The organism is Falsiroseomonas ponticola (assembly GCF_016805305.1).
Taxonomy (GTDB): domain Bacteria; phylum Pseudomonadota; class Alphaproteobacteria; order Acetobacterales; family Acetobacteraceae; genus Falsiroseomonas; species Falsiroseomonas ponticola.
On the sequence record NZ_JAERQN010000007.1, the window covers coordinates 114,384 to 227,455 of the forward strand.

Genomic DNA, 113,072 nt, shown 5'->3' on the forward strand with positions numbered 1-113,072 from the left:
GTGGATCGCGCCCCGGGCGGTTTCAAGGGGCCCGCGCGACGGCCGGCGATGGGTTCCGGCCCCCGGTCCCCCGCCCTGGACGGGGCAAGGAGCGGGGCAAGGAAGCGTGAACCCCTGGCGGCCTAGGATGCGCGGTCCGTGGTCCGGGAGCCTGCATGCGCGCGATCATCAGGGGGCGCCGGCCGGCGGGCTGGCTGATGGCGCTGGCCGTGCCGTGCATCGGCCTGGCGGGCGGGCCCGCGCGCGCGCAATGCTCGGGGCAGGTGAGTTCCACCGCCGCCGGGGCCACCATCACCCAGGCCGGCTGCATCAGCACCAGCGCCGCCGATACCAGCGGCATCCTGTCCAGCGGCGCCGGGACCACCATCATCAATGCCGGCACCATCGACACCACCGGGCAGAACAGCCCCGGCATCCAGTCCAGCGGCGACAACGCCGCCATCACCAATACCGGCACCATCACCACGCTCGGCCGGTCCGGCCATGGGGTGCGGTCCGACGGGGCGGATGCCGTCATCGTCAATCGCGGCACCATCGTCACCAGGGGGCAGAACGGGCCCGCGCTGCGGTCCGGCGGCGCGCGCGCGACGCTGACCAATGCGGGCGTCATCGCCACCTCCGGCATCGGGGCGCATGGCATCCGGTCCGAGGCCGATGGCGACACCATCACCAATAGCGGGACGATGACCGTCTCCGGCAACGGGGTGCGGGCCTTCAACGCGCAGGCGACCATCCGCAACAGCGGCACCATCGTGGTGACGGAGGCGCAGTATCGCGGCGTCTGGGCGAGCGGCGCGGGCAATGTCATCGAGAATACCGGCAGCATCACCACCGCCGGCGGGCTGGGCCACGGGATCTGGCTGGAGGGTGCCGGCGGGTCGATCCTCAATGCGGGGTCCATCCTGGCGCAGGGGGCGGATGCGGCGGGGCTCTACGTCTCCGGCAGCGGGACGGGCGTGGTGAATCGCGGCTCGGTCGTGGCGGGCGCGCAGGGGATCCTGGTGGAGGCGCCGGGGGTGACGATCCTCAACCTGGGCAGCATCGCGCCCGGCGCCGGGCGGGCGGGGATCGAGGTGCGGGGCGCGGGCGGCGTGGTGGCGCTGACCAATGCGCAGGGCGGGGCGACGCCGCTCAGCTATTCGGGCGCGCTGCCGGCGGCCTACCGCGTGGTGGTGCGGTCGGTATCCGATTTCGGGCGGCTTTCCGCCAGCAACGCCACCGGCAGCATGGCCTTCGGCGTGGAGGAGGGGTCGGCCCTGTCGGTCGCGCGCTATCGCGACGTGCTGACGGGCGTGCCGGCCGCGGCGCTGGCCAATGAGGAGACGCGCTTCGAGGCCGGCCGCCATGCCTGGATGCTGACGGCGGGCGCCACGGCGGATAGCTGGGACCTGCTGGCCTGGCTGCGCGGGCCGGATGCGGCGAATACGCGCGCCGCGCTGCAAGCCAGCGCCGGGGCGGTGCGGGGCGTGCTGGCGCAGCGCGCCGCCGTCACCATCGATGCGCTGGAGCTGGATTGCGCGGCCTTCGACCAGTCCGGCGCCTGCGTCTCGGTCGGCCTGCGCGGCACGCCGGGCGGGGCGGGAGAGGGCGCGGCGCTGGTCACGGCGGCCTTCCGCCTGGCGCCGGACTGGCGCCTCGGCGCCGTGCTGGACCAGCCCTTCGCCGCCGGCAGCCAGGGGGGCGTCACGCCGCGCAACACCGCGCCGATGGTGGGCGCCTTCCTGGTGCACCAGCGGAGCGCGGAGGCGGTGGGGCTGACGCTGCGCGCCGCGGTGGCCTACCGCCAGGGGGAGCTGCGCATCACCCGCCCGCAACTGCCGGAGACCGAGCCGGGCACCGGCCGGGCGCGGGCGAGTTCCATCGCCTTCGGGCTGGAGGCCGCCTATGGCCTGCCGGTGGCGGAGGGCTGGATCGCGCAGCCGCATCTCGGCCTGCGGCACAGCGACAGCCGCCGGCAGGGCTATGCGGAGGGAGCGGCGGAGAACGTCGAATACCCGATCCGCCATGCCGCCTTCGGCCTGCGCGCGACGACGGCGACGGCGGGGCTGCGGCTGCGGGGCGCGGTCTCCCCCCGCCTGTCGGTCATGGCCGGGGCGGGGGCGGAGTATGATCTGCGCGCGGAGGCGGATCGCGCGGAGGGCGGGAGCGACATCGCGGGGCTGGAGAGCTACTCGGTCGATCCCGGGCGGCACGGGAACCGGCTGCGCGCCGTGGGGTCGGCGGGGCTGCGCCATGCCGTGGCGGCGAACCAGGCGGTGATGGCGCAGCTGTCGCTGCGCCAGCCGATGGCCGGCAACGACGCGGCGGCGAGCGTGACCCTGCGCTACGCCATCGGCTTCTGAGGCAGCCGCGCTTGCCAGGCGCCGGGGCGCGCGGGGATGCTGCGGGGCATGACCCGCACCGATCCCGATGGGCGCCCCCGCTGCCGCTGGGCCGCCACCGACCCGATGATGGCGGCATACCACGACACGGAATGGGGCGTGCCGGTGCGCGATTCCCGCGCGCTGTGGGAGACGCTGATGCTGGAGGGCTTCCAGGCGGGCCTGTCCTGGCAGGTGATCCTGCGCAAGCGCGACGCCTTCCGCGCCGGCTTCGCGGGCTTCGATCCCGTCCGCGTCGCCGCCTTCGGTGAGGCCGATGTGCTGCGCCTGCTGGCGGATCCGGGCATCGTGCGGTCCCGCGCCAAGATCGAGGCGACGATCGCGGGCGCGCGCATCTTCAACGCCATGGCCGCACAGGGCGAGGATTTTTCCCGGTGGTTCTGGTCCTTCACGGGCGGTGCGACGGTGAAGGGCGATGGCGTCTCCGCCGTGACGCCGCTGGCGGAGACGGTGTCGAAGGCGCTGAAGAAGCGCGGCTTCAAATTCGTCGGCCCCACCATCGTGCATGCCTGGATGCAGGCGGTGGGGATGGTGGATGACCATCAGCCGCATTGCTTCCGCCACCGCAGCGGCTGAAGCTGGCGCCATGCGCGCCATCCTCGCCTGCCTGATGCTGCTGGCCGCCCTGCCCGCCAGGGGGCAGGAGGTGCTGGGCCTCGCACCCGGGCATACGCTGCGGCTGCATGCCGCCGCGCGGGCGGAGGCGCCGGTGTCCCGCGCCTATGCCGTCTCGCTGGCGGCGGGGGATTGGCTCGCGGTCACGGCGCCGGCGGCGCAGGTGATGGGGGCGGCGACGGAGCCGGCGATCGAGGTCTTGGGCCCCGGCGGCGCGGCCGCGCAGGATTACGGGCGGGTGGTGGTGCGCGCGGCGGTGGCCGGGACCTGGCGCGTGGTGGTGCGGGATTTCCACGCCCTCTCGCTTTCCCGCTACCCCGCCGGGCATCCGGTGGTGGATCCGGGGATCGCGCCAGCCGCGGTGCGGGTGGATGGCAGGGGGCTGGGGGCGGTGCCCGCCATCGCGGTCGAGCCCCTCGTGCCGCGCTATGACGATGCGCCCCCGCCCTCCGGCTGGCCGGCGCGGCTGGCGGTGAAGCTGGGGGAGGATTTCGCCATCCACCTCTATCGCCGGGATGCGATGCGGCAGATGGAGCTGTGGCCGCCGGACCCGGTGCCGGTGGTGGCGGCGCTGCTGCGCGGCACGGCGCCGGTCGAGGCGCGGACAGACCTGCCGCTGTTCCCCATCGGCAATTTCGCCGTCGCCTTCGCGGCGCAGGCGGAGCGGCGGCTCGGGCCCTGCATGGATTGGGTGCGCTACCTGGCCTTCCACACGCAGGAAAGCGTCTGGCCCTTCGAGCGGCTGGCCTATGTGGCGCTGGGGCTGAGCCGGGACGGGCGGGTCTTCGCCACCGCGCTGGGGGAGACGCGGCCCATCCCCGCCCCGGGCGAGCCGGCCGAGGCGCGGGAGGGGACCAACCCGGCCTATGAGGCCGCGCTGCGCCGGCGCATCGCCACCGACCCGGCGGCGCTGGACCCGCCCCTCGCCACGCTGGATGCGGTGCTGGCGAGCCTCGTCATCCCCTGCGCGGCGCCGTGACGGTCCTGGTCATCGGCGGGCATGGGCTGGTCGGCGGCGCCGTGGTGGCGGCGCTGCTGGCGGCGGGGCATGCGGTGGCGGGGGCCGGGCGCGGGGTGGCGGGGGCGGCGCGGCGGCAGCCCGCGGTGCGGTGGCACCGGATCGACATGGCCGATCCGGCGGCGGATTGGGCGCCGGCGCTGGCGGGCGCGACGGCGGTGGTGAATTGCGCGGGGGCGCTGCAGGACGGGCCGGCGGACCGGCTGGCGGGGGTGCATGCGGCGGGCCTGGCCCGGCTGGCCGCGGCCTGCGCGGCGGCGGGGGTGCGGCGCTTCATCCATGTCTCCGCCGCCGGGGTGGCGGAAAGCCCCGGCGCCTTCGGCGCCACGAAGCGGGAGGGCGAGGCGCTGCTGGCGCGGTCCGGGCTGGACTGGCTGGTGCTGCGGCCCGGCCTGGTGCTGGCGCCCGTCGCCTATGGCGGCTCCGCGCTGCTCCGCGCCCTGGCGGCCTTCCCGCTGGTGGTGCCGGCGCTGCATGCCGGGCGCGTGGTGCAGGTGGTGGGGGCGGATGATGTGGCGGCGGCGGTGGTCGCCGGGCTGGCGCCGGGCGCGCCTTCGGGTGTCGCCATCGACCTGGTGGCGCCGGAGCCCACGACGCTGGCGCAGATCCTGGGCGGGCTCAGGGGATGGCTCGGCCTGGCGCCGGCGCCGGTGGTGGCGGTGCCGGGCTTCGTCGCCGCCGCCGCCGCGCGCGTGGCGGATGGGCTCGCCTGGCTCGGCTGGCGGAGCCCGATGCGATCCACCTCCCTCGCGCAGCTCGGGGCGGGGGTGCGGGGCGATGGGGCGGCGGCGGTGGCGCTGCTGGGACGCCCGGTGCGCGGGCTGGCGGCCTGGCTTTCCGCCCATCCGGCGGGGGCGCAGGAGGCCTGGTTCGCGCGGCTCTACCTGCTGAAGCCGGCGGTGATCGGGGTGCTGGCGCTGTTCTGGCTGGTCTCCGGCGCCATCGGCGTGGCGCGGCTGGCGGAGGCGGCGGCGGTGCTGGAACAGGCGGGCTTCGCGCCGGGGCTGGCGCGGGCGGCGGTGCTGGGGGGCAGCGTCGCCGACATCGCGCTCGGCCTGCTGGCGCTGCACCGGCGCGGCGCGCGGATCGCGCTGTGGGGGATGGTGGCGGTGACGGCGGGCTACCTGGCGGGGGCGACGCTGTGGCGGCCGGACCTGTGGCTGGATCCGCTGGGCGTGCTGGTGAAGACGGTGCCGGCGGCGATGCTGGCGGTGGCGGCGATGGCGCTGCTGGAGGACCGGTGAGCCTGTTCCTGGCGGTGAAGGCGCTGCATGTGATCGGCGCCGCGGTGCTGCTGGGCACGGGTGCCGGGATCGCCTTCTTCATGCTGATGGCGCATCGCAGCGGCGATGCGCGGATCGTCGCCCATACCGCGGGCGTGGTCGTGGTGGCGGATACGATCTTCACCGCGACGGCGGTGGTGGCCCAGCCCGCCACGGGCCTGGCGCTGGCCTGGATGGGCGGGCATTCGCTGCTCGATCCCTGGCTGGTCGCGAGCATCGCGCTCTACGTCCTGACCGGCCTGTTCTGGCTGCCGGTGGTCTGGATGCAATGGCGCATGCGCAACCTGGCGCGGGATGCCGTGGCGGCGGGCACGGCGCTGCCGCCGGCCTATCACCGCCTGTTCCGCGCCTGGTTCGCCTGCGGCTTCCCGGCCTTCGCGGCGGTGCTGGGAATCATCGCGCTGATGGTGGCAAAACCCGCCTGGTGAAGGAGGGACGGATGCCCGACCAGGAAGCGCCCGGGGCCAGCGTCTGGGCCCTCTACCAGCGGCCGCCGCTCAGTGACCATGTCCGGCTGCGCGTGCCGGTGGGCGGTGGCGCGCGGCTGATGGAGATCGCGCAGCCGCCCGGCGACTACGGCACGCCCGGCGCCGGGGAGCTGGTGCTGGTGCAGCCGCAGATCCCGGGCATCCGGCTGCGCAAGGTCTGGGGGGAGGCGCGGTTCGAGGGCACGGCGCCGCAGCATTCGCTGTGGCTGGTGGCGCCCGGCGTCGCCACCGCGCTCAGCATCCGCACGCGCCACGTCATCCGCACCCTGTCCATCCCGCGGGACGGGCTGGCGGAAGGCTTCGCGCCGGGCCGCCTGGCCGCGGGGCCCTTCGCCAGCCCCGTGGCGCATCACCTGCTGCGCGCGCTGTGGCATGCGGCGGAGGCGCCGGAGGGCGGGCGGCTGCGGACGGATGGCGCGGTGGCGATGCTGGTGGGGGAACTGGCGCGGCTGGCCGGCACGCCGCTGCCCGCGGGGCCGAGCGGCCTGGCCCCCTGGCAGCTGCGGGCGGTGACGGAGGCGATCGCGGCGCATCCCGGCCCGGGGCTCTCGCTGGCCGAGCTCGCGGCGCTGGCGCGGCTGTCGCCCTTCCATTTCGCGCGCGCCTTCCGCCGCAGCCTCGGCGTCTCCCCCCACCAGTACCAGAAGCGGCTGCGGGTGGAGCGGGCGGCGGCGATGCTGGCGGCGGGCCGGGCCTCGGTGCTCGAGGTGGCGCTGGCCGTGGGGTATGAGAGCGGGCAGGCCCTGGCGCGCGCCTTCCGGCAGGAGATGGGCGTGGGGCCGGCGGCCTGGCGGCGCGACCGCCAGGGCTGAGAGACCGTTTGAGAATGCTGGCGGCTGAGGGTTCGCGAGGGATTTTTCGTGCTGGGCAGGCGCCGGGCGCAGCCGATGCTGGTTGCATCGGCAAGTCCGGCGACGCACAGCAGGCGTGCCTCCGGCACGACCCCAGCGCGGAAAAGCCCAGCGAAACCGACCCGCCGGTGTTCTCAAACGGGCTCTGAGGCCGCAGGATCGGTGCGGGCGCCGCAGGATCGGTGACGCCGGCCGGGCGGGGGCGGCGCAAAGCGATGCCGTCCTTGCCTGGGAGCCACCGCATGCCCGCCCTGACCCCGCCGCCGCGCCTCGATGCCTCCAACGCCGTCTTCATCCCGATCGACTACATGCATGGGCTGATGAATGCCTGCCGGTCGATCGACACCGGGCTGCTGCGCAACAACGCCATCGCGCTGGCCAAGGTGGCGCGGCTGTTCGGCCTGCCGACCTTCGGCACCGGCGACCGGTCCGGCCGCACCTACCTGGGCGCGGAGATGACGGAGATCGAGGCCATCATCCCCGGCATGACCTTCATCAACCGGTCGAGCGTCGGGGCCTGGGAAGCGCCGGGCTTCGCCGAGGCGGTGCGCGCCACGGGGCGGCGGCAGCTCATCATGGCCGGGATCACGACGGAGCAATGCGTGACCTTCACCGCGCAATCGGCGCTGGCGGAGGGGTTCCAGGTGCATGTGGTGCTGGATGCCTCGGCATCCCTCGACCCGCGGTCGGAGATGGCGGCGGTGGCGCGGCTGGCGGCCATGGGCGCCACCGTCACCACCTGGTCGCCGCTGGCGGCCGAGCTGCTGGGCGATTTCGCGCGGCCGGAAGCGGGCGGGCTGATCCGCATCTATTCGGAGCACCATGGCGCGCTGCGGATGGTGGAGGATGCCTTCGCCGTGGCGACATCTGCGGCGCGGAGTGCGCTCGGCCAGGGGGACAACGCGGCGCGGGAGGGGGCCTACAAGGGGTAGTTCCGGCGCCGCGCGCGGCACCCTATCACCGCGCCGCAACGCCGCCTATGACCGCGCGGCAACGCGCGAGGGGCGGCATGGCGACGATCCACGGGATCAGGAACTGCGACACGATGAAGAAGGCCCGCGCCTGGCTGGAGGCGGCGGGAATCGAGCACCGCTTCCGCGACTACAAGGCGGAGCCGCCGCGGCGGGCGGAGCTGGAGGCCTGGGCCGCGACTCTGGGGTGGGAGGCGCTGCTGAACCGCGCCGGCACCACCTTCCGCAAGCTGCCGGAGGCGGAGCGGGAGGGAATCGACGAGGCGCGGGCCTTCGCGCTGATGCTGGCGCAGCCTTCCGTCATCAAGCGGCCGGTGCTGGAAGCGGGCGGCCGCGTGCTGGTGGGCTTCAAGGCGGAGGAATGGGCGAAGGCGCTGGGATAGGCCGCGTCACGCCAGGTAGAGGCGGCCCGCGATCTCGCCCGTGGGCGTGCCATCCGGCACGGCGGCGCGGCGGCCGGGGATGGCGGCGGGCGGCAGGTCCGCCGCCAGCGTCGCGACCAGGTCCCGCCGCACCAGCGGCGCGTTGCGGTACCATTGGTGGCCGATCCAGTTCACCTCCGCTTCCGTCTGCGGGATGGGTGCGCTGCCGGGCAGGGTGCCGCCGCCGGAGGCCAGGACCTGCATGGAATAGTCCACGATGCCGATGCCCGGCGGCAGTTGCGCCGGCCGGCGCGGCCCGCTGGCGCCGAGGCGCGGGACGCCGTTCATCAGGCGCGAGATCGCCCAGAGCACGCCGTCATCGCGGTTGACGCCGATGGTGACGTGGCGGGCGAGGTCCGCGATGGGCCGCAACCCGCCCTGGCTGTCGTCGCTGCCATCGCCCGGCAGGTCCAGCACGTCGCATTCATCGTCGCCGGCCAGCAGCAGCGCCTGGGCGAAGACGGGCAGGGGCAGGGAGGGCAGCAGCGGCGCGATGGCCTGCATGCCGTGCCGCGTGACGCGCACGCCCATGGAATGCGCGACATAGCCGATGCGCAGCCCCTGCCGCGGCGCGCCCGCGATGGTGGCGACCAGCTTGGCCAGGGCATGGCCGGAACGGCCGGCGGCGATGCGGTCCGCCGCATAGCCATCGCCGCTGCCGGCGCCATGGCTGGGCCAGGTGAAGGCCAGCGGCAGCAGGGGACCGGTGCCGCCTTCCTCCAGCCATAGCGCCAGCTTGGCCGTGCGGGTCAGGGCCTCGGTGAAGTCGTGGTTGAAGCCATGCACGAAGAGCAGCGGCATCGCCCCGGTGCGCCGCGCGATGGCCAGCCACTTGTCCACCGTCGCCGCCAGCGCGGTGTCGGGATCCTCCGCCAGTTGCAGCGAGCCCGCGAGCAGCCGGCCTTCCGGCACCGGATCGGCTTCCGCCGCGCAGGTCGCGACGCCGAGCGCGAGCGTATCGGGCGGGTCGCAGCAATCGATCCCGAAGGCGCCCTGCACCGGCTTGCGGTTGGTGGCGAAGAAGACCTGGCGTTGCGGCATGGCATCGTTCCGCGTCTTGGCGGAGGCAGGCTAGGGCGAAGTGGGCGGCCGACGGAAGGGGCTTGCCCGGGCGCGGGCGTGGCGCGGCCTTGCCGGCCGCCGATGCCCGCGCCGGTAGAAAGGGCGCATACGGCTCTTGCCGATGGCGCAAGGCCCAATGACACTGTGTTGTTCGTCGGAGCCGTCCGGCGCACCACGACAGGTCTCTTGGGAGAGCTTCACGAATGAACCTTGCGAAGATGGGCGCCGCGATCGGCGCCGCGATGTTGGGTGCGCTGACCGTCGCGCCGGCCCTGGCGCAGCCCGCGGCCAGCGCCGACACGGTGGCCGCGATCCGCGCGCGCGGGCAGCTCGTCTGCTCCCACGCGCCGTCCACCGTCGGCTTCTCGCTGCCGGACAGCCAGGGCGTGTGGCGCGGCATCGACGTGGATTACTGCCGCGCCGTCGCGGCCGCGATCCTGGGCGATGGCAGCCGCATCCGCGTGGTCCCCTCCTCCACCCAGCAGCGCTTCACCATGCTGCAATCCGGCGAGATCGACCTGCTGGTGCGCAGCACCACCTGGACGCTGGCGCGGGAAGCCTCGCTCGGCTTCGAATTCGCCGCCATCAACGTCTATGACGGCCAGGGCTTCATGGTGCACCGCGACAGCGGCGTGACCTCCGCCCGCCAGCTGGATGGCGCGACGGTCTGCGTGCAGCCCGGCACGACGACCGAGCTGAACATGGCGGACTTCTTCCGCGCCAACCGCCTGCGCTTCACGCCGGTGGTGATCGAGAGCATCGAGGAGATCCGCAACGCCTTCATCTCCCGCCGCTGCGACGCCTATACCAACGACGCGTCCTCCCTCGCCTCCTTCGCCGCGAGCCAGGGGGCGAATGCGAACCGCTACCTGCTGCTGCCGGAGATCATCAGCAAGGAGCCGCTGGGCCCGGTGGTCCGCAAGGGCGACTGGCGCTTCTTCGACATCGTGCGCTGGACCCATTTCGCGCTGGTGACGGCGGAGGAGTTCGGCATCACCCAGGCGAATGTGGATACCTTCCTGACCAGCAACAACCCGGACATCCAGCGCTTCGTGGGCCGCACCGGCGACCTGGGCCGCATGCTGGGGCTGGAGAACGACTGGGCGGTGAAGATCATCCGCGCGGTGGGCAACTACGGCGAGATCTGGGAGCGCAACATGACGCCGATCGGCTTCCCGCGCGGCATCAACAACCTCTGGACCCGCGGTGGGCTGCAATACGCGCCGCCGATGCGCTGAGCATCGCGCCACGGGCCATGGCTTTCCGGGGGCGGCGGGCGACCGCCGCCCCCTTCTTCGTTTAGGGACAACAGGCATGAAACGCTTCCTCGCCGGCGCCGTCGCGCTGCTGGCTTCCGCCCTTCCGGCGCTGGCGCAGGCGCCGGCGGCGCCCGCCGATACCGTCGCCGCCATCCGCGCCCGCGGGCAGCTGGCCTGCGGCGTCACGCCGAACACCATCGGCTTCGCGACGCCCGACGGCCGCGGCGTGTTCCGGGGCCTCGATGCCGATTACTGCCGCGCCGTCGCCGCCGCGCTGCTGGGCGATCCGGAAAAGGTGCGCTTCGTGCCGCTTTCCGCGCAGCAGCGCTTCACGGCGCTGCAGGCGGGCGAGATCGACCTGCTGGTGCGCGCCACCACCTGGACCCTGTCGCGGGAGGCGCAGCTCGGCCTGGTCTTCGCCGGCGTCAACTACTACGACGGCAACGGCTTCATGGTGCGCCGCAGCCTCGGCGTCACTTCCGCCACGCAGCTCGATGGCGCGAGCGTCTGCCTGCAATCCGGATCGACGACGGAGCTGAACGTCGCCGACTATTTCCGCGCCAACCGCATGCGGCTGCAGCCCGTGCTGTTCGACAACATCGAGGAGATCCGCTCCTCCTTCGTCGCGGGGCGCTGCGATGCCTATTCGTCGGATACCTCGACGCTCGCGGCCTTCCGCGCGGGGCAGGGGGCGCAGGCCGGTGACTACGTGCTGCTGCCGGAGGTGATCAGCAAGGAACCGCTTGGGCCGCTGGTGCGGAAGGGCGATTTCCGCTGGTTCGACATCGTCCGCTGGACCCATTTCGCGCTGGTGACGGCGGAGGAGATGGGCATCACCCAGGCCAATGTGGACAGCTTCCTGACCAGCACCAACCCGGATGTGCAGCGCTTCACGGGCCGCACCGGCGACCTTGGCCGGATGCTGGGGCTGGAGAATGACTGGGCGGTGCGCGTGGTGCGCAGCGTCGGCAATTTCGGGGAGATGTGGGAGCGCCACATCACGCCGCTCGGCTCCCCGCGGGGCATCAACAACCTCTGGACGCGTGGCGGGCTGCAATACGCGCCGCCGATGCGGTGAGGTGACCGCGCCTGGCCCTTCCCGGCGCGGGCCGGGAAGGGCCATGATCGGCGGATGATCCGCCATGTCCGCACGCCGGTCCTCGACATCGCCTATGAGGAAAGCGGCCCGCCGGATGGCCCGCCCGTCGTGCTGCTGCACGGCTTTCCCTATGCGCCGCGCGCCTATGACGCGGTGGTGGCCAGGCTGGTGGCGGCGGGGCGGCGCTGCCTGGTGCCCTATCTCCGCGGCTATGGGCCGACGCGCTTCCTCTCCGCGGCGACGCCGCGATCCGGGCAGCAGGCCGCGCTGGGGCAGGATCTGCTGCAGTTCCTCGATGCGCTGCGGATCGGGCGGGCGGTGCTGGGTGCCTATGACTGGGGCGGGCGGGCGGCCTGCATCGTCGCCGCGCTGTGGCCCGGACGCGTGGCCGGGCTGGTGACCTGCACGGGCTACAACATCCAGGACATCGCGGGCGCCGCGCGGCCTGCCCCGGCGGAGCAGGAGCATCGCTGGTGGTACCAGTACTATTTCCACACGGAGCGCGGGCGGGCGGGGCTGGAGGCGGACCGGCGCGGGATCACGCGGCTGCTGTGGCGGCTGTGGTCGCCCGACTGGGCCTTCGATGACGCGACCTTCGAGGCCAGCGCGCAGGCCTTCGACAACCCGGATTTCGTCGCCGTCGTGATCCAGTCCTACCGCCACCGCTTCGGCTATGCGCCGGGCGATCCGGCGCTGGAGGGGCTGGAGGCGGCGCTGGCGGCCAGGCCGGCGATCACGGTGCCGAGCCTCAACCTGCATGGCGGCAGCGACGGCGTCGGCCCGCCGGCGGGATCGGAAGGCCATCATCGACACTTCACCGGCGGCTATGAGCGCCGCGTGCTCCCGCGCATCGGCCACAACCTGCCGCAGGAGGCGCCGGAGGCCTTCGCGACGGCGGTGCTGGACCTGCCGGCGGGCTGAGGCTTCGCAGCGCGGCGCGGGTCGTGTTCCATGCGGGGACAACATCCCAAGGCCGCGCCGCATGCCCGACCCCGCGATCCTCGACCGTCTCCGCGCCGCCGTGGAGGCGGGGTTCGGGAAGGAGGTGGCGTTCCTGCAGGACCTCGTGCGCTTCCCCTCGCTGCGGGGGGCGGAGGCGCCGCTGCAGGACTGGATGCACCGGGAACTCGCGGCGCGCGGCTATGCGATGGACCGCTTCACCCTGGCGGATGTGCCGCTGGCCGGGCACCCCAAGGCGGCGCCGATGGTGGATGCGGACCCCGCGCGCAGCGTGCAGATGGTGGCCGCGCATCGCGCCGCGAACCCCACCGGGCGCAGCCTGATCCTGCAGGGGCATATCGACGTGGTGCCCGAAGGCCCGCACGCCATGTGGACCCACCCGCCCTATGCGGCGGTGATCCGCGATGGCTGGCTCTATGGGCGGGGCGCGCATGACATGAAGGCCGGGGTCGCCGCCATGGTCTTCGCCATGGATGCGATCCGCGCGGCGGGGCTGGAGCCGGCGGCGGATGTCTATCTCCAGACCGTGACGGAGGAGGAGAGCACCGGCAATGGCGCGCTGGCGACGCTGCTGCGGGGCTACCGGGCGGAGGCCGCGCTGATCCCGGAGCCCACGGGCCATGCCATCACCCGCAGCCAGACGGGCACGATCTGGTTCCGGCTGCGCGTCCGCGGCGTGCCGGTGCATGTGATGGTGGCGCAGGACGGCACCAACGCCATCATGTCCGCCTATGCGCTGATCAACGCGCTCTACGCCCATACCAGGGCGCTGAACGAGGCCGGGCGGAACGATCCCTGGTATGGCGCGACGGATCCCATCAAGTTCAACCCCGGCATCATCCGGGGCGGGGACTGGGCGTCATCGACGCCATCCTGGTGCGAGGTGGATTGCCGCATCGGCCTGCTGCCGGGGACGACGCCGGAGGAGGCGATGGCGGGGGTGGAGGCGGTGGTGAAGGCGGCCGCGAAGGGCGATGCCTTCCTGGCCAACAACCCGCCCGAGATCACCTTCCACGGCTTCCAGACCGACCCCTATGTGCTGGAGCCGGGGTCGGAGGCCGAGGCGGTGCTGGCGGCCGCGCACCAGGCGGTGCATGGCGGCGCCATGCCGGAACGGCGCAGCACCGCCGTCAACGACACGCGCTACTACGGGCTCTACATGGGGGTCCCGGGCCTCTGCTACGGGCCGAGGGGGGAGGGGGCGCATGGCTTCGACGAGCGCACCTCGCTCGATGACCTCAAGACCTGCACGCTGACCATCGCGGCCTTCATCGCGGATTGGTGCGGGGTGCGGTGATGGGCAAGCACCGGGTCTTCCTGGCGGCGCCGGCCGGCGCGGATCGCGCGGCCTTCCGGGCGGAGGTGCGGGCGGGGCTGGCGCCCGGGCTGCTGGCGGCGGTGCCGCAGCTTGCCGCGCTTTCCGCCTGCCTGGTGGATGCGACGCCCGCCGTGCCGCCCTGGCAGCGGCCCGGGGAGGCGCCGGCGCCGGCGGAGCCCGCCTTCGACGCGGTGATCGATGCCTGGGGGGAGGATGCGGCGCTGGAGGCGGCGCTGGCCTGGCTGGCGCCGCGCGTGGCGGGGCTGCCCCGGACCTCCATCCGCGTGGCGGAGACGGTGGAGAAGGACGGGCTGGCGCGGCCGGCCGGCCGCCGGGCGCCGGGGGTGAAGTTCCTGGCGCTGATGTGCTTCCACGACGACCTGCCGCCGGCGGCGGCGCGGCGGCTCTGGACGCATCACGCTTCGCTCGCGCTGCGCGTCCATATCGGCATGGGGCGCTATGTGCGGGACTGGGTGGAGGCGATCGGGCCGGAGGCATTGCCGGTGCCGCGCTTCGGCGGCGTGGCGGAGCTTCACTTCCCCTCGGCCGAGGTGATGGCGGCGCAGTGGTTCGACAGCGAGGCAGGGCGCCAGGCCATCATCCATGATGTCGGGCATTTCCTGGCGCGGGCGACCAGGCTCTACACCACGGAGCATGTGCTGAAGGCGGCGTAGCCGCCCCCAGCCGGCCCTCTCCCCGCCTTGGGGGGAGAGGGCCTGGCGATCAGGGCGCCTTGTGGATCGGGTCCACCCAGAGGACCTGTTCCGGCTTCTCCACCGGCTCGATCTCCAGGTTCACCACCACGGCCTCGTTGTCGCTGCGCACCAGGACGCATTCCAGCGTCTCATCCGTGCTGGCGTTGATCTCCTGGTGGGGGACGTAGGGGGGGACGAAGATGAAGTCGCCGGGGCCGGCCTCCGCCACGAATTCCAGCTTCTCCCCCCAGCGCATGCGGGCGCGGCCCTTCACCACATAGATGACGGATTCGAGGGCGCCGTGGTGATGCGCGCCGGTCTTGGCATTGGCGTGGATGTGGACGGTGCCGGCCCAGATCTTCTGGGCGCCGACGCGCGCCAGGTTGATGGCGGCGGCGCGGTTCATGCCGGGGGTCTGGGCGGTGTTCGCGTCCAGGCTGTCGCCGGGGATGACGCGGACGCCGGTGTTCTTCCAGCCATCGGGGGGCGTGTGGTGGTGCGGTTCGTCGTGGTGGTGATGCGGGATGCCATCATGCGGCATGGCGGGGTCCTTGTTCCTCGATGGGGCACTCTGGCGCCCGGCCGGGCGGGGCGCCAGAGCGGAGGACGGTCCGGCTGGCCGCGGGGCCGCGCGGGCGAATCCCTGCCACGCCGGGGCGGCGGGGGAGGAGCGATGCGCTGCCGCGCCGTCGGCGCGACTCAGTCCGCCCGCGCGCCGGAGGCGCGGACGAGGGGCACCCAGAGGTCGATCTCCGATTTCAGGAAATCGGCGAAGCGGTCGGGGGTCCAGCCGCGCATGGCGGGGGTGCCCATCTCCTCGAAGCGCTGGGCGATGGCGGGGTCGGCCAGCGCCTGGTCGATGGCGGCGGCCATGCGGTTGACGATCGGCCGCGGCGTGCCGCCGGGGGCATAGATGCCGTACCAGGAATAGGCCTTGAACTCGCCGAGCCCGATCTCCCGCGCCGTCGGCACGTCGGGCGCGGCGGGGCTGCGTTCCTCGGTCGCCACGAACATCATCCGCGCCGTGCCTTCGCGGTGGAAGGGGGCGAGCAGGCTCGGGATATCCGTGGTGAAGGCGATCTCCCCCTGCTGCAGCGCCAGGAAGGTCTGGCCGGGGTTGCGGTAGGTGACGTGTTCCGCCGTCGCGCCGATGCGGGCGAGGAAGGAGGAGGAGCAGATATGGCCGGAGGTGCCGGCCCCCGCGCTGCCATAGCTGAAGCGGCCGGGATTGGCGCGGAGCAGGGCGATGAAGTCCTGCGCGTTGGTGACGCCGAGCCTGGCGGAGGCGGCGATGGCGAGCGGCACGAAGACGGTCGGCGCGACGGAGGCGAGGTCCCGCAGCGGGTCATAGGGCAGGCGGGCATAGAGGCCGAGGGCGAGGGCGGTGTTGGAGACGGTGGCGAGGAGGAAGGTCTCCCCGTTCGGGGGCTGCTTGGCGACATAGTCCGCGCCGACCGTGCCGCCGGCGCCGACGCGGTTCTCGATCACCACGGGCTGGCCGAGGATCTCCGCCAGGCGCGGCGCCAGCAGGCGGGTGGTGATGTCCGTGCCGCCGCCGGTGCCGAAGGCGACGACGATGCGGATGGGGCGCGTGGGCCAGGGGGCCTGCGCCAGCGCCGGGTGGGCGAGGGGGGCGGCGAGGGGCAGGAGGAGGGCGGCGCGGCGGCGGAGCAGGGGCATGGGGCGATCCTTCGGGCACCCCGATCAAAGCGCGCCTGCCGCCGCGGCGCCTAGTGCCCATCGCGCCGCGCGGGCGCGCCCGGGGGGTATTCAGGCGGGGGTATTCAGGCGGGGGGCGGGGGCAGGACCGGCAGGAGGGAGGCGTGCGGTTCCAGCATCAGCACATCCTGCCGCAGCAGGCAGACGCGGTCCCGCGCCGCGAGCCGCGTGGTGCCATCCGCGCCGCGGCGGGTGACGTAGCGCCAGGCGGTGAGGCTGCCTTCCGCCGCGATGCGCCCGGCCAGGCGATCGGCTTCCGGCCCCGTGCCGCTGGCGGCGATGTCCTGGCGGGAGAGGCCGATCAGCAGGTCGCCGCGCATGGTGACGACGCGGAACAGGGAAGGGCTGTTGCTGGCGGAGCGGGCGCGGGCGGCGGAGACGCGGGAGGCCGCGGAGGTGAAGAGAAGCCCCAGGGCGAGGCCCTGGAGCATGGAGATCGTGTCGATTCGCGCGGGCATGGCCGGCGACTCCGGATGGATGGCGGGGGCATTCTGCCCTTGATCCGTGGCCGAACCGTGTCGCGGCTGTTTCGTCTGTTTCGCCAGCCGCGCGGGGTTCGCCGGGGGCATCATGCGCCCGCCGGCCTTGCCCGGTGAATAACAAATCGCGGGCCGCGCCCTATTCGCGGATGTTCAGGCTGCGCACCAGCGGCGCCCAGGTGGCGTTCTCCTCCCGCACATAGGCGGCGAAGCGGTCGGGGTTCCAGCCGGTCATGGCCGGCGTGCCCATCTCCTCGAACCGCCGCTGGATGGTGGCGTCGGAGAGCACCGTCTCCAGCGCCTGGGCCATGCGGTCCACGATGGGGCGGGCCAGGCCGGCGGGGCCGAAGATGCCGTACCAGGAATAGGCCTTGTAGTCGGGCATGCCGGCTTCCCGCGCCGTCGGCACATCCGGCACCAGGCTGCTGCGCTCATCGGTCGCCATGAAGACGATGCGGGCGGTGCCGGCATCGTGGAAGGGCTTCAGCAGGCTGGCGATGTCGCAGCAATAGTGGATCTCCCCCGATTGCAGCGCGGTGAAGACCTGGCCGCCGCCGCGATAGGGGACGTGGATCGCCTGCGTTCCCGTCTTGATGGCGAAGGTGGCGGCGGCGATGTGGCCGGAGGAGCCGACGCCCGAGCTGCCATATTGGTAGTGGCCCGGCCGCGCCTTCATCAGCGCGACGAAGTCCTGGGCGGTGCGCGCCGTGACGCCGCGCTGCGTGATGGCAAGGCCGATGGGCACGAAGACGGTGGGGGCGACCGGCGTCAGGTCCCGGATCGGGTCGAAGGGCATCGGCGTGGGCAGGCCGGGGGCCAGGCCGATGGGGGAGAGGGTGGCGAGGACGAAGACCTCCCCGTTCGGGGGCTGCTTGGCGACATAGTCGGTGCCGACCACGCCGCCGGCGCCGGCGCGGTTCTCGATCACCACGGGCTGGCCCAGCACCTCCTGCAGCCGGGGGGCGATGATGCGGGTGGTGACGTCCGACCCGCCGCCGCCGCCGAAGGGCACCACGATCCGCACCGGGCGCTGCGGCCAGGCGCCGGGGGCGGTGCCCTGGCCGATGGCGGGGGTGGCGAGGAGGGCGGCCGGGGCGGCGAGGAGGGTCCGGCGGCGGAAGGGCGAGGTCATGGGGGCGGCATCCCTATATCTTGTGGTGGGCATGATGGGGCGGGCGGGCGGAATCGCGAAGGGGCGGGCGGGGGGAAAGCGCGGCGGGGCTGTGGATTGCGTGGACACCGGGGATGCCTTGGAATCCCACGCGAATGGGGGTGGAGCCGCGGCGCGGCAGGGCGTAATTTGCTTTCCGTCAATGAACGAAACGGGAACTTCGGCGCGCCTGTAGGGACCACAAAAAAATTGCAACAGGTGAACTGCGGGGCGCATGTGGTGTTTGGGTGAGTGTGGCAACACTACATCTTGTTGGACTGAGCCCGTCGGGGGCATTCTCCGCGCCACGGGGGAGTCGCTCCACCACTGCGGAGCAATTTCGGGGGGTTGGTCGTGTTTGATGCAGTTCAGCTTGAAGGCCATGGCCAGGTTCGGATCGATCGGTCGCGCGATGCGCTGCTGACGGATTTCGGCAAGGCGACGCTTGATGACCGGTACCTGCTGCCGGGTGAGTCCTACCAGGACTTGTTTGCCCGGGTGGCATCCGCCTACGGGGATGACGCTGCCCATGCGCAGCGGATCTATGACTACATCAGCCGGCTGTGGTTCATGCCGGCGACGCCGGTGCTGTCCAATGGCGGCACCACGCGGGGGCTGCCGATCTCCTGCTTCCTGAACGAGGCCTCGGACAGCCTGGACGGCATCGTCGGCCTCTGGAACGAGAATGTCTGGCTGGCGGCCAAGGGCGGCGGCATCGGGTCCTACTGGGGCAACCTGCGGGGCATCGGCGAGAAGGTCGGCCGGAACGGCAAGACCTCCGGCGTCATTCCCTTCATCCGGGTGATGGACAGCCTGACGCTGGCGATCAGCCAGGGCAGCCTGCGCCGCGGATCGGCCGCCTGCTACCTGCCGGTGAACCATCCGGAGATCGAGGAATTCCTCGAGATGCGGCGGCCGACCGGCGGCGACCCGAACCGCAAGGCGCTGAACCTGCACCACGGCGTGCTGCTCTCCGACGCCTTCATGCGCGCGGTGGAGAATGACGAGGAATGGGCGCTGGTGTCCCCGAAGGACGGGGCGCTGATGCGCAAGGTCTCCGCCCGCGCCATCTGGATCCGCATCCTGACGGCGCGGATCGAGACGGGCGAGCCCTACATCATCTATTCCGACCACGTGAACCGCGCGCGGCCGGAGCACCACAAGCTCTCCGGCCTGGAGGTGAAGACTTCCAACCTCTGCTCCGAGATCACGCTGCCGACGGGCATCGACCAGCACGGGATGGAGCGCACCGCGGTGTGCTGCCTGTCGTCCCTGAACTGCGAGACCTGGTTCGAGTGGAAGGATTCTCCTCGGTTTATCCCGGACGTTATGAGGTTCCTGGATAACGTCCTGCAGAGCTTCATCGATACCGCGCCGGACAGCATGGCGCGGGCGCGCTATTCCGCGATGCGGGAGCGGTCGGTCGGCCTCGGCGTCATGGGCTTCCACAGCTTCCTGCAGGCGATGAACGTGCCCTTCGAGAGCGCGATCGCGAAGGTGTGGAACAAGCGGATGTTCAAGCACATCCGCGAGCAGGCCGATTTCGCGAGCCGCATGCTGGCGGAGGAGCGCGGACCCTGCCCGGATGCCGCGGAATACGGCTTCATGGAGCGCTTCTCCAACAAGATCGCGATCGCGCCGACGGCGTCGATCTCGATCATCTGCGGCGGCGCCTCCCCGGGCATCGAGCCGATCGCGGCCAATGTCTACAACCACAAGACGCTGTCCGGGTCCTACATCGTCCGCAACCCGCACCTGAAGAAGGTGCTGGCCAAGCACGGGCGTGACGACGAGGAGACCTGGACGAGCATCACCGTCACCAAGGGCAGCGTGCAGCACCTGGACTTCCTGACGGAGCAGGAGAAGCTGACCTTCCGCACGGCCTTCGAGCTCGACCAGCGCTGGGTGGTGGAACATGCCGCCGACCGCACGCCCTATATCTGCCAGTCGCAGTCGGTGAACCTGTTCCTGCCCGCCAACGTGCACAAGCGGGACCTGCACCAGATCCACATGATGGCGTGGAAGAAGGGCGTGAAGTCGCTCTACTACTGCCGCAGCCTGTCCATCCAGCGCGCCGATACGATCAGCGCGAAGGTGGTGGGCCAGGGCGATGTCATGGCCGCGCATAATGACGGCGCGGCGGTGCCGCTGCCGCTGGTGGCGCGGCGGCTGGATGCCGAGCCGAAGGCCAATGGCAACGACTACGAGGAATGCCTGGCATGCCAGTGACGCTGCCCGTCATCGACCTCGACATGCTGCCGAGCGAGCCGGCGGGACTGCGCGCGCGCAAGCGCGCGCTGGAGCGTGACCTCGACCGCATGCTGGAACTGCGCGGGCCGGTGACGGAGGTGCGGCGGCTTGTCGCCGACCTCGACCGCGTCGCGGCGGAACTGGCGCGAAGCCTGCGGGACGGTTCTTCACAACGCGCGTCTGACCACCACCTCGCCAACTGACATTATCGCAGACGAGAGCATCATCATGCCCGACGATTCCATCCCGCGCGACGAGCTGCCGATCCGCTTCGACCTGATGACGGCGAACCCCGTCTACAAGCCGTTCCGCTACCCCTGGGCCTATGAGGCGTGGCTGCAGCAGCAGCGCATCCACTGGCTGCCGGAGGAAGTGCCGCTCGCGGATGATGTGAAGGACTGGCAGAAGAACCTGACGGCCACGGAGCGGAACCTGCTGACGCAGATCTTCCGCTTCTTCACCCAGGCCGATGTCGAGGTGAACAACTGCTACATGAAGCAGTACAGCCAGGTCTTCAAGCCGACCGAAGTGCTGATGATGATGTCGGCCTTCTCGAACACCGAGACGATCCACATCGCCGCCTACTCCCACCTCCTCGACACCATCGGGATGCCGGAGATCGAGTACACGGCCTTCCTCAAGTACAAGGAGATGAAGGACAAGTACGACTACATGCATTCCTTCTCGGTCGAGAACAAGACCGAGATCGCGAAGACGCTCGCCGCCTTCGGCGCCTTCACGGAGGGGCTGCAGCTCTTCGCCTCCTTCGCCATCCTCATGAATTTTCCTCGATTCAACAAGATGAAAGGGATGGGGCAGATCGTCAGCTGGTCGGTGCGGGATGAAACCCTTCATTGCCTCAGCGTGATCCGTCTGTTCCGCACCTTCGTGCAGGAGAATCCGGAGATCTGGACGGAGGAGCTGAAGCGCGACCTCTACCTCATCTGCTCCACCATCGTGGACCATGAGGACGCCTTCATCGACCTGGCCTTCGAACTCGGCGGCGTGCAGGGCCTCGATGCCGCGCAGACCAAGCAGTACATCCGCTTCATCGCGGATCGCCGCCTGCAGCAGCTCGGCCTCAACCCGCTCTACAACGTCGAGAAGAACCCGCTGCCTTGGCTCGACGAGATGCTGAACGCGATCGAGCACACGAACTTCTTCGAGAACCGCGCGACCGAATACTCCCGCGCCAGCACCGAGGGTTCGTGGGAGGAGGCCTTCGGCGACGCGACCTTCACCAGCGCCCAGCCGGAAGGCGAGATCGAGCTGGCCAGCCGGCACTGAACACGGAGACGGCGCCCCGCGGGACGGGGCGCCGTTCGGTGGTACCGGACGCCCGCGGCGGCAGCGCCGCGGGCGTTGTCGTGTTCAGTTCTCGGTCGCGTCGGGGTGGCGCAGCAGCCACAGGCGTTCATGCGCCGCGACCAGGCTTTCCATGTTCTTGCGGCGGTTCACGTCCGGGGAGACGGGACGGCGCGTCAGCATCATCTCCAGGATACGCAGGAGTTCTTCCGCCACCTCGAAATCGCCCTGGTCGCAGGCATGGTGGAAGGCGATCAGGATCTTGTCGGAAAGCCGGCGCGTGTGACGCGGTGGGCCAGAGGGCGCGCGCCCCGCATCGCGGCCGGACGGATCCCGTTCCTCGTCAGACATGCAGCATGCAGCTCCCAGTACGGCGCCAGGGTCCCGGCGCGCGGCGCACACAATAGCTTGGGTTGAGGCGCGCCGGAACCCTCCGCTTCAGGCGGGTGGGTTCAGCGCCCGGCGCTGCGCAGATGCGCGCGGATCGACTGCGCCATCGCCTCGGGCGCGGTTTCCGGCCGGAAGAGCGTGCGAACACGGCCATCCGGGCCCACGAGGTAGATGAAGGAGGAGTGGTCCATCAGGTACTGGCTCATCTCCGGCCTGTTCACCTTTGCGTAGAATACACGATACGCGCGGGCGGCGGCGGCCACCTGCTCCGCCGAACCGGTCAGGCCGACCATGCGCGGATGGAAGCGGGAGACGTAGTCGGCCATCGCCGGTACCGTGTCACGCTCCGGATCGATGGAGATGAATACCGGCGTGACGCGCCGCTCCTGCTCCCCCAGCAGGTCCATGGCATTGGCCATGATGCCGAGTTCGGTCGGGCAGACATCCGGGCAATAGGTGAAGCCGAAATAGACCAGCATGAAGCCGCCGGCGAAATCCGCCTGCGTCACGGCGCGGCCTTCATGGTTCACCAGGCTGAACGGCCCGCCCAGCGCGATGCCCTGCGGCAGCTGCACGCCCCCGGCGGCCGGCGCCGGCATGTCCTGCCCGAAGATGGAGGCGATGCGGCGGAGGAAGGCATCGGCGACGGTGTCGTCATCCCCCTTGCCGAGCCAGGCCGAGGCCCAGAGCCCCCCCAGCATGAGAAGCAGGACGAGGGCTGCGATGCGAATGGCGGCGAGCATGATGGCGGTGACATAGGCGCCCGGCGCGGTCGCGTCCACCGGACGCGAGGCCGCGGATGGGCTACAGACGGCGCAGCGGCAGGAGGCGGCGGCGGTGCGGGCAGGGGAACATCAGGTCGTCGTCATCGGCGCCGGCGGGCATGCTCGGCCCGTGGTGGAGGCGCTGCTCCTGCTCGGCCACCGGATCGCGGGGCTGGTGGATGACGCGCCGGACCGCCCGCCGGTGCTGGGCCAGCCCGTGATCGGCGGGCTGGACCGGCTGGCCGCGCTGCGCGCCGCGGGGATCGGCAGCGCCGTGATCGCGATCGGCGACAATGCCGCGCGGCTGCAGCTCGGCGACCAGGCGCGGGGCTTCGGCTTCGTGCTGCCGACCCTGGTGCATCCGGGGGCCCTCGTCTCCCCCCATGCCAGCCTGGCGGAAGGCGCGCAGGTCTTCGCCCGCGCGGTGGTGGGGCCGGAAGCGCGGATCGGGCGGCTCTGCCTGGTGAACACCGGGGCCATCGTGGAACACGAATGCACCGTGGACGAAGGCACCCACATCGCGCCCGGCGCGGTCCTCTGCGGGCTGGTGCGGGTGGGCGCGCGCTGCCTGGTCGGCGCGGGGTCCACCACCATCGCGGGCCGCCGGATCGGACCGGGCGCGCTGATCGCGGCCGGGGCGACCGTGACGGCGGATGTGGCGGCGGGGGCGCGCGTGGGGGGGGTGCCGGCGCGGGAGATGTAGCGCGGGCGGCCACCGCCCCTAAATCCCGATCCCCGCCCCCTCCCTCAGCACCGCCTCCGCCATCCCATCCCCGTCCTGCAGCGCCAGCCCCGGCAGCACCCGCGCCGGCCCGCGGCCGTGGCGGCGGCCGGCGAGGAGGATGCGCCGGGCCGCCTGGCCGGGGCGGGGCCAGAGGGGGAGGAGGGTGTGGCTGCCGCACCGCGCCGCCGTCAGCGCCGCCATGCCGTCCGCCAGGCGCGCGGCGGGGAGGATGAGGGTGAGGCTGCCGAGGCGGGCCAGGCGCCAGGCCAGCAGGGTGGTCCAGGCGGCGAGCGGCGTGGCCTCCGCATGGGTGGCGTTGGCGCGCAGCGCCTCCGGCGGGCGGGTGCCGGCGGGCCAGTAGGGCGGGTTGGCGAAGGCGTGGGCGCAGGCGGGCAGGGCGGCGCGCAGCGCCGGGTCGGCCACGTCGCCCTCCAGCACCGTCACCTGGTGGGCGTGGCCGTTCAGGGCGGCGTTCTCCCGCGCCAGCGCGGCCAGGGCGGGGTCGCGTTCGATGGCGAGGACCTGGAGGCCCGGGATGCGGGCGAGCAGGCAGAGGAAGACGGCGCCGGTGCCGCAGCCCGCTTCCAGCACGGCCTGGCCGGGCTTCGCGGGGATGCTGGCGGCGAGCAGCACGGCGTCATGCCCCGCGCGCAGGCCGCGTTCGGGCTGGCGCAGGCGGACGCGGCCGCCGAGGAGCGTGTCCTCCGTGATCATCGCCAGCCCTCGGTTTCCTGCGCCTCGCGCAGGATGCGGCGGGCCTGGGCTTCCTGGTCCTCCGGCACGGCGAGGCGGCGCGGGAAGGCGCCGATGTTGCCTTCGAGGGCGCCGATATGGCCATCCAGCACCACGGGGTCGCAGCCGCCATCGCGCAGCAGGGCGATGAGGAAGGAGAGCCGCACGGGATCGGTGGTGGCGAGCAGGACACGCATCGAACCGCCTTCCGGGCTGCCTCCTTGCCGGTATGGGGGGGCGTGGCTAAGTTGCGCGGCACCCTATCGAGGTCAAGATCGCGTGGATTTGTCCGTCGCGCCGAGCACTACCGCAGCTTCGGACATCGTCCGTGGAGAGGATGCGCTTGCGGCGCTGACCGCGCTGGTGCGGGACGACCTGGAAGCCTGCAACCGCCTGATCGTGGAGCGGATGCAGAGCCCCGTCGCGCTGATCCCGCAGCTGGCCGCGCATATCGTGGCGGCGGGCGGCAAGCGGCTGCGGCCGCTGCTGACGCTGGCGGCGGCGAAGCTGGCGGGATATCGCGACGGGCAGCGGCACGTGGCGCTGGCGGCCTGCGTGGAGTTCATCCACACCGCGACGCTGCTGCATGACGACGTGGTGGATGAAAGCGCGCTACGCCGCGGCCAGGCCAGCGCCAATGCGCTGTTCGGCAACAAGCCCAGCGTGCTGGTCGGCGATTTCCTGTTTGCCCGCGCCTTCCAGGTGATGGTGGAGGATGGGTCGCTGGAGGTGCTGCGCATCCTGTCCGAGGCATCGGCCACGATCGCCGAGGGCGAGGTGCTGCAGCTGATCACGCAGAACGACACCGCGACCACGGAAGCGCAGTACCTGGCGGTGATCGAGGGCAAGACGGCGGCGCTGTTCGCGGCGGCGACGGAGGTGGGCGCGATCGTCGCCGCCTGCACGCCCGCGCAGCAGCAGGGGCTGCGCGCCTATGGCCACAACCTCGGCGTGGCGTTCCAGCTGATCGACGACGCGCTGGACTACAGCGCGAAGCAGGAGGCGCTGGGCAAGACGGTCGGCGACGATTTCCGCGAGGGCAAGATCACGCTGCCCGTGCTGCTGGCCTTCCAGCGCGGCGACGAGGCGGAGCGCGCCTTCTGGCGGCGGACGCTGGAGGAGCGGGAGCAGGCGGATGAGGACCTGGCGCGGGCGATCGCGCTGATGGAGAAGCACGCCGCCTTCGCCGACACCGTCGGCCGCGCGCGCGACTACGGCAATGCGGCGCTGGAGGCGCTGGCGGTGTTCCCGGATGGCGTGGAGCGCCGGGCGCTGGAGGGCATCGTGGAGTTCTGCATCTCCCGCGCGCGGTAGGACGCCGGGGGCGGGGTTCTGGCGCTGGTCAGGCCCGCTTCAGCCAACCCTCTCCATTCTGTATGGGGAGGGGGGTTTTCGGGGCGATGGAGTGCGATCGCCCGAGGCGTCATCGCCGAAGGGCGTGAATCGCACGACAAGACAAAAGGCTAGGGTATGTCAGGCGCTTCTGCCCGCGCCTGACCTACCCTAGCGGCAGGCGGAGAGGGTCCAGAAGCCGGGGCGCAGCGATTCGCGGGATGCCGCGGGCGTGCCGGGGATCTGGCCGTACCACAGCGCCTGGCCGATGCCGGGCAGGAACAGGTGGCGCGGCGCGGGCATGCCGCTGCGGGGCGGGCTTTCCAGCAGGGAGAGATCCGCCCTGACGCCGTGGAAGGCCATCAGCGGCATGGCGTCGTCCTCCACCTCCAGGTCGCGCGTGCCCTCGGCCGTGGGCGGGGCGATGGGCAGGACGTATTGCGTGCCGTAGCCCTGGGACTGGGTGAAGCGGAACCAGTAGTCGCGCAAGGAGGCGGCGGAGCGGAGCCGCAGCACCAGGTCCGATTCGGCGCCGGGGGGCGGGCCTTCCCGCCGCAATTCGGCGGTGAACTCGCCCTCTCCGCCGAAGCGGTAGGTGGCGCGCTCCGCCGGGCAGGCCGGGGGCTCCGGCTGCTGGGCGCGGGCGACGGCATCCAGCGTGACGGCGGCCAGGACCAGGGCGCGTTCCCGCACGCGGAAATCCAGCATCGCGCGGCCGCCGCGCGGGCAGCAATTCCCATCCTCCTCCCGCCACAGGGCGGAGCGGGCGGACAGCGTCTCCGCATCGTAGTCCACGCCCTGCATGATGGTCAGGCCGGCGGGCAGGCGGGCGGGCAGGCTTGCCCACCAGCTTTCCGATTCGATCTCCACCCAGCCCTGCGGGGTCTGCCGGTAGAAGAGGTCGGCATTGCCGTTGCCGGAGCCGCCGGTCCGGCCCTCCGCATGCAGCATCGGCCCGTCATCCGTCTCCACCAGGCGGGGGGGCGCGAAGCTCACGCCCTCGAAGGACCAGCCGAGCAGGCGCCAGCCGCCGCGGGCTTCCGCCATCAGCACGATGCCGGCGCGCAGCCCGTCGCTGTCGGTGAAGCCGTGCTGGATCTGCCAGAGGATGCGGGTGTTGCGGTCCTCGCTGGCGACGAGGCCGGCGGCGCCGACGCGGCAGTTGCGGAGCGCGCTGCCGAGGCAGGTCCGCTCCAGCGCCGCGGGGCGGGCGAAGACGGGGTTGGGCGGGCAGTCGCGGCGCCCATCGGGGCAGCGCTGGACCTCCAGCCGCCGGATGGAGCGGTCCTGGCGGACGAGGTCGTCCAGCTGGCTGGTGCGTTCGCGGTATTCGTCCAGCAGCTCCTCCCGCGTGAAGGGGCGGGGCGGCGTGGCCTGGGTCTCGCCCGCTTCGAGGCGGCGCTGGAAGGCCTCCGCCCGGACCGCGAGGGTGGCCGGGCGCCCGGTGGTGGTGGAGGCGGCACGCTCCGCGGCCCGCAGCCGGGCATCGGCGGCGCGCAGCGCGGCATCGCCGCAGATGGTGGCCTGGAGAGGGCCGGCCGGCGCGGTGCAGGCCGGCGGCCGTTGCTGGGCCTCCGCCGACAGGGCGAGCAGGAGCAGGAGCGTGGCGGCGGCCAGGCGGCGCATGGGCGGGGTTTCCCGGGGCGGATGCCGCAGCTTGCAACGGGTGGATGCGCGGGCGGAAGGGTCTGCCCGGCGACGGCGCCACCCCCGCCGGGGATGGCGCCGCGGCGATCAGACGCCGGCGAGCGCCGTCTGCTGGTCCGTCTGGCCGCGCATGGCCCAGCCGGTGGTGCGGTTCTCGATCGCCACCGCCGCGACATACATCGCGACACCCATCACCGCCGTGACCATCAGGCCGGCGAAGACCAGCGGCACGTCGAAGCGGGAGGAGGCGAGGATCATCAGGTGGCCGATGCCTTTGTTGGCGGCCACCGTCTCCGCGATGATCGATCCCACGAAGGCCACCGTGATGGCGATCTTCAGGGAGGCGAAGAAGTAGGGCATGGCGCGCGGCAGGCCGACCTTGCGGATGATGTCGGTGGGCTTGGCGCCGAGTGCGCGCAGCACGTCCCGCAGCTCCGGCTCCACCGTCGCGATGCCGGTCGCGACGTTCACGACGATGGGGAAGAAGCTGATCAGGAAGGCGGTGATCACGGCGGGCACGGTGCCGATGCCGAACCAGATCACCAGGATCGGCACCACCGCCACCTTGGGGACGGAGTTGAAGCCGATCAGCAGCGGGTAGAGGCCGTGGTAGAGCAGGGTCGAGCTGCCGATGGCGATGCCGAGCAGCAGGCCGAAGACGATGGCCAGGCCGAAGCCGATCAGCGTCGTCATCAGCGTCTGCCAGGAATTGTCCAGCAGCGGCTTCCACCACTTGATCATGCTGGCGGCGATGTCGGTCGGCGCGGGCAGCACGAATTGCTGCACCTGGAAGGCCTTCACGGCGACTTCCCAGATGACGAACATGCCGATGATGACCAGCCAGGGCAGCCAGGCCTGCAGCCGCTTGCGGCGGCGCGCGGCGGCGGCCAGGGCTTCGAGGCGCTTCAGCGCCTCCGGCGACATGGAGCCGTCGGCGACCTTCGCGTCAGTGGCCACTGGTGACCTCCTCGCCCTTGCGGGCGGCGCTGATGTGTTCCCGCAGGTCATGCACGAGGGACACGAATTCGGGCAGGTAGGTGGTGTCGAGGTTGCGCGGCCGCGGCAGGTCCACCTGGCGTTCCGCGATGATGCGGCCGGGGCGCGACGACATGACCAGCACGCGGTCGGCCAGGAAGGCGGCTTCGCGCAGGTCGTGCGTCACCAGGATCACGGTCGGGCGGCGGGCGATCCAGACATCCTGCAGGACGGACCAGAGGTCCTCCCGCGTGAAGATGTCGAGCGCGGCGAAGGGCTCGTCCAGCATCAGCAGCGCGGGTTCGTGGATCAGCGCGCGGCAGAGGCTGGCGCGCTGCTGCATGCCGCCGGAGAGCTGGTGCGGGAACTTCTTGTCGAAGCCGCCGAGGCCGACGAGCTTCAGCAGGTCCTGGGCGCGGGCCTCATACATCGCGCGCTGGCTGCGGAGCTGGCGGCGGTGCGGTTCCACGACCTCCAGCGGCAGCATCACGTTGTCGATGATGTTGCGCCAGGGCAGCAGGGTCGGGTTCTGGAAGGCCATGCCGGCAATGCTGAGGGGGCCATCGACCTCCTGCCCCGCGACCACGACATTGCCGGCGGTGGCGGGCCAGAGGCCGGTGACGAGGCGCATCAGCGTGGACTTGCCGCAGCCGGAGGGGCCGACGACCGCGATGAACTCGCCCTTCGCGACCTCCAGCGTCGCGTTCTGGAGCGCCAGCGTGCCCTCCACGCCGCCGTAGCGCATGGCGACGCCACTGATCTCGACGAACGGTCGTTCCATTGAACCCCCCGGCCAGGCGCCCCCTGGATCGGGCGCGTGCAGGGTCGTGTGTGCGACAGGGGGGGAGGCGGGCGCAAGCCGTCGTGAGGACGTGATGCCTGCTGCGGCGCAGCGTTACCGCCGCTTAATGCTGCTTTCCTGGGCAATCCGCCTAAGGGCTAGGCGCGGAGAGCAGGGCGGCGCAGGCCAGCGGCATGCGGGGCGGCGCCGGCGGGCGGGCGGGCGGCGGCGGGCGCTGGCGCGATTCGGGCGTGAACCACCAGTCCAGCGTCGCGTCGCAGCCATCGCCGGGCGGTGGCGGCGCGATGTCCCGGCATTCGGGGCTGTCGGCCGGGCAGCGGAGGCGGAGGTGCATGTGGCTGTCATGCCCGCGCCAGGGGCGCACGCGACGCAGCCAGGGCTCCCCCCGGTGGTCCGCGCAGAGGCGCCGCTTGATGGCGGGGTTGACCAGCAGCCGGTCGAGGCCCGGGGCCTCCGCCGCGATGCGGATCAGGGTGGCGTGGCGGGGCGTCCAGCGCGCCGGGTCCACGGCCGATTCGTCCGGCAGGACGAGGTAGGGGATGGCCAGCTCCTCCCGCTGCGCCGCCGGGACGCGGGGCTTGGGGCGGAGGTCGAGCCAGATATCGGCGTCGAGCCCCGATTGGTGGCTGGCATGGCCCCAGGGCATGGGGCCGCCGCGGGGCTGGCCGAGATCGCCGATCCAGAGGTCCGGCAGCCCCGCCCGCCGCGCCTCGCCGGCCACATGGGCGACGAGGGCGATGGTGGCGGGGTGCCCCCAATGGCGGTTGCGGCTCACGCGGATGGCCTGCCAGCCCGGGCCTTCCGGCGGCAGCGCCACGGCGCCGGCGATGCAGCCGAGGTTGGTGGTGCCGATGGACCGCGCCGGGCCGGGGGTGGGGCGGGACAGCGCCGCCCAGTCGGCGGCGCGGGCAAGGGGGCCCTCCGCGGCGAAGGCGGGGCTGGCGGCCAGCGCGGCCAGCACCGCGAACGGGCGGAGGGCGGGCCTCAGAAGCGCCTCTCGAACACCGTCACCACGTCGCCGGGCTGCAGCAGGGCCTGGCGGCTGGCGCGGAATTCCTGCGCGCGGCCTTCCTCCGTCACGCGGGTGACGGAGACGTAGTCGCGCAGGGCGCGGTAGTTGAAGCCGCCGGCGACGGCGACGGCGGTCAGCGTCGTCATGCCGGGTTGATACGGAAACTGGCCGCCGCGCTCAACCTGGCCGAGCACGAAGACGGGGCGGTAGGTCATCACCTCCACCGCGGCGGAGGGGTCGCGGAACAGGTTCTTCTCCCGCATGGATTGCTCCACCGCGCGCTCCACCTCCGCCGTGGTGCGGCCAGCGGCCTGGATGGCGCCGATCAGCGGCAGGGCGATGGTGCCGGCATCGGTGACGCGGAATTCGCCGGTCAGGCGCGGGTCGTTGAACACGGTCACGCGGAGCTGGTCCTCCGGGCCCAGGCGATAGGCGCTGCGGCTGGCATCGGGCAGGGGCGGCAGGTCCAGCCCCGGATTGGCGCAGGCGGCGAGGCCGAGGGCGGGCAGGAGCGGCAGCATCAGGGCGAGGCGGCGTGACGTCATGGCGGGCGGTCCCCTTCGATTGCAGTCGGGGGCAGGGACGCGCGGCGGGGCGATGCGTTTCCTTCCGCAGGCGGGTCATCACGCCCTTGTTTGCGCGGGCGCGGAACCGATGCGGGGCGCGCCGGTTGGTGCAGCGCGGCGCGACCTGCGAGTGGCAGGCAACTCGGGCGCCGCCGGGGGAGTTCCACGCCGATGCTCGACAGACCGGTCGCCGACCAACGCATGCCCGCGGACCGCCGCGCCCCGCCGCGCGCGGCGCCGCCGGCCGCGCCGATCGAGCCGGAGGGGCTGAACGTCACGGCGCTGCTGGGCGCGCTGCGGCGGCGGCGGCTGGTGCTGATCGCCTGCATCCTCATCTTCCCGCTGCTGGCGCTGGTGGCGGCGACGAACATCACGCCCCGCTACACCGCGGGCGCGACCGCGATGTTCGAGCCGACGGAATACGCGGCGCGGGAGCTGCAGAGCATCCTGCGCGACGAAAGCACCACGGATGCGGTGCTGGCGAGCCAGGTGGAGATCGTGCGGTCCCTCTCCGTCGCGCGGCGGATCGTGGAGCGCTTCAACCTGACGGAGCGGCGGGAATTCGCCTGGTGGCTGCAGGACCGGGAACGGGCGGACACCATCCCCTTCCGCGTGCGCACGGCGCTCGCCGGCTGGGTGCGGCCGGTGCTGCCCGATGCGGCGGAGATGATCGCGCCACGGCCGATCGCGGCGGTGCCCACGGGCGACATCGCGGAGATCCAGGCCGCCGAATTCGTCCAGGGGCGGCTGGAGGTGCAGGTGGTGCGCAACAGCCGCGTGCTGCAGATCCGCTTCACCTCGGAGGACCCGCAGCTGGCGGCGGCGGCGGCGAACCTGGCGGCGGAGCTCTACATCGCCGACCAGCTGGAGGCGAAGTTCACCGCGGTGCGGCGCGCCAATGACTGGCTGGATGGCCGCATCGCGCAGCTGCGCGCCGAGGTGCAGCGGAACGAGAGCCGGATCGCCGAGCTGCGCAGCACCTCCGGCCTGACGCGGGGCGTGAATGCGGGCCTCGGCACCGAACAGATCAGCCGCATCACCCAGGACCTGGTGGAGGCGCGCAACCAGCTGGCGACGGCGGAAGCGCGGTTCAGCGCGGCGCGGGGCGGCGGCGGGGGCGCCGACATGGCGGCGCTGGGCTCCGCCAACCTGGTGGCGCAGCGCCAGGCGCGGGACGAGGCGCGGCGGGAGCTGGACCGGCTGGCGGCGACGCTCGGCAGCGGGCACCCCGATGTGCGCGCCGCCGCATCCCGCCTGGCGGCCGCCGAGCGTGCCGTGGGCGGCGAGACGAGCCGCGTGGTGCAGGCGCTGGATGCGGAGGTGCGGGCCGCCCGCGCCCGCGTCGGCAGCCTGGAGGCGAGCCTGGCGCAGCAGGAGGAGCGGATGTCCCGCACCCAGGGCGCCGAGATCCGCCTGAACGCGCTGGAGCGGGAGACGGAAGCGGCGCGGAGCCTGCTGCGCGCGGTGCTGGAGCGCAGCCAGTCCACCGTCAGCCAGACGGCGATCGAGAAGCCGGATGCGCGCATCCTGTCCCCGGCGACGGTCCCGGGCATGCCGTCCTTCCCCAAGCCCACGCTCTTCGTGGCGGCGGCGGCGGCACTCGGCGCGCTGTTCGGGCTGCTGCTGGTGTGGTTCCTGGAACAGGCGGACAGCACGATCCGCACGGGGGATGACGTGCGCGCGGCGCTCGGCCTGCCCTGCGTCGCGCTGGTGCCGATGCTGCGGCGCGGCATCCTGGGGCGCAACCGGGTGGAGGACTACGTCGCCCGCAAGCCGCTCAGCCCCTTCTCGGAGAGCATGCGCAACCTGCGGGCGGCGCTGTGGCTGGGCTCCGACCCGCCCAAGGTGGTGGTGATCACCGCCGCGCGGCCCGGCGAGGGCAAGACCACCACCTCCATCGCCCTGTCGCGCTCCGCCGCCATGAACGGGGAGAAGGTGCTGCTGGTGGATTGCGACATCCGCCAGCCCTCCATCGGCCGGGCCTTCCGGGCGGAGACGGCGGCGGGCGTGACCGACCTGCTGCTGGGCCAGGCGCGCTACGAGGACATCGTGCGGCGCGACCACCTCACGGGCCTCGACTACATCCCGGCGGGGGCGGCGGAGATCCATTCCCTCGGCCTCTTCATGTCGGAGGCGATGGCGGCGCTGCTGGAGCGGGTGCGGCGGGACTACGACCTGGTGATCCTGGATGCGCCGCCGGCGCTGGCCATGGCGGATGCCCGGGTCGTCGCCCGTCTTGCGGATGCCACATTGCTTTGCGTCAAATGGCGCGACACGCCGAGGTCCGTGGTGCGGAACTCGCTCGCCCTGCTGGAGGATGCCAAGGCCCGGATCGTGGGCGCGGCGCTGACGCAGGTGGACGCGAAGTCCCACCGCCGATCCGGCTATGCCGACAGCGAGGTCTATCATCCCCGCTACAGCGGCTACTTCAGGGAGTAGGGTCTTTGGGTCGCTATCTCGTCACCGGCGGGGCCGGGTATGTGGGCAGCCACACCGTGCTCGCGCTGCTGGACCGGGGGGATGAGGTCGTCGTCCTCGACGACTTCTCGAAAGGTCACCGGGAGGCGGTGCCGAGCCGCGCCCGGCTGGTGGATGGGCGCTGCGAGGACCCGAAGGCGCTGGCGGAGGCCTTCGCGGGCGAGCGCTTCGACGCGGTGCTGCACTTCGCCGCGCTGTCGCTGGTGGGCGACAGCATGCGGATGCCGCTGCGCTACATGGCGGAGAACCTGGCGACGCTGTCCGCTGTGGCCGATGCGGCGGTGGCGCATGGCTGCCGGAAATTCGTCATGTCCTCCACCGCCGCGCTGTTCGGCTTCCCGGAGCGCATCCCGATCGACGAGGAGCAGCGGCTCGGCCCCGTCTCGCCCTATGGCGAGAGCAAGCTGATGTGCGAGCGGGCGCTGGACTGGGCGGAGCGGATCCACGGGCTGCGCTTCGCCTCGCTGCGCTACTTCAACGCCGCCGGCGCCGATCCGCTGGGGCGCGCGGGAGAGGATCATGAGCCGGAGAGCCACCTGATTCCGCTGGCGATCGACGCGGCGCTCGGCATGCGGCCGCCGCTGACGGTGTTCGGCACGGATTACGACACGCCGGATGGCACGGGGGTGCGGGACTACGTGCATGTCACGGACCTCGCGGATGCGCATCTGCGCGCGCTGCCGCTGCTGGAGGAGCGGTCCGTGCGCTTCAACCTCGGCAACGGCACCGGCTATTCGGTGAAGCAGGTGATCGAGGCGGTGGAGCGCGTCGGCGGCCGCAAGGTGCCGCACACGCTGGGGCCGCGGCGGGAGGGTGATCCCGCGACGCTGGTCGCCAGCTCCGCGAAGCTGCGGGCGGAGACGGGCTGGACCCCGCGCTTCCCGGGGCTGGATGAGATCGTGAAGACCGCCTGGGATTGGCGGGTGAAGCACCCCAAGGGCTATGCCGGGGCGCAGCGCGCGGCGTGAGCAAGGGGGCCTCCCGGCCCCCTTTTTCGTGATCGGTGCCGGCCCAGAGGTGATACGCTGACCGGTGGCATGTACCGCATCACGATCCACTGCGACGGCGTCCCCGCTTCGGCAGGAGCCCAGGCGGCACGGGACTTGGCCGAGGCGCTGCGGCGCGACTACCCGCATGAGCGTCTCGTCGCCTGCTCTTTCCTCGACGGAACACTGCGGATCGTGGTCGAGAACGACTACGACGCCGCGGGGCTCAACCTGATGGACGAAGTCTCGGACCTCGTCAGCGCCAACCTCGGGCCGTTCGACGGCGACCTCAAGCTTGTCAGCGTCGAGACGCTGCGCTGAAGGGGTTGGCGCCCCGCCACGGTCAGCTCGTCATCCGGTCCAGCACCGGGATGCGGCGCAGCACCAGGCGCTTGCCGAGCATGGGCAGCAGCACGCCGGCGGCCGTCAGCACGGGGATGTGGATCCAGAAGCCGGACGCCGTCCAGCCGATGCCGGCCAGGATCAGCACGGCCTTCGCGACGCCGATGGCGATGGTGTTGAAGAGGTAGATGACCATGCTGGCCTGGCCGAGGGCGAGCGGCCACTGCCAGCGCGTCACCGGCCCGACCCGCATCAGCCCGTGCAGCGCGGGAATGGAGAGAAGGCCGCAGACCAGCAGCGCCAGGTCACCCTCCAGCGGGCCGAACACCGCCAGCAGCAGCGCGGCGACGAAGGCCAGCCACCAAAGCGCCAGGTAGCGGGTGAAGAGGGGCAGGAGCAGCGCCTCCCGCTCCGCCGCCCAGATCCCGATGGCGAAGAAGACGGCGTGGCGCGCCAGGCGGTCGGCATAGAGGATGGAGGGCGGGTCCAGCGCCAGCAGCAGCAGGCCGACCAGCACCAGCCCCGGCGCGCCGACGCGTCGCCAGATGGGCGGCGCGGCGATGGAGCAGACGAAGAGCACCCAGAGATACCAGACGGAGGTCGCGGGGCTGCGCGCCGTGGTGAAGAGCAGGTCGCGCAGGCCGCCCAGCAGCCCGTCCGGCCGGTTGTCCACATGGACGAAGTGCTCGGTGGCGAGCTTGCCGAACAGGATCAGCAGGCCGAAGAGGAAGAAGGGCGGCAGCAGCCGCGCGGCGCGCTTGGCGGCCAGCGCCGGCATGCCCGCCAGCGGCGTGCGCTGCGTGCCCATCAGGCCGAAGACGGTGCCCGAGAGGTAGAGGAAGAAGGGCATGTGGAAGGCGTAGATCGCCGTCCGCAGCAGGTCCCACCATTCCGCGCCCGGCGGTGGCGCGCCGGCGACGATATGGCCGAAGACGACGATGAGGATCGCCACCCCCTTGGCGCGATCGAGGTCGAGCCGCCTGTCGCGCGGCGGGCGCGCGGGGCTGGTGGCGACGAAGGCGGGCATCGCCGCGGCCGTCGTGCTCATGCCGCGCGCAGCCGGCGGGCAAGGTCTTCGCGCATCAGCCCGGCGGGCACGCTTTCCCGCTGTTCCAGCCTGGCGCGGGCAAGCGCGGCGGCGAACCAGGTGAATTGCGCGACCGCGGTGCTGGCGATCAGCGTGTTGTCGAAGCCGCTATGCAGCAGGGCACCCACGATGGCGGCGCGCAGCACCAGCCGATCCGCCGCCGCCACGCGCCGCGTGCCGAGCCAGACCCAGGCGACGAGGGAGAGGAAGATCATCGCGCAGCCGATGATGCCGGCATCGACGGAAAGGCGGAGGTATTCGTTGTGCGCGGCGTTGGAGCGGATGAGGCGGATGCGAGGGTCCTCGGGATCCACGATCAGCTTGCCGGCGCCGAGGCCGTAGCCGAAGAGGGGGCGCTGGTCGATCGCGTCGATGAAGTAGGGCCAGATGACGTCGCGGCCGGAGAGGTTGACGTCGTCGCCGCCCAGGAAGCGGTCGGCCGCGAAGATGGCGACGGGGCCGAGCAGGATGGCGCCCGGCAGCATGCCGCCCATCACCAGGTCCACCTTGCGCTTCAGCGGCAGCACGCGGCGATCCGCCAGCAGGAAGACGATGCCGAGGAAGAGCATGACGGCGATCAGCGGCGCGCGCGCCTGGGTCGCAAGCAGCACCGCCAGCGCCGCACCCGTCAGCAGCAGCCAGCGCATGCGCGCCGTGCGCAGGTATTCCAGCGTGGCGGCGAAGACCGCCGTGACGGCGAAGCCCGCGAGGAAGGGCGGCGAATGCATGCCCTGGAAGCGCCAATTGGCATCGAAGGGCGATTGCAGCCCGGTCGGCCAGGCGAGGAAGCCGGCAGCGGCGCTCAGCAGCGGGATGAAGACGATGCCCTTGCAGAAGCTGGACCAGACGCGGCGCGGCGCGGCGGCGAAGGCCAGCACGAAGGGCGCGGTCGATCCGATGAAGCTGCGCACCATCTCCGCATTCGAGGAGACGCGGCCCATCGGCAGCACGACGATGCTGATCATCGCGACGACGGTGAAGGCGAGGAAGGGCCAGTTGATGGCGGAGGAGAAGCCGTAGCGCAGGCAGAGCATGGCGGCGATGGCGAAGGGCACCAGCTTCACCACCGCGCTGCCGAGTGCCGCCGCGCCGCCCGTCGCCATCAGGTCGAGTTGCACATCGACGGCGAGCCCATAGACGAAGACGAGCAGGCCGACGGCCAGCAGCGGTGCCTCGTAGAACAGCAGCGCCACCATCAGCGCGACGGCCGCCGGCATCACGGCGAGCGCGAGCTGCGGTTCGAGGATCGCGAGCGCCAGCAGCGCGGCGGCTGCGACGAGGGCGAGGAGAAGGGCGAGGAGCGAGGGTGGAACGGTGCGCATGCCATCGCGTTATCGCACGCGAAGGGAAGCCGTTCCCAATCAGCTTTCGGTGTCGATCTTCCAGCCGGGATAACGCATGGGTGCGAATGACAAGCCGGCGGTGCAGCGCCGCCCGGCGCTGACGCGGTTGCGCGTGCTGCTGATCGGCTGGGTGCTGGTCTATCACCTGGAGCTGCCGCTGCGCGCGCTGCGCGGCCTGGGCTTCCTGGAGGGCGTGGCGCTGAAGGGCTACCTCGGCGTCGATGGATTCTTCCTGCTGTCGGGCTTCGCGCTGGTGCTGGGCTATGCGCACCGGCCGCCCGAGGGTTTCGCGGGCTGGCGGATGTTCATGCGCGGCCGCCTGGCACGCGTGCTGCCGCTGCACTGGGCGCTGCTGCTGGCGATGGTGGCTATGGTGCTGGCGGCGATGGCCGCGGGCCTCGCGGTGAATGCGCCGGAGCGCTTCGGCCTGCGGGACTTCGTGCTGCAGGCGCTGCTGCTGCATGGGTGGGAGACGACGTCGCAATTCGCGTGGAACTACCCGTCCTGGGCGCTGTCCGTGATCCTGGCGGGCTATATCGCCTTCCCGCCGCTGCTGGCGGGCGTGGTGGCGGCGCCGGTCGCGCTGCTGTGGCTGCTGGCCGGCATCGCGGCCATGGGTCTCCTCGCGCTCGGCGCCATGGATCCGGGGCTGCAGCTAAACCACACGCTGCATCTGGGCCTGGCGCGCTTCTTCCTGGAATTCATCGCGGGCATGGTGCTGGCGCGGCTGGTGCAGGCGGGCGCGGTGGCGCGATGGGCGGCGACGCTCGGCGTGGGGCTGGTGCCGGCGGGGCTGTGGCTCGGCATCGATGCGGTGGTGGTGGCGGGCCTCGCGAGCCTGGTCGTGCGCGCGGCCTTGCAGGAAGGGCAGGATGAGCGCGGCGTGATCCACCGGCTGGGGGAGGCGTCCTTCGGCGTCTATCTCGCCTGGGTCTTCGTCGAATCCGTGCTGGTGCTGGTGCTGCGCCTGGTGCAGCCGGGGCTGGCGGGGCGGCTGCTGCTGATGGCGGCGGGGCTCGGCGGCACCTTCCTCGCGGGCTGGATCGCCTGGCGGATCATCGAGGTGCCGGCCGCGCGCTGGCTGGCGGGGCGCGGTTCAGCGCGCCGCGCGTAGCGCCTCCGCCAGAAGGCGGCGGGGGCGCGGTGCCTCCCCCTGCTGCAGGCGCCAATGGCCGCCATGCGTCACGGCCCAGAGCGTGGCGGGCAGGCCGAGCCGCCGCAGCACGGGCAGCGCAACGGCAAGGTCCCGCGCCCAGGCGGCCTCATCCTCCGCATGCGGCAGCGCGCCGCCGAGTTCGGCGACGATGACGGGGATGCGGTGGCGGTCCCGCCAGGCGGCGACGGCGCCGAAGCGTTCCGCCACCCAGGGCGCGGCGCCGCCTTCATAATCATGCACCTCCGCGATGGTCAGCGGATCGGGCGGCGGGGGCTGGCGCAGCAGCGATCGCCAGGAACACCATTCATGCCCGCCCCAGACCAGCGCGTGGCGGGGCGCGGCGGCGCGGGCGGCGGCCAGCAGGCGGTCGCGCAGCGGCGTCCAGGCGGCGGCATCGTCGAAGGCCGGCTCGTTCAGCGGGCCGAGCGCGACGCGCGCGGGATCGGTCGCCGTGCCGAAGAGCCGCGCGCGGGCCTGCATGATCCGCCACGCCGCCTCATCCCAGGGGTTCCAGGGCTCGTAGAGATCCGTGAGGCCGAGCAGGACGGGCAGGCCGGCGGCATCCGCATCCTCGATGGCCTGGAGAAAGAGGCGGGGCACGTCCTCCCCCGCGCCGGCGTCGCGCGGGATGAAGAGGCGGGCATGGTCGAAGCCGGCGCCGCGCAGATCATGCCACCAGGCCCGGCCGAGGCGCCGGGGGCGCTGGCCGGAGGCGACGGGGAACCAGCGCTCCAGGTTGGCGCCAAGCCGCAGCGTGGCGATGCTGTCGCGCAGCGTCGCGGCCGCCGCCGGGGCAGGCACCGCCAGGGCGGCGCCGGCGGCGAGGAGCGTGCGGCGGGTGGGGGCGGGCGGGCTCATCCCGCGGCCTCCCCGGCCAGGGCGCCGCGGAGGTAGCCGAGGTTGTAGGCGGCGCCGCAGCGGGCGCGGACCAGGGCGGCGGAATTGCGCGGCCAGGCCAGCAGCGGCGCCTGCACCAGCAGCTTCGCCGCGGCGCCCGGGGCGCGGCGCGGCCAGCCCCGCCGCCGGTCCCGCAGCGCATCGGTCGCGCCCTGCCAGTGCAGGCGGGAGACGAGCCAGGAGGGGCGCAGGCGGCTGGCCTGGATGCTGTGGCGGACGGTGACGGCGCCATCGTAGAAGACGCGGCCGCCCCGGGCCTGGAGGCGCGACAGCACCTCCTCCTCCTCCCCCGACAGCAGGCGGTCGCCGACGCGGCCCAGCTCCTCCGGGAAGCCGCCCACGGCCAGCAGGTCCCGCCGCCGGAAGGCCATGTTGGCGCCATAGACGGCCGCGCCCTGCGGCAGCGCGGCATCGCCGGTGGCTTCCCCCCGGCCATCCCATTCGACGATGGTCAGCACGCCGCGCAGGTTGTCGGGCCACCAGGGGGGCAGGGGCGCTTCCCATGCCGGCAGGATGCGCCCGCCCAGCGCCACCGCGCCTTCCGGCAGCGCGGCGATGGCGGCCAGCAGGCGCTGCGCCCAGTCGGGCTCCGGCACCGCATCATCGTCCAGCCAGGCGGTCCAGGGGGCGGTCGCGGCCTTGAGGCCAAGGTTGCGGGCCAGGGAGAGGCCGGGCGTGCCGGTGCGCACCAGCCGGGCGCCGGCGCTGGCGGCCAGGCGCGCGATGCCGGCCTGCGCGGCGTGGGGGGAGGCGCTGTCCACCACGATGAGCTCGATGGCCGGCTGGGCCGGCCGGCGGGGGGGCGCCGCATCGATCAGCAGCGCATGCGCATCCCGCAGAAGCACCACGCCCTGCTGCCGGGCGAGGCCATCCAGGCAGGCCTCGAGATAGGCCGGCCTGGCATGGGTGCAGATGATGACGCTCAGGGCTGGGGGTTCGAAACCCGCGATGTATCCGTCAGCCACCCTGGCTCCTTCATCCGTTGAAGCGGAAGGCTCCTGCCACCTGGTCGCCGCTGCTGGCCGGGGGTTCGGCCGGCTTCTGCTGCGCCGCCATGGCTTCCTTCGCGCGGGCCTCGATCTGCTTGGTCACTTCGACCAGGACGCGCGCGAGGTTCGGGAGTTGCAGGACCGGCACGACGAGGAGCGCGGAAGGTACGGGCTTGGCCTCGCCGCCGCCGGCCGCGGCGGAGGCGCCGGTCTGCGCGCCGAGGGTGATGCGGGCGACGCCGCTGGCGACATGGACATCGATGACGCCGTCGCCGAAGACGGTGGGAAGGGCGGTCATGGGACGTTTCCTGTGGCTGAGGGTGGGCGCGCGATCACTGTTCGCGGAAGGCGCGGTGGAAGCTGTCGAAGACGGGCTGGAGGAGGTAGCGCGCGAAGGACCGGCTGCCGGTCTGGATCTGCGCTTCCACCATCATGCCGGCGCGGAGCACGACGCCGTCCAGCGCCGCCAGCTGGGATTCGTCGATCTGCACCTGCACGCGGTAGTAGGCGGTGCCGCGGCGTTCATCCTGCGTGACGTCGGACGCCACGAAGGTGACGTGCCCGTGCAGGTAGGGCACCAGGCGCTGCTTGAAGGCGGGCAGGCGGATCTCGGCCTGCAGGCCGGTATGCACCACGTCGATGTCGTTCGGCTGGACGTTCACCTCCGCGATGATGCGGTCGGCTTCCGGCACCAGGTCCAGCACCGGGTCGCCGGGCCGGATCACGGCGCCGATGGTGAAGACGCGCAGGTTGAGCACGGTGCCGGCCTCCGGCGCCGTGATCTCGAGCCGCGTCGAGACATCCTCCGCCGCGCGCAGCCTTTCCTCGGCCTCCGCCAGGCGGAGGCGGACGTCGCGCTGCTCGGCGGAGGTTTCCTGCGTGCGCTGGTCGATGATGCGCTGCATGTCGCGCTCGGCCTCCGCGATCTGGGCGCGGGAGCGGACCATCTGGTTGGCGATGTCCGTGATGTTGCCGTCCACGGAGGCGACCTGGCGCTGCAGCGCCAGCAGCTGCGGCAGGCGGGCCAGGCCCTGGCGGAGCAGCTGGGCGGTCGCCGTCTCCTCCGCCCGCAGCAGCACCAGCATGCGGCGCTGCGCGTCCATCTGGCCCTCGGCGGAGGCGATGGTGGCGCGGTGCTGGTCGATGCGCGCGCGCAGCACCTGGATCTGGCTTTCGAGGGAGAGGGTCCGGGCCTGGAACAGGGTGCGCTGGCCGGTGATGAATTCCTGGGCGCGGAGCGCATCCGCGCCGGTGAGTTCGGCGGGGAAGGCGATGTCGCGCGCGCCGGCGAGTTCCGCGGCCAGGCGGGCATCCTGCGCCAGCAGGGCCCATCGCTGGCTGCGCAGCGTCTCCGTCTGCTGGGCCGCCTGGGGCTGGTCGAGGCGCATCAGTACCTGGCCCTGGCGGACCATGTCGCCGTCCCGCACCAGGATCTCCCGCACGATGCCGCCTTCGAAATGCTGCACGGTGCGGCGCGTGCCTTCCACCTTCAGCAGGCCCGGCGCGATCGCCGCTTCGGCCAGCGGGGTCAGCGCGGCCCAGAGGCCGAAGCCCAGCACGAAGACCAGGGTGATGGCGTAGCCCAGCAGGACCGGCACGCGGGTGCGCGGGCGCGGCGCATCGATCGGCAGTTCCGGCTCCGGCGGGTTCCAGAGCACGGGGGGGGCATCGGCGGGGCGGCGCAGCAGGGGCATCTGGCCGCCGGGCGCATCGCCGAGGGGCAGGACCTCCGCCGGGGGATTGGCCTGGCTCATCGCGTGCCCTCCGCCCGCCCGGCCGCGGGCGGGGCCACTTCCTGGGGCCTGGCCTGCTGCACCAGGCGCTTCAGCACCTCCGCCCGCGGGCCGAAGGCCTCCGCCGCGCCGTCGCGCAGCAGCAGGACCTTGTCCACGCCCTGCACCAGGGTCGGGCGGTGGGAGACGAGGATGACGGTGCAGTTGCGGGCCTTCAGCGCCTCCAACCCCCGGATCAGGGCCTGTTCGGCATCGCCGTCGAGGTTGCTGTTGGGCTCGTCCAGCACCACGAAGCGCGGATGGCCGAACATGGCGCGCGCCAGGCCGATCAGCTGCCGCTGGCCGCCCGAGAGGTGCTGGCCGCCATCGCCGATTTCCGTGTCGTAGCCCTGGGGCAGGCGCAGGATCATCTCATGGCAGCCGGCGAGCCTGGCGGCTTCGAACACCATCTCGGGATCGGCATCGCGCATGCGGCCGATGTTCTTCATCACCGTGCCGTCGAACAGCTCCACATCCTGGGGGAGGTAGCCGACATAGCGGCCGAAATCCTCCCGCTGCCAGGTGAAGACATCGGCGCCGTCCAGCCGGACGGTGCCGGCGGAGGGCTGGAGCGTGCCGATCAGCAGGCGGATCAGCGTGGTCTTGCCGGCGGCGGAGGGGCCGATGATGGCCAGGCTCTCCCCGGCCGTCAGGGCGAAGGAGATGCCCTTGATGATCGCGACGGGCTGGCCGGGGAAGCCGAAGGTGACGCGTTCGGCGGTGACGCGGCCCGTGGGTTCGGGCAGCGGCATGCCGGGCGGGCGGATGCGCGGCAGGGCGAGGAAGCCGAGCAGGCGGCGATAGGATTGGCGGGCCTGCACCAGCTGCTTCCAGCCGCCGATCATCTGTTCGACCGGCGCCAGCGCGCGGCCCATGATGATGGAGGCGGCGATGGAGGCGCCGGAGGTGAGCTGCTGTTCCAGCGTCAGCCAGGCGCCGACGCCAAGCACCGCGACCTGGATGGTCAGCCGGAAGAAGCGGGTGATGGAGAGCAGCATGGCGGCGCGGTCGGCCGCCTTCTCCTGCGGCGGGATGGAGGCCGCGAGGCCTTCGCGCCAGCGCTGCAGCACGGCCGGCGCCATGCCCATGCTGTCGATCACCTCCGCGTTGCGGACCATGCTCTCGGCCCGGCGCTGGCTGGCCATGCCGGCGGTGCTGGCCTGGCGCAGCAGCGCGCCCGTGGCCCATTCATTCGCCAGCGTCAGCCCGAACAGCAGCACGGCGCCGCCGAAGGCGATCCAGCCCAGCGTCGGGTGCAGCGCGAAGATGACCGCGAGGTAGATCGGCACCCAGGGCACGTCGAAGACGGTGAGGGAGGCGGGGGAGCCGAGCCAGCCGCGGCAGACCGCCAGGTCGCGCAGCGCCTCCATCCGGTAGGGGCGGCCGCGGAGCTGGCTCTCGATGGCGCGGATGAAGGCCTCCGGCGCCGCCTTGCCTTCCACCCAGGTGGCGAGGCGCTGCATCACCTGGCCGCGCAGCCCGTCCAGCACCGCCATGACCAGCAGGGCGAACATGGCGATGGCGGTGAGGTAGTAGAGCGTGTCGATGCTGCGCGTGGACAGGACGCGGTCGAAGACCTGCATCATGTAGAGCGAGACGGTGAGCTGGAGCAGGTTCACCACGCCGCTGAACAGCCCGACCGCCACCAGCTGCGACCGCCCGGCCGCGATGGCGCGGGACAGCACCGTATCGGGCTGGCGGTCCGGCTGGCCGGGGATCAGGGGCATGGGCCGCAGCACGGCGTCAGGCCCCGATCCAGCCCAGCAGCGCCGGGCCGTAATGGCGCCAGGCGAGCAGGGCGCCGCCGGCCAGCAGCAGCAGCGCGACGAGGTTGGCGGCGACCAGCGTCATGAAGCCGGGCGGCGGGCGCAGCCGGCCCAGATGGTCCTGCACGGCGGCAAGGCGGATCTCCTCCACCCGGTTGTGCAGGCTGCGGAACGCGTAGCCTTCCAGCGCGGCATCGGCTTCGCGGCGCAGGCCCTCGATGCCGTTCGGCGCCAGCGGGCGCGCGGCTTCCACGGCCAGGGCGAAGGCCAGCAGGTCGCGCAGGCGGTTGCCGTCGCCGGGGGTCAGGAAGCTGCCCAGGGGGGGCAGGGGCGGGGGCGGGCTCATGCGGAATTCCTCGGCCGGGGTCGGGCGCGGGAAACGCGCGGCGCGCTCCTCCGCCGCGCCGGCTGTCGCCGGTGTGACCCGTTCAGCCCTGGTATCGTTGTCGGCCATGAACAATCCGTGAGAACGATCTGTCGTTCCGTTGAAGCGACGCTGGAATTGTGACGTGGTAGCACCCCCCCGGCGGGGGCACAAACCGGAGTCACAGGGTGCATCAGGATCGTTACAGGATCGTCGCGGGCCTGCTCATCGCAGGCCTTTCCGCCACCCTGCCACGCGACGCGGAGGCGCAGGCCGTGCCGCGTGGTGAGACGCAGCGCGGCGTGACCGTGGCCGACCGGGCGCGGGAGGACTACGATCCGCTCGGCGTGCGGCTCGGCGCCTTCCGCCTGGATGCGGCGGCGGAGCTCGGCATGGGCTACGACGACAACCTGTTCGGCACGCGGCGCGGCCGCACCGCGGATGGCTATGCGACTTGGGTCGGCGAGACATCGCTGAACAGCGACTGGTCCACCCATGCGGTGGGCGCCACCGCGCGGATCGAGCAGCGGCGCTACATCGAGGAGACGGCGCAGGACTGGACCGACTACGCGGTCGGCCTGTTCGGCCGCTACGACCTGAATGCCGAGACGAATGTCGAGGCACGCTACAACCGGGTGCAGGAACACCTGGAGGTCAGCAGCATCGATGTGCAGCAGGCCGGCCTGTCCCGCCCCATCCCCTACTACTACGACGAGGTGCAGGCCCAGGCGACGACGCGCTTCAACCGGATCGGCGTGACCGCGATCGGCAATTGGCGCGGCTACCGCTTCGACGACGTGGATCTGGGCGGGCCGCAGCAGCCGGCGACGCCGCGGCAGGGCGACGTGTCGCGCTTCGACTTCAATTCGACGCTGGGGGCGCTCGGCCTGTCCTACGCGCTGGCGCCGGGGCGCTTCGTGAACGTCATCGGCCGGGTGCAGGAGATCAAGTACCAGTCGAGCGCGCAATCCGCCCGCGACAGCATGACCTATGAGGGGCTGGTCGGCTTCACCTACGATTTCGACGGCGTCTGGCGCGCCCGCGTGGCGATCGGCTACCGGCAGCGGGACTATGACGGGCCGGGGCTGAAGACGCTGTCCGGCCCGGCCTTCGAGGGCGACGTGACCTGGCAGCCGACGCAGCTGACCACCGTGACCTTCCAGGGCCGCCGCACCATCGAGGAATCGATCCGCAACAACGCCACCAGCTTCACGCGCACGCTGGGCCAGGTGCGGGTGGACCACGAATACCTGCGCAACGTGATCCTCGGCGTCGAGCTCGGCGTGGACCGGCGGGAATACGAACAGCCGAGCGAGCAGGCGACGGACGGCTTCGCCATCCTCTCCGCCCGCTACCTGTTGAACCGCAACGTGTCGCTGGTGGGGTCCTACCAGCATGCGCGGCGGCTCGATTCCTCGGCCGGGGTGCCGGAATTCGACCGCAACCTGGTCCAGTTGCGGCTGCGCATCGCCTTGTGATGCGGGCGGGGCAGAAAGCCGGCGGCGGCCCCGCGTTGGGGTAGGCGCCGCCGGGTGCCTCCCGGCGGCCGACAGCCGCCGGGAGCCCCGCCTTGACCACCGAGACCGCCGACGCCGCGCCGATCCGCCTGCTGGGCCTGGAGTTCGAGGCGCGTGACGCCGATGCGGCGCTGGCGCTGCTGGCCGCGCGCGACGCGGCCGCGCCCTTCGCCTACCTCGTCACCCCCAATGCGGACCACCTGGTGCGGCTGGCGCGCGACCCCGCGCGCTACGGGCCGCTGTACCGGGATGCCGCCTGGCGGCTGATGGACAGCCGCGTGGTGGCGCGCCTGGCGCGCGTGATCGGCCTGGCGGCGCCGCCGGTGGTGCCCGGCAGCGACCTGACGGCGCGGCTGCTGGAGGAGGCGGTGCGGCCCGACGATCCCGTCGCGGTGCTGGGCGGCGGCGCGGGCACCGTCGCCGCGGTGGCGCGGCGCTTCGGGCTGCGGCGCCTCATGCACCACGAACCGCCCATGGGCTTCGATGCCGATCCCGATGCCTTCGCCCGCGCGGTCGATTTCGTCGCGCAGTCGGGCGCGCGGTTCAGCTTCCTCTGCGTGGGATCGCCGCGGCAGGAGATGGTGGCGCGGGCGGTGCTGGCGCGCGGCGGCGCGACGGGCACGGCGCTGTGCGTGGGGGCGAGCCTGCTGTTCCTGTCGGGGGAGGAGCGGCGCGCGCCGCGCCTGGTGCAGCGCGCGGGGATGGAATGGGCGTGGCGGATGGCGCGGGACCCGAAGCGGCTGGCGCGCCGCTACCTGGTGGATGATCCCGCCATCCTGGCGCTGCTGTGGCGGGAGAAGCGGTCGGGCCTGTAGGCCGGGCCCTGCCCCCGGGCCTACAGGTCAGGATCTTGCCGCGGGCCTAAAGGCCCGACAGCACTTCCCGCTTCAGGCGCTGCAGCGGCGTGCCGCGATGCGCGGCATCGGTGCGGGCCAGGTAGGCGCGGCTTGTCTCGGTATGGCCGTAGAGGTGTTCCGTGCCGGGCAGCGGGCGGAAGCGATGCGCCAGCGCCAGCGCGGCGGGCGCGGCGCGCAGCCCCTGGGCCAGCACGCCGTTGCGGATGCCCTTGGCCTGGTAGGCCAGGAAGCGCGGCAGCAGCGCCGCCGGGTTCGCCCCGTGCTTCATGGCGATGTAGAGCCGGTTGCGCACGAAGTGGAACCAGCGCGTGCCGGACCAGGCGACGCGCGCCTCCGGGCTCACCTTGTGGCGCACGGCGATGTCGCCGCGGTAGCGGATGGTGCGGCCCATGTTGATGAGGCGGAGCGCGAGGTCGTATTCCTCCCACGCGAAGAACAGCGCGTCGTCGTAGCCGCCGGCGGTTTCGAAATCCGCGCGGCGCAGGGCGTGGCCGGCGCCGACGAAGGTGGCGGCATCGAAGGTCTCCGCGGCGCGCGGCAGCAGGCCCTTGGGATAGCCCCAGGAGGAGAGGTCGTCCTGCCCCGTCGCATGCACCAGGATGCGGCAGGCGATGGCGCCGAGATGGGGGGCGGCATCCATCGCCGCGACGGCGCGGGCCAGCGTATCGGGCGTGGCGAATTCGGCATCGTTGTCGAGGGCGAAGACGATGCGCGCGCGCCCGAGCGCGGTGGCGCGGTTGCGCCCGCCGGCGACGCCGTGGTTGCGGTCCAGCCGCACCAGCGTGGCATCCGGCGCGCCCTGCACCGCGGCGCGCAGCCGCGCCAGGGCGATGTCGCTGCTGCCCTGGTCCGCGATCCAGACATGCTTGCGGATGCCCTGCTGCGCGCGGGCGGAGGCGATGGCGGCGATCGTCTCCTCCGCGCGTTCCATCGCCAGGATGATGACATCGGCATCCACGGGCAGGGGCGGGCCGGCGGCGCCGGCGACGTGCTGCGGGGCGGCGTAGGACGGGCGGTTGGTCATGCTTCGGTCCGTCATCTCGGGGGCAGCGCGAAATCGGGGGCGGGGATGGCCAGGTAGGCCATGCGCTTCGCCTCCATCCGCCCGCGCGTCACCGTATCCAGGATCAGGCCGCAGGCGAGGGAGAGGAAGGCCAGCAGCATCAGGCCGGTGGAGAGCACCGCGGTCGGCAGCCGCGGCACCAGGCCGGTGGCGAGGAAGGTCTGGAAGACGGGGATCGCGATGCCGATGGAGACCAGCGCGAGGGCCATCGCGAGCAGCGCGAAGAAGGGCAGCGGGCGTTCGCGGCGGACCAGCAGCGCGATGGTGCGCAGGATGCGGAAGCCGTCCCGCCAGGTGTTGAGCTTGGAGGCGCTGCCCGGCGGGCGTTCGCGGTAGCGGGTCACGACCTCCCCCACCGGCATGCTGAGTTCGAGGGCGTGGACGGTGAATTCCGTCTCCGTCTCGAACCCCGCCGCCAGGGCGGGGAAGGATTTGGCGAAGCGGCGGGAGAAGACGCGGTAGCCCGAGAGCATGTCGGAGATGCGGTCGCCGAAGATCAGCCGCACCACGCCGGTCAGGACCGCATTGCCCAGGCGGTGGCCGGGGCGGTAGGCGGCCACGGCATCCGTCACCCGCGTGCCCGTCACCATGTCCAGGCGCTCATCCAGCAGCAGGCGGATCATGGCCGGCGCGGCGCTGGCATCGTAGGTGTCGTCGCCATCGACCAGGACGTACACATCGGCCTCGATATCCGCGAGCATGCGGCGGACGACATGGCCCTTGCCCTGCAGGCGTTCGGTGCGCACCACGGCGCCGGCGGCCAGCGCGGCTTCCCGGGTGCGGTCGCGGCTGTTGTTGTCATAGACATAGACGGTCGCTTCCGGCAGGGCGCTGCGGAAGGCGGCGACCACGCGGGGGATCGCCACTTCCTCATTGTAGCAGGGCACCAGCACGGCGATGCGCGGCGCGGGCGGGCGCGTGCCGTCCCAGGCGCGATCGGCCACCGTCTCCAGGCGTTGCATCAGGGTCACCTCCCGCTGGTGCATGCAGGCGCTAGAGCGCGTTCCGCATGCAGGCCACGGCGAGCAAGGTGCGCAGGATGATGGTGATATCAAGCCAGGGCGACCAGCGTTCGATGTATTCGAGGTCGCTTTCCACCCGGCGGATGATCTGTTCCTCCGTGATCGTCGGCCCGCGCCAGCCGCGCACCTGGGCCAGGCCGGTCAGGCCGGGCTTCACCTGGTGGCGGGCGGCGTAGTTGGCGACCACCTCGTCGAAGCGCCGGCCGGCGGCGCGGGTGCCGGGGGCATGCGGGCGGGGTCCGACGAAGGACATGTCGCCCTTCAGGATGTTGAAGATCTGCGGCAGCTCGTCGAGCGAGGTCTTGCGCAGGATGGCGCCGACGGGGGTGACGCGCGCATCGCCCGCGCGGACCTGGCGCAGCACCTCATGGTCCGTCGCCTCCGCGTACATGGTGCGGAATTTCAGCACGTCGAAGGGCTGGTCGTTGAAGCCGGTGCGGCGCTGGCGGAAGAAGACCGGGCCGGGGCTGTCCAGCTTGATGGCCAGCGCGATCAGCAGCATGGGGACGGCGGCGATGGCCAGGGCGAGGATCGCCATGGCGTAGTCCTCCGCCACCTTCACCGCGGCGCCGAGGCCGGAGATGGGGCGGGCGCGCAGCAGCACGGGGCCGGCCGGGCGGCGGCTGGCGGGCAGGCGGTCCATCAGCAGGTCGGGCGCCAGGCGGATCTCCACCGGATAGGCGCTGAGTTGGTCCAGCGCCGCGGCGATCCGCGCTTCCGCCGACCAGGGCAGGGCGAGCACCACCACATCCACCTGCCCGGCGCGGATCAGGGCGGCGAGCTGCGCCATGCCGCCCAGGCGGCGAAGCCCGTCCGGCAGCGCATCGGCCCCGCGCGCGCCGCGGTCATCGACCAGGCCCAGCAGGCGCAGGCCGCTGCCGCCGTTGCGGCGCATCGCCTCCGTCAGGCGGGTGGCCTGGGGGCCGGCGCCGAGGATGACGGCGCGCTGGGCGCTGCGGCTGCCATCCTGGCGCAGCAGCGCCGCGACGGCGGTGCGGGCGGCGAGGAGACAGGCGCCGGCCAGCAGCGCCGCGGTGCCGAGCCAGGCGGGGTCGATCCGCCGCTGCGCGCCGAGCGTGACGGCGACGAGGAGAAGCACCAGCAGCGCCGCCGCCAGGCCCTGCAGGGCGCGGGCGCGCTGCGGGCCGGCGCGGTGCAGCGCGGCATGGTCATAGGCGCCGATGGCGCCGGCGAAGGCCACGGCCAGGCCGGCCAGCAGCCCCGTCATGCCCGCGTGGCGCGCGCCCGGATTGTTGACCAGGGCATCGGCCAGCAGCCCGGCGCCGCCGATCGCGATGAGGTCCAGCAGCACGACCAGCGCGGCCACCGCGACCGGGGGCAGGGGGCGCGCCGCCGCGCGCACCGCATCGGGCAGGGCATCCGCCCCGATGCCGGCAAGGAACGGCGTCACGGTGCCGCCACGGCCGTCATCCGGCGCACGGCTGGCCTGGTTTCGCTTCGGCATGGAAGCGGCTCCGCTGGTGGCGTGGGCGGGAAGGGCGGGGCGCATGTCGGGGGCAGCCTGGGGGGTCGAGATGCGCATCCTGCCGTGTCTTGTTCAGGGGCTGTCGAGGGCGGGTTGCAGGGCACTCAAGCCCCTTTCCCATCCACGAAGACGTAACGTCGCGACAGGAGAAAGTTCCCGACCATGCCGGCCAGGGCGCCGGCCGCGACGCCGATGACGGGGTGTTCAGCGACCGCCGGAACCCCCGCGACGAGCGCGGCATAGGTGCCGTAGTTGCATGCGAATCCGATCAGGTTGACGGCAAGGAACAGCGCCCATTGCCGCGCCACCGGGCCCTGGCCGCGGCCGCGGAAGGTCCAGGCGCGGTTCAGCGCCCAGGTCGTGGTGGCGGCGGCGACGTAGGAGACGGCGCGGCCCGAATAGAGGCCGAGGCCCAGGGCCAGCCCCGCATAGAGCACGGCCGTATCCACCACGAAGCCCACCGTGCCGACCACGCCGAAGCGGAGGAACTGGAGGAGCGTCGCGAAGCGGGCCGGACCCAGGCGGGTGGCGAGGCGCTGGCTGAGCGTCGGGAAGGCGTGGTCGGACATGCGTACTCCTGCTGCAGTGCAGCATGGCGATTGGGCAGTCCCAGCACAAACCACGGCATGGTGACTGAAAAGCGGCAGAGCCCCCCGGCTTGCCCGGCTGGGGGGCGCCTGCGACCTTCACGTTCAGTTGGCTTGGATGAATGGGCATGCGGATAGGGATCGTCGGGCTCGGCAACATGGGCGGCGCCATGGCGGCGCGGCTGGCGGGGGGCGGGGCGGCGGTGACGGGCTTCGACCTGCACGGGCCCTCGGTGGCGGCGGCGCTGGAGGCCGGGGTCACGATCGCGGGGGCGGTGGCGAATGTCGCGGCGCCGGTCGTCATCCTCTCTCTGCCGCAGGAGAGGGCGGTGGAGGCGGTGCTGGGCGCGCTGCTGCCCTCGCTGGAGCGCGGCGCGGTGGTGATCGATACCTCGACGCTCGATCCGCTGGCGGCGCGGCGCTTCCATGCGCTCGCGGCCTCCTTCGGCGTGGACTACGTGGATGCGCCGGTGTCCGGCGGGCCGGCCGGGGCGGCGGCGGGGACGCTCGCGATGATGCTGGGCGGCGACGCGGCGGCGATCGAGCGCGCGCGGCCGGTGCTGGAGCGCATGGCCACGCGCATCATCCCGGTCGGCGGGCCGGGGGCGGGGCAGGTGGCGAAGCTGGTGAACAACCTGCTGGTCGCGACGCACCTGGCCGTGGCGGCGGAGGCGCTGCGCATGGGGGAGGCCGCGGGGGTGAAGGCGGAGGCGCTGCTGCCGGTGGTGAACGCCGCCTCCGGCCGCTCCGCCGCCACGGAGGTGAATTTCCCCCGGTGGATCACCAGCGGGGCCTTCGATTCGGGCTTCTCGGCGGGGCTGATGCGGAAGGATGTGCGGCTCGCGCTCGGGCTGGCCAAGGCGGTGGGCGCGCCGCTCGATGCCTGCGCGCAGGCGGCGGCGCTGTGGGAGGGGGCGGATGTCGTGGATGCCGCCGACTTCAACCGCGTGCCGGCGGCGATCCTGGCCGGGGAGGGCGCGTGATGGGCAATGCGGCATTCGCGGCGGCCACGGTCGCGGCGCGGGGCGTGGCGGCGCTGCTGGGCGGGCGCGTCGGCAGCGTGGTGGATGGCCAGGTGGTGGAAGGGCAGGGCGCGGCGATCGGCCTGGATGACCCGGCCACGGGGCTGCCGCTGCTCGGCTATGCCGATGCCGGGGCGGCGGTGGCGCGGGCCGCCGCGGCCGGCGCGGCGCGGGCGCAGCGCGCCTGGATCGCGCTGAGCGCGGCGGAGCGCGGGCGGCGGATCTGGGCGCTGGGCGCCGCCATCCGGGCGGAGGCGGAGGCGCTGGCGCAGCTGGAATGCGCCAATACCGGCAAGCCGCTGCGCGACTGCCGGGGAGAGGTCGCGCGCGTCGCCGAGATGGCGGAATACTGGGCGGGGTGGTGCGACAAGCTGGAGGGGCGCGTCGTCTCCGTCCCCTCCGGCCATTTCGTGACGGTGCGGCGGGAGCCGATGGGCGTGGTGCTGGCCATCACGCCCTGGAACGCGCCGCTGTTCACCGCGGGCTGGAACGTGCTGCCGGCGCTGGCCGCGGGCAATGCGGTGGTGCTGAAGCCCAGCGAATACACGCCGCTGACCTCCGCCGCCTTCGGGCTGCTGGCGGTGAAGGCGGGGCTGCCGGCGGGGCTGGTGCAGGTGGTGGCGGGCGCGGGGGCGACGAGCGGGGAGGCGCTGCTGGGCGCGCCGGAGGTCGCGATGGTGACCTTCGTCGGCGGCGCCGCCACCGGCGCGCGCATCGCCGGCGCTTGCGCGGCGCGGATGATCCCCTGCGTGATGGAATTGGGCGGCAAGTCCGCCAACATCGTCTTCGCGGATGCGGACCTGCCCGCCGCGGTGCAGGGCGCGCAGCAGGCGATCTTCGCGGGCAGCGGGCAATCCTGCGTCGCGGGGTCCCGGCTGCTGGTGCAGCGCTCCATCCATGACCGCTTCGTGGAGATGCTGGCGGAGGCATCGTCGCGCATCCGCCTCGGCGATCCGCTGGATGCGGGGACGGAGGCCGGGCCGGTCTGCAATGCCAGGCAGTTCGAGCATGTCCGGGCGCTGGTCTCGGCCGGGGCGGCGGCGGGGGCGGAGGTCTTCACCGCGCCGCGCGGCCGGGCCCTGCCGGAAGCGGGGTTCTGGGTGCCGCCGACCATCCTGGCCGGCGTCACCAATGCCGCGCGGGTGGCGCAGGAGGAGATCTTCGGCCCGGTCGTGGCGGCGATCCCCTTCGAGGATGAGGCGGAGGCGATCGCCATCGCCAATGCCACGCCCTTCGGCCTGGCGGGCGCGGCCTGGACGAGCGATGTGGGGCGCGCGCATCGCGTGGCCGCGGCGGTGCGGGCGGGCACCTTCTGGATCAACGGCTACCGCACCATCCATGTCTCCGTCCCCTTTGGCGGCTTCGGCGCCAGCGGGCATGGCCGGTCCTCGGGGCAGGAGGCGCTGATGGCCTATACCCAGGCGAAGGCGGTGTGGGTGGAGACGGGGGTGGAGCCCGCGCTGGGCTTCGGGCATCGCCCCGCGGGCGTGGGGGGATAGGCCGGCGGGCGTGGGGGGATAGGCCGGCGGGCGTGGGGGGCGGGCGCGCGAACCCCCAACCCGACCCTTCCCCGCAGGCGCGGGGAGGGAGACGAAGCCTCTCCCCTTGCATCCCGCCCGGTAACTCTGTTCCTTACGCGGGATTGAACGGGCGGGGCGGATCGATGCCTTGCCAAGCCATGCCGGGGGGCACCGAGGAACCATGAATCGTCGCCAAATCCTGACGGGGGCCGGTGCGGTCCTCGGCGCTTCCGCGATGGGGATGCCGGCCCTCGGCCAGGGCACCAGCGGGGCGTCCCGCCTGCTGAAGTTCATCCCGCAGGCCGACCTGGCGGTGCTGGACCCGATCCTGACCACGGCCTACGTGACGCGCCACCACGGCTACATGATCTGGGACACGCTCTACGGCTTCGACCAGGACTACAAGGCGCAGCCGCAGATGGTGCAGGGCCATGTCATCGAGGATGACGGCAAGCGCGTGACCATGACGCTGCGCGACGGGCTGCGCTGGCATGATGGGGAACCGGTGCGGGCGCGGGACTGCGTCGCCTCCATCCGCCGCTGGGGTGCCCGCGATGCGCTGGGCCAGGTGCTGCTCTCCGTCACGGACGAACTCTCCGCGCCCGACGACAAGACCATCCTGTTCCGCCTGAAGCGGCCCTTCCCGCTGATGTTCGAGGCGCTGGGCAAGCCCTCCACCCCCGTCGCCTTCATGATGCCGGAACGGCTGGCGAGCCAGGACCCGAACCAGCCGCTGCGCGGCGACCTGATCGGCAGCGGGCCCTTCCGCTTCGCCGCCAGCGAACGCGTGCCCGGCGCGCGCGTGGTCTATACGCGGTTCGAGGGCTATGTGCCCCGCAGCGAGGGCACGCCGACCTGGACGGCGGGGCCGAAGCGCACCTTCCTCGACCGCGTCGAATGGCATGTGACGCCGGACCCCGCCACCGCCTCCGCCGCGCTGCAGAACGGCGAGATGGATTGGTGGGAGCAGCCGACGGGCGACCTGCAGCCGGTGCTGCGCCGCAACCGCAACGTGGTGCTGGAGATCCCGGACCCCACGGGCCTGCTGGCCGTGGCGCGCTTCAACCACCTGCACGCGCCCTTCGACAAGCCGGCGGTGCGCCGCGCGCTGCTGGGCGCCGTGAACCAGGCGGATTTCATGACCGCCGTGATCGGCACGGATCGCAGCCTGTGGCGGGAGAATATCGGCTTCTTCCCGCCGGGCACGCCGCTCGCCTCCGATGTGGGGCTGGAGGCGCTGACCAGCCCGCGCGACATGGAGAAGGTGAAGCGCGACCTGGCGGCCGCCGGCTACAACGGCGAGCGGGTGACGCTGATCGCGGCCTCCGACTTCCCGAGCCTGAATGCGCTGGCGCAGGTCACGAACGACATGCTGCGGCGCGCGGGCATGAATGTGGACTATGTCGCGACCGACTGGGGCACGGTGGTGCAGCGGCGCGCGAGCCGGGAGGCGCCGGAGCGCGGCGGCTGGAGCATGTTCTGCACCTTCTGGGCGGGCGTGGACATGTTCAACCCCGGCGTCCACCAGAGCCTGCGCGGCCATGGCCAGGCCGCCTGGTTCGGCTGGCCGACCATCCCGCGGATCGAGGAGCTGCGGAACGCCTGGTTCGACGCGCCGGACCTGGCGGCGCAGCAGGCGATCGCGCGGCAGATCCAGGAAGTGGCGTTCCAGGAAGTGCCCTACCTGCCGCTCGGCCAGTATTTCCAGGCGACGGCATACCGCCGTGGCATCAGCGGCGTGCTCAAGGGCCTGCCGCTGTTCTGGAACGTGCAGAAATCCTGAGCATCTTCGGCGCGGGGGGCGTTTTCTCCCCGCGCCTTCCCGCTTGCGGGATCGGCTGTGCCCTGTTCTCATCCCCCGCGACAGGGTGATCGGGAGAACGAGGGAATGCATCGCAGGAACCTGCTGAAGGCAGGCGCCGCCGCGGCCGGCGCATCGGCGCTGAGCCACGCGGCCATCGCGCAGCCCGCGCAGAACCGCGTCCTCAAGATGGTGCCGCAGGCGAACCTGACGAGCCTGGATCCCATCTGGACCACGGCGAACATCACCCGCAACCACGGCTACATGGTCTATGACACGCTCTACGGCATGGATGCGGATTTCCGCCCCCAGCCGCAGATGGCGGAAGGCGCCGTGACCAGCGATGGCGGGCTTCGCGTCACCATCACCATCCGCGCCGGCATGAAGTTCCATGATGGCGAGCCGGTGCGCGCCATCGACTGCGTCGCCTCCCTCCAGCGCTGGATGAAGCGGAGCCCGATCGGGCAGAAGCTGGAGACCTTCGTCGATGCGGTGGAGGCCGATGGCGACCGGCGGATCGTCTTCCGCCTGAAGCGGGCCTTCCCGATGCTGACCTCGGCGCTGGCGCAGGTGTCGAACAGCCCAGCCTTCATCATGCCGGAACGCATCGCGCGCACCGATCCGTTCCAGCAGATCCGGGAGACGGTGGGCAGCGGCCCCTTCCGCTTCGTGCCGGGGGAGTTCAATTCCGGCAGCCTCGCGGTCTATGCGCGCAACCCCGACTACAGCCCGAGCCCGGTCGGCACGCCGAGCCTGACGGCGGGGCCGAAGGTGGTGAATTTCGACCGCGTCGAGTGGCACATCATCACCGATGCCTCCACCGCCGCGGCGGCGCTTCAGACGGGCGAGATCGACTGGTACGAGCAGCCGCCGCCCGAGATCCAGATGCTGCTGCGGCGGAACCGCAACGTGGTGGTGGAGGCGGTGGACCCGCTGCCGCTGATCGGCATCATGCGGTTCAATCACCTGCACCCGCCCTTCAACGACAAGAAGATGCGCCAGGCGCTGCTGCCGGCGATCAGCCAGTCCGACTTCATGAGCGCGATCGTCGGGCCCGATGCCTCGCTCTACATGGAGAATGTCGGCATCTTCACGCCCGGCACGCCGCTGGCGAATGATGCGGGGCTGGAGCCGCTGAAGGGCCCGCGCAGCGTCGATCGCGCCCGGGCCCTGATGCGGGAGGCCGGCTACACCAACCAGCTGACGCGCCTCATCGGGCCGACGGACATCCTGGCGCCTTCCGCCATGACGCAGGTGGGGGCGGACCTGCTGCGGCGCCTCGGCTTCAACGCCGACAACGCCTTCAGCGACTGGGGCACGACGGTGACGCGGCGGACATCGCGGGAGCCGGTGGAGCGCGGCGGCTGGAGCATGCTGTTCACCAGCTTCTCCTCCTTCGACTTCGTCGATCCCAGCGCGCATTTCCCGCTGCGCGGCAACGGCGCCAATGCCTGGCCGGGCTGGCCCAACATGCCGCGGCTGGAGGAGCTGCGCGACGCCTGGTTCGTGGCGCCGGACCTGGATGCGCAGAAGCGCATCGCGCGGGAATTGCAGACCGTCGCGATGGACGAGCTGCCCTACATCCCCGTCGGCGCCTACATGTCGATGACCGCGCATCGGCGGAACCTGGCGGACCGCGTGAAGGGCATGGCGCTGTTCTGGGGGCTGCGCCGGACCTGATCCTGCGTGCCTGACAGCAACCCGGTGACGGAGGCGGCGATGATCGGCAGGCGTGGATTGATGGCGGCGACGGCCGCGGGTGTCGCGATGCCGAGCGTGGTGGGCGCGCAGGGAGGGGCCGCGCGAACGCTGCGCGTCATCCCGCAGGCGAACCTCACCTCGCTCGACCCCGTCTGGACCACGGCGGTGGTCACGCGCAACAATGCCTTCATGATCTACGACCAGATCTGCGCCCAGGACAGCAAGGGCGAGATCCGGCCGCAGATGGCGGAGGGGTGGGCGGTGGCCGATGGCGGGCTTTCCGTCACCTTCACGCTGCGCCCCGGCCTGGTGTTCCATGACGGGGAGAGGGTGACGGCGCGGGACTGCGTCGCCTCCATCGATCGCTGGTCGAAGCGCGATCCCTTCATGCAGGTGCTGCAGCCCTTCGTGGCGGAGGTGGCGGCGCTGGACGACCGGCGCTTCCGCTTCCGGCTGCATCGCCCCGTGCCGCTGCTGCTGGCGGCGCTCGGCCAGACGCAGTTCCCCTGCTTCATCATGCCGGAGCGCATCGCGCGCACCGATGCCTTCACGCAGATCCGGGAGGCCGTGGGCAGCGGTCCTTTCCGCTTCCTGCCGAATGAGTGGAACCCGGGCCAGCGATCCGTCTGGGCGAAGCATGATGGCTATGTGCCGCGGCAGGAGGCGGTGGATGGCCTGGCCGGCGGCCGCGTGCCGCGGATCGACCGCGTGGAATGGACCGTCATCACCGATCCCGCGACCAGCGCCAATGCGATGATGCTGGGGGAGCAGGATTACTGGGAGTACCCGCTGCACGACCTGCTCGGCCTGATGCGGCGGAACCGGGAGCTGGTGATCCAGCAGCGGCTGATGGATGGCACCTACGGCATCGCGCGCTTCAACACGCTGCACCCGCCCTTCAACAACCCCGCCATCCGCCGCGCCGTCGCCATGGCGGTGGACCAGCGGGACTACCTGACTTCCGTCGCCGGCGCCGATCCCGCGGGCTGGGGCGTCTGCGAGGGCGTCTTCACCTGCGACACGCCGATGGCGAACGAGGCCGGCAGCGAGATCCTGAAGACGCGCAACATCGACCGGGCGAAGGCCGCGCTGGCCGCCGCCGGCTACAATGGGGAGAAGGTCGTCCTCATCGCGCCGGGCGACTACCCGCAGATCAACGCGCTGTCGCTGGTGACGGCGGATCTGCTGAAGCGGCTCGGCATGAACCTGGAGGTGGTCGCGACCGACTGGGGCACGCTGATCCAGCGCCGCGCGAGCAAGGAACCGGTGGAGCGCGGCGGCTGGAGCATCATCCACACGACATCGTCGGGCCAGTCGCTGACCCTGCCGGTGACGCATCTGTTCCTGCGGACGAACGGCGCCAATGCCTGGTTCGGCTGGCCGGATGACGCGGAGATCGAGCGGCTGCGCGCGGAATGGGTGGCGGCGGGCGATGCGGCGGAGCACCGGCGGATCGCGGAGGCGCTGAACCGGCGCGCGATGGAGACGATGCACTACCTGCCGCTCGGCTACTACTGGCAGCCGAGTGCCTGGCGCCGCAACCTGACCGGCGTGTTCCGCGCGCCGGCGACCGTGTTCTGGAACATCGGCAAGGCCTGACGGAGGTGCCCATGATTTCGCGTCGTTCGGCGCTGGTGCTGGGGGGCGCGGCGCTGGCCGCGCCGCGCATCGCGGATGCGCAGGCCCAGGCGCGCACGCTGCGCTTCGTGCCGCAGGCCAACCTCTCCAACATCGATCCCGTCTGGTCCACCGCCGTCGTCGTGCGGAACCACGGACTGATGATCTACGACACGCTCTACGGCCTCGGCTCCGATTTCCGGCCAAGGCCGCAGATGGCGGCGGGGCACGAGATTTCCGACGATGGGCGCCGCTGGGTCATCAGCCTGCGGCCCGGCCTGCGCTTCCATGACGGCGCGCCCGTCACGGCGCGGGACTGCGTCGCCTCCATCCAGCGCTGGGCGAAGCGGGATGTGCTGGGGCAGCGCCTGGATGCGCTGATGGATGGCATCGCGGCGCTGGACGACACGCGCTTCGAGATCCGGCTGAAGAAGGCCTGGCCGGGCCTTGCCTTCGCGCTGGGCAAACCCTCGGCCAATATCTGCGCCATCATGCCGGAGCGCGTGGCGCGCACGGACCCCTTCACGCAGATCACGGACTACACGGGCAGCGGGCCCTATCGCTTCCGCCATGACCTGTTCCGGCCCGGCGACCGCATGATCTATGAGCGCTTCGCCGAATACGCGCCGCGGAGCGAGGCGGTGGATTTCCTCGCGGGCGGCAAGCAGGTGCATTTCGACCGGGTCGAGTGGATCGTCATGCCCGATCCCTCCACGGCCAGCGCCGCCTTGCAGAACAACGAGGTGGATTGGTGGGAGACGCCGCTGCCGGACCTGCTGCCGCTGCTGCGGCGGAACCGGGAGATCCAGGCGGAGCTGGTGAACACCGCCGGCAACCTCGGCGTGCTGCGCTTCAACTTCCTGCATCCGCCCTTCGACAATCCGGCCATTCGCCGCGCGGTGCTGCCGGCGGTCGACCAGCGCGCCTTCATGAACGCGGCGATCGGGACCGATCCCGCGCTCTCCACCGTGCCGGCCGGCGTCTTCACGCCCGGCACGCCGCTGGCGAATGACGAGGGGCTTTCCGTCCTCTCCGGCCCGCGGGACCTGGAGGCGGCGCGGCGGGCGCTGCGGGAGGCGGGGTATCGCGGGGAACGGGTGGCGATGCTGTCGGCCACCGACCTGCCGGTGCTGCAGAACCTGGCGGAGGTCGCGGCCGACCTGCTTCGGCGAATCGGCTTCAACGTCGATCTGCAGGCGATGGATTGGGGCACGCATATCCAGCGGCGCACCAATCGCGGGCCTGTCGATGCGGGGGGGTGGAGCGCCTTCTGCACCACCTGGGAAGGGCTCGATGTCTCCGTCCCCGGCAGCCACATGCCGATTCGCGGCAATGGCGCCAATGCCTGGGCCGGATGGCCCACGCTGCCGCGGCTGGAGGAGCTGCGCGAGGCGTGGTTCGAGGCGCCGGACCTGGCCGCCGAACAGACCATCGCGCGGGAGATCCAGCGCGTGGTCTGGCAGGAAGTGCCCTTCGTGCCGCTCGGCCAGGTGCTGCCGCTGATGGCCTATCGCCGCAGCATCACGGGCGTGGTGAAGGGCGGGCCGGCGCTGTTCTGGGGCGTGCGCCGCGCCTGACCGCGCTGGCACGGGATGTGCTGACGCCTGTCATCGTAACGCGTCTTCCCGCCGAGTCCCGGGCGGGGGGTGCTGGCGCGCAGCACAGGGATAAGGCACTCTGCCCACAACAAGGGCGGCAGGCCCATAACAGGGGGTTGCTACAAATGGATCGCAGGTCGTTCATCAAGGCCGGTGTGGCGGCGGGTGCCGTCGCGGCGGGCGGAGGCTTCGCCGCGCCGGCGCTCTCCCAGGGCGCCAATGCGCGCACGCTGCGCTTCGTGCCGCAGGCCAACCTGGCCAATTTCGACCCGATCTGGGGCACGCAATACGTCGTCCGCAACGCCGCCGTGCTGGTGTGGGACACGCTCTACGGCTTCGACGACAAGCTGGAGCCGCAGCGCCAGATGGTGGAGGGGGAGGAAGTCTCCGCCGACGGCAAGACCTGGACCTTCAAGCTGCGCACCGGCCTGCGCTTCCATGACAATGAGCCGGTGCTGGCCAAGGACGTCGTCGCCTCCATCGTCCGCTGGATGCCGCGCGACCCGATGGGCCAGATCCTGCGCCGGCTGAACGAGGAGCTGGTGGCGGTGGATGACCGCACCATCCGCTGGCGGCTTTCCGCGCCCTTCACCAAGATGAAGATGGCGCTGGGCAAGAACGCGACGCCGATGTGCTTCATCATGCCGGAGCGGATCGCGACGCGCTTCGACAGCTTCACGCAGATCAACGAATATGTCGGCTCCGGCCCCATGCGCTTCGTGCGCAACGAATGGGTGCCCGGCGCGCGCGCCGTCTTCCAGCGCTTCGACGGCTATGTGCCGCGCAACGAGCCCGCGAGCTGGCTGGCCGGCGGCAAGCGCATGATGGTCGATCGCGTCGAATGGATCGTGATGCCCGACCCGGCCACCGCTTCCGCCGCGCTGCAGAACGGCGAGGTGGATTGGTGGGAGAACCCGATCACCGACCTGGTGCCGGTGCTGCGCCGCAACCGCAACATCGCGGTCGATATCGCCGACCCGCTGGGCAACATCGGCGCCTTCCGCATGAACCACCTGCACGCGCCCTTCAACAACGTGAAGGTGCGCCAGGCCGTGATGACGGCGCTGAACCAGGAAGACTACATGACGGCGCTGGTCGGCAACGACCGCAACCTGTGGAAGGTGATGGGCGGCTTCTTCACGCCGGACACGCCGCTCTACACCGAGGCCGGCGGCGCCATGATGAAGGCCGCGAACCTGGAGCGCGGCCGCCAGCTGCTGCGCGAATCCGGCTACAACAACGAGCCGGTGACCTGCATCGTCGCGCAGGACCAGCCCATCACCAAGGCGCTGGGCGACGTGACGGCGGATCTGCTGAAGAAGCTCGGCATGAATGTGGACTTCGTCGCGACGGATTGGGGCACGGTCGGCCAGCGCCGCGCGATGAAGAACCCGCCCGGCCAGGGCGGCTGGTCCATGTTCCACACCTGGCATGCGGGCGCCGACGCCATCAACCCGATCCTCTACAACGCCGTCCGCGCCAATGGCGACGGCGCCTGGTTCGGCTGGCCCGATGTTCCGGCGGTGGAGGCGGAGGTGCCGAACTGGCTTGCCGCATCCAGCCTCGCGGAGGAGAAGGCGGCGATCGATCGCCTGAACGCCGCGGCGGTGGAGAATGTCGTCTATTGCCCGACCGGCTTCTTCCTGACCTACCAGGCCTGGCGCCGGAACGTCTCCGGCATCGTGAAGGGGCCGATTCCCTTCGCCTGGGGCGTCAGCAAGACCTGATCTGAAGGAAGCGTACCCGGATGTTCGCCTACATCGTCCGCCGAATCCTCGCCACGATCCCCGTCATGGCGATCGTGGCGCTGTTCGTCTTCTCCCTTCTCTACATCGCCCCGGGCGATCCGGCCGCGGTGATCGCGGGGGATCAGGCGACGCCGGCGGATGTGGAGCGCATCCGGGCGAGCCTCGGCCTCGACCGCCCCTATCTGGTGCGGTTCGGGGCCTGGCTCTGGGACATCCTGCGGGGTGACCTCGGGACGTCCATCTTCACCAACCTGCCGGTCGCGACGATGATCCAGCAGCGGATCGAGCCGACGCTGTCGCTGATGATCGTCACGCTGATCCTGGCCGTCTCCATCGCCGTGCCGATGGGCGTGGTGGCGGCCTGGCGGCAGGGCACCTGGATCGACCGCGCGGTGATGGGCTTCGCGGTGCTGGGCTTTTCCGTGCCCGTCTTCGTGGTGGGCTACGTGCTGGCCTATGTCTTCGCCCTCGAACTCGATTGGCTGCCGGTGCAGGGCTATACGCCCTTCAGCCGCGGCTTCTTCCCCTGGCTGGAGAATCTGATCCTGCCGGCGGTGGCGCTGGGGTCCGTCTATATCGCCCTGATCGCCCGCATCACGCGCGCCACGATGCTGGAGGTGCTGCAGCAGGACTACATCCGCACCGCCAAGGCCAAGGGCGTGGGGCAGCGTTCCATCCTGTTCATGCATGCGCTGAAGAACGCGGCGGTGCCGATCGTGACCGTCATCGGCATCGGCATCGCGCTGCTGATCGGCGGCGCCGTCGTGACGGAAAGCGTCTTCGCCATCCCGGGCCTCGGCCGCCTGACGGTGGATGCCATCCTGCGGCGCGACTACCCCGTCATCCAGGGCGTCGTGCTGCTGTTCTCCTTCATCTACGTGCTGGTCAATCTCGCGATCGACCTGGCCTATACCCTGTTCGACCCGAGGATCCGGTATTGAGCACCGCGACCATGGATGGCGGCCGCGCCGCCCCGCTTCAGCCCCACGCCCTTCCACCGGGCGTGAACGTCGCCCCCGAGATGGGCGACATCATGCCGGCGGTGAAGGCCAAGAAGGGCTTCATCGGCTTCCTGCGCCGCAACCCGACCATCGCGATCGGCGGCTTCCTGGTGCTGGTGATGGTCTGCATCGCCATCTTCGCGCCCTACCTGGCGCACCGGGACCCGACGGCGCTGGCGCCGGCGCTGCGGACGCGGGAGCCCTCCGCGCAGTTCTGGTTCGGCACGGACATGCTGGGCCGCGACGTCTATTCGCGCGTGCTGCATGGCGCGCGCGTGTCGCTGACCGTCGGCTTCTCGGTCGCCTTCTGCGCTTCCGTCATCGGCCTGACCATCGGCCTGATCTCCGGCTTCATCCGGCTGGCGGACAGCATCATCATGCGGTTCATGGACGGCATGATGTCCATCCCGCCGATCCTGCTGGCGATCGCGCTGATGGCGCTGACGCGGGGCAGCGTGGGGAACGTCATCCTCGCCATCACCATCGCGGAGATCCCGCGCGTGTCGCGCCTGGTGCGCGGCGTGGTGCTGAGCCTGCGGGAGCAGCCCTATGTGGATGCGGCCGTCGCCTCCGGCACGCGGACGCCGATGATCATCCTGCGCCACATCCTGCCGAACACGCTGGCGCCGCTGACGGTGCAGGCCACTTATATCTGCGCCAGCGCCATGATCACCGAAGCGATCCTGAGCTTCATCGGCGCCGGCACGCCGCCCATCATCCCGTCCTGGGGCAACATCATGGCGGAAGGCCGGGCGCTGTGGCAGGTGAAGCCCTACATCGTCTTCTTCCCCGCGGTGTTCCTCTCCATCACCGTGCTCGCCGTGAACCTGCTGGGTGACGGCCTGCGCGACGCCCTCGACCCCCGCATGGCCAAGAGGCTCTGATCACCATGGCCCTGCTCGAAGTCGAAAACCTGCAGACCCATTTCCGCACGCCGGATGGCATCAACCGCGCGGTGGATGGCGTGAACTTCCACGTCAATGCGGGGGAGACGGTCGCCATCGTCGGCGAATCCGGCTGCGGCAAGTCGGTCACCGCCATGTCCATCCTGCGGCTGATCCCGGAGCCGCCCGGCAAGATCGCCGGCGCCATCCGGTTCAACGGCAAGAATCTGCTGGACGCCTCCGACAAGGAGATGCGGGCGATCCGCGGCAACGAGATCAGCATGATCTTCCAGGAGCCGATGACCAGCCTGAACCCGGTGCTGACGGTCGGCCGCCAGATCGGGGAGACGCTGCGCCTGCACCAGGGCCTGTCCGCGCAAGCCGCGGAGGACCGGGCGGTGGAGATGCTGAAGCTCGTCGGCATCCCGGAGCCGCAGCGGCGCGTGAAGGAATATCCGCACCAGCTCTCGGGCGGCATGCGCCAGCGCGTGATGATCGCGATCGCGCTGGCCTGCAACCCGAAGCTGCTGATCGCGGATGAGCCGACCACGGCGCTCGACGTGACGATCCAGGCGCAGATCCTGGAGCTGATGCGGGACCTGAAGCACCGCGTCGGCGCGGCCATCGTGCTGATCACCCATGACCTCGGCGTCGTCGCCGAGGTCGCGGAGCGCGTGATCGTCATGTATGCGGGCCGCAAGGTGGAGGAGGCGGCCGTCGGGCCGCTGTTCCGCAACCCGCGGCACCCCTACACCCAGGGGCTGCTGGGTTCGATGCCGAAGCTGGGATCGTCCCTGACCGGGGAGGAGACCAGGCTGGCGGAGATTCCCGGCCTGGTGCCGAGCCTCAAGAAGAAGATTCCCGGCTGCGTCTTCGCCTCCCGCTGCCCGAAGGTGACGGATCTCTGCACGCAATACGCCCCGGCGCTGGAGGAGAAGGCGCCAGGCCATGTCGCGGCCTGCCACTATGCGCTGCGTGAGGAGGTCGTCGCGGCATGAGCCAGCCCCTGTTGCAGGTCAACGACCTCAAGAAGCACTTCCCGATCAAGGCCGGCTTCCTCGGCGGCACGACGGGCTATGTCTATGCCGTGGACGGCGTCTCTTTCGACATCGCGAAGGGGGAGACGCTGTCGCTGGTGGGCGAATCCGGCTGCGGCAAGTCCACCGTGGGGAAGGCGCTGCTGCGTCTGTTTCCGCTGACGGCCGGCCAGGTGGTGCTGGGCGGCGACCGGATCGACGACATGCCGAACGGCACGCTGCGGCCGCTGCGGCGGAAGATGCAGGTGGTGTTCCAGGACCCCTTCAGCAGCCTTAATCCACGCATGAAGGTGCGGGACATCCTCGCGGAGCCTATCCGCAATTTCGGGCTGGCCAAGGATGCCGCGGACCTGGAGAAGCGGCTCGAAGGGCTGATGGACAAGGTCCGGCTGCCGCGGGATGCCATCAACCGCTGGCCGCATGAATTCTCCGGCGGCCAGCGCCAGCGCATCGGCATCGCGCGGGCGCTCGCGGGCGAGCCCGACCTGATCATCTGCGACGAGGCCGTCTCGGCGCTCGACGTCTCGGTGAAGGCGCAGATCGTCAACCTGCTGCAGGACCTGCAGGCCGAGCTTGGCCTGGCGATGCTGTTCATCAGCCACGACCTGGCGATCGTGGAGCACATGACGCACCGGGTCGCGGTCATGTACCTCGGCAAGATCGTGGAGGTGGCGCCCAAGCGGTCGCTGTTCGGGGCGCCGAAGCATCCCTATACGGAGGCGCTGCTCTCCGCCGTGCCGGTGCCCATGCCGGGCGCGGCGCGGGAGCGCATCATCCTCAAGGGCGATGTGCCGAGCCCGATCAACCCGCCCAAGGGCTGCCGCTTCCACACGCGCTGCCCCTACGCCTTCGACCGCTGCCGGACGGAGGAGCCGCAGCTGCGGCCGGTGGCCGACGCGCTGGAGGAGGGGCATATCGCCGCCTGCCACCTGCATGACCGGCCGGCGGGGGAGAACCCGCTCTCCGGCGCTAAGGGGGCGCAGCTTCTGGCACTGGGCAGCGCCTGAGCCGGGGAGGGGAGATTTGATCTCTCCTCCGCAACAAGGCGATTCCCGGGCGCGGCGGTTGCGCCAGGCTCCCCTCTCAACAGGCCGGCAAAGGCCGGTGGAGAGGGGGGAGACGCCATGTTCGTGAACCGCCGCAGCCTGCTGGCCGCCACCACGCTGCCGAATTTCTCGGTCGCCCAGCCGCTCTGGCCGAGCCAGCCGGTGCGCTTCATCACGCCCTTCGCGCCGGGTGGCGGGGTGGATACGCTGGTCCGCCTCTACTGCGCGCGGCTGGGGGAGATCACCGGGCAGTCCTTCGTGGTCGAGAACCGGGCCGGGGCGGGCGGGAATATCGGGATGCTCGCCATCGCGCGGGCGCCGGCGGATGGGACGGTGATCGGCCTCGGCTCCGTCTCCTCTCTCGCCATCTCGCCGACGCTCAGGGCCGATATCCCCTTCGATGTGGAGCGGGACTTCACCTATGTGGGCGGGCTCTGGCAGCTGCCGAACCTGCTGATCCTCAACAACGACGTGCCGGCGCGGACGGTGCCGGAGCTGATCGAGGTGATCCGCCGGGCACCGGGGCAGTACACCTTCGCCAGCCCGGGATCCGGCACCACCGTGCACCTGTCCGGGGAGATGTTCCGGCAGATGGCGGGGCTCGACATGGTGCATGTGCCCTATCGCGGCGGCGCCGCGGCGCAGATCGATGTCATGGCCGGACGGGTGCACATGATCTTCGACAACATTCCGCAGAGCCTGGCGACGGCGAGGGCCGGCAAGGCGCGGGCGCTGGCGGTGACCAGCCTGCGCCGCAGCCCCTTCGCGCCGGAAATCCCGGCCATGGCCGAGTTCCTGCCCGGATTCGACATCACCTCCTGGGGCAGCGTCGTCGGGCCGGCGGGCCTGCCGGCGCCGGTCGTGGCGCGGCTGTCGGCGCTGACGGCACAGGTGCTGGACGACCCGGCCTTCAATGCGCGGCTGGCCGAGAACGGCGCCGGCGCCTGGCGGCAATCCCCGGAGGAGCTCACCGCCTTCCGGCGGGCTTCGGAGGCGCAGCTGGCGCCGGTGATCCGGGCCTCCGGCGCGCGGGTGGAGTAGGAAGGCGCCTCGCCTGCCGCTTGACGTTCGGCGGGGCGAGGGCGACTCTCTCCCCCAGGGAGCGGCCCCTGTTCCGGGGCTGGCCAATGGAATCTGGGGAGAGGCGCGATGCCGCAGGTCAGTCTGACGGTGAACGGCACCAAGCACACGGTCGAGGTCGAGGCCCGGACGCTGCTGGTGGAACTGCTGCGGGAGAAGCTGCGGCTGACCGGCACGCATGTGGGCTGCGACACCAGCCAGTGCGGCGCCTGCGTCGTCCATATGGGCGGCGACAGCATCAAGTCCTGCACCATCCTGGCCGTGCAGTGCGAGGGTGCCTCCATCACGACGATCGAGGGCCTGGCCGCGGCCGATGGCACGCTGCACCCGATGCAGGAAGCCTTCCGCGAGTATCACGCCCTGCAGTGCGGCTTCTGCACGCCGGGCATGGTCATGTCCGCCATCGACCTGGTGAACAAGCATCCGGACGGGCTTTCCGAGAAGGAGATCCGGGAGGGGCTGGAGGGCAACCTCTGCCGCTGCACGGGCTACCACAACATCGTCAAGGCGATCGCGGCTGCCAGCGATGTGATGCAGGGCCGCACCGCGGCGCTGGCGCCGGCCGCCGCGGAATAGTCTTCGCCGGTTGGGTGCTCCGCCGCGCCAAGGCCCCGGGAGAGGGCCGCGCGGCGGCGGGCCAGCCTGTTGCACGTCAACGGGGAGGATAGGTTCATGAACGTCGTGCAGCCCTTCGAGGGCATTGGCGCCAGCGTGCGCCGCAAGGAAGATTTCCGGTTCCTGCAGGGTCGCGGCATGTACACGGACGACATCAATCGTCCGGGCCAGACCCACGCCTTCATCCTGCGCAGCCCGCATGCGCATGCGACCATCAACGGCATCGACACGGCGGCCGCCAAGGCCATGCCGGGGGTGCTGGCGGTCTTCACCAGCGCGGACATGGCGGCCATCGGCGGCCTGCCCTGCGGCTGGCAGATCCACAACAAGGATGGCTCCCCGATGGCGGAGCCGAAGCACCCGGTGCTGGCGGAGGGCAAGGTCCGCCATGTCGGCGATCCCGTCGCCGTGGTGGTGGCGGAGACGCGGTCCCAGGCGCGGGATGCGGCGGAGGCCATCGTGGTGGACTACGCGCCGCTGCCCGGCGTCTCCACGACGGAGGCCGCGATCGCGCCCGGTGCGCCGGCGGTGCATGACGGCGTGGCGGGGAACCTCTGCTACGACTGGCATATCGGCGACAAGGCGGCGACGGATGCGGCCTTCGCCAAGGCCCACAAGGTGGTGAAGTTCTCCACCACCAACAACCGCCTGGTGCCGAACGCGATGGAGCCGCGCTCCGCCATCGGCGAATACGATTCCATGAGCGGCGACTACACGCTCTACACCACCAGCCAGAACCCGCATGTGATCCGGCTGCTGATGGGCGCCTTCGTGCTGGCGATCCCGGAGAGCAAGCTGCGCGTCGTGGCGCCGGATGTCGGCGGCGGCTTCGGCAGCAAGATCTACCACTATGCCGAGGAAGCGATCGTCACCTGGGCCTCGGCCAAGGTGAAGCGGCCGATCAAGTGGACCGCGGACCGCACCGAGAGCTTCATGTCCGACGCGCATGGCCGTGACCATGTGAGCACGGCCGAGCTGGCGCTGGATGCTGACGGAAAGATCCTGGGGCTGAAGGTGCACACGCTGGCCAATATGGGGGCCTATCTCTCCACCTTCGCGCCCTGCGTGCCGACCTACCTCTACGCCACGCTGCTGGCGGGCGTGTACACGACGCCGGTGATCTATGCCGAGGTGAAGGCGGTCTTCACCCATACCGTGCCGGTCGATGCCTATCGCGGCGCCGGGCGGCCGGAGGCGACCTATCTGCTCGAGCGGCTGATGGACGTCGCGGCGCGGGAGATCGGGATGGACCGGGTGGAGTTCCGCAAGAAGAACTTCATCCCGGTCGATGCCTTCCCCTACCAGACGCCGGTCGCGCTGCAATACGACAGCGGCGACTACTTCTCGACCCTCGCGGAGGCGCTGAAGACCGCGGACTGGGCGGGCTTCGAGGCACGGCGGGAAGCGGCGAAGGCGAAGGGCAAGCTGCGCGGCATCGGCATCTCCACCTACCTGGAGGCCTGCGGCATCGCGCCCTCCGCCGTCGTCGGCAGCCTCGGCGCGCGGGCGGGTCTGTACGAAGTGGGCACCATCCGCGTGCATCCGACGGGCAGCGTGACGGTGCTGACCGGCACGCACAGCCACGGCCAGGGGCATGAGACGACCCTGGCGCAGCTGGTGGCGGACAAGCTCGGCGTGCCAATCGCCAATGTGGACATCGTGCATGGCGACACCGCCAAGGTGCCCTTCGGCATGGGCACCTATGGCAGCCGGTCGCTGGCCGTCGGCGGCAGCGCGATGGACAAGGCGATGGACAAGATCATCGCCAAGGGCAAGCGCATCGCCGCGCACCTGATGGAAGCCAGCGTCGAGGATGTGGAGTTCGAGCGCGGGACCTTCCGCGTGGCGGGGACGGACAAGACCAAGTCCCTGACCGACATCAGCCTGACCGCTTATGTCCCCCACAACTACCCGATCGAGGAGATCGAGCCGGGGCTGGAGGAGACGGCCTTCTACGACCCGAAGAACTTCACCTATCCCGGCGGCTGCCACATCGCGGAAGTCGAGATCGACACGGAGACGGGCAAGGTCTCCATGGTGAACTTCACGGCGGTGGACGATGTGGGCCGCGTCATCAACCCGATGATCGTGGAAGGCCAGGTGCAGGGCGGCGTCGCCCAGGGCATCGGCCAGGCGCTGCTGGAAGCGGCCGTCTATGATGCGGAAGGGCAGCTCATCAGCGGGTCGATGATGGACTACACCATGCCGCGCGCCGATGACCTGGCGCCGGTCTCGGTCGCGACGCACACCACGCTCTGCACGCACAACCCGCTGGGGGTGAAGGGGTGTGGCGAGGTGGGGGCGATCGGGTCGCCGCCCGCCGTCATGAATGCCGTGGTTGACGCGCTGCGTGATTTCGGCGTGAACCATGTGGAGATGCCGGCGACGCCGGCGAAGATCTGGAACATCATCCACGGCCACCGCCTGGCGGCCGAGTGAGGGACGAGAGCCATGTATGATTTCGAATACCACAAGCCGTCCTCCGTGGCCGATGCGGTCAAGATCCTGGCCGCCGATCCCGATGCGCGCGCCATCTCCGGCGGCATGACGCTGCTGCCGGCGCTGAAGCTGCGGCTGAACAAGCCGACCTCCGTGGTGGACCTCTCCGGCATCGCCGATCTGCGCGGCGTGAAGCGGGAAGGGGGCAAGATCGTCATCGGCGCGCTGACGAAGCACTACGAGGTCGCGACCTCCGCGGAGGTGAAGGCGGCGATCCCGGCGCTGGCGGCGATGGCGGCCAGCATCGGCGACACGCAGGTGCGCAACCGCGGCACCATGGGCGGGTCCGTCGCCAACAACGACCCCTCCGCCGATTATCCGGCGGCGCTGCTGGCGCTGGGCGCCACGATCCAGACCGACCGGCGCACGATCAGCGCCGACGACTTCTTCCAGGGCATGTTCGCCACGGCGCTGGAGGCGGGGGAGCTGGTGACGGCGATCCACATCCCGGTGCCGGAGAAGGCGGGCTACGCCAAGATGAAGAACCCGGCCAGCCGCTACTCCATGGCCGGCGTCTTCGTGGCCAAGGGCCCGGCCGGCGTGCGCGTGGCGGTGAACGGCGCGGGCAACAATGGCGTGTTCCGCGAAGCGGCGATGGAGGCCGCGCTGTCGGCCAACTGGTCCGCGGATGCCGTGGCGGGGATCAAGGTCGATCCGTCCGGCATGAACGGCGACATCCATGGCAGCGCCGAATACCGCGCCCACCTGGTGACGGTGATGGCCAAGCGCGCGGTCGTCGACGCCAGCTGAACCCGCGTCCCGCGGGCCTGAGAGACGGGGGGCGCCGCCAGGCGTCCCCCTTTTTCGTGCCTACCGCATGGCGGGGGTCAGCTGCAGGTCCCGCCAGGCCATGCGGGACAGCATGGTCAGCGCCGCGGCGTAGTAGTCGGGCGCCGATCCGATGCGGGGCATGACGGCCGCATCGCCCCGGGTCAGGACGGCGGCGATAGCGAGCCTGGCCACGGCGACGATGCCGGAATGGGCGGGGTAGGGCGCGGGATAGCCGGTGCGCAGGTCGGTCCAGGCCGGCATCGCCCGGTGGTCGGGATCGGCCCAGAAGGCCACGGCGGCGTGCACGCTGGGATGTTCCGCCTGCCCGGCCCAGACGATGTTCAGCGGGATGCGGACCGCGTCGAAGGAGAAGCGGGGCGGCCAGCCCTCCGCCGGGGCGATGTCGCCATTCGCCCGCATTTCCAGCCAGTCCGGCGGCAGGCCGTAGCGGCCGAAGCGCGCCTGGCCGAGCAGCGCCAGCCCATCCGTCTCCAGCCGCCCCCAGACGGGGTCGCCGATTTCCCGCCCCAGGGCGCGGAGCGCGGGGAAGGCGCAGTAGGACAGGTTGAGCACGGTGCGGGAGCGCCCCTGGAAGCCGTAGGCGCCGGGCAGCAGCATCCAGCGCCCATTGACCTGCACGGCGCAGGACCGCAGCAGGTCCCGCCCGATGGCGATGGCGCGGCGGCGGTAATCGGCATTCGCCCAGCGCGCGCCCGCTTCCAGCAGCGCCCAGGCGATGAAGAGGTCGCCATCGCTGGCATTGTTGGTATCGGTGACGTTGGGCTGCTGGTCCGGCTGGAAGCGCCAGGAACAGAGATTGTCCTCCCGCCGCTTCAGGTTCGCCAGCGTCCAGCCCAGCATCCGGCCGAAGCTGCCCTGGTCATCCGCCCGGACGGCGGCGAGCATGGCGTATCCCTGGCCCTCGGAATGGGAGACGTTGCGGTTGCCGGTATCGACGACGCGGCCCTCGGCCAGCAGGTAGCGGCGGCGGAATTCGGTCCAATCCTCCTGCGCCGTGCCGATGCCGGTGGGGGCTTCGGGGGCGGATGCGCCGCGGGCGGCGGGCGGGCGCTGGGCGCGGCTGTGGGTGGCGGCCAGCGCCAGCGTTCCGGCGGCGGCCAGCATCAGCAGGCGGCGCCGCCCGCTGGCAACGGCGTCCCTCAGTCGATCGGAAGCTGGGACGGGGGCCTTGGCCGAAAGCGGCTTTTTCCGCGACATCGCAGGATCCACCCTGCTGCATTTCGCGGCCAGCGAATAGCCTGGGTTGTTGCTGGTCTCTTGCCATGTCGCAATTTGTCGCTGGACGATTTCCGATAAGCTGCGAGAGATGACGGCACGCATGGAGTAGCAGGATGCCTCGCCTTGCCTGGCTGGTCGCGCTGGTGTTGCTGGGGGCGCAGGCGCCTTCCGCCCGCGCGGCAGAACCCAATGCCGCGGCGCCGGCCGATGCCCCGGCCGCGGAAGGCTTCCCGGCGCTGCGCGTGCTCTCCGTCGCGCGGCAGGTGGAGCTCGACATGTCGGCGGCGGAGGCGATTGCCGTGCTGCTCGACGGCGGTCTGGTGATCGACCAGCAGCGGGACCTGCCGCCGGATGGGCTCAGCCGGCTGATCCTGGCGGTGCCGGACGATGACGACTGCATGCCGCGCGGCGCGCAGCTGGTCTGCCCCTCGGTCCGCGTCTTCCTCATCAACGATCCGCAGCGCGGGCACCGGGTGACGCGCATCGAAGCCTATCAGCGGGTGGATACGCGGCTGACCGTGGCGCAGGTCTTCGAACAGGCGGCGACGGCGATGGGCCCGGCGCTGCAGACGGAGATGTGGCCGGAACAGGTGCGCGGCGGGTCCGTGGTGGTGTGGCGGCAGCGGTGGCGCGAGGACCTGGCCGATGGCCCCTCCACCGAGGTGATCGCGACGCAGGATCCCCCGGACCGGCCGGTCTTCGGCATGGCCGACCCGAATGCGCGCGCGACCGGCGTCGGCGTGGTGATCGCCAATGTCGATGCGGAGGGGTCCTTCGCCGCCGTCCGCCGCCGGCTGAACATCCGCCCGCAGCGCTGACGCGGGCGGCGCGCGCTACCGGAAGACGGGGCCGACTTCCGGCGTGCCGCGCAGGTAGCGTTCGTGGATCTCCGCGAGGGAGCCGTCGGCGCCGCGGAGAAAGAGGAAGGTGTTCACGAAGCGCAGCAGGTCCCCGTCGCCGAGCCGCATGGCGAGCGCATGATGCGCGTGGGTCAGCGTGAAGCGCGGTTCGATATCGAGGTCGGGGCGGGACAGCGACAGGTCCCGCAGCAGCCAGCCATAGCTGACCGCGGCATCGGCGCGGCCATGCGCGGCCGCGTCGATGCAGCCGATCAGGTCGGGCAGCAGCAGCTGCGTGGTGTCCGGCGGCAGCAGCGTGCGCGCTTCCTCCGCCGCGAAGGTGTTGTCGGGCAGCGCGACGCGAAGCCCCGCCAGCTCGGCCAGGGACCGCACCGGGCTTCGCCGCGTGGTGGCGACGGTGACGGACAGCTCGCCATGCGGGGAGGCGAAGGCGACGTGGCGGCGCGTCGTCGGCACCACCGGGACCAGCGCGGCCAGGATGTCCACGCGGTCTTCCTCCAGCGCCGGGATGCGGTCCCTGACGGCCAGGCGCTGCAGCCGCAGGCGGACGCCGAGGTCCCGCGCCAGCAGGCGGGCCAGCGCCACCTCCGCCCCGTCCGGCGTGCCGTCATGGTCGTAGGTGCCCCAGGGGGGCGCTTCCAGCCAGACGCCGACGCGCAGGATGCCGGTGCGGAAGACCCGGCCGAGCGTGCCGGTGGCCTCCCCGGCGGCATGGCCCGGGCGGGGCAGCAGCAGCCCGGTGGCGAGGGCGGGCAGCAGGCGGCGGGGAAGGGCGGGGGGCATCAGAAGAAGGGCAGCTGGGGCAGCGGCCGTTCATAGGCCGCCTGGTGGAGCAGCTGGAGAAGACCCTCCTGCCGCGCGATGTAGAGCATGGTGTTCACCGCCCGCAGCAGGTCATGGTCCCCGAAGCGGCAGGCGGGGGCGAGCCAGACGATGCCGAGCGTCAGCTTCACCTCCACCGCCGGATGCAGCGTCGCGATGCGGGTGGCGACGGGGGAGGTCACGATGGCGGCTTCCACCATCCGGTCCGCCAGTGCGGCGGCCAGGAAGGGCAGGTCCGGCACCGCGACCAGTTCCATCTGGTCCACCGGCAGGCGCGACGGCAGCAGCCGCATGGCCGGCCCCGCCTGCGCCGCCACGCGCCGGCCGCGCAGCGCGGCGATGGAGGGCAGCGGCAGCGGCCGCGGGGCGATCACGGCGAGTTCCAGCGCCGCATAGGGGTCGGCGTAGAGGAGTTCGCGCGCGACCTCGATCGTCAGGGGCGGCGCGTTCAGCAGCAGGTCGAAGCGGCCGGCGCGGAGATCCGCGACCGCCGTGGTGGCGGCGGTGGGCACCAGGTCGAGCGGCACGCCGAGCCCATCCGCGATGAGGCCCCCCACCTCCACCGCCATGCCGCCGGCGCCATTGGCCGGGTCCCGGTAGGCGGTGGCCGTGCCTTCCAGGTCGATCCCGGCCCGCAGCCGCCGCAGCGCCGGGATGCGGACCGGCGCGGAGGGCTGCGCCCGCGCCGGCCCGGCGCCGGCCATCAGCGCCGCGAGGCCGGCCAGCAGGCGGCGGCGCCGGGGCTCAGCCATGGCGGGCCTTGAGGGCGGACCAGGCAGCGGCCATGCGGGACAGCGCTTCCTCCGGCGCCTGCTGCCCGGCCAGCATGGCGGTGACATCCGGCGCGGTGGCGCGGCTCCAGTCGCTGAGCCAGGGGGCGAGCAGGTCCTTCGGCCGAGCGAGCACGGCCTGGCGGCGGAGGATGGCGCTGTCGCCGGACCAGCGATCCTGCGCGGCCTCCACCGCCGCATCCTCCAGCAGCGGCAGGGCGCAGAAGGGAAGCCCGCCTTCCAGCAGCAGGGCCTTCTGCATGCCATGCCGGTCGCCCGGCCCGTGGCCGGCGAGGAAGGCCAGCACCGCCTCCACGCCCGCGCGGCGGGGGGCGGAGGCCAGCGCGCTGGGCGTGGCGGCGAAGAAGCGGACCCAGCCGCAGCTCTCCTGCGTGCCGCGGGGGCCGCCGCGCGGCATCATCGCCACGCGGATGGCGCCGGCCACGGCGGAATGGGCGGGGTCGTTCAGCGTGCGCAGGCGGTAGCTGGGGGCGAGGCAGAAGGCGGCCTCGCCCTCCGCCATCGCTTCCAGCACGTCGGTTTCCGCCAGGCGCTGCGTGGCGGGGGGCAGGATGGCGTGGCGGTGGATGGCATCGCGCAGGAAGCCCATGGCGCGCACCGCGCCGCGGTCGGGGTCCTGCATCACCGGGTTGAGGTCGGCATCCGCCTGCGCGCCGCCGAAGGCATAGACCAGGGCGGTGACGATCTCCATCAGCCAGGGATCGTCGGCCAGCGGCAGGGCCAGCGCATGGCGCACCAGGCCGCGGCGCTGCAGGAACAGCGCCTGGTCCACCAGCGCCTCCCAGCTTTCCGGGGGGGCGGCGATCCCGGCGCGGTCCAGCAGCGCGCGGTTGCAGAGGAAGACGATGCTGTCGGTGTAGTAGGGCACGCCGTAGCGGCGGCCGCGCCAGGTCATGCCCTGGTTGCAGGCGGGGCGCGTCTCGGCGGCGATGGCCTCCGCCGCCGGCAGGGAGTCGAGCGGCGCCAGCCATCCGCGATGGGCGAATTCCGGCAGCCAGAGGTCGGACATGGCGCAGATGTCGATCTCCGCCTCCCCCATGAGGCGGGAGGCCAGGGCTTCCCGGTACGCGGCCCAGGGCAGGTGGAGAAGGCGAAGGCGGCGCTGGCTGGCGCGTTCGAAGGCGGCGATATCCGCGCGCAGCAGCGCATCCACCGCCGACCAGGCGAAGAGGGTGACGGGACGGCCGATGCCCGCCGGGGATTGCGCCCGCGGGGCGCGCGGCATCAGCAGCGGGGCAAGGGCGAGGAGCGAGCGGCGGGAGAGGCGCATGGTCAGAGGGGCGCGAGGGGGGGAAGGGGAAGCCCGGTTTCCCGGCGGAACAGCGCGGCCAGCCGGCCATCATGCAACGCTTCCGCCAGGCAGCCATTCACCGCCCGCAGCAGGTCATGGTCCCCGAAGCGGACCGCCGCCGCATAGGTGAAGAGCCTGAGCGTGAAGCGGGCGCTGAGGCCAGAGCCGGGATTGCGGGCCACCAGGGCGCGCGCCTGCGGCGCCGGCAGCAGGGCGGCCTCGATCTCCCGCGCCAGCAGGGCTTCCTCCAGCGTCGGCAGGTCGGCCAGGCGGGTGACCAGGGCGTGGTCGGGCAGCCCGGCTTCGTTGCCGAAGGCCAGGGCGTGGCTTTCGAGCAGCCCGACCCGCAGCCCCGCCAGCGAATCCGCCCCGCGCAGCCGCCGGGGCAGGGCGGAGAGGATCACCGCATCCAGCATGGCATGGGGGTGGGAGAACATGATGCGGCTGGCATTCAGCCGGGTGAGCAGGGTGGGGAGGGCGATGTCGGCCTCCCCCGAGAGCAGGGCCGGCAGCATGCCGGTGCCGGTCTGGAACAGGACCTCGCAGGCCAGGCCCAGTTCCTCCGCGATCAGCGCGGCGATGGCGGCGTTGTAGGGGTCATGCAGCCGGTAGCTGGTGCCACGGGCTTCGGCCGGCAGGGCCATGGCGGGGCCGTTGAGGACCAGCAGGCGGCCGCGCGCCCGGGCCCGGGCCAGGGAGCCGTCGCCATCCGCCTGCGCATGCGCCCGGGGCGCCGGGAGGAGGAAGGGCAGGGCCAGCGGAAGCAGGACGCGCCTGCCGAAGGGGCGTGGGGATCGGCCTGGCATGGTGGTCGGCAGGCGCAAGCGGGCATGTCCGGCAGTGGTTTGGCTGCCGGTCGGGGCCTTGAGCTGCCCGCAACCGGTGCGGGGCGGACTGTAAGGGGCGCGCGACTCACCTGCAATTGATCGGTATCAAACCGGCGACGATACCGACGGTTCGGCGACACCGGATCGCGGGGGGAGGCACCGGGAACGCCAGAAAGCGTTTTGGATCAACGGGTTGTAAAAATACTGGCTTCCCCGCCGCACGCCCCTGGCGCGGGGGCGTGCTCAATCCAGGGTTGTGACCCTGTCAAGTATGCTTCAGGCCGCCAGGGGGACCTGCAGGCAGAGGCTCTGCGTCGGCAGCACCTCGCGCCACGACTCGATCAGGCGGCGATAGGCGAGCCCCACGCGGCGCGGCTTGCGGTCCAGGTCATAGAGGCCGCGCGGGTTCACATCGCCCTTCTGGATGCGCAGCGCATGCGTCCAGTCGATCTGGTCCGTCAGCGAGTACCAGGTGAAGCCGAGCACCGGGATGCCTTCGCGCCGCAGGCGGAGGATGCCGGCCCATTGCTTCCACAGCCAATGCTCGGCCTCGTCGCCGCGCGGGCCTTCGTCCAGGTTCGTCTCGGTATGCATCACGGGCAGGCCGTAGCGGGCGTGGTAGTCGCGCGTCACCGTGTCGTAGCCGAAGACCTCGCCGGCCCAGCGGCCATGGCCTTCCGCGTTCAGCAGGTGCTCGTTCGTCTGGTACCAGTCATTGCCCATGACGCAGTGGCGCTTCAGCGCCGGGGCTTCCCGCTGGAAGAAATGGTACTCCTCCCGCGTCATGCCGCTGTCCATCAGGAATTCGTACATCGCGCTGTCCACGCGGCGGCCGTAGTTGAGGTCGAGCGTCAGGAAGCGCTCCGCATTGCGGAAATCGGCGTGGGGGACGGCGCGGGGGCATTCCGCATGGAAGGCCTCCGTCGATTCCGACTGGATGAAGATGGCGTCGGGGCGGTGCTTCAGGATCTCCCGCATCGCCAGCACATTGGCGCGGACGATGTTCTTGATGGCGGTGACGTAGCTGCGGTCATCCGTCCGCTGCTCGTTCCACCAGCCATAGCGGGCGGAGAAGACGGCGGTAATGAACATCTCGTTCACCGGGGTGTAGAGCTGGACCCAGGGGAAGCGGCGGGCGAAGGCGCCGGCATAGTCGGCGAAGAGCTGCGGGAAATCCGGGTTCTGGAAGTCGCCGATCCAGTCCGGCACGCCGAAATGGCAGAGATCGACGATCGGGCGGATGCCGAGGCGCTTGAGCTCCGCGAAGCCGGCATCGGCGAAGGACCAGTCATGCAGGCCGGGGCCGCGCAGCGTGGTGTGCAACTGCGGGCCGTAGCGGAGCGCGTCGCAGCCCAGCTCCTTCACCAGGGCCAGGTCTTCCTGCCAGCGGTCGTAATGGCCGCATTCGCGCAGCTGGTCGCGGCGGATGCGCCCGCCTTCGATGGTGGGGGCACTGTTCTCGATCCCCGTGGCGAAGAGGAAGCCATGATGCGGGGCGAGCTGGGGACGGAGGGGAGCGTCGAGGCTGATCGCGGCGTCGAGCATGGGCCGGGGTCCGTTCGCGGGAAGCCGATGGAAGGGGGCTTGGCAGGCTGGCGCCGGGGTCCACCCGGTCACAGAGTATTGTGTACGATATTCCTCACGATCGAGTGAAGCGGATTCTGCGTGCCGTTGCGCGATCCCTTTGCAGCGGGGGCGGGCGGGGGCAGGCTGGGGGTGCCACGACAGGGGAGAGCATGGCGTGCGGATCGACGACCCGGCGGTGATCGCGGAGGCGAGGGCCGTCTTCGACCGCTACGAGGCGGCGCTGATGGCGAACCGGACGGAGGAGCTGGACGCCATCTTCTGGGCCGATCCGCGCACGGTGCGCTTCGGGATCACGGAAATCCTCTATGGCCATGACGCGATCCGCGCCTTCCGCGCCAGCGTGAAGGCCTATGCCCAGCGGGTGCAGAAGCGGGTGCAGATCACGACCTTCGGGCCGGACGTGGCCGCGACGCACCTGGAATATGAGCGGGTCGGCACCGGGCTGGTGGGGCGGGAGACGAAGATCATGGCCCGCATCCCGGGCGAGGGCTGGCGCGTGGTCTCCGCCCATGTCTCGCTGCTGGCGGGCACGGACCCTGGCCGGCAGGAGGTGGGGCGGTGAGCGCGGCGGCGATGCAGGTGGTGCCGGGCGGCGGGCCGCACCTGGTGGTGATCGGCGCGGGGATCGTGGGCGCCGCGACGGCGCTGGCCGCGCTGCGGGAGGGGTTCCGGGTGACCATCCTGGAACCCGGCGAGCCCGGTGGCGAACAGGCGGCGAGCTACGGCAATGGCTGCTGGCTGAGCCCGATGTCGGTGATCCCCCCGTCATCGCCGGGGCTGTGGAAGAAGGTGCCGAAATTCCTGGCGGACCCGCTGGGGCCGCTGGCCATCCGCTGGTCCTACCTGCCGCGCGTGCTGCCCTGGCTGGCGCGCTACCTCTGGGCCGGCTGGACGGAGGAGAAGGTGGAGGCGACGGCGCGCGCCCTGCGGCCGCTGCTGGTGGACGCGCCGGCGCTGCACAAGGAGCTGGCGGAGGAGGCCGGTGTCGGCCACCTGATCGAGCGGCGGGGCCTCGCCTACATCTATGAGAACCGGGCGCAGTTCGAGAGCGAGGCGATGGCCTGGCGCATCCGGAAGAAGGTGGGGATCGAGTGGCTGGAACTCGGCGCCGACGAGATGCGGCAGCGGGAGCCCGACCTCGATCGCCGCTACACCTTCGCGGCGCTGGTGGAGGAAGGCGGGCATTGCCGGGACCCCGGCGCCTACGTCGCGGCGCTGGTCGCGCAGGCGCGGGCGGAGGGGGCGGAGCTGCGCCGCCAGGCCGCGACCGGCTTCCGGATCGAGGGCGGGCGGCTCATCGCCGTGGAGACGGAGCAGGGCGAGGTCGCCTGCGACAAGGCGGTGATCTGCGCCGGCGCCTATTCGAAAAGGCTGGCCGCCGCCGCCGGGTCCCGCGTGCCGCTGGAGACGGAGCGGGGCTACCACGCCATGGTGGCGGATCCCGGCGTCGGGCCGCGGACGCCGCTGATGCCCTATGACGGCAAGATGTCCGTGACCTGGACCGACAAGGGGCTGCGCTGCGCCGGCCAGGTGGAGATCGCGGGGCTGGAGGCGGCGCCGAACTGGAAGCGGGCGGAGATCCTGCGCGACCACCTGCTGCGCAGCTTCCCCGGCCTGCCGCGGAACCTGCCGGCGGATCGGGTGAAGGTCTGGATGGGGCACCGGCCTTCCATGCCGGACGGGCTGCCCTGCATCGGGCCGTCCGGCGCCTCACCGGATGTGCTGCTGGCCTTCGGGCATGGGCATGTGGGGCTGGTGGCGGCGCCGCGGACGGCGCGGCTGGTGATGGCGCTTCTGGCGGGGCGGCGGCCGGAGATTGCCGTGGAGCCTTTCCGGCCTGCTCGATTCTCTTGACAAAGGGTTCCCGGCCGCAATTTCGCTGGTTTTCCTTGCGCCGGGATGCCATCTTGCACGGTGGCGGCCCTGCATCGTGTCGGGTCGTGTCCACAAGTACGGATCGCATAACATCGTGTTTCCCGACAACGAACAGGGCGGCGCCGGGTCCGTCGAGGCCGAAGTGAAGTGGTACAATGCCCGCAAGGGCTTCGGCTTCGTCCTCGGTCCCGATGGGCAGGACGTCTTCTTCCACGCCTCGGCGCTGACCGAGGCGGGCATCGAACCGCCGGATACCGGTGACAAGTTGACGTGTGAGATCGGGACGGACCGCCAGGGTCGTCGTCTGGTCACGCGCATCTACTCCGTCACCAAGGGTGCCGGTGGTGGCGACCGTCCGGCGCGCCCGGGCGGCTTCGGCGACCGTCCCCCGCGCCGTGATTTCGGCGGCGGCGGCGGCGGCTTCGGCGACCGTCCCCCGCGCCGTGATTTCGGCGGCGGCGGCGGCGGCTTCGGCGACCGTCCCCCGCGCCGTGATTTCGGCGGCGGCGGCGGCTTCGGCGATCGTCCTCCGCGCCGTGAGTTCGGTGGCGGCGGCGGCTTCGGTGGCGGCGGCTTCGGCGGCGGCGGCGGTGGCTTCGGTGGCCCGCGCGGCGGTGGCTTCGGCGACCGTCCCCCGCGCCGCGATTCCGGCCGCGATGAGGGTGGCCCGACCTATGCCGTCAACGGCACGGTGAAGTGGTTCGACCAGGTCCGCGGCTTCGGCTTCGTGACCCCGGATGATGGCGGCCAGGACGTGTTCCTGCATTCCTCCGTGCTGCAGCGCGCCGGCAAGGCCGATGTGCAGCAGGGCGAGAAGGTGAACCTGGACGTTCGTGACGGCCAGCGCGGCCGCCAGGCGGTCAACCTGAAGGAATAAGCCGGCGCCCCACGGCATCGGCTTTCGACCCCGGTCGCGCAGGCGGCCGGGGTTTTTTCATGGCCCGAAGGACGCGGTTTATGCGGATCCTCGCGTCTTTTTGCGATCCGTTAACCACTTTCGCGATTCGTCCGGCGTCAGCGCCGCTTTTCTTTACGAACGCTTTACCAATCCGGCGCAAATGTCACACCGGTCCCTGGAACGTTCCAGGACTCCGGGGGAACCCGGCCCGGGAAAAACCCCGAAGGGAACCCGCGATGAACGTGACGCCATTCCCCGGTTCCGCCGGCAGCGGCATCGGCCCCGCCCTCCGCGCCGCCCGTCGCCAGGACCTGTTCGGGGGGCTGCGGTGGCGCGACATGGCGACGCCGGAGGGCTGGAACCCTGCCCCCGCCGCCCCCTCGGCGGAGACGCCGACGCTGGTGCTGGCCCGTGCCGTGGCGGGCATCGTCGCCATCGCGGTGGAGCGCGCGCGGGAAGCGGGCGAGCTCTCGGTCCTGCGCGACCAGGTGATGCGGGTGCTGGACCAGCCCGGCGAAGCCTCCAGCCCCGACCCGCGGGAGGCCGATGCCACGGAGCCGCCCCCCATCACCGATGCCGACCCGCAGACGGAGGTGGAGCGCCTCGCCTCCCTGATGCAGCGGCAGACGGAGCGGTAGCTCAGCCGAAGCGGCGCGGCCTCAGCCCGCCGTGGAACCAGCTGATCATGGTGTAGATGTCGTAGACCGGCAGGCCGATCTCCGCCTGCAACGCCGCCGCATAGGGCGGCATGTTCGTGCATTCCAGCACGATGGCGCCGACCTCCGGATGGCGCGCCACCAGGGCGCGGCCGGCATCCAGGATATCCTGCTCCGCCAGCGCCACATCCATGTCCACCTTCGCGGACTGGATCAGGACGCGGAAGAATTCCCGCCCGCCTTCCGTCCCCTCCAGCGGCGTGTCCAGCGGCACCCCCGCGGCTTCCAGATGCGCCGGCGTCAGCGACGCCTTGTTGACGGTGATCACGCCGACCCGCTTGCCCGGCGGCAGCGTCGCCTGCACCCAGGGCACCTGCATGAGGGAGGAGGTGGCGACCGGCACCTGCACCGCCGCCGCCAATTCGCGCTGGAAGAGGGAGAGGAAGCCGCAATTGGTGGTGATGGCCTCCGCGCCCAGATCCACCAGGTCCCGCGCCGCCTCGATGAAAGCGGGCAGCAGGCCGGGGGCGCCGTTCAGCACGACGCGCTCCGGGCTCGCCCCGCGGACCACGCGGAACAGCACGGGGAAGGGCCAGGTGGTGCCGTTGCCCATGTCGCCGGGGATGCGGGGGAAGCGCGCCTCCAGCATCAGGATACCGAGCGGCGCGCCATAGATGGATTTGCCGCCGCGGGCGATGCGGGGCGGGGGGGCAGGGGACGTCATGGGGTGGGAGGGTTGCGCGCCCAGCCCCGGCAGGCAAGCCACACGCCGTTGCGCGTTGACAAGGGTGGCGTGCAGGGCAGGGGCTGGGCGGCAGCGGCGGCGTCTTCGTGCTGGCGTGGCGCCCTGGGCCGTGGCTGCCGCCGCGACAGGCACAACGGGGGTTGCGCCCGATCCCGCCCTCCGGTTCATCTATGAAACCGACCGCGGCTTCCTATGGTATGATGCCGATGGCACGGGGAAGGCCTGCCACTCCGCCGTCATTGCCCAGTTCGTCGGTCATCCCGCCCTGACGGCCGCGGATATCGAGTTCATTGCCTGAGGCGCCTCGGGCCGGGAGTCAGCATGAACATCAGTCGTCGCCTTCTCGCCCCCTTCCTCGCGCTGCTGGGATGCGCCGCGGCCCCGGCGATGGCGCAGGAAGCGCCCTGGCCCAACCGGCCGATCGAATTCCTGGCCGGATTCCCGAACGGGTCGGGCGTGGACATCTACCAGCGCCGCCTGGCCGGGCCGCTGAGCCGGGCGCTCGGCCAGCCGGTGGTGGTGAACAACCGCGTCGGCGCGGGCGGCAACATCGCCAGCGACGTGGTCGCCAAGGCGCGGCCCGATGGCTACCTGATCCTGTTCGGCACGGCCGGCACGCATGCCATCAACCAGACGCTCTACCGGCGCCTGCCCTTCAACGTCATGACGGATTTCACGCCGATCGCGCATCTCGGCGATGTGCCGAACATCATGATCACCAGCATCGAGCGGCGGCCGAACTACCGCACCTGCCAGGACGTGATCGCGGATGCCCGGGCCAGGCCCGGGGCGCTGAACTACCCGAGCACGGGCAACGGTGCCTCCACGCATCTCGCGGGCGCGCTGTTCGCCGCGCGGGCGGGGCTCGATGTGGTGCATGTGCCCTTCCCGGGCCAGCCGGGGGCCGTGACCTCGCTGCTCGGCGGGCAGACCGACTATTTCTTCAACCAGGTCGGCCCGGCCATGGGGATGATCCAGCAGGGCGCGGTGCGGGGCATCGGCGTCACGACGCGGACGCGGATCGCGGCGCTGCCGGATGTGCCGACGATCGCGGAGGCCTGCGGCCTGCCGGATTTCGAGAGCACGACCTGGTACGGCGTCTTCGGCCCGCCCGGCCTGCCGGAGGCGATCACCCGGCGCCTCAACGAGGAGATCGTGAAGATCATCGAGGAGCCGGAATTCCGGCGCTGGCTGATCGACACCCAGGGCATCGACCCGCCGACGGTGCGCACCCCCGCCGAGTTCCGCGCGGTGCAGGAGCGTGACGTGGCGCGCTGGGCGCAGGTGGTGCGCGACGCGCGGGCGACGGTGGACTGAGCAGCCGGCGGGGGCGATGCCGCCCCCGCCTGGCGCCGTCAGTTGCGGCGGCGGCGCTCCGCGGCCTCGTCGCGGCGCATCTGCAGGAACAGCTCGTATTCCTCGTGCCGCGCCGGCACCCAGCCGATGACGTTGCCGCGCTCCACCGCGCGATGGATCTCCGGCGCCGCGCTGGGCAGCGCCAGGTGGAAGGCCACCATGTCGTCCTTGAAAGCCTGCGGCGTGTCCTTGCGAACGACGATGGGGCCGTTCTCGATCGGGCCGCTGCGCCAGATGATGCGAATGTCGCGCATGTTGATCATGCCCTTCTCCGCCGTGGCGCGCAGCATGCCGCGGTTGAAGCCATCCTCCGCATTGCCGACGCCAGACGCCCAGGTGACGCCGGCATCGAATTGCCGGCCCATGACGGCGACGATTGCCTGTTCATGCCCGCCGGCGAAGCCGGTGCGGCCGAAGAAGCTTTCGGGATTCACCCCGGCCTGGCGCAGGGCGGCGCGGGGGATCAGGAAGCCGCTGGCGCTGTTCGGGTCCGCCCAGGCCATGGACCGGCCGCGCATCTGTTCCAGGCTGGTGATGCCGCTATCGGCGCGGGTGTACATCACCGCGATGTAGCTGGTGCTGCCATCCGCTTCCTGCGTCTTCAGGATGGGCTCCACATTGCCGTTGGATTCCATCCAGGACGCCGCATAGGCCGCGGGGGACATGCTGGCGATCTCGATATGCCGGCCGGCGAAGGCCTGCACCACGCCGCCATAGTCGCTGGCCTGGAACAGGCGGACGGGGACGCCGAAGGTCTCCTCGATCAGCCGGGCATAGCCGCCGTAGCGGCCGATGCGGTCGGCCTCGTTCTCACCCCCCAGCACGCCGATGCGCAGCGTGCTGATCTGCTGCGCCCAGGCGCGGCGGCCGCGTTCCGGCATCGGGACCGGGGTGGCGGGGGTCTGCGCCGCGGCGGCGAAGGGCGCGACCAGCCCGGCGGCAAGGAGGGAGCGGCGGGGGAATGGCATGGCGGGCGGCTCCGGCTGCAATGACGGTTCGTTCACCATATTGCGACACCAGCGCCATCGCGCCAGGGCGGAATCCGCTACCAGGAATAGGAATCCTTCCGCAGGATGGCCTTGGTCGTGGCAGCGACGTTCCGGGGCTCCGGCTTCGGCATCACGGGCTTTTCCATCCGCCCCCAGCCCGGCGCGTCCCGCACCACGCCGTCCTGCATCACGATCCGCCCGCGGACGATGGTGGCGACCGGCGCGCCCACCGTCTCCATCCCCTCGAAGGGCGTGAAGCGGCTGCGTTCGCTGTGCAGCTCCGCACCCCGGATGATGCCGCGCTGTCCCGGATCGACGATGGCGATATCCGCATCCGCGCCGGGCTGGATGACGCCCTTGCGGGGATAGAGGCCGAAGGCCTTGGCCGGCGCGGCGCCCGCCATGCGGACATACTGCTCCATCGTCATCCGCCCCTCATGCACGAAGGTCAGCATGAGGCGCATGGAGGTCTCGACGCCCGGGAAGCCGCAGGCATTGTCCCAGAAGCTCGGGCGCTGCTTCTCCTCCATGGCGTGGGGCGCGTGGTCGGTGCCGAGGATGTCGATGGTGCCGTCCAGCAGCGCCTGCAGGATGGGTTCGCGCTGCCGCCCCTCCCGGATCGGCGGGTTGAGGCGGCCGATGCGGGCGGCGTCGCCCGTCAGGTCCTCCGCCGCGATCAGCACGTATTGCGGGCAGGTCTCGACCGTCATCGGCACGCCGCGCGCCTTGGCGTCCCGGATGATGGGGATGCTGCGCATGCAGCTTTCATGGACGATGTGGATGCGCGCGCCGGTCCACTCCGAGAGGGTGATGGAGCGGTTGAGGCTTTCCAGCGCCGCCACGTCGCTGCGCGCCGCGAGATGCGCGAAGGCATCGTCGCGGCCCGCCGCCTTCATCCGGTTCTCCCGCCAGAAGAGGATGGGGGAGTTCTCCGCGTGGATGGAGCAGCGCAGGCCGAGCTCCGCCAGGATCTCGAACCCCTCCAGCACCGCGCCGTCATTGGGAGCGGGGTTGTTGCCGGTGGTGTTGCCGTAGAACAGCTTGAAGCCGATGACCCCGGCCTCCGCCAGCGCCGGCAGATGGTCGAGCGAGCGTTCGTCGAGGATGCCGTAGAGGCCGTAGTTCACGATGGCCTGGCGCTCCGCCGCCTCCCGCTTCGCGTGGAAGGCTTCGACCGTCGCGATGGCGGGCTCGGTATTCGGCATGTCGAAGACGGTGGTGACGCCGCCGGCGGCCGCGGCGCGGGTGCCGGTGCGCCAATCCTCCTTCTGCTCCATGCCGGGTTCGCGGATATGCGTGTGCACGTCGATGGCGCCGGGGATGACGAATCGGCCCGTGGCATCGACCGTCGTCGTCGCCTTGGGGGCGAAGGCGGGGTGGCCCACGAAGGCGATGACGCCGTCCTTGACCGCGACGTCGGCGGCGAAGCGCCCCGTCTCGTTCACCACCGTGCCGCCGGTGATCAGCAGATCCGCGATGAAGCCGTCCTGCGGCATGTGGTGTCTCCCCGTCCGTCCCTGTCCGGATAGGGCCCGGCCGGGGTGGCGTCCAGCCGGGAACGAAGCGCGGCGCGGCGCGCTCAGGCGGCGCGGAGGATCACGGCGTGGACGGGTTCTGGGCAGCCGCCTTCTGGGGCGGGTTGAGCGGGTCGGCGCTGGTGCTGGGCGCGGCCATCGCCTGGTGGGTCAAGGTCCCGGCGCGGGTGGTGGCCGCCGCCATGGCCTTCGGCAGCGGCGTGCTGATCTCCGCCTTGTCGTTCGACCTGATGCAGGAAGCCTTCCACCAGGGCGGCTTCGCGGCGACGGCGGCGGGGTTCCTGGGTGGCGCGGCGGTCTTCACCGCGGCCAACATGCTGATCGCGGGCCATGGCGGCACGGGCCGCAAGCGGTCCGGCGACCAGCAGGCGAAGGCGGAGGAGGGCGGCAGCCTCGGCATCGCGCTCGGCGCGCTGCTGGATGGCATCCCGGAGGCCATCGTCATCGGCGTCAGCCTGCTGGGCGGCAAGGGCGTCTCCATCGTCGCCGTGGCCGCGGTCTTCCTCTCCAACGTGCCGGAGGGGCTGTCGAGCACGGCGGGGATGAAGAAGGCCGGGCGCGGCGCGGGCTTCGTCTTCGGCGTCTGGGGCGGGATCGCGGTGGCGACGGCCGCGGCGGCCGGGTTCGGCTACCTGGCCTTCGACGGCGTCGATCCCGCCTGGATCGCGGCGGTGAACGCCATCGCGGCCGGGGCGATCCTCGCCATGATCGCCGACACCATGATCCCGGAAGCCTTCGAGACCGCGCATGACTATGCCGGGATGATCACCGTCGCCGGCTTCCTCGCCGCCTTCGCCCTGACGAAGCTCGGCGGCGAGTAGCGCCCCCTCAGATCACCCAGCCGCCATCCACCGCAAGGTCCTGCCCCGTGGTCTGGCGGGAGAGGTCGGAGGCCAGGAACAGCACGGCATTCGCCACATCCTGGTCCGTGCTGATGCGCTGCAACGCGTATTCGGAAGCGTGCTTGCGGCGCGCATCCTCGATGCTGATGCCTTCCTTCCGCGCCATGGTCGCGCGCACCTGTTCGAAGCGCGGGCCTTCCACCATGCCGGGGCAGACGCAGTTGACGTTGATGTCGTAGGGGCCGAGTTCCAGCGCGGCCGATTTGGTGATGCCGCGCAGGCCCCATTTGCTGGCGGAATAGGCGCTGCGCCCGGCGCGGCCACGCAGCCCGAAGGTGCCGCCGACATTGACGATTTTTCCTCGTTTCGCCGCGATCATGCTGGGCGCGAAGGCGCGCATGGTCATGAAGCAGCCGGTGACGTTGAGGCGCAGGATCTCATCGAATTCGACGGGCGTCGTCTCCCAGAAGGTTTTCCCCAGAGGCCCGCGGCCGCCGGCGATATTCACCAGCACGTCCACGCGGCCGAACGCCGAGAGCACCGACGTGGCCATCGTGTCCACACTGGCGGGATCCATCAGGTCACAGAAAAAAATCTCCGCGCGCCTGCCCATGGCGCGGCATTCCGCCTGCACCTCCTCGATCGCCTTGGTGTCGCGGCCGACGAGCGCGAGGTCCGCGCCATGTTCCGCCAGCAGCCTGGTGCAGGCGGCGCCCATTCCCTTGGCGGGGCCGGTCACGACGGCCACGCGATCCTTCAGCAGCATCACGGCAATCCCCTATTCGGCGCGCAGCAGGCGCTTCGACTTGGTCCAGCCACGGGCGAGCGCGCGGCAATGGCAGGCGATATGCGGCGCCACCTCATGGCACCAGAGCTTGATCTCCGCATTCACCTCGCGCAGCCGGGCCGCGGCCTCGTTCGCCTCGGCGGCGAGCTTCGCCTCATCGAGGCCGAGCACCTTCCGGTCCCGCAGCTTCCACTCGCCGGCGATCATGACATCGACGACGGCGGCGCCATCCTCCGTCCAGACCAGCTGATTGGCGGCGTCGTTCAGCGGCGCCCAGTTGATGTGGTCGAGGTCGAGCAGCACCAGATCCGCCGCGCGCCCGGCTTCCACCACGCCGCCATCGAGCCCCAGCAGCCTGGAGGAACCGGCGGTCGCCAGCCGCACCGTCTCCGCCGTGCCGAGCCAGTCATCCTCCTCCGCATCCTCCCAGAGGCGGGAGGCGAAGGCGGCGAGGCGCATGGACTCGAACATGTTCTGGTTGTCGGAGGAGGAGGAGCCATCGGTGCCGAGCCCGACCGTGACGCCCGCCCTGATCGCCTTGCGCGCGGGCGCGATGCCGGAGGCGAGGCGCATATTGGCGCCGGGATTGTGGGAAAGGCCGCCGCCGCGCCTGGCCAGCAGGTCGAGGTCGCCATCGGTCAGCCAGACGCCATGCGCGACGCTGAACCAATCGCCGACCAGGCCGAGCCGGTCCATGTGTTCCAGCAGCGTCGCGCCCTCATAGCGCAGCACGCCGCCGGCATACTGGAAGCGGCTTTCGGCGACATGGGTCTGCATCTTCATGCCGTATTCGGCGGCGAGTGCGCGGCAGCCCTTCATGAAATCGTCGGTGCAGTGCAGCGGGATGGTCGGCGCGCAGCCCAGCACGATGTTTCGCGAGTTATGCGACCAGGATTTCGCGGCGCTGGCGATCGCATCCAGGATCTGCTGCGGCGCGGGCATGCGCATGGCCTCGGCCCGGGCGCGCAACTCGGGGGGCAGGGCCTCCGGCAGGCCAGGCGTGGCCTGGAAGAAGGTGAGGTCGGCCACCATCGGCGCCAGGATCGCCCGCAGCCCCACGGTCGCGTAGGCATCCGCCATGGCGTCCAGGCCCTCGACGGTCGGGCAGGGGAATTCGGCCGGCAGGTCGAAGACCGCGGTGCAGCCCTTCTTGAGGTTCTCGACGGCGTTCAGCGCGGTGGAGAGCCACTTGTCCCGCAGCACGCGGTTGCCGCTGATCCAGGGCGCATGGGCCAGCAGCACGGCCAGGTCCCATTTGTCGCCGGTGCCCTTGGCGATGCCGCCATGGCCATGGGTGTGGCCATTCACCAGGCCGGGGATGATGAGGCGCTTCGAGGCATCGAAGACCTGCGCGGATTCCACCGCGGTGCCCGGCGGCAGCAGCGCGGCGATGCGGCCATTCTCCACCAGCACATCGGCGAAGGGGGCGGAGAGGGCGTCGGGCGAGAGGACGCGCGCGCCGGTGAGCAGGGTCTGGGGGGCGGGCATGGGAGGGTCCTCCGGGGTGGGAGGGGTGGGCGTTACCCCCACCCCGACCCTCCCCCGGAAGCCCGGGGGAGGGGGATTGGCGCGACGGGCTCCCTCCCCCGCGCTTGCGGGGAGGGGTTGGGGTGGGGGTCTGCGCGCCCTTACAGCCGCCGCTCGGAAGCCGGCGGCAGGTAGCGGTCGGTGAACATGGTGCTGGCGGCGGGCGGGTTGGCGACGCCCAGCGCCTCCGCATTCACCGTCACCAGCTGCTGCGCGCGGGCCATGTCCACATGGCCGAGGCCGTGCTGGCGGCTGTTCGGCGTGATGATGGAGCGGTCGCGCGTCATGGCGAAGCGGCGGGCTTCCAGCGCCTCGTCGAACAGCGGCTCGCGGCGCTTGAGGCTGGCCATGCCGCCGGGCACGTCGTTGAGCAGCGCCTTCAGGCCATCGATCGAGGCCTTGACGAAGCGGGAGGCGACTTCCCCGTTCCGCTCAAGCCACTCCGCCCGGCAGAAGACGCCCGAGCCATAGAGGTCGAGGCCATGCTCGGCATAGGGCCAGGAGAGGATCTGATCCTCCGGGATGCCGAGGCCGACCAGGTTGAAGTGGACGGTGAAGAGGAAGCCCGTGACGGCATCCACCTGCCCCGTGCGCAGCATCGTGTCGCGCAGGTTCGCGGCCATGGAGGTCCAGCGCACGCGGCTGGCATCGATGCCGGCGACGCGGGAGAAGGCGGGGAAGAGCAGGCGGGAGCCCTCGCCCTCCGGCGCGCCGAGGTTCTTGCCGACGACGTCCTGCGGCTTCTCGATGCCCCGCCCGCGCATGGTGACGATGGCCGCCGCCGTGCGGTCGAAGACGGGGTAGAGCATGACCAGGCGGCTGTTCGGGTTCTCCGCATTGAACTTCACCGCGCCGGAGAAATCCGCGAAGCCGATGTCATAGGCGCCGGAGCCGACCTTCACGAGGGCGTCGCCGGAGCCGAAGCCGCGGTCCATGCGGACGGCCAGCTGTTCGCGGCGGAAGATGCCGCGATCCTCGGCCAGCGACCACATGCCGTGGTTGCCCTGCAGCGCCCAGTCGAGGGTGAAGCGCACGGCGGATTGCGCCGCGGCGGTGCGGATGGTGGGCAGCGACAGGGCCGCGCCGGCGGCGGTGGCCAGAAGGGTGCGGCGGTTCAGGCTGGTCATGGTCTTCGGTCTTTCCTCGGGACTGGCGTTACTGGATGCGCCGCGCTTCGGCGGCGGGCAGGAAGCGGGTATCCAGGATCTCGGCGGGGGCGGGCACGCGGGGCAGGCCGAAGCCCTGGGCGACGATGCCGATGGCGCGGGCCAGGCGCTCGGGCTCCACATGGCCGATGCCATTGGCCAGCGCCTCCGGCGTGCGGATCTGGTTGTCGATCACCCATTGCAGGCGTTCGGTCTCCAGCGCCGGGTCGAGCAGGGCCTCGCGGCGCGCGATGTGCTGCACGGCGGCGCGGGGATCGCGGATGGCCTCCACCCAGCCGCGGGTGATGGCGCGCACCAGCCCGGCCACCACCTGCGGGCGGCGTTCGGCCATCTCGGTCGAGACCAGGATGGAGTTGGACAGCACATCGACCCCGTGGTCGCCGTAATACATGAAGCGGACATCCTCGCGCCGCACGCCGAGGCCCTTCAACCCGAACCATACCGTGGAATCGAACCCTGTCACGGCCTCCACATCGCCACGGACCAGCAGCGTCTCCCGCAGCTGGGGGGTGACGGACTGGAAGTTGACGCGGCTGGCGTCGATGCCCGCCAGGGTGGCGAAGGCGGGGAACAGCCGGAAGCCCGTGTCGTTCTGCGGCGCGCCGACGCGGCGGCCGGCCAGGTCCTGCGGCCGGGTGACGTTGGCGCGGGCCAGGCTGACCACTGCCATGGGCGGGCGGGTGTAGAGCACCATGGCCGTCACCACGCGGCGTTCCGGCTGCCGGGCGGTGAACTCGATCAGCGTGTTGATGTCGCCGAATCCGGCGTCATAGGTCCCGGCGGCGATGCGGCCGATGGGGGCGGAGGAGCCCTCCCCGGGGTCCATGCGCAGCGTGATGCCTTCCTCGCGGAAGAAGCCGCGATCCTCGGCCAGGAAGAAGGGCGCGTTCGGCCCCTCCAGCCGCCAGTTGAGGATCATGCGCACGTTCTCCTGCGCCAAGGCGGGCGCCGCGGCGAGGAGGCCGGCGGCCAGCGCCAGGGCGCGGCGTGCGAGGGCTTTGGGCATGGGCTGCTCCTGTGGCGTGCAGAATCCCACGCCGCGGCACGGAGGTGCGCGGGCGGGACAACGCTTCGCCGCCGTCGTCCGCAAGCCCCGTGCCAGGATCAGCTCACGCGCCAGCCACTCGCGAAATCCTTCAGCCGGTACCAGCCGGTGACGATCGGCATGAACCAGGGCGTGCCGCTGTAGCCCGGCAGGGTCGGCATGGGCATGCGGCTGAAGGCGGAGGCGCGGTTGTCGCCCCCCAGCATCATGCGCGCGGCGACGGTGCCGAGATGCGTCATGGTGACGACGCCGCTGCCATTGCAGCCGAGTGCGTGATGCATGCCGTCCTGCACGCCGACATGGGGCAGCATGTCGAAGGCGAAGGCGACATTGCCCTTCCAGCCATGGGTGATCCGCACGCCCTGCAGCGCCGGCAGCAGATGGGTCATGTGCTTGTGCAGCCAGCGGGCACCCACGCGCGGATCGGTGTCCGACAGCGTCGCCCGGCCGCCGAACAGCACGCGCGTGCCGTCCGGCGAAGGGCGGAAGTAGTAGAGGATCTTCTTCGTGTCGCCATAGACGCGGCCCTTGGGCAGCACCGCCGCCACGCGGTCCCGGCCGATCGCCTCCGACGCCACCATGTAGGAGGCGACGGGCACGACGCGGCGGCGATGCCAGGGCAGCGCCTGGCCGGTATAGCCATTGGTCGCGACCATGGCGTGGCGGGCACGGATGACCCCGGCGCTGGTGGAGACGAGGAAGGTCGCGCCGTCCCGCGCCAGGCCGTTGACCGTGACGCCGCCCACCAGCGTGGCGCCGGCACGGCGGGCGGCTTCCGCAAGGCCGCGCGTGTAGCGGGCGGGGTGCAGGCTGGCGGCGCGGTGGTTCACCATCCCGCCGTGGTAATGGGGCGTGCCCAGCTCCTCCGCCAGGCGGGGGCGGGGCAGGATCTCCGCCGTGCCGGGGATGGCCGCGTTCAGCAGGGCGGCGCGCTTCGCCAGCGTCTCCATGGCCGCGGCGCTGTGGGCGCCGACGAAGCGGCCGCAGCGGGCGTAGTCGCAATCGATCGATTCGCGGGCCAGCAGCGCCTCGAAGGCATCGAAGCTGGCCTCCGCCTCCTCCACCATCTCGGCCAGCAGGGCGGGGTCCAGGCCCTTCGATACGTCGGATTTGGCGCGGCCCAGGCTGCCAGCGCCGGACAGCGCGCCGCCGTTGCGGGAGGAGGCGCCCCAGCCGATCGCCTCCCGGTCCAGCACCAGCGGCTTCATCCCGGCGCGCGCCAGTTCCAGCGCGGTGGAGAGGCCGGTGATGCCACCGCCGATGATGACGGCGTCGGCGTGGTCGGGCAGCGCGGTGACGGTGGGGGAGGGTGGGGCCGCGGCCTCCCACCAATAGGGCGTGGTCTTGAAGCCGGGGGCGAAGACCGTGTCGTCCGTCATGCCGGCCGTCCCGCGCTGCGCGCGAGGTAGAGCGTCGCCGCCACCATGATGAGGGTCCCCCAGACCAGTTCCCAGCCCGGCCTCTCGGCGAAGGCCAGCATCGCGATCACGGCGGAGGCCGGGATCTGTACGTATTCGATCGGCGCCAGCAGCCCGACAGGCGCGCGCCGCGCGGCCCAGGAGGCGCAGAAATCCCCGAGGATCGCGAGCACCGACCCCGCCACCAGCATCATCGCCGCGAAGGCCGTGGGCGTCTGCCAGACGAAGGCGGAGACCGGCCCCCAGACGATGACGGAGGCCAGCGCATACCAGGCGACCACGCGGGCCGGCGGCTCGGTGCTCGACAGGGTCTTCACCGCGATCAGCACCAGCGCACCCGTCAGCCCGCCCAGCAGCGCGGCCAGCGTGCCGGCCGAGACCTCACCCTGGAAGCCACTCTGGCCGCCGGCGATGACCAGCACCCCCGTGAAGCCGATGGCGGCCGCGATGGCGCGGTCCCAGCCCACCTTCTCCCCCAGCAGGAGAAAGGCCAGCGGCAGGGCCCAGAGCGGGCGCGCATGCATGATGGCCACCGCATCGGCCAGCGGCAGCCAGAGGATGGCCAGCATATGGACCATGAAGCCCACCAGCCCGGCGGCGCAGCGGAAGAGATGCGCACCCGGCCGGCGCGTGTGCAGCGCGGAAGGCCCGGCCCGCAGCAGCCAGGGCAGCATGACGAGGGTGGTGAAGAGGCCGCGCGCGAAGGGGACGAGGGGGACCGGCAGCCCATCCTGCATGGCGGCGCGGAAGCAGGCGCCCATGGCCGCGAAGGACAGGCAGCAGGCCAGCATCAGGCCCATGCCCGCCAGCAGCCGCCGCGTCTCGCTTGATTGTTCGCCTTGCGGCGCGGTCCCGGCGTCCATCCCGCGGGGAGGCTAGGCCCTGGGGAGGGCCAGGGAAAGGTGGGGGGCGGTTCGGCCGGCCACCCCCCTCCGGCGCACCTAGCGGCGGTCGGCGGCCAGCTCCGCCTCCAGCTCCTTGATCCGCGCCACCAGGGTGGTGCGGAGGGATGCGGAGGCCGTGGGCTTCATGCCGGCCAGGGTTTCCTTGAGCTCCGCCAGCAGGCGCTTCTTCTCCTGCGGGCTGCGGCGGATGGGGCGGTTGTCGGAGAACTGGCCCTCATGCGATCGCATCGGCGTGTCCTTCCCGGGCTGTTGTTGAGCGCACGGGTTAGGGGGGAGCCGCGGCGCCGTCAACGCGGGCAGGGGGTGCCCGGCCTGCATGCAAGTCGTGTCCAGGGTCGTGCCGGATGTTGTCCGGACAGCTTGCCTGAAACGCCGGGGCGGCGCAGATATCACGCCGCGCGGGGTGCCGCGTGACAGGGAAAGACCTCCGGGGAACCAACGCAATGCCGAACACGATCCTCCAAGGCGTGACGCCGTCCCGCCGCGCCCTGATGCTCGGTGCCGCCGGCGCCCTGGCGGCGCCCGGCGTGCTGCGCGCGCAGCCCGCGCCGATCAAGCTCGGCATCCTGCAGCCCGTGACGGGCGCGCTGGCGCAGGATGGCGAATACGGCCGCATCGGCGCCGAGCTCGCGATCCAGGAGCTGAATGCGACGGGTGGCATCAAGGCGCTGGGCGGCGCGCAAATCCAGATGGTCTTCGGCGATGCGCGGTCCAACCCGGAAGGCGGCACGGCCGAGGTGGAGCGCATGCAGGCGGAGGGCGTGGTCGCCATCGTCGGCGGCTTCGCCAGCCCGATCTGCCTGGCGGCCAGCCAGGCGGCCTCCCGCTACGACCTTCCCTACATCGTCGATGTCGGCGTCAGCGACCAGATCGTCTCCCGCGGCCTGCGCAACACCTTCCGCTTCAGCCCGGGGGCGGCCAGCATCACCCGCACCGCGCTCGACAACCTGGTCAAGCTGAACGACGCCGCCGGCAAGCCGGCCAGGACGGTCGTGCTGGTGCATGAGGACGGGCTGTTCGGCACCGGTGCGGCGCGCACCATGCAGGCGGAACTGCCGCCGCGCGGCTTCGAGATCCTGGAGACGATCAGCCACCCGTCCCCGGCGCGGGACATGTCCAACATCGCGCTGCGCATCCGCAGCCTGAACCCGGACCTGATCATCCCGTCCAGCTACTACAGCGAATTCGTGCTGCTGAGCCGCACGCTGCAGCAGCGCCGCATCCGCCCGAAGGGCATCTACGCCATCCTGAACGGCGCTGCCTCCAACTACCGCTTCGTGCGCGAATTCCCGGAAGCCGCGAACCTGGTGATGGACGTCAACCACTGGGCCGATCCGCGCAAGCCGAAGACGGCGGAGCTGCGCCGGACCGTGGAGGCGCAGAACCGCTTCTGGCTGTTCAACGTGCCGATGAACTACTCCGCCGTGATGCTGGTGGCCGATGCGCTGGAGCGCGCGGGCCGCGCCGACCGCAACGCGGTGATCGAGGCGCTGGCCCGCACCGATGGCAGCTTCACCCGCCACATCATGCCCTATGGCCCGACGAACTTCGTCAATGGCCAGAACCAGGCGGGCCAGGCGGTGAACACGCAGATCCAGAACAACGACGTGAAGGTCATCTTCCCGACCGAGTTCGCCGACGCCCAGCCGATCTTCCCCTGGCCGGCCGGGTGACCGTTGAACTCCTTCCCAGTTGAGATCGTGATGGAGGCCGTGGCGAACGGCCTCCTCACCGGGGCGGTGTACGGGCTGGTCGCGCTCGGCCTCACGCTCGTCTATGGCGTGCTGCACATCATCAACTTCGCCCATGGCGCGCTGCTGACCATGGCGATGTATGCGGCCTGGGTGGCATGGTCGGTCTTCGGGCTCGATCCCTATGTGGCGATCCTGCCGCTGGTGCCGATCTTCTTCGCGGTCGGCTACCTGCTGCAGCGCTTCATCATCATGCCGGCCAGCCAGGGCGATGACAGCAACATCCTGCTGGTGACGCTGGGCCTTTCGATCGTGCTGGAGAACGCGATGCTCGCGATCTTCCGGTCCGACACCCTCTCCGTGCAGGTGCCCTATGCGATGGAGGTGATCGAGGCCGGGCCCATGCTGCTCTCCTTCCCCCGCGTCGTCGGCTTCGGCGTGACGCTGGCGGTGGCGGTGGTGCTGTTCATCGTGCTGACGCGCACCGATACGGGGCGCGCGATGCGCGCCGTGGCGAAGGAGAGGACGGGCGCGGCGCTGGTCGGCATCGATGTGCGCCACGTCTATGCCGTGACCTTCGCCATCGGCTGCGCCTGCCTGGCGATTTCCGCCTGCCTGCTGCTGCCTTCCTTCTATGTGAACCCGCGCGTGGGCAATGCCTTCGTGCTGGTGGCCTTCACCATCGTCGTGCTGGGCGGCATGGGCAGCGTGCCGGGCGCGCTGCTGGGCGGCCTCTTCATCGGCGTGGTGGAGAGCCTGTCCGGCCTCTATTTCGGTGACAGCCTCGGGCAGCTCGGCATCTTCGTGATCTTCATCCTGGTGCTGCTGTTCCGGCCCACCGGCCTGTTCGGGGCGCGCGCGTGAAGGACCGTCAGCTTTCCCTCATCATCGCCTTCGCGCTTGTGGCGGCCCTGGTGCCGTTCTTCGTCACGGCCGGCACCTGGCTGAACTTCGCGGTGTTCACCATGATCCTGTGCCTGGCGGCGCAGGGATGGAACATCCTGGGCGGCTATGGCGGGCAGTACAGCTTCGGCCACGCCGCCTTCTTCGGCACGACCGCCTATCTGACGGCCGTTCTGCAATCGCGCTACGGGATCAACCCCTATGCGGCCATCGCCATCGGCATCGCCGCCGCGGCGGCGGTGGGCTGGGTGATCGGCTTCCTCTCCTTCCGCTCCGGCCTGAAGGGCAGCTACTTCGCGCTGGTGACGCTGGCCTTCGCGGAGGTCTTCCGCGTGGTTGCCAATGCGTCGGACATCACGGGCGGCGCGGCGGGTACGCTCATCAAGCTCGATGTCCGGCCGGAGAATTTCCAGTTCGCCTCCCGCGGCACCTTCTTCTGGGTGGTGCTGGGCATGGTCGTGCTGGCGATGCTCATCACGCGCGCGCTGGAACGCTCGCGGCTCGGCGCGCAGATGGTCGCGGTCAGGGAGAATGAGGATGCGGCCCGCGCGCTCGGCGTCGATGCGCTGCGCGTGAAGCTGGCGGCCATCGCGCTCTCGGCTGCCATCACCGGCGCGGCGGGCGGGCTCTATGCGCAGTATTTCCTCTACCTCGACGCCACCATCGCCTATGGCACCTGGATCAGCGTGGAGGCGCTGCTGGCGCCGATCGTGGGCGGGGCTGGTACCGTGTTCGGGCCGGTCGTGGGCTCCATCGTGCTGCACAGCCTCTCGGAATTCACCAAGAGCCTGGTGGGCCGCATTCCCGGCATCGACCTGGTGATCTTCGGCATCATGCTGATCCTGGTGGTGCGCTTCCCGCCGCGGAACATCCCGGGGCTGATCCGGCGCTGGAGGTCGGGCCGATGATCGAAGCCGATCCCGCCTTCCTCGCCGTGCGCAACGTCTCCATGCGCTTCGGTGGGCTGCTCGCCGTCTCCGACGCCTCCTTCTTCGTGAAGGAGGGCAGCATCACCGGCCTGATCGGGCCGAATGGCGCGGGCAAGACGACGCTCTTCGCCATCGTCTCCGGCTTCCAGAAGCCGACCTCCGGCCACGTGCTGTGGAAGGGGGAGGAGATCACGGCCCGCCCGCCGCATCTGCTGGCCCGCGCCGGCATCGCGCGCACCTTCCAGATCGTGCAGCCCTTCGCGGGCTTGAGCGTGCGGGAGAACATCGCGGTCGGCGCCTTCCTCCGCCACGCCAGGCGCGCCGACGCCATCGCGCTGGCGGAGAAGGTGGCCGAGCGCGTCGGGCTGACCGCCGAACTCGACAAGCCCGCGGCGGCGCTGACGGTGGCGGGCCGGAAGCGCGTGGAGTTGGCGAAGGCCCTGGCGACGGAGCCGAAGCTGCTGCTGCTGGATGAGGTGCTGGCAGGACTGAACCCCAGCGAGGTGCGCGACATCGTCCCCGTCGTCCGCGCCATCCGCGATTCCGGCGTGACGGTGCTGATGATCGAGCATGTGATGCAGGCCGTGATGAACCTCTGCGAGGCCGTGCATGTGCTGGCACAGGGCCGCATCATCGCCAGCGGCACGCCGGCGGAGGTCGTGGCAACGCCGGCCGTCGTCGAAGCCTATCTGGGTCATGGCGCGGCGACGCGCCTGTCAGGCCAGCGCGATGCTTGAGGTGAAGGACCTGGTCGCGGGCTATGGCCTGACCCGCGTGCTGGAAGGCGTCTCGCTGGAGGTGAAGGCCGGTGAGATCGTGGCCGTGCTGGGATCGAACGGCGCGGGCAAGACGACGCTGAACATGACCATCAGCGGGCTGGTGAAGCCGCGCGGCGGGGAAGTGCTGTTCGATGGCCAGCGCATCACCGGCCTCTCGCCGTCGCAGGTGATGGAACGCGGGCTGATCCAGGTGCCGGAGGGCCGCAAGATCTTCCCGAACCTGACGGTGCGGGAGAACCTCGAACTCGGCTCCTATCGCCGTGCCAAGCCGAAGCGTGCGCGGAATTTGGAGAAGGTCTTCGCCACCTTCCCGCGCCTGCGCGAACGCGTGGCGCAGGCGGCGGGCACGCTATCCGGCGGTGAGCAGCAGATGCTCGCGATCGGCCGCGGCATGATGGCGGAGCCGCGGCTGCTGATCCTGGACGAACCCTCGCTCGGCCTCTCGCCGCTGCTGGTGGAGGAGATGTTCGCGCTGATCCGCAAGCTGCATGGCGAGGGCTTGGCGATCATGCTCGTGGAGCAGAACGTCGCGCAGTCGCTGGAGATCGCGGACCGCGCCTATGTGCTGGAACACGGCGTCTTCGCGCTGTCCGGGCCCGCGGCCACGGTGCGCGACGATCCGGAATTGAAGCGGGCCTATCTGGGCCTGTAGCGGGGAAGGAAACAAAGCCATGGCCATGCTGACGCCGGGGGTCGCCGCCGCGACCGAGCTGCTCGCCACGCCACCCTCGCCATGGCTCGGCGAATGGTCGCGCTTCGCGGCCAAGCTGCGCTTCACCGACCTCTCCGCCGAAGTCGTCGCCCGCACGCGCCTCGCGCTGCTGGACTGCATCGGGGCGATCGCGTCGGGCGCGCAGGAGCCGGAATGCCAGGCCCTGGCCGCGCGGATGATCGCCCGCGAGGGTGGTGGCGAGGCACCGGTGATCGGCCATGCCGGCGGCGCGCGGCCTGGCACCGCGGCCTTCCTGAACGGCACCGCCGGCACGATGCTGGAGCTGGATGAGGGCAACCAGTACGCCCGCGGCCATCCCGCCATCCATGTCGTCCCCGCGCTGCTCGCCGCACCCCGCGGCGATGGGGCGGCGCTGCTGACGGGCCTCGCGCTGGGCTATGAGATGGGCAGCCGCGTCGGCATCGCGAGCAAGCTCAACGTCGCGATGCACCCGCATGGCACCTGGGGCACGCTGGGTGCGGCGACCGGCATCGCCAAGCTGCATGGCGCGACGGCGGAGGAGTTCCGCGGCGTCATCAACATGGCCTCCACGCTCGGCCTGGCCACGTCGCGCAAGACGATGCTGGAAGGCGGCACGGTCCGGAACACCTATGCCGGCGTCGCCAACATGCTCGGCATCACGGTGTGGGACTTGGTGCGCGCGGGCTTTGAGGGCGAGCGCGACGGCGTCGCGACGATCTTCGGCCATGTCAGCGCCCACGACTTCCGGCCGGAGGAGATGGTGGCCCATCTCGGCACGCGGTGGGAGATTGCGCGCAACTACTTCAAGCGCCACGCCGCCTGCCGCTACACGCATGGCGCGCTGGACGCGATGGCGAAGATCGTGGCGGAGCACGGCCCGCTGACGCCGGACCAGGTGAAGGCGGTGCAGGTGCACACCTATGTGTGGGCCGCGCAGCTGGACAGCCCCGCGGCGCCCAACATGCTGGCCGCCAAGTTCAGCATCCCCTTCGCCATCGCCACCTTCATCCGGCACGGCGCCGCGACAGTCCCCGCCTTCCGCGGCCCGGCGCGGGAGGATCCCGTGACGTTGGCGCTCGCACAGCGCGTGGCCGTCGATGAGGATGCGGCGATGACGGCGATGCTGCCGGGCCTGCGCCCCGCCCGCGTCGCCATCACGCTGAACGATGGCCGCGTGCTGAGCGCGGAGGTCACGACCAATCGCGGCGACACCGAGGATCCCTTCACGGAGGCCGAGGTGCGCGAGAAGTTTCGTGAGTTGGCCGACCCGGTCTATGGCGCGCAGCGGGCGCGCGCCATCGAGGACGCTGTCCTCGCGCTCGGCCCGCATGTCGAAGTGACTTCACTGGTGGAATTGCTGGCACGATGAGTCTTGCTGATTTCCGCGAGCGCGGGGCGCTCGACGCCGTGACGCTTGCCGTCCTCAAGGGACGGCTTGAGCAGATCGCCGACGAGATGGACGCGACGCTCTATCGCAGCGCCTTCAACCCTATCATCGCGGAGGCGCGCGACGCCTGCCACGGCATCTACCACGCGGAGACCGGCGCCACGCTGGTGCAGGGCACGAAGGGGCTGCCGATCTTCGTCGGCGCCATGTCCTTCGCCGTGCAGGCCGTCATCAAGCGGGTGCAGGCGGGCGCCGGGCTGGAGCCCGGCGACACCTTCATCTTCAACGACCCCTATGAGGGTGGCACGCACCTCAACGATTTCCGCCTGGTGCGGCCGCTGTTCAGGAACGGGCAGCTGTTCTGCTGGCTCGCCAGCGTCGGCCACTGGCTCGACATCGGCGGCAACGTGCCGGGCAACTACAATCCCCGCGCAACGGAAAGCCACCAGGAAGGCGTGCGCTTTCCGCCGGTGAAGCTGATCCGCGCCGGCGTGATGCAGCAGGACATCCTGGATATCCTCGCCGCCAACAGCCGCGTGCCGCAATCCAACTGGGGTGACCTGAACGGCCAGCTGAATGCGCTGGATCTCGGCGAGCGGCGCCTCTCCGCGCTGCTGGACGAGACGAGCGAGACGACGGTGGAAGCCGCCTTCGTGGCGCTGGCGGACCGTGCCGCGGCGCTGATGCAGGCGGAGGTCGAGGCCCTGCCCGATGGCGACTACGCCTTCGAGGACTATCTCGACAATGACGGCGTGACGGATGAGCGCCTGGTCATCGCGCTGGACATGCAGGTGCGCGGCGGGTCGATGCTGCTGGACTTCTCCCGCAGTTCCGACGCCTGCCTCGGACCGATCAACATCAGCCGCGCGACGACGGTAGCGGCCTGCTACGTCGCATTGAAGCATGCCTTCCCCGATGTACCGGCCAACGCGGGCGTGCTGCGGCCGATCGAATTCGTCATCCCCGACAATTCGCTGCTGGGTGTTGGCCCGCCGCGGCCGGTCGCGGGCTATACGGAGACGATCCTGCGGCTGATCGGCGTGATCTTCGGCGCGCTCGGCAAGGCCGTGCCGGAACGCGCGACGGCGGCGCCTTTCGGCACGATCAATGCGCTGTCGCTGTCCGGCCAGCGCAAGGACGGCACGCGCTGGGTGATGTTCTCCTTCTTCGGCGGCGGGCTCGGCGGCAATCCGGAAAGCGATGGGCTGCACCACGCGAACAACCCGATCTCCACGGCGACGATTCCGCCGGCGGAGATCCTGGAGGCCGCCTATCCCGTGATGTTCACGCAATGGGCGCTGCGTCCGGATAGCGGCGGGGCGGGGCTGCATCGCGGCGGCGTCGGCGCGGTCTATGAGATCGAGGCGCTGTCGCCTGGCACGACGGAAGTGGCGCTGCTGGGTGAGCGTGGCCGCTTCGCCCCCTTCGGCGTCAGCGGCGGGCAACCGGCGGCGCTGAACACCTTCGCCTGGCAGTCGAAGGACGGCTGGAACACGCCGCCCATGGCCAGCAAGATCGTCGGCGTGAAGATCGAGGCCGGGCAGCGCGTGCGCCTCGAAGCGCCGGGTGGTGGCGGATGGGGCGACCCGATACAACGGCCGCGGGAAGCGGTGGCGCGGGATATCAGGCTTGGCTTCGTCAGCGCGGAACGCGCGGCACAGGACTACGGATACCGGGCATGAGCAGCGCACCGATTGTTGGCGTGGACGTCGGCGGGACCTTCACCGACCTCTTCCTCTACGACCCCGGCACCAGCAGCTTCCGCACGGCAAAGGTGCCGTCGAACCGGGGCGACGAGGCCGTGGGCTTCATGAACGGCCTCCGCGCGCTGGGCGGCCCCGCGGGGTTCGAGGCGATCGTGCATGGCACGACCGTCGGCACCAATGCGCTGCTGGAGCGCAAGGGCGCGAAACTCGGCGTCATCACCACCGCGGGCTTCCGCGACGTGCTTGAGATGCGGCGGCGGGACCGGCGCAACACCTGGGGCCTCTGGGGCGACTTCACGCCGATCACGGACCGCGACCTGCGGGTCGAGGTGGCGGAGCGCATGCTGGCCGATGGCACGGTCCACACCCCCGTCGATATCGCGGCGGTGGAGTCGGCGGCGCGCGACCTGCTGGCGCGTGGCGCGGAAGCCTGCGCCATCGTCTTCATCAACGCCTATGCGAATGGGGCGAATGAGGCTGCGGCGGCGAAGGCCGTGCGCGCCATCTGGCCGACGCCGCATGTCAGCGTCTCCTCCGAAATCCTGCCGGAGATCCGGGAGTTCGAGCGCGCCTCCACCACCGGGCTCAACGCGTATCTGCAGCCAGGCGTCGCGAGCTATCTCGGCAAGCTGGAAGGCGCGCTGGCGGAATCGGGCTTCGGCGGGCGCTTCCACATCGTGCAGTCCAATGGTGGCATCATGTCCACCGCCACGGCGCGCAGCGTGCCCGTGCGCACGGCGCTGTCGGGACCGGCGGCGGGCGTGATCGCGGCGGCGGCGATCGCCAAGGCGGCGGGGTTCGAGAACGCCATCACCTGCGACCTCGGCGGTACCTCCTTCGACGTTTCGCTGGTCGCGGGTGGCGAGATGGCGCTGGCGGCGCAGGCGACCATCGATTTCGGCCTCGTCATCCGCAGCCCGATGATCGAGATCACGACCATCGGCGCCGGCGGCGGCTCCATCGCGCATGTCGATCGCGGTGGCCTGCTGCAGGTGGGGCCGGAGAGCGCGGGCAGCCGGCCGGGGCCGGTCTGCTACGGCCAGGGCAATACGCGCCCGACGCTGACGGATGCGAATGTCGTGCTCGGCCGCATCAATGCGGACAAGCCGATCGGCGGCGCGCTTTCGCGCCTGGATGTGGAGGGCGCCAAGGCCGCGCTGCTGAAGCATGTCGGCGATCCCCTCGGCATCGACGCCATGGCGGCGGCGGAAGCCGTGGTGCGCGTCGCCAATGCGAAGATGGCGGGCGCCATCAGACTCGTCTCCATCGAGCGGGGGCATGATCCGCAGAAGTTCGTGGCGCTGCCCTTCGGCGGTGGCGGCGCGCTGCATGTCGGCGCGCTGATCAAGGAGGTGGGCCTTCAGGCCGCGCTGGTGCCGCGCTTCCCGGGTGTGACGAGCGCCATCGGCTGCGTCATCGCCGATGTACGGCACGACCAGGTGCGCACGCTGAACCTCAACCTCGATGGCATCGATGCCGCGGCGCTCGATCGCCGGATGGTCGAGGAAGCGACCGCCGCGCGTGCCGTGGTGGAGGGTGCGGGGCTGCCGGTGGAGCGGATCGAGGTCCGCTTCGAACTCGACATGCACTATGCCGGGCAGACGCACACCGTCGGCGTGCCGCTGCCCGTGCATGTGAAGGACGGCACCACGGGCGTCAGCGAGGCCATCATCCGCATGGCCTTCGAAGCCGCCTACCAGACCGCCTTCAGCCGCCTGCTGCCGGGGCTTGGCATCCGCATCGTCTCGCTGCGCACGGCGGCCATCGGCATCCGCCCGGATTTCGACCTGACGACGCTGGCGCCTCCCAAGGACGCCACGGTGGAGGGCGCGGCGCGCGGCGCGCGGCAGGTGTGGTTCGATGGCGCCTGGCACACGGCCACGGTGTGGTCGCGGCTCGACCTGCCGGAGGGATCGCGCGTGCATGGCCCGGCTATCCTCGAGCAGGGGGATGCGACGGTTGTCGTCGATCCCGACCTGGTCGCGCGCACCGACCGCTTCGGCAACCTGATCATCGAACGGGAGTGACGGCGATGGCCGAGGCGGCGATCCCCATCAGCCAGACCGCGCTGCTGCTCTGCGACCTGCAGAACGATTTCGTTCATTCCAATGGCGCCTATGGCCGCGCCGGATACACGGCGGCGGCGATTGCAGCGATCCCGGCGCGCCTGAAACCCCTGGCGGATGCGATGCGGGCGAAGGGCGGGTGGATCGCCTCCACCCATTTCACGCTCTTCACCGGCAAGGGCGGCGAGCCCTGGATCGACCCGCACCTCAAGGCGATGCGCCCGTTCCTGAAGAAGGGCGACTTCGTCATGGGCGGCTGGGGGCATCAGGTGGTGGAGGAACTCGCACCCTCCGACCTGCCCGTCGAGAAGGTGGGCTATGACGCCTTCTACCAGACGCGCCTCGAATGGGTGCTGCGCAAGGCGGGCATCCGCAAGCTGCTGGTCAGCGGCATCGTGACGAATGGTGGCGTCGCTTCCACGGTGCGCGGCGCGCATGTGCGGGAGTTCGAGGTGACGGTGCTGGAGGACGCCTGCGCCGCCTTCACGGAGGAGTTGCACCGGACGGCGATCGAGGCGCTGCGCCCCGTGGCGAAGATCAGCACCATCGCCGAGGAACTGGCGAAGCTGCCATGAGCATCGGCCGCGTCGTCACCGAGGCCGATCCGGCCTTCGAGATCGAGGTTCCCGTCGCCATCATCGGCGCCGGCGCGGCGGGGCTGGTGGCGGCTCTCTCCTGCCTTGATGCGGGGGTGGAGCCGCTGCTGCTGGAACGCGATCCGGTGCCGCGCGGCAGCACCTCCCTCAGCGCGGGCCTCATCCCCGCCGCGGGCACGCGGTTTCAGCGTGCCCATGGCATCGAGGATGATGTCGAGACCTTCGCCCGCGACATCCAGAAGAAGGCGCATGGCCAGGCCGAGCCGACCACGGTGCGCACGGTGGCGGAGAATGCGGGCCGCGCCATCGAATGGCTGGCGGATCGCCACGGGCTCGACTTCTCCGTCGTGCACGACTTCTCCTACCCCGGCCACACGCATCGCCGCATGCATGGCCTGCCGAGCCGGAGCGGGGCGGAACTCGTGGATCGGCTGCGCAGCGCGGCCGAGGCCGCGGGCGTGCCGCTGCTGACGGAAGCGCGCGTGACGACGCTGGTCGCGGACCAGTCCGGGCGGCTCCGCGGCCTGGTCGCGACGCGGCCTGATGGCACCGAGGAGCGCATCGGCGCCAAGGCCATCGTGCTGGCCTGCTGCGGCTATGCCGGCAACAAGGAACTCGTCCGCAAGTACATCCCGGAGCTCGCGGAGGCCGTCTATTTCGGCCATCCGGGGAATGAGGGCGAAGCGCTGGCCTGGGGCGAGCAGATCGGCGCGGAGCTTCGCGACATGACGGGCCACCAGGGCCACGGATCCGTCGCGCATCCTCAGGGCATCCTCGTCAGCTGGGCCGTCATCATGGAAGGCGGTTTCCAGGTGAACGTCGAGGGTCGGCGCTTCTGGAATGAATCCTCGGGCTATTCGGAAGCCGGCGTGGCCGTGATGGGCCAGCCCGGCTCCATCGCCTGGGATGTCTTCGACAGCCGCATCGCCGGCATCACCGCGCAGTTCGAGGATTTCCGGCAGGCGCAGGCGCAGGGCGCGGTGATCAGCGCGGAGACGCCCGCCGAACTGGCGCGGCTGATGAAGCTGCCGGAGGACGCCTTCCCGGCCACCTTCGATGAGGTCGCGCGCCTGAAGCGGGACGGCGCCACGGATGGCTTCGGCCGCAACTGGCAGGGCGTGGCGCCGCTCGCCGGGCCGCTCTGCGCGGTGCGCGTCACCGGCGCGCTGTTCCACAGCCAGGGCGGGCTTGTCGTCGATGAAGGTGCGCGCGTGCGGCTTGCGGGCGGCGGCATCCTCCCCAACCTCTTCGCCGCCGGCGGTGCGGCCTGCGGCGTTTCCGGGCCGGAGGCCGGCGGCTACCTTTCCGGCAATGGCCTGCTGAGCGCCGTCACGCTGGGGCGCATCGCGGGGCAGGGGGCCGCCGCGGTCGCCGCGACCGACTAAGCAATAACGAGGGAAGACGTTCGATGGACCAGATGGTGGGCGACCAGTTCGGCATCGGCCAGCCCGTGCGGCGGAAGGAGGATGTGCGCCTCCTCACGGGTCGCGGCACCTACACGGATGACATCAACGTCGATGGCCAGGCGCATATGGCGGTGCTGCGCTCGCCCCACGCCCATGCGCGCATCGTCTCCATCAACCTTGATGCCGCGCGCGCCGCGCCCGGCGTGCTGGCGGTGCTGACGGGGCAGGATGCGGAAGCCGATGGCATCGGCCTCTTCCCCGTGATGGTGGAGGTGCCGCCGATGGATGGCACGCCGCCGCTCTACGCGCCGCCCCGCACCATCCTGCAGACCGAGCGCGTGCGCTTCGTCGGCGACCTCGTCGTCGCCGTGGTCGCGGAGACGCGGGCCCAGGCGCAGGATGCCTGCGAGCTGGTCGAGATCGACTACGAGCCGCTGCCCGCCATCACCGATACCGCCCGCGCCCTGGATGACGACGCGCCGGTGATCTGGGAGGACCGCGGCAGCAATCTCTGCGTCCATTGGTCGAATGGCCGGGAAGCCGAGGCCGATGCGGCCTTCGAGCGTGCGCACAAGATCGCCCGCGTCGAACTCGTGCAGAACCGCCTGGTCGGCAACCCGATGGAGCCGCGCGTCGCCATCGGCCGCTGGGATGCGGAGCGGGAGCGCTATGAGCTTCACAGCCCGAGCCAGGGTGCGATGAAGGTGCGGGAGTCGCTGGCGAAATACGCCTTCAAGGTGCCGCTGGAGAAGGTGCGCGTCATCTCCCGCGATGTCGGCGGCGGCTTCGGGCTCCGCGGCAAGAATTTCCCGGAATCGGCGCTGGTGCTCTGGGCGGCCAAGCGGCTGGGGCGGCCGGTGAAGTGGCGCTCCGACCGCAGCGAGACGATGGTCAGCGACCCGCATGGCCGCGACCACGTCACTAAGGCGGAGATGGCCTTCGACGAGAACGGCAAGGCGCTCGGCATGCGCGTGCGCAGCATCGCGGCCATGGGCGCCTACCTGTTCGACTTCGGGCCGCGCATCCCGACCGTCGCCGGCGCGCGCATCGCCGGCACGGTCTATGACCTGCAGGCGGTGAACCTCCAGGTGCGCTGCGCCTTCACCAACACCGTGCCGACGGATGCCTATCGCGGCGCGGGGCGGCCGGAGATCGCCTATACGATCGAGCGCCTGCTCGATATCGGCGCGGCGCAGTTCGGCATCGGCAAGGATGAGATCCGCCGCCGCAACTACATCCGCGCCGACCAGATGCCGTACAAGAATTGCGTCGGCAACGTGCTGGACAGCGGCGATTTCAGCGGCACCCAGGCCATGGCGCTGAAGCTCGCGGATTGGGATGGCTATCCCGCGCGCAAGGCGGCCTCCGAAGCCGCGGGGAAGAAGCGCGGCATCGGCATCGGCTATTTCGTGGAGGCCTCGGGCGGCCAGCCGCAGGAATGGGCGCGCGTGGTGATGACGCCGGAAGGCAAGGCGCGGCTGCATGTCGGCACCTTCAGCCACGGCCAGGGGCATGAGACGGCCTTCGCGCAGATCGTCCATGCCCGCCTCGGCATCCCCTTCGAGGATGTGGAACTGGTCCAGGGCGATACGGACCAGCTCGAACAGGGCTTCGGCACCGGCGGCTCCCGCTCCTCCCAGATGGGCGGTGTCGCCTCCTCCCGCGCCTCGGAAGCGGTGCTGGCCAAGGCCAGGCGCATCGCGGCGCATCTGCTGGAAGCCGGCGTCGCCGATATCGAGCTGGTGGCGGGCCAGTTCACCGTCGCGGGCACGGACATGGCCGTCAGCTGGAAGCAGGTCGTCGCGGCGTCGCTCGATCCCGCGAAGCTGCCGGATGGCGAAGCGCCGGGCCTCGACGAGCAGGTCCTCTACAAGCGCAGCACCGAATGCAACTTCCCGAATGGCTGCCACGTGGCGGAGGTGGAGATCGACCCGGAGACGGGGCGCCTCACCGTCGATCGCTATGCCGCGGTGGATGACGTCGGCAACGTCATCAACCCCATGCTCGTGCATGGCCAGTCGCATGGCGGCATCGCACAGGGGCTCGGCCAGGCGGTGCTGGAACACGCGGTCTATGACAGCGAAAGCGGCCAGTTCCTGACCGCCACCTTCCAGGACTACGCCATGCCGCGGGCGGAGGACCTGCCGGACCTCGCCATCGACTTCAACATCGTGCCGACGCCCATCAACGACCTCGGCGTGAAGGGCGCCGGGGAGGGGGGCGCCTGCGGGGCGCCGCCCGCCATCGTCTCCGCGGCGTGCGAGGCGCTGGGCGTCGATCACATCGATATGCCGCTGACGCCGGAGCGGGTCTGGCGCGCCCTCTCCCGCTGAGGGCGCGGCGCCCTCAGCCGGGGGCGGGCGCCAGCAGCAGGGCCTGGCGGCGCGTCAGCCAGACCATGCGCTCGAACAGGGAGGTGGCGCGGAACAGCACGTCCTGCGCGGCATAGGGCAGGTTGGGCTCGTCCCGCGCCAGGCGCCGGCGCAGCCCGTCCATCATGTCGCTGCGATCCGCCGTCAGCGTGCCGAGCAGCGCCAGGCTTTCCGCATCGCCCGCCCCGCCGAACTCGGCCAGTTCGCCCAGCAGCAGGTGCAGCGCCTCCGCCAGCCGGTGGATCACCGGCAGCAGGGTCGCGGCCTCCGCGGGGCCGATGCCGGCGGCGACCTCGCTGAATTCGCCCAGCGTCTCCCGCAGCGCGCGCAGGCCATCCAGCGCGGCTTCCAGCGCCACGGCGCGGTCCAGTTGCTCCGGCCCGCAGCCGCGGGACAGGATGTCCTTCAGGAAGATGCCGATCCGCGCCTCCAGCGCCTCGCTCGCCTCCAGCATCGCGGCCTGGGGGGCTTCGGGCGCTTCCGGTTCGGCGCGCAGCCGGTCCGCCAGGACCGGCAGCCGGTTCAGCAGGCGCCGCTGTTCGCGCGCCACCAGATCGAGCGCCGTGACGGGTTCCGCCAGCGCCTGTTCATAGATGTAGCGGGGGCGGGACAGGGCCTCCGCCTGGGTCTCGGGCGACAGCCGCGCCAGCAGCCGTTCGGTCGCCGCGCCGAAGGGGGACAGCGCCAGGGCGGAGACGAGCTGCAGCGCCAGGAACAGCCAGGCGAGGCGGGTTTGCGGATCCTCCGCCACGGCCGAGAGGCCGAGCAGCAGCGGCAGGCCGGAGGCATGCTCCACCGCCAGCAGCAGGATGAACAGGGCCGCGCCCGCCGCCTTGATCAGCGCCTGGTAGATGGCCAGCCGGCGGCTTGTGCCGCGCAGGTCGGAGGAGAGCAGCAGCACCGCAAGGCCGGAGCCGACCGAGGCGCCGCAGGCGACCAGCAGGGCCTGTTCGAAGTCGAGCACCCCGGCCTCATGCATCGCCAGGGCCAGGATCGTGACAGTGGAGGAGGATTGCGCCACCATCGCGACCACGGCGCCGGCCAGGCAGGCGATCGCCAGCGCGGCGATGCCGCCGGAGGCCGCGGCCAGCACCTCCCGCACCGCCGCCAGGTCCCGCAGCGGCGTGGCGCCGAGCTTCATCAGGTCGATGCCGAGGAACAGCAGCGCCAGCCCGAGCAGCGCGCCGAGCGCCGGGCGGAGCGGGCTTGCCCGCCCCAGGTTGCGGGTGCTGAGGAAGCCGACGACGCCCACCAGCCACAGCGCGGCCAGGTGCAGGTCCACGGTGGCCAGCAGCACCAGCCCCGCCGTGCCGATATTCGCGAAGCCCACGATCAGCATGGCGCGGGGCAGCGCCAGGATGCCGGCCTGGACCAGGGAGGTGCTGATGAAGGTGGCGGCGTTGCTGCTCTGCGTCAGGGCGCCGAGCATGACGCCGAGCGCGGCGCTGCGCGGCGCGCTGCGCGTGGCGGTGCCCAGCATGCGGCGCATGCGGCCGCCCGCCAGCAGTTGCAGATGCGTGCCGAGCCCCTTGATGCCGACGAGGAACAGGCCGAGCCCCGCCACGAAGGTCCCGAACATTTCCATCAGGCAGGCTCCATGACGGGGTCCGGCACCCAGCAATGGACGGTAAACCTTGATTCCGCGTTGATGCCGGGGCCACGCCCGGCCCGGCGCCCCGCCCCGCTTGGGGGACGCGACAAGCGCCGCGGCCACGGCTAACCTTCCCGTGACCGGCTTCCAGAGAGCACCTCACGTGCCGCAACCGCTTGCCCTGACCATCCCGCCCGATACGGAGGAGGTCCCGCGTCTGCTCGACGCGCTGGAAGGCTTCGCCGAGGAGGCGGGCCTGTCCCCCAAGGCCGCGCATCGCCTGGCGGTGGTGGTGGAGGAGCTGGCGGCCAATGTCGCCATGCACGGCACCGGCGGGGAGGGCGGCGCCACCTACATCGCCGTCACCGTGCGGCAGGAGGCGGAGGAGGTCATCGCCACCGTGGAGGATGACGGCCGCGCCTTCGACCCGCTGGCCCGGTCGGCCCCCGATACCGAGGCGGCGCTGGAGGACCGGGATATCGGCGGGCTCGGCGTGCATTTCGTGCAGCAGATGACCAAGGCGCTGCGCTACAGCCGGGAAGGCGGCCTGAACCGGCTGACGGCCGTGCTGGACGCGGCCGGCTGAACGGCGTGGCCGATCCCGGGTCGCAGGTCCTGGCCGCACCGCCCTTCGGCGCGGTGATGGAACGTCTTGAGGCCCTGGCGGGCTTCGCGGCCTCCGACGTGCTGATGAACCGGCTGGTCCGGGCGGCGGCGCTGGTGGCGCGGGTGCCGATGGACCGGCCGGGGCTCGACCATCCCGACTGGGCGGCGCTGCTGGATGCGGTGACGGTGCAGGAAACGCGGATGTTCCGCGCCTCCGCGCAGCTCGACCAGTTCCGCCAGATCGTGCTGCCGGAGCTGGCGCGGGGGGCGGAGGGCCGCTCGCTGGCCTTCGTCTCCGCGGGCTGCGCGACGGGGGAGGAAGCCTGGACCCTGGCGATCCTCGGCGCGCGATCGGGGCATCCCTGGCGGGTGCTGGGCATCGACGTCTGCCGCCCGGCGCTGGAGGCGGCGGAGGCCGGGCGCTACCGCCTCGGCCCGCCGGACGCGCTGCGGGAAGTGCGGGCGGAGGACCGGCTGCTGCTCGACATCGCGGAGGGGTGGTTCGAACCGGTGGCGGCGCTGCGGCCCGGCGTGCGCTTCCGGCGGGAGAACCTGCTGCGCTGCGGCCTGCCGGAGGGCAGCGCGGATGCGATCCTCTGCCGCAACGTGCTGATCTACATGACGGCGGAGGGGCGGCTGGCGGTGCTGCGGCAGCTGGCCGCGGCGCTGCGGCCGGGCGGGGCGCTGCTGCTCGGCCCGACCGATTCGCCGCCACCGGGGCTCGGCCTGCGGCTCTGGTCGCGGGAGCTGGTCGGCATCTGGCGGCGGGAGGGTGCCCTTGGTTGAGGCGCTGGTCGCCGGCGGGCAGGCCTTCCTGCTGCCCCAGGGTGCGCAGCCGGTGCCGGCGCAGCGCCTGCGCCCGGCGCCGCTCGCCGCCCCCGGGCTGCTGGGCATCGCCGTGATCGGCGGCCAGGCGCTGCCGGTGATGGCGGCCCAGGCCGGGCTGCCGGGCGGGGATGCCTGGGTGGTGATCGATGGCCCCGGCGGCCGCCTGGTGGTGGTGGGGGAGGCGCTGCTGGACGCGGCGCCACCCGGCGCGCTGCCGCTGGCGGCGCCGCGCATCGCCGCGCGGCCGGTGCCGGTCGCGGATGTGGTGGCCGGCAGCGGCTGGGCGGTGCCGGCCCGCGCGGGGCGCGCGCGGCTGGTGGCGATGGCCGCGGAAATCGGCGGGCTGCGCCTGGTGCTGCCCTTCGCGGCGCTGGAACGGGTGGTGCCCCTGCCGGCGATGCGCCCCGCCCCCGGCGCGGGGCCGGCGGCGCTGGGCTACGCGGTCGCGGCCGGCGCCCCGGTGCTGGTGCTGGACCCCGCCTGGGTGGGGGCGGCGCCGCTGGCGGAAGGACCGCCGCCCGGCCTGCTGGTGCTGTTCCGCCATGCCGGGAGGCGGCTCGGACTGCCCTGCCACCGGATCGAGCCGGCGCGGCCCGGCGAGGCGACGCTGGTGCAGCGCCTGGATGCCGCGATGCCGGAGCTGGCGGCGGCGCCGCTCGGCCAGGTGCTGGCGCCGCCGGTGCCGGAGCCCGTCCGCGCCCTGCTGGTCTGCGCCGCCGGCGGCCAGCCCTTCGCCCTGCCGGTGGAGGAGGTGCAGGCGGTGATCCCGCCCACCGCGCCGAGCCCGGCGCCGGAGGGACGGCTTTCCGCCTTCCGCGGCGTCACCGCCCATCGGGGGGATGTGCTGCCGGTGCTGGATGCCGGGGAGCGGCTGGGCCTCGGCCCCGTGCTGGCCGCGCCGGGGGCGGAGGCGCCGCTGCTGCGCCTGGCCGGGGCGCGGCCGGTGGCGCTGGCGGTTTCGGTCGTCACGGGCCTGCGCCGCATCCCGGAACGCCTGATCGCCGCCGTGGCGGGGGATGGGCTGGTGGCGGCCATCGCCGAATTCCAGGACGCGCCGCTGCCGGTCTGCCGCGCCGCCGTGCTCGGGGCCGCCCCTTGATCCGCGTCCTCGTCGTGGATGACAGCGGCTTCATGCGCATGGCGCTGCGCCGGATCATCGAGGCCGAGGGCGACCTGAAGGTGGTGGGCGAGGCCGCGGATGGCGAGGCCGGGGTGGAGCAGGCCGCGAAGCTGCGCCCCGACGTCATCGCCATGGATGTGGAAATGCCGAAGCTGGATGGGCTGGAGGCGACGCGCCGCGTGATGGCGCTGCCCGACCCGCCGGCGGTGCTGATGGTCAGCCACCATACCCGCGACGGATCGGCCACCGCGCTGGCGGCGCTGGACCGCGGCGCGGTCGATTACGTCTGCAAGGATGGGGACCTCGGCGGCGTCGATCTCGGCATGCTGGACCGGGAGCTGCGCAGCCGGCTGCGGCACTGGGCGGGGCAGCGCGCGGCGGTGCGGCCGACGGCGCGGGCGGCGGGGCCGGTGCGGGTGGTCAAGGCCGGGGGTGGATGCGACGTCGTCGTCGTCGGCGCCTCCACCGGCGGGCCGGATGCGCTCGCGGCCTTCCTGGCGGCGGCGGGGCGGCTGCCGGTGCCCTGCATCGTGGCGCAGCACATGCCGGCGGACCTGGCGCCCGACCTGGCGCAGCACCTGGCGCGCCTTTCCGGCGTGCCGGTGGGTGTCGGCCGGGCGGGGCAGGTGCTGATCCCGGGCGAGGTCACGGTGATCCCGGGCGGGACGGATGGGCACCTGGCGCGCCGGGCGGCGGGCGGGGAGGGCGGCCTGTCGCTTCGACTCGCCTCCGGACCGATGGCGGTGCATCCTTCCGTGGACCTGCTGTTCCAATCCGCCGCGCTGGTCGCGCGCCGCGCGCTGGGCGTGGTGCTGACCGGGATGGGGCGGGATGGGGAGCAGGGCGCCCGTGCCATGACGGAAAGGGGCATGCCCGTGCTGGCCCAGTCACCGGCAAGCTGCGTCGTCGCCGGGATGCCCGGCGCGGTCATCGAGTCCGGCCTGGCGGTGGAGACCGCGGACCCGGCGGGGCTCGGCCGCCGCGTGCAGGCGCTGACGCGGGAACGGGTCGCGTGACGCTCGACCGGGAGATGCTGGACGCCTTCGTGCCGGAGTTCGAGGCCGAGGCGGTGCGCCTGGCGATGGTGCGCGATGCCGTTGCCGCGCAGCGCGCGCTCGACCAGCTGCGCGCCATGGCCGCGGCGCTGGGCGCGCCATCGCTGACGCGGATGCTGGAGGATGCGGGCCTGGCGCTCGATCCGCTCGACCTGCCGGCGCTGCACCAGGCGGCGGAAGCGCTGGCCCGCCAGGCCCGCGCGGTGGCGGAGGCGGGGGCGGATGTGGCGCCCGTGCCGGCCGCGGCCCCGGCGGCACCCC

The 113,072-nt window shown here is 71.6% G+C and carries 105 protein-coding genes (1 of these 105 only partly in view); 62 read left to right on the forward strand and 43 right to left on the reverse strand.

The features are described 5' to 3' along the window. Positions 1-155: 155 nt before the first annotated feature. The 8 genes from JJI54_RS20035 to JJI54_RS20070 all read left to right on the forward strand — a co-directional run bounded on the left by JJI54_RS20035 (position 156) and on the right by JJI54_RS20070 (position 7,990). Positions 156-2,342: an autotransporter domain-containing protein gene (locus JJI54_RS20035; protein ID WP_203074839.1), complete on the forward strand. Its 2,187-nt coding sequence runs from the start codon at positions 156-158 to the stop codon at positions 2,340-2,342. 48 nt (positions 2,343-2,390) lie between these two features. Further along, positions 2,391-2,957 carry a DNA-3-methyladenine glycosylase I gene (locus tag JJI54_RS20040; protein ID WP_203074840.1) on the forward strand — a complete coding sequence of 189 codons (567 nt, stop codon included), beginning with the start codon at positions 2,391-2,393 and terminating at the stop codon, positions 2,955-2,957. 10 nt (positions 2,958-2,967) lie between these two features. Further along, a complete protein-coding gene (locus JJI54_RS20045; RefSeq protein ID WP_203074841.1) occupies positions 2,968-3,975 on the forward strand; it encodes a hypothetical protein in 1,008 nt (335 codons plus the stop codon). Further along, a complete protein-coding gene (locus tag JJI54_RS20050; RefSeq protein WP_203074842.1) occupies positions 3,972-5,258 on the forward strand; it encodes an SDR family oxidoreductase in 1,287 nt (428 codons plus the stop codon). Before JJI54_RS20045 ends, JJI54_RS20050 begins: the two co-directional genes overlap by 4 nt. Then, on the forward strand, positions 5,255-5,725 hold the full coding sequence (locus JJI54_RS20055; RefSeq protein WP_203074843.1) for a DUF2269 family protein: 471 nt from the start codon (positions 5,255-5,257) through the stop codon (positions 5,723-5,725). The genes JJI54_RS20050 and JJI54_RS20055 overlap by 4 nt, the downstream gene beginning before the upstream one ends. 11 nt (positions 5,726-5,736) lie before the next feature. Beyond that, complete coding sequence (locus JJI54_RS20060; protein ID WP_203074844.1) at positions 5,737-6,597, forward strand: helix-turn-helix transcriptional regulator; 861 nt, start codon at positions 5,737-5,739, stop codon at positions 6,595-6,597. Between the two features lie 281 nt (positions 6,598-6,878). Then, positions 6,879-7,568 (forward strand): isochorismatase family protein, encoded by a 690-nt coding sequence (locus JJI54_RS20065; protein ID WP_203074845.1) that lies wholly within the window; start codon positions 6,879-6,881, stop codon positions 7,566-7,568. A 77-nt stretch (positions 7,569-7,645) separates the two neighbouring features. Then, the gene (locus tag JJI54_RS20070) at positions 7,646-7,990 is read left to right on the forward strand and encodes an ArsC family reductase (RefSeq protein WP_203074846.1); all 345 of its coding nucleotides are present in this window, start codon (positions 7,646-7,648) and stop codon (positions 7,988-7,990) included. Between the two features lie 6 nt (positions 7,991-7,996). On the opposite strand, the gene JJI54_RS20075 is transcribed toward JJI54_RS20070, so the two are convergent. Further along, positions 7,997-9,070, reverse strand: a complete 1,074-nt coding sequence (locus JJI54_RS20075) for an alpha/beta hydrolase (protein WP_203074847.1) — start codon at positions 9,068-9,070, stop codon at positions 7,997-7,999. Positions 9,071-9,294: 224 nt separating this feature from the next. On the opposite strand from JJI54_RS20075, the gene JJI54_RS20080 reads away from it, so the two are divergent. The 5 genes from JJI54_RS20080 (at position 9,295) to JJI54_RS20100 (ending at position 14,401) form a co-directional block, all read left to right on the forward strand. Next, on the forward strand, positions 9,295-10,329 hold the full coding sequence (locus JJI54_RS20080) for an amino acid ABC transporter substrate-binding protein (protein ID WP_226381941.1): 1,035 nt from the start codon (positions 9,295-9,297) through the stop codon (positions 10,327-10,329). A 76-nt stretch (positions 10,330-10,405) separates the two neighbouring features. After that, on the forward strand, positions 10,406-11,428 hold the full coding sequence (locus tag JJI54_RS20085; protein WP_203074848.1) for an amino acid ABC transporter substrate-binding protein: 1,023 nt from the start codon (positions 10,406-10,408) through the stop codon (positions 11,426-11,428). A gap of 54 nt (positions 11,429-11,482) precedes the next feature. Continuing rightward, the gene (locus JJI54_RS20090) at positions 11,483-12,370 is read left to right on the forward strand and encodes an alpha/beta fold hydrolase (protein WP_203074849.1); all 888 of its coding nucleotides are present in this window, start codon (positions 11,483-11,485) and stop codon (positions 12,368-12,370) included. Positions 12,371-12,431: 61 nt separating this feature from the next. Next, positions 12,432-13,706, forward strand: a complete 1,275-nt coding sequence (locus JJI54_RS20095) for an ArgE/DapE family deacylase (RefSeq protein ID WP_203074850.1) — start codon at positions 12,432-12,434, stop codon at positions 13,704-13,706. Then, entirely contained in the window at positions 13,706-14,401 is a 696-nt protein-coding gene (locus tag JJI54_RS20100) for an EthD domain-containing protein (RefSeq protein ID WP_203074851.1), read from the forward strand. The genes JJI54_RS20095 and JJI54_RS20100 overlap by 1 nt, the downstream gene beginning before the upstream one ends. Positions 14,402-14,450: 49 nt before the next feature. Here the strand turns inward: JJI54_RS20100 and JJI54_RS20105 are convergent, their stop codons facing one another. The 4 genes from JJI54_RS20105 to JJI54_RS20120 all read right to left on the reverse strand — a co-directional run bounded on the left by JJI54_RS20105 (position 14,451) and on the right by JJI54_RS20120 (position 17,752). After that, the gene (locus JJI54_RS20105; protein ID WP_203074852.1) at positions 14,451-14,963 is read right to left on the reverse strand and encodes a cupin domain-containing protein; all 513 of its coding nucleotides are present in this window, start codon (positions 14,961-14,963) and stop codon (positions 14,451-14,453) included. 158 nt (positions 14,964-15,121) lie between these two features. After that, positions 15,122-16,102, reverse strand: a complete 981-nt coding sequence (locus JJI54_RS20110) for a Bug family tripartite tricarboxylate transporter substrate binding protein (RefSeq protein ID WP_203074853.1) — start codon at positions 16,100-16,102, stop codon at positions 15,122-15,124. 104 nt (positions 16,103-16,206) lie between these two features. Continuing rightward, complete coding sequence (locus tag JJI54_RS20115) at positions 16,207-16,599, reverse strand: hypothetical protein (protein WP_203074854.1); 393 nt, start codon at positions 16,597-16,599, stop codon at positions 16,207-16,209. 160 nt (positions 16,600-16,759) lie between these two features. Continuing rightward, positions 16,760-17,752, reverse strand: coding sequence for a Bug family tripartite tricarboxylate transporter substrate binding protein (locus JJI54_RS20120; RefSeq protein ID WP_203074855.1), 993 nt, complete (start codon positions 17,750-17,752; stop codon positions 16,760-16,762). 372 nt (positions 17,753-18,124) lie between these two features. On the opposite strand from JJI54_RS20120, the gene JJI54_RS20125 reads away from it, so the two are divergent. Genes JJI54_RS20125 through JJI54_RS20135 form a run of 3 tightly spaced genes read left to right on the forward strand, consistent with a single transcriptional unit; the run spans position 18,125 to position 21,307 of the window. After that, the gene (locus JJI54_RS20125; RefSeq protein WP_203074856.1) at positions 18,125-19,999 is read left to right on the forward strand and encodes a ribonucleoside-diphosphate reductase subunit alpha; all 1,875 of its coding nucleotides are present in this window, start codon (positions 18,125-18,127) and stop codon (positions 19,997-19,999) included. Beyond that, positions 19,990-20,223, forward strand: a complete 234-nt coding sequence (locus tag JJI54_RS20130; protein ID WP_203074857.1) for a hypothetical protein — start codon at positions 19,990-19,992, stop codon at positions 20,221-20,223. The genes JJI54_RS20125 and JJI54_RS20130 overlap by 10 nt, the downstream gene beginning before the upstream one ends. A 25-nt stretch (positions 20,224-20,248) precedes the next feature. Continuing rightward, positions 20,249-21,307, forward strand: a complete 1,059-nt coding sequence (locus JJI54_RS20135) for a ribonucleotide-diphosphate reductase subunit beta (RefSeq protein ID WP_203074858.1) — start codon at positions 20,249-20,251, stop codon at positions 21,305-21,307. 84 nt (positions 21,308-21,391) lie between these two features. Here JJI54_RS20135 and JJI54_RS20140 read toward each other — a convergent pair whose 3' ends face one another. Next, a complete protein-coding gene (locus JJI54_RS20140; protein WP_203074859.1) occupies positions 21,392-21,676 on the reverse strand; it encodes a hypothetical protein in 285 nt (94 codons plus the stop codon). A 101-nt stretch (positions 21,677-21,777) separates the two neighbouring features. Further along, positions 21,778-22,497: an SCO family protein gene (locus tag JJI54_RS20145; RefSeq protein WP_318987537.1), complete on the reverse strand. Its 720-nt coding sequence runs from the start codon at positions 22,495-22,497 to the stop codon at positions 21,778-21,780. A 55-nt stretch (positions 22,498-22,552) separates the two neighbouring features. On the opposite strand from JJI54_RS20145, the gene JJI54_RS20150 reads away from it, so the two are divergent. Beyond that, positions 22,553-23,182, forward strand: coding sequence for an acetyltransferase (locus tag JJI54_RS20150; RefSeq protein ID WP_203074860.1), 630 nt, complete (start codon positions 22,553-22,555; stop codon positions 23,180-23,182). Between the two features lie 18 nt (positions 23,183-23,200). On the opposite strand, the gene JJI54_RS20155 is transcribed toward JJI54_RS20150, so the two are convergent. After that, positions 23,201-23,917 carry a tRNA1(Val) (adenine(37)-N6)-methyltransferase gene (locus JJI54_RS20155; protein WP_203074861.1) on the reverse strand — a complete coding sequence of 239 codons (717 nt, stop codon included), beginning with the start codon at positions 23,915-23,917 and terminating at the stop codon, positions 23,201-23,203. Continuing rightward, positions 23,914-24,132: a putative signal transducing protein gene (locus tag JJI54_RS20160; RefSeq protein WP_203074862.1), complete on the reverse strand. Its 219-nt coding sequence runs from the start codon at positions 24,130-24,132 to the stop codon at positions 23,914-23,916. The genes JJI54_RS20155 and JJI54_RS20160 overlap by 4 nt, the downstream gene beginning before the upstream one ends. 82 nt (positions 24,133-24,214) lie before the next feature. On the opposite strand from JJI54_RS20160, the gene JJI54_RS20165 reads away from it, so the two are divergent. Continuing rightward, positions 24,215-25,249: a polyprenyl synthetase family protein gene (locus JJI54_RS20165; protein ID WP_404817626.1), complete on the forward strand. Its 1,035-nt coding sequence runs from the start codon at positions 24,215-24,217 to the stop codon at positions 25,247-25,249. 189 nt (positions 25,250-25,438) lie between these two features. On the opposite strand, the gene JJI54_RS20170 is transcribed toward JJI54_RS20165, so the two are convergent. The 5 genes from JJI54_RS20170 to JJI54_RS20190 form a co-directional block, all read right to left on the reverse strand. Further along, positions 25,439-26,893 carry a hypothetical protein gene (locus JJI54_RS20170; RefSeq protein ID WP_203074864.1) on the reverse strand — a complete coding sequence of 485 codons (1,455 nt, stop codon included), beginning with the start codon at positions 26,891-26,893 and terminating at the stop codon, positions 25,439-25,441. Between the two features lie 108 nt (positions 26,894-27,001). Beyond that, complete coding sequence (locus JJI54_RS20175; RefSeq protein ID WP_456305606.1) at positions 27,002-27,871, reverse strand: ABC transporter permease; 870 nt, start codon at positions 27,869-27,871, stop codon at positions 27,002-27,004. After that, positions 27,861-28,670 (reverse strand): ABC transporter ATP-binding protein, encoded by an 810-nt coding sequence (locus JJI54_RS20180; RefSeq protein ID WP_203074865.1) that lies wholly within the window; start codon positions 28,668-28,670, stop codon positions 27,861-27,863. Before JJI54_RS20180 ends, JJI54_RS20175 begins: the two co-directional genes overlap by 11 nt. Before the next feature lie 151 nt (positions 28,671-28,821). Beyond that, positions 28,822-29,652, reverse strand: coding sequence for a penicillin-insensitive murein endopeptidase (gene mepA, locus JJI54_RS20185; protein WP_318987538.1), 831 nt, complete (start codon positions 29,650-29,652; stop codon positions 28,822-28,824). Between the two features lie 23 nt (positions 29,653-29,675). Next, positions 29,676-30,248 (reverse strand): polysaccharide biosynthesis/export family protein, encoded by a 573-nt coding sequence (locus JJI54_RS20190; RefSeq protein ID WP_203074866.1) that lies wholly within the window; start codon positions 30,246-30,248, stop codon positions 29,676-29,678. 192 nt (positions 30,249-30,440) lie between these two features. On the opposite strand from JJI54_RS20190, the gene JJI54_RS20195 reads away from it, so the two are divergent. The 3 genes from JJI54_RS20195 (at position 30,441) to JJI54_RS20205 (ending at position 34,054) form a co-directional block, all read left to right on the forward strand. Next, positions 30,441-32,708: a polysaccharide biosynthesis tyrosine autokinase gene (locus JJI54_RS20195; RefSeq protein ID WP_203074867.1), complete on the forward strand. Its 2,268-nt coding sequence runs from the start codon at positions 30,441-30,443 to the stop codon at positions 32,706-32,708. Between the two features lie 5 nt (positions 32,709-32,713). Then, on the forward strand, positions 32,714-33,715 hold the full coding sequence (gene galE, locus JJI54_RS20200) for a UDP-glucose 4-epimerase GalE (protein WP_203074868.1): 1,002 nt from the start codon (positions 32,714-32,716) through the stop codon (positions 33,713-33,715). A gap of 69 nt (positions 33,716-33,784) precedes the next feature. Beyond that, the gene (locus tag JJI54_RS20205; RefSeq protein WP_203074869.1) at positions 33,785-34,054 is read left to right on the forward strand and encodes a hypothetical protein; all 270 of its coding nucleotides are present in this window, start codon (positions 33,785-33,787) and stop codon (positions 34,052-34,054) included. A gap of 22 nt (positions 34,055-34,076) precedes the next feature. On the opposite strand, the gene JJI54_RS20210 is transcribed toward JJI54_RS20205, so the two are convergent. Together JJI54_RS20210 and JJI54_RS20215 are read right to left on the reverse strand one after the other, a co-directional pair. Then, positions 34,077-35,123 carry an acyltransferase family protein gene (locus tag JJI54_RS20210; protein WP_203074870.1) on the reverse strand — a complete coding sequence of 349 codons (1,047 nt, stop codon included), beginning with the start codon at positions 35,121-35,123 and terminating at the stop codon, positions 34,077-34,079. After that, on the reverse strand, positions 35,120-36,484 hold the full coding sequence (locus JJI54_RS20215) for an O-antigen ligase family protein (RefSeq protein ID WP_203074871.1): 1,365 nt from the start codon (positions 36,482-36,484) through the stop codon (positions 35,120-35,122). Before JJI54_RS20215 ends, JJI54_RS20210 begins: the two co-directional genes overlap by 4 nt. Before the next feature lie 76 nt (positions 36,485-36,560). Between JJI54_RS20215 and JJI54_RS20220 the strand changes: the two genes are divergently transcribed. Further along, on the forward strand, positions 36,561-37,619 hold the full coding sequence (locus JJI54_RS20220) for an acyltransferase family protein (RefSeq protein WP_203074872.1): 1,059 nt from the start codon (positions 36,561-36,563) through the stop codon (positions 37,617-37,619). On the opposite strand, the gene JJI54_RS20225 is transcribed toward JJI54_RS20220, so the two are convergent. From JJI54_RS20225 to JJI54_RS20250, 6 genes are read right to left on the reverse strand one after another with little or no spacing between them, the layout of a single operon-like run. Beyond that, complete coding sequence (locus JJI54_RS20225) at positions 37,602-38,519, reverse strand: cellulase family glycosylhydrolase (RefSeq protein ID WP_203074873.1); 918 nt, start codon at positions 38,517-38,519, stop codon at positions 37,602-37,604. The genes JJI54_RS20220 and JJI54_RS20225 overlap by 18 nt on opposite strands. After that, positions 38,516-39,523 carry a glycosyltransferase family 2 protein gene (locus JJI54_RS20230; RefSeq protein ID WP_203074874.1) on the reverse strand — a complete coding sequence of 336 codons (1,008 nt, stop codon included), beginning with the start codon at positions 39,521-39,523 and terminating at the stop codon, positions 38,516-38,518. Before JJI54_RS20230 ends, JJI54_RS20225 begins: the two co-directional genes overlap by 4 nt. A gap of 10 nt (positions 39,524-39,533) precedes the next feature. After that, positions 39,534-39,845 (reverse strand): hypothetical protein, encoded by a 312-nt coding sequence (locus JJI54_RS20235; protein ID WP_203074875.1) that lies wholly within the window; start codon positions 39,843-39,845, stop codon positions 39,534-39,536. Positions 39,846-39,879: 34 nt separating this feature from the next. Next, complete coding sequence (locus JJI54_RS20240) at positions 39,880-41,301, reverse strand: HlyD family type I secretion periplasmic adaptor subunit (protein ID WP_226381943.1); 1,422 nt, start codon at positions 41,299-41,301, stop codon at positions 39,880-39,882. Further along, entirely contained in the window at positions 41,298-43,046 is a 1,749-nt protein-coding gene (locus tag JJI54_RS20245; RefSeq protein WP_203074876.1) for a type I secretion system permease/ATPase, read from the reverse strand. The genes JJI54_RS20240 and JJI54_RS20245 overlap by 4 nt, the downstream gene beginning before the upstream one ends. A gap of 16 nt (positions 43,047-43,062) precedes the next feature. Then, a complete protein-coding gene (locus JJI54_RS20250) occupies positions 43,063-43,431 on the reverse strand; it encodes a hypothetical protein (RefSeq protein WP_203074877.1) in 369 nt (122 codons plus the stop codon). A 206-nt stretch (positions 43,432-43,637) separates the two neighbouring features. On the opposite strand from JJI54_RS20250, the gene JJI54_RS20255 reads away from it, so the two are divergent. Together JJI54_RS20255 and JJI54_RS20260 are read left to right on the forward strand one after the other, a co-directional pair. Further along, on the forward strand, positions 43,638-44,927 hold the full coding sequence (locus JJI54_RS20255) for an outer membrane beta-barrel protein (RefSeq protein ID WP_203074878.1): 1,290 nt from the start codon (positions 43,638-43,640) through the stop codon (positions 44,925-44,927). A 92-nt stretch (positions 44,928-45,019) separates the two neighbouring features. Then, entirely contained in the window at positions 45,020-45,781 is a 762-nt protein-coding gene (locus JJI54_RS20260; protein ID WP_203074879.1) for a WecB/TagA/CpsF family glycosyltransferase, read from the forward strand. 46 nt (positions 45,782-45,827) lie between these two features. On the opposite strand, the gene JJI54_RS20265 is transcribed toward JJI54_RS20260, so the two are convergent. The 4 genes from JJI54_RS20265 to JJI54_RS20280 form a co-directional block, all read right to left on the reverse strand. Beyond that, positions 45,828-46,847, reverse strand: a complete 1,020-nt coding sequence (locus JJI54_RS20265) for a glycosyltransferase family 2 protein (RefSeq protein ID WP_203074880.1) — start codon at positions 46,845-46,847, stop codon at positions 45,828-45,830. Between the two features lie 11 nt (positions 46,848-46,858). Next, positions 46,859-47,848, reverse strand: a complete 990-nt coding sequence (locus tag JJI54_RS20270) for a glycosyltransferase family 2 protein (RefSeq protein WP_203074881.1) — start codon at positions 47,846-47,848, stop codon at positions 46,859-46,861. A gap of 31 nt (positions 47,849-47,879) precedes the next feature. After that, positions 47,880-49,373, reverse strand: coding sequence for an exopolysaccharide biosynthesis polyprenyl glycosylphosphotransferase (locus JJI54_RS20275; RefSeq protein ID WP_203074882.1), 1,494 nt, complete (start codon positions 49,371-49,373; stop codon positions 47,880-47,882). Positions 49,374-49,498: 125 nt separating this feature from the next. Next, positions 49,499-49,963, reverse strand: a complete 465-nt coding sequence (locus tag JJI54_RS20280; protein ID WP_203074883.1) for a GtrA family protein — start codon at positions 49,961-49,963, stop codon at positions 49,499-49,501. A 146-nt stretch (positions 49,964-50,109) separates the two neighbouring features. Here JJI54_RS20280 and JJI54_RS20285 point away from each other — a divergent pair, with 146 nt between their 5' ends. The 15 genes from JJI54_RS20285 (at position 50,110) to JJI54_RS20355 (ending at position 69,900) form a co-directional block, all read left to right on the forward strand. After that, on the forward strand, positions 50,110-50,964 hold the full coding sequence (locus JJI54_RS20285) for an NAD(P)-dependent oxidoreductase (protein ID WP_226381944.1): 855 nt from the start codon (positions 50,110-50,112) through the stop codon (positions 50,962-50,964). Continuing rightward, positions 50,964-52,502 (forward strand): aldehyde dehydrogenase family protein, encoded by a 1,539-nt coding sequence (locus tag JJI54_RS20290; protein ID WP_203074885.1) that lies wholly within the window; start codon positions 50,964-50,966, stop codon positions 52,500-52,502. Before JJI54_RS20285 ends, JJI54_RS20290 begins: the two co-directional genes overlap by 1 nt. 202 nt (positions 52,503-52,704) lie before the next feature. Continuing rightward, positions 52,705-54,306: an ABC transporter substrate-binding protein gene (locus JJI54_RS20295; protein WP_203074886.1), complete on the forward strand. Its 1,602-nt coding sequence runs from the start codon at positions 52,705-52,707 to the stop codon at positions 54,304-54,306. Positions 54,307-54,411: 105 nt separating this feature from the next. Beyond that, a complete protein-coding gene (locus JJI54_RS20300; protein ID WP_203074887.1) occupies positions 54,412-56,004 on the forward strand; it encodes an ABC transporter substrate-binding protein in 1,593 nt (530 codons plus the stop codon). 42 nt (positions 56,005-56,046) lie between these two features. Continuing rightward, on the forward strand, positions 56,047-57,624 hold the full coding sequence (locus tag JJI54_RS20305) for an ABC transporter substrate-binding protein (protein WP_404817628.1): 1,578 nt from the start codon (positions 56,047-56,049) through the stop codon (positions 57,622-57,624). An 11-nt stretch (positions 57,625-57,635) separates the two neighbouring features. Then, positions 57,636-59,219 (forward strand): ABC transporter substrate-binding protein, encoded by a 1,584-nt coding sequence (locus JJI54_RS20310; protein WP_203074888.1) that lies wholly within the window; start codon positions 57,636-57,638, stop codon positions 59,217-59,219. 146 nt (positions 59,220-59,365) lie between these two features. Next, positions 59,366-60,967, forward strand: coding sequence for an ABC transporter substrate-binding protein (locus tag JJI54_RS20315; protein WP_203074889.1), 1,602 nt, complete (start codon positions 59,366-59,368; stop codon positions 60,965-60,967). Between the two features lie 20 nt (positions 60,968-60,987). Further along, entirely contained in the window at positions 60,988-61,929 is a 942-nt protein-coding gene (locus JJI54_RS20320) for an ABC transporter permease (RefSeq protein ID WP_203074890.1), read from the forward strand. Then, positions 61,926-62,873, forward strand: coding sequence for an ABC transporter permease (locus tag JJI54_RS20325; RefSeq protein WP_456305607.1), 948 nt, complete (start codon positions 61,926-61,928; stop codon positions 62,871-62,873). The genes JJI54_RS20320 and JJI54_RS20325 overlap by 4 nt, the downstream gene beginning before the upstream one ends. A gap of 5 nt (positions 62,874-62,878) precedes the next feature. Next, positions 62,879-63,871: an ABC transporter ATP-binding protein gene (locus JJI54_RS20330; RefSeq protein ID WP_164694376.1), complete on the forward strand. Its 993-nt coding sequence runs from the start codon at positions 62,879-62,881 to the stop codon at positions 63,869-63,871. Continuing rightward, complete coding sequence (locus JJI54_RS20335; RefSeq protein WP_203074891.1) at positions 63,868-64,917, forward strand: ABC transporter ATP-binding protein; 1,050 nt, start codon at positions 63,868-63,870, stop codon at positions 64,915-64,917. Before JJI54_RS20330 ends, JJI54_RS20335 begins: the two co-directional genes overlap by 4 nt. Before the next feature lie 117 nt (positions 64,918-65,034). Next, positions 65,035-65,997, forward strand: a complete 963-nt coding sequence (locus JJI54_RS20340) for a Bug family tripartite tricarboxylate transporter substrate binding protein (RefSeq protein ID WP_203074892.1) — start codon at positions 65,035-65,037, stop codon at positions 65,995-65,997. A gap of 108 nt (positions 65,998-66,105) precedes the next feature. Further along, on the forward strand, positions 66,106-66,612 hold the full coding sequence (locus JJI54_RS20345; protein ID WP_203074893.1) for a (2Fe-2S)-binding protein: 507 nt from the start codon (positions 66,106-66,108) through the stop codon (positions 66,610-66,612). A 96-nt stretch (positions 66,613-66,708) separates the two neighbouring features. Further along, complete coding sequence (locus tag JJI54_RS20350; RefSeq protein ID WP_203074894.1) at positions 66,709-69,090, forward strand: xanthine dehydrogenase family protein molybdopterin-binding subunit; 2,382 nt, start codon at positions 66,709-66,711, stop codon at positions 69,088-69,090. A 12-nt stretch (positions 69,091-69,102) separates the two neighbouring features. Next, complete coding sequence (locus tag JJI54_RS20355; protein WP_203074895.1) at positions 69,103-69,900, forward strand: FAD binding domain-containing protein; 798 nt, start codon at positions 69,103-69,105, stop codon at positions 69,898-69,900. Positions 69,901-69,960: 60 nt separating this feature from the next. Here JJI54_RS20355 and JJI54_RS20360 read toward each other — a convergent pair whose 3' ends face one another. Beyond that, complete coding sequence (locus JJI54_RS20360; protein WP_203074896.1) at positions 69,961-71,046, reverse strand: glycosyl hydrolase family 8; 1,086 nt, start codon at positions 71,044-71,046, stop codon at positions 69,961-69,963. Between the two features lie 227 nt (positions 71,047-71,273). Here JJI54_RS20360 and JJI54_RS20365 point away from each other — a divergent pair, with 227 nt between their 5' ends. Continuing rightward, positions 71,274-71,978, forward strand: coding sequence for a hypothetical protein (locus tag JJI54_RS20365; protein WP_203074897.1), 705 nt, complete (start codon positions 71,274-71,276; stop codon positions 71,976-71,978). A 15-nt stretch (positions 71,979-71,993) separates the two neighbouring features. Here the strand turns inward: JJI54_RS20365 and JJI54_RS20370 are convergent, their stop codons facing one another. From JJI54_RS20370 to JJI54_RS20390, 5 genes are all read right to left on the reverse strand, one after another. Continuing rightward, a complete protein-coding gene (locus JJI54_RS20370) occupies positions 71,994-72,803 on the reverse strand; it encodes a transporter substrate-binding domain-containing protein (RefSeq protein ID WP_203074898.1) in 810 nt (269 codons plus the stop codon). Then, entirely contained in the window at positions 72,803-73,594 is a 792-nt protein-coding gene (locus JJI54_RS20375; RefSeq protein WP_203074899.1) for a substrate-binding periplasmic protein, read from the reverse strand. The genes JJI54_RS20370 and JJI54_RS20375 overlap by 1 nt, the downstream gene beginning before the upstream one ends. Then, positions 73,587-74,903 carry an ABC transporter substrate-binding protein gene (locus JJI54_RS20380; protein ID WP_203074900.1) on the reverse strand — a complete coding sequence of 439 codons (1,317 nt, stop codon included), beginning with the start codon at positions 74,901-74,903 and terminating at the stop codon, positions 73,587-73,589. The genes JJI54_RS20375 and JJI54_RS20380 overlap by 8 nt, the downstream gene beginning before the upstream one ends. Before the next feature lie 2 nt (positions 74,904-74,905). Beyond that, on the reverse strand, positions 74,906-75,748 hold the full coding sequence (locus JJI54_RS20385) for a transporter substrate-binding domain-containing protein (RefSeq protein ID WP_203074901.1): 843 nt from the start codon (positions 75,746-75,748) through the stop codon (positions 74,906-74,908). A 279-nt stretch (positions 75,749-76,027) separates the two neighbouring features. Further along, positions 76,028-77,296, reverse strand: coding sequence for a family 1 glycosylhydrolase (locus JJI54_RS20390; protein ID WP_203074902.1), 1,269 nt, complete (start codon positions 77,294-77,296; stop codon positions 76,028-76,030). A 196-nt stretch (positions 77,297-77,492) separates the two neighbouring features. Between JJI54_RS20390 and JJI54_RS20395 the strand changes: the two genes are divergently transcribed. The 4 genes from JJI54_RS20395 (at position 77,493) to JJI54_RS20410 (ending at position 80,749) form a co-directional block, all read left to right on the forward strand. Further along, positions 77,493-77,900 (forward strand): AtzH-like domain-containing protein, encoded by a 408-nt coding sequence (locus JJI54_RS20395; RefSeq protein WP_203074903.1) that lies wholly within the window; start codon positions 77,493-77,495, stop codon positions 77,898-77,900. Continuing rightward, positions 77,897-79,192, forward strand: a complete 1,296-nt coding sequence (locus JJI54_RS20400) for an NAD(P)/FAD-dependent oxidoreductase (protein ID WP_318987540.1) — start codon at positions 77,897-77,899, stop codon at positions 79,190-79,192. Before JJI54_RS20395 ends, JJI54_RS20400 begins: the two co-directional genes overlap by 4 nt. Continuing rightward, positions 79,155-80,090, forward strand: coding sequence for a cold-shock protein (locus tag JJI54_RS20405; RefSeq protein ID WP_203074904.1), 936 nt, complete (start codon positions 79,155-79,157; stop codon positions 80,088-80,090). Before JJI54_RS20400 ends, JJI54_RS20405 begins: the two co-directional genes overlap by 38 nt. A 257-nt stretch (positions 80,091-80,347) precedes the next feature. Beyond that, positions 80,348-80,749 carry a hypothetical protein gene (locus tag JJI54_RS20410; protein WP_203074905.1) on the forward strand — a complete coding sequence of 134 codons (402 nt, stop codon included), beginning with the start codon at positions 80,348-80,350 and terminating at the stop codon, positions 80,747-80,749. Between the two features lies 1 nt (position 80,750). Here the strand turns inward: JJI54_RS20410 and JJI54_RS20415 are convergent, their stop codons facing one another. Then, positions 80,751-81,491: an aspartate/glutamate racemase family protein gene (locus JJI54_RS20415; RefSeq protein ID WP_203074906.1), complete on the reverse strand. Its 741-nt coding sequence runs from the start codon at positions 81,489-81,491 to the stop codon at positions 80,751-80,753. A gap of 342 nt (positions 81,492-81,833) precedes the next feature. On the opposite strand from JJI54_RS20415, the gene JJI54_RS20420 reads away from it, so the two are divergent. Then, a complete protein-coding gene (locus JJI54_RS20420) occupies positions 81,834-82,829 on the forward strand; it encodes a Bug family tripartite tricarboxylate transporter substrate binding protein (RefSeq protein WP_203074907.1) in 996 nt (331 codons plus the stop codon). A 38-nt stretch (positions 82,830-82,867) separates the two neighbouring features. Here the strand turns inward: JJI54_RS20420 and phnD are convergent, their stop codons facing one another. Both phnD and JJI54_RS20430 read right to left on the reverse strand, forming a co-directional pair. Further along, positions 82,868-83,836, reverse strand: coding sequence for a phosphate/phosphite/phosphonate ABC transporter substrate-binding protein (phnD, locus tag JJI54_RS20425; protein WP_203074908.1), 969 nt, complete (start codon positions 83,834-83,836; stop codon positions 82,868-82,870). Positions 83,837-83,913: 77 nt separating this feature from the next. Next, positions 83,914-85,353, reverse strand: coding sequence for a dihydroorotase (locus JJI54_RS20430; RefSeq protein WP_203074909.1), 1,440 nt, complete (start codon positions 85,351-85,353; stop codon positions 83,914-83,916). A 107-nt stretch (positions 85,354-85,460) separates the two neighbouring features. On the opposite strand from JJI54_RS20430, the gene JJI54_RS20435 reads away from it, so the two are divergent. Continuing rightward, positions 85,461-86,213, forward strand: a complete 753-nt coding sequence (locus JJI54_RS20435) for a ZIP family metal transporter (protein ID WP_203074910.1) — start codon at positions 85,461-85,463, stop codon at positions 86,211-86,213. 7 nt (positions 86,214-86,220) lie between these two features. Here the strand turns inward: JJI54_RS20435 and JJI54_RS20440 are convergent, their stop codons facing one another. The 7 genes from JJI54_RS20440 to JJI54_RS20470 form a co-directional block, all read right to left on the reverse strand. Further along, a complete protein-coding gene (locus tag JJI54_RS20440) occupies positions 86,221-87,000 on the reverse strand; it encodes an SDR family NAD(P)-dependent oxidoreductase (protein WP_203074911.1) in 780 nt (259 codons plus the stop codon). Positions 87,001-87,012: 12 nt separating this feature from the next. Further along, the gene (locus tag JJI54_RS20445) at positions 87,013-88,509 is read right to left on the reverse strand and encodes an amidohydrolase family protein (RefSeq protein ID WP_203074912.1); all 1,497 of its coding nucleotides are present in this window, start codon (positions 88,507-88,509) and stop codon (positions 87,013-87,015) included. Between the two features lie 140 nt (positions 88,510-88,649). Next, positions 88,650-89,675: an ABC transporter substrate-binding protein gene (locus JJI54_RS20450; RefSeq protein WP_203074913.1), complete on the reverse strand. Its 1,026-nt coding sequence runs from the start codon at positions 89,673-89,675 to the stop codon at positions 88,650-88,652. Between the two features lie 28 nt (positions 89,676-89,703). After that, on the reverse strand, positions 89,704-90,720 hold the full coding sequence (locus tag JJI54_RS20455; protein ID WP_203074914.1) for an ABC transporter substrate-binding protein: 1,017 nt from the start codon (positions 90,718-90,720) through the stop codon (positions 89,704-89,706). A gap of 98 nt (positions 90,721-90,818) precedes the next feature. Continuing rightward, positions 90,819-92,138: an NAD(P)/FAD-dependent oxidoreductase gene (locus JJI54_RS20460; protein WP_203074915.1), complete on the reverse strand. Its 1,320-nt coding sequence runs from the start codon at positions 92,136-92,138 to the stop codon at positions 90,819-90,821. Next, the gene (locus tag JJI54_RS20465; RefSeq protein ID WP_226381946.1) at positions 92,135-93,040 is read right to left on the reverse strand and encodes a DMT family transporter; all 906 of its coding nucleotides are present in this window, start codon (positions 93,038-93,040) and stop codon (positions 92,135-92,137) included. Before JJI54_RS20465 ends, JJI54_RS20460 begins: the two co-directional genes overlap by 4 nt. A gap of 78 nt (positions 93,041-93,118) precedes the next feature. Continuing rightward, positions 93,119-93,310: a hypothetical protein gene (locus JJI54_RS20470; RefSeq protein ID WP_203074916.1), complete on the reverse strand. Its 192-nt coding sequence runs from the start codon at positions 93,308-93,310 to the stop codon at positions 93,119-93,121. A 215-nt stretch (positions 93,311-93,525) separates the two neighbouring features. Between JJI54_RS20470 and JJI54_RS20475 the strand changes: the two genes are divergently transcribed. Genes JJI54_RS20475 through JJI54_RS20525 form a run of 11 tightly spaced genes read left to right on the forward strand, consistent with a single transcriptional unit; the run spans position 93,526 to position 107,572 of the window. Continuing rightward, positions 93,526-94,755, forward strand: a complete 1,230-nt coding sequence (locus tag JJI54_RS20475) for an ABC transporter substrate-binding protein (RefSeq protein ID WP_203074917.1) — start codon at positions 93,526-93,528, stop codon at positions 94,753-94,755. Positions 94,756-94,785: 30 nt separating this feature from the next. Further along, the gene (locus JJI54_RS20480) at positions 94,786-95,637 is read left to right on the forward strand and encodes a branched-chain amino acid ABC transporter permease (protein WP_203074918.1); all 852 of its coding nucleotides are present in this window, start codon (positions 94,786-94,788) and stop codon (positions 95,635-95,637) included. Then, complete coding sequence (locus JJI54_RS20485; RefSeq protein ID WP_203074919.1) at positions 95,634-96,584, forward strand: branched-chain amino acid ABC transporter permease; 951 nt, start codon at positions 95,634-95,636, stop codon at positions 96,582-96,584. The genes JJI54_RS20480 and JJI54_RS20485 overlap by 4 nt, the downstream gene beginning before the upstream one ends. After that, positions 96,581-97,342 (forward strand): ABC transporter ATP-binding protein, encoded by a 762-nt coding sequence (locus JJI54_RS20490; protein WP_203074920.1) that lies wholly within the window; start codon positions 96,581-96,583, stop codon positions 97,340-97,342. Before JJI54_RS20485 ends, JJI54_RS20490 begins: the two co-directional genes overlap by 4 nt. Beyond that, positions 97,335-98,036: an ABC transporter ATP-binding protein gene (locus tag JJI54_RS20495; protein WP_203074921.1), complete on the forward strand. Its 702-nt coding sequence runs from the start codon at positions 97,335-97,337 to the stop codon at positions 98,034-98,036. Before JJI54_RS20490 ends, JJI54_RS20495 begins: the two co-directional genes overlap by 8 nt. A 19-nt stretch (positions 98,037-98,055) precedes the next feature. After that, entirely contained in the window at positions 98,056-99,447 is a 1,392-nt protein-coding gene (locus JJI54_RS20500; protein ID WP_203074922.1) for an MmgE/PrpD family protein, read from the forward strand. After that, positions 99,444-101,147, forward strand: coding sequence for a hydantoinase B/oxoprolinase family protein (locus JJI54_RS20505; RefSeq protein WP_203074923.1), 1,704 nt, complete (start codon positions 99,444-99,446; stop codon positions 101,145-101,147). The genes JJI54_RS20500 and JJI54_RS20505 overlap by 4 nt, the downstream gene beginning before the upstream one ends. Further along, positions 101,144-103,198: a hydantoinase/oxoprolinase family protein gene (locus JJI54_RS20510; protein WP_203074924.1), complete on the forward strand. Its 2,055-nt coding sequence runs from the start codon at positions 101,144-101,146 to the stop codon at positions 103,196-103,198. Before JJI54_RS20505 ends, JJI54_RS20510 begins: the two co-directional genes overlap by 4 nt. Positions 103,199-103,203: 5 nt before the next feature. Continuing rightward, positions 103,204-103,812, forward strand: a complete 609-nt coding sequence (locus JJI54_RS20515; RefSeq protein ID WP_203074925.1) for a cysteine hydrolase — start codon at positions 103,204-103,206, stop codon at positions 103,810-103,812. Then, positions 103,809-105,218, forward strand: a complete 1,410-nt coding sequence (locus JJI54_RS20520; protein WP_203074926.1) for an FAD-dependent oxidoreductase — start codon at positions 103,809-103,811, stop codon at positions 105,216-105,218. The genes JJI54_RS20515 and JJI54_RS20520 overlap by 4 nt, the downstream gene beginning before the upstream one ends. 23 nt (positions 105,219-105,241) lie before the next feature. Beyond that, entirely contained in the window at positions 105,242-107,572 is a 2,331-nt protein-coding gene (locus JJI54_RS20525; RefSeq protein WP_226381947.1) for a xanthine dehydrogenase family protein molybdopterin-binding subunit, read from the forward strand. A gap of 13 nt (positions 107,573-107,585) precedes the next feature. Here the strand turns inward: JJI54_RS20525 and JJI54_RS20530 are convergent, their stop codons facing one another. Next, on the reverse strand, positions 107,586-109,196 hold the full coding sequence (locus tag JJI54_RS20530) for a Na/Pi symporter (RefSeq protein ID WP_203074927.1): 1,611 nt from the start codon (positions 109,194-109,196) through the stop codon (positions 107,586-107,588). Between the two features lie 169 nt (positions 109,197-109,365). Here JJI54_RS20530 and JJI54_RS20535 point away from each other — a divergent pair, with 169 nt between their 5' ends. The 5 genes in view from JJI54_RS20535 to JJI54_RS32990 are tightly spaced (at most 5 nt apart) and all read left to right on the forward strand, a layout consistent with a single transcriptional unit that may run on beyond the window. Then, complete coding sequence (locus JJI54_RS20535) at positions 109,366-109,788, forward strand: ATP-binding protein (protein WP_203074928.1); 423 nt, start codon at positions 109,366-109,368, stop codon at positions 109,786-109,788. 5 nt (positions 109,789-109,793) lie between these two features. Beyond that, positions 109,794-110,594 (forward strand): CheR family methyltransferase, encoded by an 801-nt coding sequence (locus JJI54_RS32300; RefSeq protein WP_203074929.1) that lies wholly within the window; start codon positions 109,794-109,796, stop codon positions 110,592-110,594. Then, entirely contained in the window at positions 110,587-111,735 is a 1,149-nt protein-coding gene (locus JJI54_RS20545; RefSeq protein ID WP_203074930.1) for a chemotaxis protein CheW, read from the forward strand. The genes JJI54_RS32300 and JJI54_RS20545 overlap by 8 nt, the downstream gene beginning before the upstream one ends. Then, complete coding sequence (locus tag JJI54_RS20550; RefSeq protein WP_203074931.1) at positions 111,732-112,772, forward strand: chemotaxis protein CheB; 1,041 nt, start codon at positions 111,732-111,734, stop codon at positions 112,770-112,772. The genes JJI54_RS20545 and JJI54_RS20550 overlap by 4 nt, the downstream gene beginning before the upstream one ends. Further along, positions 112,769-113,072, forward strand: partial view of a response regulator gene (locus tag JJI54_RS32990; RefSeq protein WP_203074932.1) — the 5' end (the start) only. It continues 1,010 nt past the right edge of the window; 304 of the gene's 1,314 nt are visible here — the first part of the coding sequence; it begins with the start codon at positions 112,769-112,771; its stop codon lies off the right edge, out of view. Before JJI54_RS20550 ends, JJI54_RS32990 begins: the two co-directional genes overlap by 4 nt.

Coding starts and splice junctions, on each gene's coding strand:
- JJI54_RS20035 (WP_203074839.1), top strand. CDS start 156: ATGCGCGCGATCATCAGGGGGCGCCGGCCGGCGGGCTGGCTGATGGCG.
- JJI54_RS20040 (WP_203074840.1), top strand. CDS start 2,391: ATGACCCGCACCGATCCCGATGGGCGCCCCCGCTGCCGCTGGGCCGCC.
- JJI54_RS20045 (WP_203074841.1), top strand. CDS start 2,968: ATGCGCGCCATCCTCGCCTGCCTGATGCTGCTGGCCGCCCTGCCCGCC.
- JJI54_RS20060 (WP_203074844.1), top strand. CDS start 5,737: ATGCCCGACCAGGAAGCGCCCGGGGCCAGCGTCTGGGCCCTCTACCAG.
- JJI54_RS20065 (WP_203074845.1), top strand. CDS start 6,879: ATGCCCGCCCTGACCCCGCCGCCGCGCCTCGATGCCTCCAACGCCGTC.
- JJI54_RS20070 (WP_203074846.1), top strand. CDS start 7,646: ATGGCGACGATCCACGGGATCAGGAACTGCGACACGATGAAGAAGGCC.
- JJI54_RS20075 (WP_203074847.1), bottom strand. CDS start 9,070: ATGCCGCAACGCCAGGTCTTCTTCGCCACCAACCGCAAGCCGGTGCAG.
- JJI54_RS20080 (WP_226381941.1), top strand. CDS start 9,295: ATGAACCTTGCGAAGATGGGCGCCGCGATCGGCGCCGCGATGTTGGGT.
- JJI54_RS20085 (WP_203074848.1), top strand. CDS start 10,406: ATGAAACGCTTCCTCGCCGGCGCCGTCGCGCTGCTGGCTTCCGCCCTT.
- JJI54_RS20090 (WP_203074849.1), top strand. CDS start 11,483: ATGATCCGCCATGTCCGCACGCCGGTCCTCGACATCGCCTATGAGGAA.
- JJI54_RS20095 (WP_203074850.1), top strand. CDS start 12,432: ATGCCCGACCCCGCGATCCTCGACCGTCTCCGCGCCGCCGTGGAGGCG.
- JJI54_RS20100 (WP_203074851.1), top strand. CDS start 13,706: ATGGGCAAGCACCGGGTCTTCCTGGCGGCGCCGGCCGGCGCGGATCGC.
- JJI54_RS20105 (WP_203074852.1), bottom strand. CDS start 14,963: ATGCCGCATGATGGCATCCCGCATCACCACCACGACGAACCGCACCAC.
- JJI54_RS20110 (WP_203074853.1), bottom strand. CDS start 16,102: ATGCCCCTGCTCCGCCGCCGCGCCGCCCTCCTCCTGCCCCTCGCCGCC.
- JJI54_RS20115 (WP_203074854.1), bottom strand. CDS start 16,599: ATGCCCGCGCGAATCGACACGATCTCCATGCTCCAGGGCCTCGCCCTG.
- JJI54_RS20120 (WP_203074855.1), bottom strand. CDS start 17,752: ATGACCTCGCCCTTCCGCCGCCGGACCCTCCTCGCCGCCCCGGCCGCC.
- JJI54_RS20130 (WP_203074857.1), top strand. CDS start 19,990: ATGCCAGTGACGCTGCCCGTCATCGACCTCGACATGCTGCCGAGCGAG.
- JJI54_RS20135 (WP_203074858.1), top strand. CDS start 20,249: ATGCCCGACGATTCCATCCCGCGCGACGAGCTGCCGATCCGCTTCGAC.
- JJI54_RS20140 (WP_203074859.1), bottom strand. CDS start 21,676: ATGTCTGACGAGGAACGGGATCCGTCCGGCCGCGATGCGGGGCGCGCG.
- JJI54_RS20155 (WP_203074861.1), bottom strand. CDS start 23,917: ATGATCACGGAGGACACGCTCCTCGGCGGCCGCGTCCGCCTGCGCCAG.
- JJI54_RS20160 (WP_203074862.1), bottom strand. CDS start 24,132: ATGCGTGTCCTGCTCGCCACCACCGATCCCGTGCGGCTCTCCTTCCTC.
- JJI54_RS20170 (WP_203074864.1), bottom strand. CDS start 26,893: ATGCGCCGCCTGGCCGCCGCCACGCTCCTGCTCCTGCTCGCCCTGTCG.
- JJI54_RS20180 (WP_203074865.1), bottom strand. CDS start 28,670: ATGGAACGACCGTTCGTCGAGATCAGTGGCGTCGCCATGCGCTACGGC.
- JJI54_RS20190 (WP_203074866.1), bottom strand. CDS start 30,248: ATGACGTCACGCCGCCTCGCCCTGATGCTGCCGCTCCTGCCCGCCCTC.
- JJI54_RS20195 (WP_203074867.1), top strand. CDS start 30,441: ATGCTCGACAGACCGGTCGCCGACCAACGCATGCCCGCGGACCGCCGC.
- JJI54_RS20205 (WP_203074869.1), top strand. CDS start 33,785: ATGTACCGCATCACGATCCACTGCGACGGCGTCCCCGCTTCGGCAGGA.
- JJI54_RS20210 (WP_203074870.1), bottom strand. CDS start 35,123: ATGAGCACGACGGCCGCGGCGATGCCCGCCTTCGTCGCCACCAGCCCC.
- JJI54_RS20215 (WP_203074871.1), bottom strand. CDS start 36,484: ATGCGCACCGTTCCACCCTCGCTCCTCGCCCTTCTCCTCGCCCTCGTC.
- JJI54_RS20220 (WP_203074872.1), top strand. CDS start 36,561: ATGGGTGCGAATGACAAGCCGGCGGTGCAGCGCCGCCCGGCGCTGACG.
- JJI54_RS20225 (WP_203074873.1), bottom strand. CDS start 38,519: ATGAGCCCGCCCGCCCCCACCCGCCGCACGCTCCTCGCCGCCGGCGCC.
- JJI54_RS20235 (WP_203074875.1), bottom strand. CDS start 39,845: ATGACCGCCCTTCCCACCGTCTTCGGCGACGGCGTCATCGATGTCCAT.
- JJI54_RS20240 (WP_226381943.1), bottom strand. CDS start 41,301: ATGAGCCAGGCCAATCCCCCGGCGGAGGTCCTGCCCCTCGGCGATGCG.
- JJI54_RS20245 (WP_203074876.1), bottom strand. CDS start 43,046: ATGCCCCTGATCCCCGGCCAGCCGGACCGCCAGCCCGATACGGTGCTG.
- JJI54_RS20250 (WP_203074877.1), bottom strand. CDS start 43,431: ATGAGCCCGCCCCCGCCCCTGCCCCCCCTGGGCAGCTTCCTGACCCCC.
- JJI54_RS20265 (WP_203074880.1), bottom strand. CDS start 46,847: ATGACCAACCGCCCGTCCTACGCCGCCCCGCAGCACGTCGCCGGCGCC.
- JJI54_RS20270 (WP_203074881.1), bottom strand. CDS start 47,848: ATGCAACGCCTGGAGACGGTGGCCGATCGCGCCTGGGACGGCACGCGC.
- JJI54_RS20275 (WP_203074882.1), bottom strand. CDS start 49,373: ATGCCGAAGCGAAACCAGGCCAGCCGTGCGCCGGATGACGGCCGTGGC.
- JJI54_RS20280 (WP_203074883.1), bottom strand. CDS start 49,963: ATGTCCGACCACGCCTTCCCGACGCTCAGCCAGCGCCTCGCCACCCGC.
- JJI54_RS20285 (WP_226381944.1), top strand. CDS start 50,110: ATGCGGATAGGGATCGTCGGGCTCGGCAACATGGGCGGCGCCATGGCG.
- JJI54_RS20290 (WP_203074885.1), top strand. CDS start 50,964: ATGGGCAATGCGGCATTCGCGGCGGCCACGGTCGCGGCGCGGGGCGTG.
- JJI54_RS20295 (WP_203074886.1), top strand. CDS start 52,705: ATGAATCGTCGCCAAATCCTGACGGGGGCCGGTGCGGTCCTCGGCGCT.
- JJI54_RS20300 (WP_203074887.1), top strand. CDS start 54,412: ATGCATCGCAGGAACCTGCTGAAGGCAGGCGCCGCCGCGGCCGGCGCA.
- JJI54_RS20310 (WP_203074888.1), top strand. CDS start 57,636: ATGATTTCGCGTCGTTCGGCGCTGGTGCTGGGGGGCGCGGCGCTGGCC.
- JJI54_RS20315 (WP_203074889.1), top strand. CDS start 59,366: ATGGATCGCAGGTCGTTCATCAAGGCCGGTGTGGCGGCGGGTGCCGTC.
- JJI54_RS20320 (WP_203074890.1), top strand. CDS start 60,988: ATGTTCGCCTACATCGTCCGCCGAATCCTCGCCACGATCCCCGTCATG.
- JJI54_RS20330 (WP_164694376.1), top strand. CDS start 62,879: ATGGCCCTGCTCGAAGTCGAAAACCTGCAGACCCATTTCCGCACGCCG.
- JJI54_RS20335 (WP_203074891.1), top strand. CDS start 63,868: ATGAGCCAGCCCCTGTTGCAGGTCAACGACCTCAAGAAGCACTTCCCG.
- JJI54_RS20340 (WP_203074892.1), top strand. CDS start 65,035: ATGTTCGTGAACCGCCGCAGCCTGCTGGCCGCCACCACGCTGCCGAAT.
- JJI54_RS20345 (WP_203074893.1), top strand. CDS start 66,106: ATGCCGCAGGTCAGTCTGACGGTGAACGGCACCAAGCACACGGTCGAG.
- JJI54_RS20350 (WP_203074894.1), top strand. CDS start 66,709: ATGAACGTCGTGCAGCCCTTCGAGGGCATTGGCGCCAGCGTGCGCCGC.
- JJI54_RS20355 (WP_203074895.1), top strand. CDS start 69,103: ATGTATGATTTCGAATACCACAAGCCGTCCTCCGTGGCCGATGCGGTC.
- JJI54_RS20360 (WP_203074896.1), bottom strand. CDS start 71,046: ATGCTGGCCGCCGCCGGAACGCTGGCGCTGGCCGCCACCCACAGCCGC.
- JJI54_RS20365 (WP_203074897.1), top strand. CDS start 71,274: ATGCCTCGCCTTGCCTGGCTGGTCGCGCTGGTGTTGCTGGGGGCGCAG.
- JJI54_RS20370 (WP_203074898.1), bottom strand. CDS start 72,803: ATGCCCCCCGCCCTTCCCCGCCGCCTGCTGCCCGCCCTCGCCACCGGG.
- JJI54_RS20375 (WP_203074899.1), bottom strand. CDS start 73,594: ATGGCTGAGCCCCGGCGCCGCCGCCTGCTGGCCGGCCTCGCGGCGCTG.
- JJI54_RS20380 (WP_203074900.1), bottom strand. CDS start 74,903: ATGCGCCTCTCCCGCCGCTCGCTCCTCGCCCTTGCCCCGCTGCTGATG.
- JJI54_RS20390 (WP_203074902.1), bottom strand. CDS start 77,296: ATGCTCGACGCCGCGATCAGCCTCGACGCTCCCCTCCGTCCCCAGCTC.
- JJI54_RS20410 (WP_203074905.1), top strand. CDS start 80,348: ATGAACGTGACGCCATTCCCCGGTTCCGCCGGCAGCGGCATCGGCCCC.
- JJI54_RS20415 (WP_203074906.1), bottom strand. CDS start 81,491: ATGACGTCCCCTGCCCCCCCGCCCCGCATCGCCCGCGGCGGCAAATCC.
- JJI54_RS20420 (WP_203074907.1), top strand. CDS start 81,834: ATGAACATCAGTCGTCGCCTTCTCGCCCCCTTCCTCGCGCTGCTGGGA.
- phnD (WP_203074908.1), bottom strand. CDS start 83,836: ATGCCATTCCCCCGCCGCTCCCTCCTTGCCGCCGGGCTGGTCGCGCCC.
- JJI54_RS20430 (WP_203074909.1), bottom strand. CDS start 85,353: ATGCCGCAGGACGGCTTCATCGCGGATCTGCTGATCACCGGCGGCACG.
- JJI54_RS20440 (WP_203074911.1), bottom strand. CDS start 87,000: ATGCTGCTGAAGGATCGCGTGGCCGTCGTGACCGGCCCCGCCAAGGGA.
- JJI54_RS20445 (WP_203074912.1), bottom strand. CDS start 88,509: ATGCCCGCCCCCCAGACCCTGCTCACCGGCGCGCGCGTCCTCTCGCCC.
- JJI54_RS20450 (WP_203074913.1), bottom strand. CDS start 89,675: ATGACCAGCCTGAACCGCCGCACCCTTCTGGCCACCGCCGCCGGCGCG.
- JJI54_RS20455 (WP_203074914.1), bottom strand. CDS start 90,720: ATGCCCAAAGCCCTCGCACGCCGCGCCCTGGCGCTGGCCGCCGGCCTC.
- JJI54_RS20460 (WP_203074915.1), bottom strand. CDS start 92,138: ATGACGGACGACACGGTCTTCGCCCCCGGCTTCAAGACCACGCCCTAT.
- JJI54_RS20465 (WP_226381946.1), bottom strand. CDS start 93,040: ATGGACGCCGGGACCGCGCCGCAAGGCGAACAATCAAGCGAGACGCGG.
- JJI54_RS20470 (WP_203074916.1), bottom strand. CDS start 93,310: ATGCGATCGCATGAGGGCCAGTTCTCCGACAACCGCCCCATCCGCCGC.
- JJI54_RS20475 (WP_203074917.1), top strand. CDS start 93,526: ATGCCGAACACGATCCTCCAAGGCGTGACGCCGTCCCGCCGCGCCCTG.
- JJI54_RS20480 (WP_203074918.1), top strand. CDS start 94,786: ATGGAGGCCGTGGCGAACGGCCTCCTCACCGGGGCGGTGTACGGGCTG.
- JJI54_RS20490 (WP_203074920.1), top strand. CDS start 96,581: ATGATCGAAGCCGATCCCGCCTTCCTCGCCGTGCGCAACGTCTCCATG.
- JJI54_RS20495 (WP_203074921.1), top strand. CDS start 97,335: ATGCTTGAGGTGAAGGACCTGGTCGCGGGCTATGGCCTGACCCGCGTG.
- JJI54_RS20500 (WP_203074922.1), top strand. CDS start 98,056: ATGGCCATGCTGACGCCGGGGGTCGCCGCCGCGACCGAGCTGCTCGCC.
- JJI54_RS20505 (WP_203074923.1), top strand. CDS start 99,444: ATGAGTCTTGCTGATTTCCGCGAGCGCGGGGCGCTCGACGCCGTGACG.
- JJI54_RS20510 (WP_203074924.1), top strand. CDS start 101,144: ATGAGCAGCGCACCGATTGTTGGCGTGGACGTCGGCGGGACCTTCACC.
- JJI54_RS20515 (WP_203074925.1), top strand. CDS start 103,204: ATGGCCGAGGCGGCGATCCCCATCAGCCAGACCGCGCTGCTGCTCTGC.
- JJI54_RS20520 (WP_203074926.1), top strand. CDS start 103,809: ATGAGCATCGGCCGCGTCGTCACCGAGGCCGATCCGGCCTTCGAGATC.
- JJI54_RS20525 (WP_226381947.1), top strand. CDS start 105,242: ATGGACCAGATGGTGGGCGACCAGTTCGGCATCGGCCAGCCCGTGCGG.
- JJI54_RS20530 (WP_203074927.1), bottom strand. CDS start 109,196: ATGGAAATGTTCGGGACCTTCGTGGCGGGGCTCGGCCTGTTCCTCGTC.